We start from the raw sequence: 89,184 nt of genomic DNA on the forward strand, positions 1-89,184 counted from the left end.
GCGAGCAGGGGCGCGTTGGCCGCCGGGTTGAAGACGTCGTCGGTGCCGTGGACGATCAGCGTGGGCGCGGTGATGCCGGGCAGCGCGTCCCAGGCGTCGTGCCCCGCGCTGGCGGCCAGGTGCCGCCGCCGGGCGAAGGCGGGCATGCCGGGATCGCCGATGGTGGTGTACGGGCCGGGGTGGGTGGCCAGCCAGGCCGGGGTGTACATCAGCTCCAGCAGCGCCCGCCGCGCCGCCTGCCGGTCGGGTTGGGCCAGCGACCTCTTCACGGTGTTGTCCCGTTCGAGGCCGTGCGTGCCGCCCGGCGAGGTGCAGCCGAGGATCAGCGACCCCACCCGGTGCGGGTGGTCGGCGGCCAGCCACTGGGCCACGCGCCCGCCCATCGACGTGCCGTACACGTGGGCCCGGTCGGCGCCCAGGTGGTCGAGGACGGCGACCACGTCGGCCGCGAAGCCGCGGGTGGTGTAGGGGACGTCGGGCTTGTCGCTGTCCCCGGTGCCGCGGTAGTCGAGGGTGACGGTGGTGTGGCGGTCCTCGAAGTCGTCCCTGACGCCGTCCCACCAGTGGTGATCGTTGGCCTGCCCGGCCAGCAGGACGAGGGGCTCGCCCCGGCCGCGGATCTGGTAGGAGACGGCGACGCCGTCCCCGGTGACGGCTACCGGCATGATCGGGTGTCGAAGCGGCGGGCCAGGTCCAGCAGGAATCCGGCGCCGACGAGCAGACCGACGGAGACGGTGATCACGCTCGTCCAGCCGCCGGTCTCCCACCGGTAGGCGGCCAGCGAGCCGAAGACCGAGCTGCCGGCGTAGTAGGCCAGCAGGTACAGCCCCGCGGCCTGGCCCACGCCGACGCCGACCCGGTGGGCGCGGTCGGAGACCCAGCCGCTGACCAGGGAGTGCGTACCGAGGAAGGCGAAGGTCACCAGGGCCAGTCCGATCACGATGGCGGGGAGTTGGGGTGCGGCGGTGAGCAGCGTACCGGTCACCAGGAGCGCGACACCGAGCAGGGCGGCCAGGCCGAGCCCGCGCCGCAGTGCCAGCCGCCCGGCGGCCAGTGGCCCCGGCACGCCCACCGGATAGGCCAGGAACACCAGCGCGCCCGCGCCGCCCAGCAGATAGGGCGCCGCCTCCAGGCGGAAGGTCAGCGCGTTGCACAGCCCGACGAACGCCCCCATCGTGGCCGCGCCGACCAGGCACAGCGCCACCAGGGACGGGTCCCGCAGCGTGAGCGCGGTGTTGCGCAGCAGGTCGCCCAGCCGCGGGCTGGAGCGTTCGAAGTGCCGCGACGGCGGCAGCAGGACCCACAGGCCGATGGCGCAGAGCAGCGTGACGACCCCCACGACGGCGCTGGCACCGCTCCAGCCCCACACCGCCTGAACAGGGCCGGGCAGCAACCGCCCCGCCGCCCCGCCGAGGGCCGTGCCGGTGATGTAGGTGGCGTTGGCCCGTACGTGGGATCCTTCTGGCATCTCCTCACGCAGGTAGGCGAGCGCCACGGCGGGCAGCCCGGCCAGCGCGACGCCCTGCAGCCCGCGCAGGATGAGCAGTGAGTGCCAGGTGGGCGCGAACGCGGTGGCGATGCCCAGGACGGCGCAGCCGGTCAGCGACCACCGCATGATCACCACCCGGCCCACCACGTCGGAGATCGGGCCGACGAACAGCAGCGCGACCGCCATCGTGATCGTGGCCAGCGACAGCACCGCCGTCGACTCCGAGGCGGAGACCCCGAAGTGGTCGGCGACGCCGGGCAGCAACGGCTGGACGTAGTAGAGCGCGAGGAAGTTGGCCAGGCCGCCGAACATCAGCCCGTATCTGATCCGGAGGGAGGCGCGATCCCCTGACACGCGAGTCGAGAGCACCCGTCGAGCGTGCCCGCTCAGGGCTGATGCGCAAAATGCATAATTTGCCGGAGCTGATGTAAAAGGGGCATCATCGCAGGATGGAGCTGCAGACCCTGCGCTGGTTTCTGACGCTGTGTGACACGGAGAACATGCGCGACACCGCGGCGATGGAGGGGATCAACCAGTCCACGCTGTCGCGGGCGCTCGCCCGGCTGGAGGCCGACCTGGGGGTCGAGCTGTTCCACCGGCATGGGCGCCGGCTCGCGCTCAACCGGTTCGGCCTGCTGTTCCGCGAGCACGCCGCCCGCGCCGTGGACGAGCTTCAGGGCGCGCGCCGCCGCATCGACGCCCTGACCAACCCGGACACCGGCCTGATCCGGCTGGGCTTCCTGCACTCGGTGGGCCGCTGGCTGGTGCCGGAGATCCTGCGCGACCTGCGGGCGGGCGCGCCCGGCATCCGCTTCGAGCTGCACCAGGGCTTCGCCAGGGAGCTGTTCACCTGGCTGGCCCAGGGCGACATCGACGCCGCCCTGGTCACCCCGCCGCCGGAGGGCAACCCCGCGCGCTGGCACCCGCTACGTGAGCAGCGGCTCTGCCTCGCCCTGCCCGTCGAGCACCCGCTCGCCGCCGTTCCGGGGCTGACGCTCGCCGACGTATGCGACGAGCCGTTCGTCGCCTTCGCCCCGACGACGGACCTGCGCCGGGTGATCGACCGGCTGTGCGAGGAGGCCGGGTTCGAGCCGGTCATCGCGTTCGAGAGCGAGGAGATCGCCACCGTACGCGGCCTCATCGGCGCCGGGCTCGGCGTGGGCGTCCTGCCGCTGCCCGCCTCGCTGGAACACGACGACCCGACCTACCGTCCGCTCGTCCCGGCCCAGCACCGCCCCATCGGTCTGGCCTGGAACCCGCTACCTGCCCCGACCGCGGCCGCGGCCCTGTTCGTGGACCACGTGACAACTACTGCGAGGCGCTCTTGACGGCGAGCGGCTCGGCGGGGGCCTCGGCCTTGGCGGCTTCCATGCGCTCGCCGAGCTCCCGCAGCTCCTTGCGCCCCATCGCGGCACGGACCTGCGGGAACCAGTCCTTCTCCTCCTCCTCGACGTGGTGCCGGACGTTTTCGATGAGCACCGTGACCTTCGCTTTGAAGTGCTCGTCCTTCGGGTCGAGGTCCTTCAGCTCCGACAGCAGCCACACCACGACGTGGTGCTCCTCGACGCTCTCCAGCACGTGGTCGCTGGTCTCCGGCACCTTGGCGCGGGCGGCCGGGTAGAAGTACTCCTCCTCGATGTAGGCGTGCGTGACCAGCTCCTTGGTGATCTGGTCCACGAGGCGGCGCTTCTCGGCGTAGGCCCGCTCTCCGGCCTGCTCGAACTTCTTGAACAGCCCTTCGACCGTCTTGTGGTCGTCCTTCAGCAGCACGATGGCGTCCATCGGATCTCCTTCGTTCCCTCGTCCGGCTGCTGGCGTCTGCCCGGGGCCGGTCGGCTAAAACCGCACGTCGTGGACAGTAAGCAGGAATGGCAAGAACCGCGCTGGTCATCATCGACATGCTGAATCCGTACGAGCACGACGACGCCGAACCTCTGTGCCGCAACGTAGCGAAGATCATCGAACCGATGGCGAAGCTGGTGGCGCGGGCGCGTTCCCGCGACGAGGTCGAGCTGGTGTACGTCAACGACAACTACGGCGACTTCACTCGGGATCGGCGGGAGATCGAGGCCCAGGCCCTCAACGGCCGCCGCCCGGACCTGGTGGAGCCGATCCTGCCGCCGCCGGACTGCGCGTTCCTGCCCAAGGTCCGCCACAGCGCCTTCTACGGCACCTCGCTGGAGTACCTGCTGGGCCGCAGCGAGGTCGACACCGTCGTTTTGGCCGGGCAGGTGACCGAGCAGTGCGTGCTCTACAGCGCGCTGGACGCCTACGTACGTCACTACGCCCTGAGGGTGCCGCCCGACTGCGTGGCCGCCATCCACCACGACCTCGGCGAGGCGGCCCTGCGCATGATGGAGCGCAACATGTCCGCCCGCCTCGCCCTCTCGGCCGAGTGCCTGGACCGGTGAGCCTCACTCCTCCGGCGGCGGAGGGTGGCGGAAGGCGGCCTGGACGCCCGCCTGGAAGCGGGTGTGGGCGCCGAGCCTGCTCATCAGGTTCGCGATGCGCCGCTCCGCCGTACGGTAGCCGACGCCGAGCTGCCGGGCGATGGCCTCGTCGGTCAGCCCGGCCACCAGGAGCGCGATCAGCCGCTCGTCGTCGTCCGCCGAGGCGCGCGCTCGCGCGGGCGGCGCCGCGCCGGGCGCCGGAGGCCGCAGGCGCAGCGGCAGCGCCCGCTGCCACAGCCCTTCGAACAGCCGGCTCAGCGCCTCCAGCAGCCCGGACGGGTGGACCACCAGGGCGGCGTCGGCGTCGGGGTCCTCCGGGTGGTGCCGTAACAGCAGCAGGGCGAAGCGGTCGTCCATGAGGTAGAGCTTCATGGGCAGGCTGGGCAGCACCCGCGCCTGCTGGCCCGCCCCGACCATCGTCTCGATCTGGCGCAGCGCCCCGATCCGGTCGACGAACCCCCGCTCGTAGATCATGCGGCTCGTGACGCCCCGGTCCAGCAGCTCGCGCTGGGCCGCCACGCTGCCCGGCGGGTCGAAGTAGGGCGGCTTGGACAAGCAGCGCAGCTGGTGCCAGGCGGCCCGCTGGATCTGGGCGTGCCGCTGCTGGACCGCCCGCTGCCCGGTCACGACCTCGACGACCGCCGGCGGCGTCTCCCCGGCCGCCCGGCGGCGCTGGAAGGCCTGGTCGAGTTCGCCCGCGCGCTCGCGGGCGCGCAGCAGCTCCCGCTCCGCGGTGACCAGGAGCACGTCGAGCGCGGCCTCAGGAGCCACGGCGGCGTAGTGGGCGCCGGACCGGGTGACCAGCCCCTTGGCCTCCAGCGCGGCGAGCACGGCGGGCAACTGGTCTGGGCGGAGCCCGGCCGGCGCGCCGAGCGAGGCGATCCGGGCGGTGGTGGCCGGCGAGCCGTCGATCAGCAGCTCGTACACCGCCTCCTCGTCCGGGGTTAGCCCGGCCGCGCCGAGCGCGCCGACGCCGTCCCGGTCATTCCGGCTCATCTTGTACGCCCTTCTCATCGGCCAGCCAGCCGCGCAGGACGGCCTGGTAACCGGCCTGGAAGCGAGTCTGGGCGTCCAGCTGGATCATCATGGCGTGCACGTGACGGCGTACCGTGCGGTCGCTCCAGCCGAGGTGGGCCGCGATGGCCTTGTCCGTCTGCCCGGCCACCAGCCGGGCCAGCAGGTCGCGCTGAGCGTCGGTCGGGCTCCTGGTCTCCGGCAGCCGGGCGCGCCCATGGCTGACGTGCAGGGGCACGGCGCGTTCCCAGTACATCTCGAACAGCGCCGCCAGGGCGTCGAGCAGCGTCGAGTCGTACACGACCAGGGCCGACTCGACCATCTGCAGATCATGCCGGAGCGGCACCAGGGCCATGGGGTAGTCGCTGAGCACCAGCTTCATCGGCACGTCGCCGACGCGCACCTGCTCGCCCGCGGCGATGTAGTCCACGATGGTCTTCAGCGTGCCGCGCATCTCGATGGCCCGCCGGTCGTAGACCACCCGGTAGTCCACGCCGCGGCTGAGCAGGTCGAACTCCTGGGTGTTGCCGCCCACCTCGCCCGCGTACGGCGGCGCGTCGAACATCCGGATCTCCCGCCGGGTGCCGCGCTGCAGCTGCTCGAACCGGCGCAACACCGCCTCCCGCCCGATCACCACCTCCACCAGCCCGCCCGACTCCTGGGCGGGCGTGGTGAGGTGATAGCGCGTGGACAGCTGGGCCACCCGCAGCCGGGCGTCGGCCAGGGCGCGGGCCCGCTCGCGGATGAGCGCGTCCAGCCCCATCTCCGGCGGTACGACGACGAACCGGGGCGGGTCCTCGGGCAGGCGGGCGATCAGCCCCAGCTCCTCCAGCCCGACGGCCAGGCCGGGAGTGCCGGCGAGCTCGTCCAGCTCTTCGAGGGTGACGGGGGAGTGCTCGACCAGAGCCTCGTAGAGGGCCTGCTCCGCCGCTGACAGGCCGAGGATGCGCAGCATCCCAACATGATCACTCAAAACCCCGCTTCCTGGCCGTCCTTTTCCCGTCATTGGCGGGAAAAGGACGACGAGTCACCTTTTCAGGATATTTCTTGACATGTCATGGTTCGGGAGAGTCGATCATGCCTGCTATCCCGCGAGGAGAACCATGACTCGTCCACGATGGCGCAAGCCGTCCATCGGGCTTTTAGCGCTGGGGCTGGTGCTGACGACCGGCATGGCCGTAGAGCCGCCGGCTTCGGCCACCCCCGCACCCGCCCTTTCCGGCCAGACCGTCGCCGCCGTCGAGTCGTCCGGAACACCGGCCAAGGACGCGCCGAAGATCACGCTGATCACCGGTGACGTGGTCGCCTACGACACCGGCCCCGGCGGTACCCCGCGCCACCAGGTCACCCCCGCCAAGCGGCCCGACGGCGCCCCGGTGAACTTCATCTCCGTCCGCGACCGGGACTCCTACTACGTCTTCCCCTCCGACGTGATGGACCTGGTGTCGTCGGGCCGCATGGACAAGGGCCTGTTCGACGTCGCCTACCTGGCCAAGAACGGCTACACCGACAAGGACAGCGCCGGCCTGCCGCTGATCGTCCAGTACGGTCCGGCCAAGCAGCCGGCCAACACCCTGTCGGCGCAGGCCGACGCCCTGCCCGCCACCTCCGCGCCGCGCGGGCTGCCCAGCGTGGGCGGCGCGGCGATCCGGGTGGACAAGCAGGCGGTCCAGCAGTTCTGGACCGCGCTCGATCCCCCCGCGGCGGACAAGAACGCCACGGCCAAGCTCGGCAAGGGCGTCTCGGCCATCTGGCTCGACCGCAAGGTGCAGGCCGTACTCGACAAGAGCGTGCCGCAGATCGGCGCGCCGGAGGCGTGGGCCGCCGGGCTGAAGGGCGAGGGCGTCAAGGTCGCGGTCCTCGACACCGGCATCGACCTCGGCCACCCCGACCTCGCCGGCCGCGTCGCGGCCAGCGCGAACTTCACCGACGAGGCGGACGTCCAGGACGGCCACGGGCACGGCACCCACGTCGCCTCCACGATCGCGGGCGACGGCGCCGCCTCCGACGGCAAGTACACCGGCGTCGCGCCCAAGGCGTCGCTGCTCATCGGCAAGGTCATCGACAAGAGCGGCAACGGCGCCGAGTCGGACATCATCGCCGGCATGGAGTGGGCGGTCGGCCAGCAGGCCAGAGTGATCAGCATGAGCCTCGGCGGCTGCTGCTACACCGGGCCCGACCCGATGAGCCAGGCGGTCGAGAACCTCAGCGCCCAGTCGAGGTCGCTGTTCGTCATCGCGGCGGGCAACGACTACCTCAACCGGAAGATCGCCTCGCCGGGCTCGGCGCCGTCGGCGCTGACCGTCGCCGCGGTGGACGGGTCGGAGAAGCTCGCCGAGTTCTCCAGCAGAGGCCCGGTGCTGGCCGACTACAGCCTCAAGCCGGACATCGCCGCCCCCGGCGTCGGCATCGTGGCCGCGCGGGCCGCGGGCACCACGATGGGCACCCCCGTGAACGACCGCTACACCGGCGCGTCGGGCACCTCGATGGCCACCCCGCACGTCGCGGGCGCGGCCGCGCTCCTGGCCCAGAAGCACCCCGACTGGACCGGCGCCCAGCTCAAGAACGCGCTCACCAGCACCGCCCGCGACGACGGCTACGGCTCCTACGAGCAGGGCGCGGGCCGGGTGGACGTGGCGCGCGCCGTGAAGCAGGCGGTCACCGCCTCGGGCGGCATCGACTTCGGCCTCATGGCCTACCCCCACACCGCTCCCGTCACCAAGACGCTCACCTACACCAACGACGGCGACCAGCCGGTGACGCTGACGCTCAAGACCGGGCTCAAGGCCCACAAGGGCACCGCGCCCGCGCGTACGCTCACCCTGGACCACGACACGGTCACCGTCCCCGCGCACGGCACCGCGCCCGTCGCCGTCACCTTCGACCCGTCGGGACCGGATACCTGGTACGAGGGCTTCGTGCACGCCACCGACGCGAGCGGCGTGAGCGTCAACACGGCCGTCGGCGCGTTCGTCGAGCCCAAGAAGGTCACCATCAAGACCCGGATGGTGCTGCCCGACGGCGCGACCGACGTGCAGGGCATCCCCTGGGCGATCCTGCGTACCGACGACCGCGACGACCTCGACGTCGAGTGGTACCCCGGCAGCGGCACCGAGACCGAGACGAAGGTGTACGCGGGCACCTACAGCGCGAACTCCGGCATCAGCTGGCGTGGCAGCGACGGGCAGTGGAACATCGGCCTGCCGTCGCAGCCGGAGTTCGAGGCCACCAAGGACACCACGATCACCCTCGACATGCGCAAGGCCCGCCAGGTCACCCAGAAGACCCCGGACCCCACAGAGGTCTACAACTCCCAGTACGCCTCCGAGCGTGAGGCGGCCAACGGTGTCGGGTCCGTCCGCTTCGAGTCCGCCTACCCCACCTACGGGCTGCACAACTACTGGCTGCTGCCCACCCGCTCGATCACCCAGGGCACCTTCGACGTCGCGGGACAGATCCTGCGCGGCGCCCCCGTGATCAGCATGAAGGCCGACAAGCTCACCCTGAGTCCCCGCTACCAGAGCCTGGCGGAGGACGTTCCCAAGCTGAACGGCCGCAGCACGCTCACCCTGGTGTCCGGGGGCCGCGGCCAGGCGGCCGACCTCGCCGGCGCCGGTGTACGCGGCAAGCTCGTCCTGCTCGACCTGTCCGACCTGTGCCCGGCCACCGGCTGCACGGGCGACGCGCTCGACCGGGTCAAGGCCGCGGCCGACGCCGGCGCCGCCGGGGTGCTCGGCTACGGGGCGGTCAACCGGCCCTTCCTCGATCTGGCGAAGTACTGGCCGATCTACCCCATCCCGACGATGAGCCTGCCCGCCGGCGAAGGCCGCGCGCTGGCCGCGCTGCTGGCCAGGCGGCCGGTGAGCATCCAGGCCGAGGGCGTCACCGCCACGCCGTACATCTACTCGCTGCTCCTCCACGAGCGCCTGCGCGTCCCGGCCAAGCTCGACTACGAGCTCGGCAGGCGCAACCTGTACGAGATCAAGAACCGCCTGCACGCCGACCGGCCCGCCCTCGCCTCCATCTCCTGGTCGGCGACCGTGGTGACCCACCCCGGCTGGCTGCTCGGTCCGCGGTTCGGCTCCTCCTGGCCCGCGCAGAGCACCGTGACCGAGTATGTCGGGCCGGTCTCGCGGGACGTGTCGTGGACCCGCGAGACCCAGCTGACCTACCCCGAAGGCGACGCCTCCGGCCAGAGCTCCGGAATGTGGGCGACCGCCGTGGACGTCTACCCGACGGCCGGTGGGAAGACCGAGGAGTGGGGCGCCCAGCCGCGCGTGCCCGGCAACCCGGTGTTCTCCGACCTGACCCGCTCCGCCGGGAACACCACGTGCTTCCCCTGCCGCAACGGCGACACCTTCGTGGCGGCCCTGCCGATCCTGGGCCCGGAGCCGAACCACCAGGAGGCGTTCACCTGGAACGCGCGCTTCTACGAGGAGCGCGGCGGCAAGGACGAGCTGCATCTCTACCGTGACGGCCAGGAGATCCCCATGGTCGAATCGGGCACCAGCGGCCCGGTCCTGATCCAGATGCCGAGGTTCGAGCTGCCGGAGGGCGAGGCCCGCTATCGCCTCACCGACAAGTTCCACACCCCGCAGCCGCTGCAGAAGTACGCCACCGACGTGGCGACGGAGTGGACGTTCAAGTCCAAGCGCCCGACCGACGGGATGCGGACGCCCAGCGACGGCCTGTGCGTCGGCTGGTTCTTCGCCAGCACCCTCGCCCCGTGCGAGCCGGTCCGCCGGCTCAACCTCCGCTACGACCTGGACCTCGACCTGGACAACACGACCGCGGCGGCCAGGCCGCACAAGATCACGGTCACCGGCTACCAGGGCTCCTACGACGTGCCCGACGCACGCCTCGGCAGCCTGAAGCTCTGGGTCACCTACGACGACGGTGCCCACTGGAAGCCCGTCACCACCGCCAAGAAGAACGCCACCTCCTACACCGCCATCATCGCCCACCCCGCCCTGTCGGCCACCAACGGCACCGTGGGCATCCGCGCCCAGGGCGTGGACGCCGAGGGCAACACCGTCGACCAGACGATCACCCGGGCCTACGGCCTGAAGTAACGCGAAAACGGATCGGCACGCCGGGCGTGCCGATCCGTTTTCGCGTGTTTTGCTACTCGCTTTGCTGGTTGTACAGGCCGTCCATGGTCTGAAGGAGCGGCGCGGGGTACGAACCCGACCCCGCGTCACTCCGCTGCCCGCCCCACGACGCCTGCCACGCGCCGGTCGAGGTCGTCCGCATGGCGGTGTGGCTCAGCGTCCCGCCGTCCGCGTTCTTGTCATAGACCGCCCAATGATGGGCAGTGCGCTTGTTGGTCGCCGAATCGACGCTGACCGTGTCGTCGTGGCTCGAAGCGAGGAAGGTGTAGTCCGTGCCCATCTGGGAGAGTGGCTGCTTCGACAGCCAGCTCAGGAAGCCGCTGCCCGGACGCATGTCGCTGCACTGCTCGTGGGTGATGGCGCACGCGGTCACCAGCGCGCTGCCGATGCCCTGGTGCGGCGTGGAGAGCGTGACCATGTCCTCGATGTACAGGTACGGAGGCCAGCCGCTGGGCCACCCGGCCGCGCCGATGTTGTTCAGATCGACATTCAGCCCGCTCAGATCGGGCGGCGTCTTGCCCACGCCGTACCTGTTGACGCCCTCGATCGCGGCCTTGGCGACCAGACCGCCCATGGAGTGCGCCACGACGTCGATCGCCGTGTCATGGCTGGAATAGAAGTAGTAGACGGTCCACGCGAACTGGCGGCCGATCTCCTGGATGCGGGAGTCGGTGGTGCCCTGATATCTGATGTCGCAGTTGGTGGCCTTGTTGTAGTAGCCGAACGTACGGACCTCGCCCCAGCCATTGGCGTTCAGCAGGTTCTTGGCGTCCTTCCAGCTGCTGGCGCAGTTGGTGTCGGCCTCACGGTCGAAGCCGTGGACCAGGAGGGTGACCCGCTGCCCGTCCTGGCGCGCGGGCGCGGCGGAGGCGGCCGGTGCCGTGGCCATGAGGGCGGCCGCGACCAGGACCCCGACCAGGGGCAGGGATAAGCCGGATCTGACTAATCTGTGCATCCACGCGCTCCGTTTCCGTGAGGTCGGAAGCACGGTAAAGCGCGGGCGATCATCCGCGAATCGGTCGGCGCGCGGCGCCTGACCGGTCATACGGGCTCGCGACTAAGTAGCCGCGGTCACTCACCTAGGTCGAGGTCGCCGAGCTGGGCTCGGGAAGCCACACCGAGCTTGGGAAACGCTTTGTACAAATGATGTCCCACCGTACGCGGGCTGAGGAACAGCCGCGCGCCGATCTGCCGATTGGACAGCCCGGCCGCCGCCAGCCGTACCACCTGACGCTCTTGCGGCGTCAGCCGGTCGAGCAGGCCGCCGCTCCTGGACACGGCGGCCTCGCCGGCCGCCTCCAGCTCGCCGTGGGCGCGGCGGGCCCACGGCGCGGCGCCGAGCGCGTCGAACGCCTCGAAGGCGGCGCGCAGCCGCCGCCGCGCGTCCGAACGGCGATGCGCGCGCCTGAGCCACTCGCCGTACAGCAACTCGTTGCGCGCCTGCTGGAACGGCTGATCAGCGGGTACGGCCACAGCCCGCGCGAAGTGCCTGCCCGCCTCGTCGCCCTCGGCCAGCAGCCCCCTGAGCCGGGCGGCGACCGCGTTCGCCCAGGGGCGCTCCACGACGGCCGCCCAGCCCGCGAACCTGGCCGCCGCCCCCTCCGCCAGATCCGCCCGCCCGGCGCGGACCGCCGCCTCGACCAGATCGGGCGCCGCGCAGAGCGCGACCACGGGATGGCGGTCGCCCGCCGTCCGGAGGTGGTCGAGAGCGGCCCCGGCCCTGCCCTGGCCCAGCTGGGACAGACCGAGCGCCCAGGCGGCCAGCGCCCTGGTGGCCTCGACGTCGCCGTCCGCCTTCGCGGCCAGCTCCAGACAGCGCTCCTCCGCACCGCTGACCGCGGCCAGCCAGGCCAGCAGCCCGTACACGTGGCCGGCCCGATGGGCCTGGTGGATGTCGGAGGCGACGGTCAGCGCCTCGGACGCGGCGGCCGACGCCTCGCGGTGCCTGCCGCGCAGCATCTGGGCCTGCGCGAACAGCGCCAGCGCCTGGGGGAGCAGGCCGATCAGCCCGTGCTCGCGGCAGCGGGCGACCAGCGACTCGGCCAGCCCGTGGGCCGTGACCTCGTCACCCGAGACGATGCTCAGGGAGGCGGCGAGGGGCAGCAGGTCGGGGGAGTCGCGCGCCAGCCGGGCGGCCGCGCGGATGGGGGAGAGGTCCATCACGGCCTGGCCCTCCACGAGCCGCGCCATGACCGCCATTCCGGCGGCGAGCACCCCGGGCCTTTGGGGTAGCGGCCGCGGTTCGTCTGGCTGTGGCGGTTGCGGCCCTTTTGGGAGCGGTAGCGCGAGCGCGCTGAGTCGGTGGTCGGCGTCGTGGGCGAGCTCGGGGTCGGCGGCGAAGGAGGCGTAATGGATGGCCTCGGCCAGCATGCGGGCCGCGAGCGCGGGGTCGGCGGTCCGTACGTGCTCCGCGCCCTCGGCCAGGATCCGGCCCGCCGCGCTCGGCGAGCCCTGCTCCACCTCCACGCAGGCACGTACCTGGACGAGGCAGGCGAGCTCGGCCGGGGTCGTAGCGAGTGTCGTGGCGAGCGGCGCCGCCCGGTCGGCCAGCCCGGCGGCCCGCTTCAGCTGACCCGCCTGGACCGCCAGCTCCGCCGCCGCGATCAGCCTGCGCGCCGTGCGGGCGGTGTCGGCGGTGAGATCGGCGGCCCGCTCGAACGCCACGGACGCGGCGGCCGTGCCCTGCCGGTCGCGCGCCCGTAAGGCGGCGCGCTCCAGTTCCCCGGCGACCCTCTCGTCCGGGCCGGTCGCGGCGGCGGCCCGATGCCAGGCCCGCCGATCGGCCCGCGCCTGACTATCGAGAGACTCGGCCGCCCGATCGCCCAGGGATGCGGTCGTCCGGCCGGCCAGGGGTCTGCCCATGGGGTCGCCCAGACACCTGCCTGTCTGCTCGCTCAGCGACTCCGCCAGCGCCAGGTGGGCCGCGACCCGGCGGAAGTACGGCGCGCCACGGTAGGCCGCGCTCCTGATCAGCGGGTGCCGGAACGACAGCCCGGCCGCCGAGAGCTCGATCAGTTCCTCGCGTTCGGCCACCGCCAAGTCCGCGACCGTCGCGCCGAGACGGGCGGCGGCCCGCAGGATCAGGTCCAGATCCCCGGTGTCGTCGGCCGCCGCGACGAGCAGCGCCGCCCTGGCCGGCTCGGGGAAACGATCGATGTAAGCCTCGAACGTGGTCCGCACCCGGTGCGACAGCGGCCCCGACTCGCCCGCGAACGGAAGTGGGCTCAACCGCCCCGCCCGCTGCTCAGGGGTCAGTACGGCGGCGAACTCGATCAGCGCCAGCGGATTGCCCGCCGCCTCGTCGAGGACCCGGCGCCGCACCTGCGGCGCCAGATCGCGAGCCCGATCGGCCAGGAACTCCTCGGCCACCGCCGCCTCCAGCCTGCCCAGCCGCAGCTCGGCCACCCCGGGAGTGGCCATCGCCCCAGGGCGCGGGGTGGCCGCGCCGTCCCGGAGGGCGAACAGCATGACCACGCCTTCAGCGTCGAGCCGCCTGGCCGCGAACAGCAGCGCGTCGGCGGAGGCGTCGTCGAGCCACTGCGCGTCGTCGACCAGGCACAGGATCGGCCCGTCGCCCGCGAGGTCGGACAGCAGCGTGAGCGCGGCCAGTCCGACGAGAAACCGGTCGGCCACCTCGGCGGGTGCCGCCCCGATCGCACCGCGCAACGCCGCCGCCTGGCCGGGCGGCAGCCGTTCGGCATGCCCGAGCACCGGCCGCAGGAGCAGATGGAGAGCGGCGAACGGCAGCTCGGTCTCCGACTCCACCCCCAGCGTGCGCAGCACCGGCCAGCCGGCGGCCCGCCCGGCGGCGTAGCCGAGGAGCGCCGACTTGCCGATGCCGGTCTCGCCCTTGACGACGACCGCGCCGCTGCGTCCGGCCCTTGCGGCTTCGAGCAGCGCGTCGATCTCACCCTGCTCGGCCCCACGTCCGTACAACATCTGACCTCCCGACGATCAAGTCAGGGAGTCAGTATGGAACCTCGACAAGCCAGGAGTAAGACGGAGGCGCCATCGCGGACGTTATCCGCAGTTGCCCCACTTCGCACGGCCCCCACTGGCGACCGCCGGGTCGTGGCCGAGCGGCTTGATCGAGCCCCAGAACTTCACGCACCTGCCCTGCGCCCAGTACTTCACCGGACCCGCGTAGGACTTGAAGTTGCCGCGGTCGGAGCGCACGATCGGGCTCTGCTTCGTGTCCTTGATCGGCTTGGCCATGATCGTGAGCTCGGCGCTGACCGGGGTCTTGGTGCCGACGAAGCTCGACTTGATCGTGACCACGCAGTTGTAGCCGTTGCCGCGGTTGTAGAGCAGGTAGACCGTGCCGTACCGGCGGCCGCTCGAGGTCTTGACCGGCTGCGTACCGCCGGTGATGCGCGCGTAGCCGGAGCCGCAGATGCTCTCCGGGCTCGCCGCCGCGGCGGCGTTCGCCGGGCTCGCTATGACACCGCTGAGGCAGAGTGCCGCCGTAAAGATTGCCGCCTTTGTCGGCATTCTCACCTGATTGTCCCTTCATAGGCCACTTTACTGATGATCTCGACAAGCATGCCCGAAACTTGGTTATCGGTCTAGGATCTAGGGATTAACGGTGGGTATCGGGCCATGCACGGGCGTGATGTCAGAGCCGGCTCAGCCGCCTTGCCCCTCGTGGGCTGCCTGGGCGGCGAGGATGGCGTTCGCGTGATCCCGGATCCAGTCGGACAGCACCTGAAGGGGCTCGGTGATCCCCTGGCCGAGGTCGGTCAGCGTGTAGCTGACCTGCGGCGGAGTGGAGGGCGTGACGGTGCGCACCCGCACCCGCACGCGACCGCCAAGGCCGCGCTCGACACCTTCGCGCGGCACGTCGCCGCCGAAGCCGGCGGGTGGGGCATCGTCGTCAACACCGTGGACGCCGGCTACCGCGTCCTGCCCGGCCGAGGACAGGACGCGGTAAGGGCGTCACCTCTCGAACGCGACCAACCGGCCCGTCGCAGTCGGCCCTGTGACTACCTGGCCCGTCGCAGTCGGCCTTGCGACCGGCCGGCCCGTCACAGCCGGCCGCTCTCGATGGCCTCCTTCAGCGCCACCTGGGTCTGCTGGTGGGAGGAGACGCCGTTGGTCACGGTGAAGTCGATGAGCAGGACGTTCGCCTCGAACGTGAGGTGCTCGGTCACCCGGGTCCGGCCGCCGCCCAGGTCGGTGAAGTCGATCCGCTGATGGGTGACGACGTTGGGCATGGTCCAGGTGTCTGTCTCGTAGAAGTACTCCGCCGCGTGGACGCGCTGCTGGGCGTGCGTGTTGACGGTGACGGGCACCCCGTCGGTGACCGGGACGTCCTCGACGGCCGTGAAGTTGACGTAGCGCAGCCCGTCCTGGACGTAGTCGGCGTGGGTGGCGACGCGCTTCAGGAAGGGGTGCAGGCCGATGTGGTGGTTGATGTCGGAGTACGCCGCGAAGACGTGGTCAAGGGGGGCGTCGATGTCGATCGGGAGGTCACGGGTGACCGCGGTCCGGCCGTCCAGGGGGAGGGGGCCGGTCAGGTGCTCGTAGAAGCGGTAGGTGTCCCAGGCGAGCTGCCACTGGGTGGCGAGCAGCGGGTCGCTGTCGGCGCGGGCGGGGGCGCCGGTCAGGACGAGGGTCACGATGAGCAGCGGGGCGGTTAACAGGCGCAGAAGTCTCGACACGGGTACCTCATGGAGCTGAGTTCGATGTTACGAGTACCTTCTACCCAAAGATCGCTGGTTGGCGATCACTTGAGGGTGAGCGCGCCCGCGCCCCCGGCCAGCACGGCGATCACCGAGAGGGTGGCCAGCGACAGGACGCTCGAGACCAGGATGGTGTCGCGGGGCAGCTCGGTGGGCCGCCCGTACTCGGCGGCGTAGACGTAGGTGTTCTGCGCGGTGGGCAGCCCGGCGAACAGGACGGCCGCGAACAGCGCGTGGCCGTCGAGATGAAGCAGGAACCGCCCGACCAGGAACGCCACCAGCGGCTGGATCAGCAGCTTGAGCGTCACCACGGGAGCGACCCGGCGCCAGGCGACGGCCGAGCCGTTCAGCGACATGCCCAGCGCGAACAGCGCCAGCGGCACCGCCGCGCCGCCGAGCAGGTTCAGTGGCCGCATCACGGGTTCGGGCAGCTGCCAGCCGAGGGCGGACATGCCCAGGCCGAGCACCGAGGCCACCACGATCGGCATCCGCAGCGGGGCCAGCAGGGAGGAGCGTTCGACGCCCAGGCCCAGGAAGATCAGCGGAGACATCACCAGCACCTGGAAGATCAGCACCGACACCACGAAGGTCGCGTCGTGCAGGACGTACAGGCCGATGGGGATGCCGAGGTTGCCGGCGTTGACGTAGGCCGACGACATCGCCCCGATCACCCGGTCGGGCAGCTTGCCGCGCAGCGTCACGAGCGCGAGCACGCCGACGAAGACGGTGCTGATCGCGAAGGCGAGCAGCGGCCGCGGCTGGATCTGGCTGAGCGGCGTACGGCTGAGCGTGGTGAACAGTACGGCGGGCATGGCGATGGTGAAGGTGAACCCCGTGAGCGCCTGCTGGAACTGCCCGCTCGCCACCCGGAAACGCCCGGTCAGCCACCCGAGGGCGCCGATGATCCAGATGGGGGTGAACGCCGTCACTACCGTAAGCATTGGACACACCGTACTCATCGCCGAAACGCGCGCCGAGGGCGGGTCGTCCCGCGGAGTCCTGGTCAGCGGACCGGCGTGGACGGCCCGGTCACGGACGATCCGTCGGCGGCGGCCGCAGTCACGGGCCTCAGGGTTTGCGGCCGATTCCGCAGAAGCCGGGCACCTCGGCGGGCTCACCCCAGGGAGTGGCCTCGACCCGCCAGCGTGACATCGAGACCAGGCCGGGTTCCACCATCTGCAGGCCGTCGAAGAACCGGCTGATGTCGGCGTGGGTGCGGGGGGTGATCGGGTCGGCCTTCTTGTTCCATTCCTGCTGGGCCTCGGCCTGCTCAGTCGCTTCACCGTCGAGATCGAGGGTGGCATGGGTGATCGCCAGGCAGCTGCCTGGGCCTACGGCGTCCAGCAGGCGCATCACGATCTGGTGCGCTTGGTCGAAGTCCGGGATGAGATGCAGAATCCCCAACAGCATGATCGCGACTGGCTCGTCGAAGTTCAGCGTCCGCGCGGCCAGCTCCACAATCTTGTCCGGGTCGCGCAGGTCGGCGTCGATGTAGTCGCAGACCCCCTCCTCAGAGCTGCTCAGCAACGCCGCGGCGTGCAATAACACGAGGGGATCGTTGTCGACGTAGACGATGCGGCACTCCGGGGCGACCCGCTGGGCGACCTCGTGGGTGTTGTCCATCGTCGGCAGGCCGGTCCCGATGTCCAGGAACTGGCGGACGCCCTCGCCGGTCAGGTAGCGCACAGCCCGGCCAAGGAAGGCGCGGTCGGTCCGGGCGATGTCGACGATCCCGGGAAACATCTCCTTGTACTGCTCAGCTGCTTCGCGGTCGACGGGGTAGAAGTCCTTGCCTCCGAGGAGGTAGTTCCACACCCGCGCTGAATGCGGCCTCGTGGTGTCGATCTTGCCGAAGAATGCCTGGCCCGGGATGTCGGTCATGGGGGATCTCCTGCGCCGCTTTGTCCTGGTTGTCAACCCTTAACGTAGCCGCACGAGGCGCTCCTGAGCGGCTGACCGGCAGCTGGGCGGAGGCGGATGCGAAGGCGGCGCGGGTTTCGTCAGAAGGTGAGGGGGCCGGCCCTGATCGGCCGGCCCGCGCGGTATCGGAGGTCTTACCAACCGCCGCCGTGGAGCTGGCCGCGCACCGCGCCGCCGGGGAACTCACCGGTGTGCAGGTTGACGTACCAGTTCTTCGGGTTGTGCTTGATCCCGCCGGCCACCTTGGCGGAGGTGCTCGCCGTACCCGCGATGCCGTTGATCCCGGCGGGCAGGCCGTTGGCGGCGCTGAAGAAGTTCACGACCACGGGGCCGTTCTTGCCCTTCTTGCCGCGGTGGATGTGCCCGTTCGTCGGCGCGGCGATCTTCTTCCAGGCGGTGGCGAAGTGCACCTGGGTGCCCTTGACCCAGACGAGCCAGGCGGCCCGCCCGTCCTTGTCGCCGACTTTCGTACCGGGCGCCGGGACCTCCTGGCGGCCGTCGGCCGAGGCGGTGAGAGTGGAGTGCGAGCCGTTCGCCAGCACCGACTCGAGCGCCACCGGGCGGATCTTGTACAGCTGGGCGCGGACGGCGCCGCCGGGGAACTCGCCGGTGTGCAGGTTGGCGTACCACTTCTTGGGGTTGCTCTTGATCCGGTTGAGCAGGCCGGAGTCGCTGATCTTGACGGTCCCCTTCACGGCGCTCAGGCTGCCGGGCAGCGCCTCGCCGAAGAACGGGATCTTGACGTCGCCGTTCTTGCCCGCCTTGCCCTGGTGGATGTGGAACGCGGTCGGGGTGGCGATGTTCTGCCAGCGGATGGCGTAATCGACCTGGTCGCCATGGATGCGGAACACGGCGATGGCGCTGCCGTTCTTGTCGCCGACCTTCGCGCCCGCCGCGGGCACCTCGTTCTTGCCCTGCAGCGAGGCGGCCAGGTAGACATCGGAGCTCGTACTCGCCTGCGCCGCGGCGGGCGCCAGGCCACCTGCGACCAGAGCGGTAGCGAGAACCAGGCCGGGGACGGTGAGGATGCGCTTCGTCATGATGACCCTTTCAAGCGCCTCGAGGGTGAGGCTCATAGCTGTGTTGACGCACGGTTGTACGGGGTGCGGCGGCAGCCGGGTTCAACGACGGAACGTGTAGAAATACGCATTGGAAAAGCGCCCGAGATATTGATTTACCTGTAAAGGCGCATACCGTTTATAGCGATCTTGTAGGCCAGAGATCCGATCTGACTAAGCCGCGTAGACGGGTGCGAGGTCGATGAAGATGCGGTAGTCCGAGATCAGTCCGTCGTCGCGGGTGCGCCAGAGGGACACGGCCGCGACGCTGACGTCCTTGCCGTCGAGCCGCCGGTAGGTGACCTCGGTCTCGGCGATGGTGTCGGCGTCCACCTGCCAGCTCCGGACGATCCGGTGCCGCAGGCCGCCGATGGTGGAGAAGAACGTCCGCAGCCCGGCGGCGATGGCCGCGCGCCCCACTGTCGGCTCGGCGTTGCCGAACACCAACGTGGCGTCCTCGGCCAGCAACTGGACGAACTTGTCGGGGTCGAATGTGTCGACCACTTGGAAAACGCGTCGCGCCACATCGTCGGACATGCCGATCATTCCTTACGTGGTCGTCGGGGCCGCTGGTGAGGACGATACGGAATCAAGCGCCATGCGCAACTATCACGAAGGTGGTTGTCTCGTCGCCGGGTGAATCGGCTGATCGCTCGCCGCGAATTCCTGCCTCCTGGTGAATAACGGATAGGCGATCTATCTTTGGTCTGATCGTGCGACCCTCAAGGAGCATGTTCGCGAAAGGAGATGTACACGGTGAAGAGACTTCTCGAAGGAACCCCATTACGTACCGGTGTCGTCGCGGCCGTCGCGCTGGCCGGCGGCCTGCTGACCGCCTCCCCGGCCGCCGCCACGGCGATCGGCGAGCGTACCGTCGCTTCGGTTTCGCAGGCGGCCGACTCGGCCGCCGCTTCGCGGCCGCGCAATGGCAGGATCCTGTACGACCGCGTCAGCGGCGGCCAGGGCACGCTCAAGATCAAGAACGGCACCTCCAGGGACGGCGTCGTCACATTGGTCAAGGGCAGGACCAAGGCGGTCAGCATCTACGTTCGCGCCAGGTCCAGCGCCAGCGTCAGGGATGTCAGGGACGGGACGTACCGGGTCTACTTCACCACCGGCTCCCGGTTCAGGGTGTCGAAGGGCAGGTTCAGCCAGAGCGCCGTGTACCAGCGGTTCAACGATCGGCTGAGGTTCACCACGACCGCCACCTCAAGGAGCGTCTGGACCCTGACCCTCAACCCGGTCAGGGGCGGCAACGCGCGGACCACCTCGATCAACCCCAAGGACTTCCCGGCGTGAGCGCGCGGCCGGCCGTCAAGGCGCAAGGCGGCCACCGGGGCGCCTGAACTGCCGTGAGATCCTTCTTTCGTGACGACGACCGAGCCCGCCGAGCCGACCCCGCGCCGTGGTCGTGGCCGTCCCGGCTACGACCAGGCCGCGATCCTGCGCACCGCCGTGGAGCTGTTCAACCGCAAGGGGTACGACGCCACGAGCATGGGAGACCTGGCCAAGGAGCTCGGACTGACGAAGCCGGCCATCTACCACCACGTCACGAGCAAGGAGCAACTGCTCAGCCAGGCATTGGACGACGCTCTCGACGAGCTCACCGCCGTCGTGACCGCGGCCGCTCGCGATCGGGCCGGGGCGACGGCGTACGAACGATTGCGTGAGGTGGTGCGGCGCAGCGTCGAGGTCCTCGTGGCGCACCAGCCCTCCGTCACGCTTCTGCTCCGGGTGCGCGGCAACAGCGGGATCGAGCTGGCCGCCCTGGAGCGGCGCCGCTGGCTCGACGACCGCTTGGCCGCGCTCGTCGCGGACGCCGTCGCGGAGGGCTCCCTGCGCGACGACGTGCCGCCGACGCTCGTGAGCCGGCTGCTGTTCGGCATGGTGAACTCGCTGGTCGAGTGGTATCGCCCGGACGGTGTGTACGACGCGGCGACGGTCGCCGACGCCATCACGGTCATCGCCTTCGACGGCTTGGCCCGCCACCAAGCCTGAACTCCCCGAGCGACCCGCCGACCCTGAAGCCTCAGCCCGCGCGACGGCGCCCACCTCAGCGCCTGCCCGCTCACCACACGTAAAAGCCCTGGCCCGTCTTGCGGCCAAGGTGCCCGGCGGCGACGAGGTCGCGCAGGATCCGCGGCGGCTCGAAACGGGGTCCCAGCTCGCGCGCCAGATGCTCGGCGATCGCGAGCCGCACGTCGAGCCCGACCACGTCGGTGGTCCGCAGCGGTCCCATCGGGTGGCGGTAGCCGAGGGTCATCGCCGTGTCGATGTCGGCCGCGCTCGCGACCCCCTCCTCCAGCATCCGCATCGCCTCGAGCGCCAGGCAGACGCCGAGGCGGCTGCTCGCGAAACCCGGCGAGTCCGCGACGGTGATCGGCGTCTTGCCGAGGGCCGTCACCCACTCCTGCGCCCGCGTCACGAGCGCCGGCTCGGTGCGGGGCCCGGTGACGATCTCGACGAGGTCGCTCACCGGGACGGGGTTGAAGAAATGCAGCCCGAGAAAGCGGCCCGGCGCGGCCAGACCGGCGGCGAGCCCGCCGATCGACAGGCTGCTGGTGTTCGAGGCGAGCACCGCGTCCGGTGCCCGCCGCTCGACCAGGGCGAGCACCTCGGCCTTGAGCGCCGCGTCCTCCGGAACCGCCTCGATGACGAGCTCGCACGGGGCCAGCTCGCCCGGGTCGGTGGTCGTCCGCAGCCGGGCCAAGGCGTCCGGGAGCGGGACTTCGAGCTTGCCTTTCACGCCGGCCTTGGCCAGGCTGTCGCCCACCCGGGCGTTGGCCTGGCCGGCCGCTTCGGGGCCGTCCTCCACGACGATCACGTGGCTGCCCGAGGCCAGGAACGCGTGCGCGATCCCGGACCCCATCCGCCCGCCGCCGAAGACACCCACCGTCCGTGGCAGGGCACCGCCGGTCGTGAGTCGCGTCTGCGCGAGGGGATCACCGGTCGCGTGCCGCGTCTGGGCGACGGGATCGCCAGTCGTGTGCCGCGTCTGCGCCTGGGCGTCGCCGGTCATGAGCTTCGCTCCTGTCGCCGGTTCAGGAATGCCGTCATGCGGGTGTGTTTCTCCTCCGTCTCGAACAGGACCGCCTGCGCGACGTCGTCGACGAACGGGTGCGCGGCCCGTGGGGCGTGGAAGACGGCCTTGGTCAGCCGCGTCGCCAACGGCGCCCGCGCGGTGATGCGGTCGGCGAGCCGATGTCCCGCGGCCAGCAGGTCTTCGGGCTCCACGACGTCGTTGAGCAGGTACACGGCCCGCGCCTCCTCAGCCGTGAGGACACGGCCCGCGAGGAGGATCTCCTTGGCCAGGGGTTCCCCGACGAGCTCGGCGAGGCGCCAGGCCGCGCCGGCCGCCGCGACGATGCCGAGGTCCGTCTCCGGGTTGCCGATCCGCGCGCGCGGCGTGCCGATGCGGAAGTCGCAGGCGTACGCGAGCTCGGCCCCGCCGCCCAGGGCGTACCCGTCGATGAGGGCCACGGTCGGCATCGGCAGCCGGTGGATCCGGTCGAAGATCTTCGAGTTGATGCCCCGCAGCGCGTCCTCCCGGTTCCGCTCGCGGAGCTGGGCGATGTCCGCTCCGGCCGCGAAGGCCGGCCCCTCGCCGGTCAGGAGTACGACACGCGGCTCCTCTTCGACGGCGGCGCACGCCTGGTGGAGCGCGGCGACCAGCTCGCGGTCGATCGCGTTGCGGACCTCGGGTCTGTTGAGCCGCCACACGACCCGGTCGGCCCCTTCCTCGACGATCAGCGTCATGGCCGCTCCACCAGGAGAGCGCTGCCCTGGCCGACACCGACGCACATGGTCGCCAGCCCGCGCCGGCCGCCGGAGCGTTCGAGCCGGCCGAGCAGGGTGATGAGGATCCGGGCCCCGGACGCGCCCAGCGGGTGTCCGAGAGCGATGGCTCCGCCGTCGGCGTTGACCGCGAGATCGTCGGGGCGGACGTGGGCGAGCGCGCCGCCGTAGCGGCCTATCGGCGTCCGTACGCCGGAGACGACGAAGGGTATGAACCGTTGCCAGCGCTCGCTAGGCCAACCTGTGGTTGCCGGAAGAACTGTGATCGAAGTTTCCGATCGATCGCTACTGAAGGTAATCAGATGGTAATGTTCAGTCACAGACGGGTGCCTGACTGGCGCTCGGTCCCCGCCCCGATTGGTGTTCGCACCAACCGGACAGCGTCCGGCGGGGCGGTGGCCCAAGAGCCGCACCCCATCTGGGAATGCGGAATCAGGCCCCGACAACGCGGCTCTCAACCACGGTCCGCCCGGCTCGCCGGACGGACGCGGCATCGGCTTCCACCGGATCGCCTCCCGACCTCGGCCGGAAAGCGACGAGGCTACGCTGATGTCCGTTTTACTCAGGTAAACACAGAGAGTTGAAGACGCTTCGGTCACGAAGAGCTCCTGTGGTCGGGAAACGAAGAGAACATCGACTGGCGAAAGGAATGTCAGGCAGTGAAAGCGATGGTCAGGCGTCGAAGTCGACCGTGACGTTCTCGCTCACGGGAAACGTCTGGCAGGTGAGGACGAACCCGGCCGCCACCTCGGACTCTTCGAGGGCGTAGTTACGGCGCATGTCCACCTCACCCTCGCGGACGACCGCGCGGCACGTCCCGCAGACCCCGCCCTTGCAGGCGAACGGCAGGTCGGCCCGCGTCGCCTGGGCGCCGTCGAGGAGCGTCGTCTCCCGGGAGACGGTAGACGTCGTACGCAGTCCGTCGAGCACCGTCGTCAGTACGCTGCTCGCGCCGGTCGTCATCTTGTCCTCCCGCCGCGGCGGTGGCGGTGGCGCGTCGGCGTAGAAGAGTTCGACGTGGACGTTCCGCGCGGGGACGGCGAGTTCGGTGAGTACGGTCCGCGCGTCCTCGACCATGCGCAGCGGCCCGCACAGCCAGACGTGATCGAAGGTCTCAACCGGAACCAGCTGGGTGAGCAGGCGACGCAGCCGGTCACCGTCGAGCCGCCCCGAGAACAACTCGACCTCGCGTGGCTCGCGCGACAGCACATGGACGACCTGGAGCCGGGGACCGTACCGGTTCTTCAGGTCGCCGAGTTCCTCCGCGAACATCACGGTACGGCTCGTCCGGTTGCCGTACAGAAGCGATACCTGGGCGCCGGGATGGGCCAGCACCGTGGAGGCGACCGACAGCATCGGGGTGATGCCCGACCCGGCGGCTATGCACAGGTGCCGCTCTCCCAGCGCCGGGTCGGCCCGCCACGAGCCGGTCGGAGCCTGCACCTCGATCCGCGTTCCCGGCACCACCTCGTGGACGAGCCAGGAGGAGAAGAGCCCGTCCGGTATCTCGCGGACCCCGATACGCGGCGGGGCGCCGGCCGGTGCGCAGATCGAGTAGGACCGCCGGTGCTCCTGGCCGTCCACGAACCGGCGGAGGGTGAGCGACTGCCCGGCCCGGAAGTCGTACACCTCGCGCAACTCCTCGGGCACCGCGAACGTGATCGCCACGGCGTCCTCGCACAGGTGGTCGACCGCCGCCACGGTCAGCTGGTGGAAAGCGGCGGACGCCCGGGTCGTCGCGCGGCCGGGCGCGAGCGTGCTCATCTCATATCTCCTTGACATGCTCGAACGGCTCAAGGCAGTCGGTGCAGCTGTAGAGGGCCTTGCAGGCGGTGGCGCCGAATTCGGAGACCAGGCGGGTGGCCGTCGAACCGCAGCGCGGACAGGCCGGGGCGAGCCGCCGGGGCCCGAGCGTGAGCGCCACCGGCCCCCTCTGCCGACGGGCGGGGCCGGGGGCCGACAGCCCGGCCTCCCGCAGGGCGGCCCGTCCCCGCTCGGAGATCCAGTCGCTCGACCAGGCCGGGTCGAGCACGACGCGGACCTCGACACGGGGGAATCCCGCGTCGTTCAACCGATGGACCAGATCGTCGCGCATGGTGCCCATGGCCGGGCAGCCGGTGTAGGTAGGGGTGATCGAGGCGACCACGACCTCGTCGCCGTCCGTCGTCCGCTCGACGTCGACACCGCGCAGCACACCGAGATCGGCGAGAGTCAGCATCGGCATCTCGGGATCACGCACCTGCCCGGCGACCTCGGCGGCCCGCTCCCGTCCACTCACCGGCACCCCCTCGACATCGGCGGATCGCTCTTGGGCGCTCGCCGCTACCCGCTCAGCCCCGGTGATCTCGACGGCGCGGTCTTGGGCGGTCACCAGCGCCCGCTCGGGTGTGCGCGTGCGACCACCTGCATCTCGGCGATCAAGTCGCTGAGGGCCTCGGTGTGCGCGCCGTGCCGCCCGCCGTCGCCCGCCAGGGGCGGACGGTCCGGGCGGGCGACGCCGCTCATGGCGAGCACCTGGTCGAGGATGTCGTCCACCTCGGCGCGGACGGTCGCGGGGTCGACACCGACCCCGGCCCGCGCGAGCGAGCGCTCGACAGGATGCGTGGCGACCAGTTCCGGCTGGTACGGCCACAGGTCGCCGAAGGCGGTGACGAGTCTGCGGCGCGACTCCTCGGTGCCCTGCGCCAGCGTGAGGAACCAGCGGGCCGCCCAGTCCCGGTGGTAGGTGAGCTCCTTGACGCCCTTGGCCGCCACATGGGCCAGCACCGTGTCGGTGCTCGCGCGCAGCCGTTCCAGCAGCGCGAGCCGGGCCACCGAGAACAGCAGCAGACGTACGACGACGTGCGCGAAATCGCCGTTCGCCACCTCGGCCAGGCGTACGTTGCCGAACTGCCCGGCGTCACGGAAGAACGCCAGCGCGTCCTCCGCGGGCACCGGCGAGCCCTCCGGGAGGGCGGGCACGACGCCGGGGTCGGCGGCGGCCGCCCGCGCCAGGAGCAGGCGTGCCTGCCCGAGGAGGTCGAGGGCGATGTTCGCCAGCGCGATGTCCTCTTCGAGGTCCGGCGCCCGGCTGCACCACTCGGACAGGCGCTGCGACATGATCAGCGCGTCGTCGCCGAGCATGAGGCAGTACGCGGCGAGTTCGGCGTGGTCGACGCCGTCAGGCACGGTCGTGTCGACGCCGGCCAGCGGGTCCTCGAAATCGGTGCCGAACGCCCACTGCGCGGAATCCCCGCCGATCAGGCCGTCGAAGACGCTGCCGTGGTCGTCGCTCATGGTGGTCCGCCTTCCGGACGTGTCGGTGGATTGAAGTGGACTGGATGGATCGGGCCGGATGGCCTGGATAAAGCGGAGCGGGCCGGATGGGCGGGGGAGTGGTCGGCCGGGTCACATGTGCGGCACGTTCTCGGGGATCTCGTAGAACGTCGGGTGCCGGTAGACCTTGTCGCCGTTCGGCGCGAACAAGGGATCCTTCTCGTCCGGGCTGGAGGCCGTGATGGCGTCGGCCCGTACGACCCAGATGCTCACGCCCTCGTTGCGCCGCGTGTAGACATCGCGCGCGTGCCGCAGGGCCATCGCGTCGTCCGGGGCGTGCAGCGACCCGACGTGGACGTGGTTGAGCCCGCGCTTGCTACGGACGAACACCTCGTAAAGCGGCCATTCCCGCCGATCGGGGCTCATCGCGCACCGCCTTCGTCGGACGGGCCCACCGACGTCGAGCCGTTCGCTTCGGCGGAGCGGCTCGCGAATGCCGACGCCGCCTCGCGTACCCAGGCGCCGTCCTCGTGGGCCGTGCGGCGGTGGCGCAGACGTTCGGCGTTGCACGGCCCGTCGCCGCGGATGACCGCGGCGAGCTCCGCCCAGTCCGGGTCGCCGAAGTCGTGGTGCCCGCGCTCCTCGTTCCAGCGCAGGTCGGGGTCGGGCAGCGTCACCCCGAGGGCGTCGGCCTGCGGGACCGTCATGTCGACGAAGCGCTGGCGCAGCTCGTCGTTGGAGTTGCGCTTGACGCCCCACGCCATCGAGCGCGCGCTGTTGGGGGACTCGCCATCCGGCGGGCCGAACATCATCAGCGACGGCCACCAGAACCGATCGACCGACTCCTGGACCATGGCGCGCTGGGCGTCGGTGCCGCGCATCATCGTCATGAGCAGCTCGTAGCCCTGCCGCTGATGGAAGGACTCCTCCTTGCAGATGCGGATCATGGCCCGCCCGTACGGTCCATAAGAGGTGCGGCAGAGCGGCACCTGGTTGCAGATCGCGGCTCCGTCGACCAGCCAGCCGATCGTGCCGACATCGGCGTAGGACAGCGTCGGGTAGTTGAAGATCGAGGAGTACTTCTGCCGGCCGGCCAGCAGCAGCTCGGTCAGCTGGATGCGGGAGACGCCGAGGGTCTCGCACGCCGAGTACAGGTAGAGGCCGTGCCCGGCCTCGTCCTGCACCTTGGCCAGGAGGATCGCCTTGCGGCGCAGGGATGGGGCGCGTCCGATCCAGGCGCCCTCGGGCTGCATGCCGATGATCTCGGAGTGCGCGTGCTGGGCGATCTGGCGTACGAGCGTCCTGCGGTAGTCGTCCGGCATCCAGTCGCGGGGCTCGATCCGGTCGTTGCGCGCGATGGTCGCGTCGAACCCGGCCTGCAGCCGCTCCTCCAGTTCCGGCTCCGCCGGAGTCGTGGTCATCTTTCCTCCGAGACATCGGTGACATCGATCGTATTTACTTATCGCTCGGTCAGTAATACCATCGCATGGGTCGGGGGTCCCGCGCAACAGGTCGCGGTGACGGGGAATGTTCTAGAGGACCGATGCCCCCCGCCAACCGCGAAACCGCAGAACCGCAGAGAGGAGACAGCGTGAGCGCGCTGCTGGAGAGCTACGCCGCCGGACGATGGTTCCGGGCGGCGGACGACGGGCAACCTCTGCTCGACGCCGCCACGGGTGAGGAGGTCGCGCGAATCTCGAGCCGGGGGCTGGACGTCGCCGCGATGGTCCGGCACGCCCGGGACATCGGCGGACCCGCGCTGCGATCCCTGACCTTCCACGAGCGGGCGGCCCTGCTCAAAGCGCTGGCCAAGCACCTGATCGCGCGGAAGGAGGAGCTCTACGCACTGTCCGTACGGACCGGAGCCACCTCACGGGACACGATGGTCGACGTGGACGGCGGCATCGGCACCCTGTTCAGCTACGCCAGCAAGGGGGTCCGCGAGCTGCCGAACGACACGGTGTTCCTCGACGGCGGCCTCGAACGTCTGGGCAAGGGCGGCACCTTCGTCGGCCAGCACATCTACACCTCGCGGCCGGGTGTCGCGGTGCAGATCAACGCCTTCAACTTCCCGGTCTGGGGCATGCTCGAGAAGCTGGCCCCGGCCTTTCTCGCCGGGCTGCCGTCGATCGTCAAGCCCGGGAGCCAGACCGCGTACCTCACCGAACTCGCCGTCCGGCTGATCATCGAGTCGGGGATCCTGCCCGAGGGGACGCTCCAGCTCGTCGCCGGCGGCGCGGGCGGCCTGCTCGACGAGCTGACGATCCAGGACTCCGTCGCCTTCACCGGCTCGGCGCACACGGCGGGCGTCCTGCGCCGCCACCCGAACGTGCTCGACGGCGGCGTCCTGCTCGGCGTCGAGGCCGACTCGCTCAACTGCTCGATCCTCGGGCCGGACGTGCTGCCGGATGATCCGGAGTTCGACCTGTTCGTCAAGGGCGTCGTCACCGAGATGACGGTCAAGGCGGGGCAGAAGTGCACGGCCATCCGCCGGGTGCTCGTACCCGAGGCGATGGCCGACCAGGTGGTCGACGCGCTCACCGCCCGCCTGGCGAAGGTGACCGTCGGAGACCCGCGCAACCCGGACGTGCGGATGGGCCCCCTCGCCGGGCTCGCCCAGCGCGACGAGGTGCGCAAGGCCGTCGAAGCGCTCACGGCGGGTGCCGAGGTGGTCTTCGGCGACCCCGAAGGCGCGGCCCTGCTCGACGGCGACTCCGAGCGCGGTGCCTTCATGACCCCGCTCGTGCTGCGCGCGCGCCCCGGCGCCGGCGAGCCGCACGACGTGGAGCCGTTCGGCCCGGTGAGCACCGTGCTCACCTACGACGGCGTAGACGCGGCCGTCGCCCTCGCCGTCCGGGGCAAGGGTAGCCTCGTCGCCTCCGTCGTCACCCACGACCCGCAGGTCGCGCGGTCCGTCGTACTCGGGCTGGCGCCCTGGCACGGTCGCGTCCTCGTCCTGGACAGGGACGACGCCGGGGAGTCCACCGGGCATGGCTCGCCGCTGCCCGTCCTGGTCCACGGCGGCCCCGGGCGGGCCGGGAGCGGTGAGGAGCTCGGCGGCATCCGAGGGGTCCTGCACCACATGCAGCGCACCGCCGTACAGGCATCCCCGGACCAGCTCACCGCGATCACCGGACGGTGGACGACGGGCGCCGCCCGCGTCGACTCCGGCGTCCACCCCTTCCGGAAGTCCCTGGCGGAGCTGCGCGTGGGCGACACGATCGCCTCCGCGCCGCGTACGGTGACGCTCGCGGACGTCGAGCACTTCGCCGAGTTCACCGGGGACACCTTCTACGCGCACACCGACGCCGCGGCCGCCGCGCGGAACCCGCTGTTCGGCGGCATCGTCGCCCACGGGTACCTCGTCGTGTCCCTGGCCGCCGGTCTCTTCGTCGACCCGGCGCCCGGACCGGTCCTGGCGAACTTCGGCGTCGACGGACTGCGCTTCCTCACCCCGGTCAAGCCCGGCGACGCGATCGACGTGGCGCTGACCGTCAAGCAGATCACCCCGCGCGGCGGCGCGGACTACGGCGAGGTCCGCTGGGACGCCGTCGTGTCCAACCAGGACGGCCAGGCGGTCGCCACGTACGACGTGCTGACCCTCGTGGCGAAGACCTGGCCGGCGACGTCCGCGCCGGAGTCCTGACGTGTCCGGACCGAGCCAGGACGCGACCCCGGTCACCGTCGAACGTGACGGCGCCCCGGTCATCTCCGAGCGTGACGCGGCCCCGGTCACCGTCGAACGTGACGGGGCCGTGGCCGTTCTCACCCTGAACCGCCCGGATCGCCGCAACGCGCTGGACGCCGGGATGAAGACGGCGTTGCGCCGGGCGCTCGAGGAGGCCGCGTCCGACGACGCCGTCCGCGCCGTACTGCTGACCGGCGCGGGCAGCGCCTTCTGTGTCGGTCAGGACCTCGCCGAGCACGCGGCCGCCCTCCGCGCCGACGCGGCGCACGCGTTCGACACGGTCGAGGAGGACTACGCGCCGATCATCCGGCTTCTGGCCACGATGGGCAAGCCGGTCGTCGCGGTCGTCAACGGTACGTGCGTCGGCGCGGGGCTGGCCCTCGCGCTGGCCTGCGACCTGCGCGTCCTCGCCGAGGAGGCCGTCTTCGCGACGGCGTTCACCGGGATCGGGCTGACGTGCGACTCCGGGCTGTCCACGACGCTCACGCGGTCGGTCGGTGAGGCCCGGTCCAAGGAACTCGTCCTGCTCGGCGAGTCCTTCACCGCCCAGCAGGCCGTCGCGTGGGGGATCTCGGGCCGCGTGGTCTCGCGAGCGGACGTCGGTACGGCGGGCCGTGAGCTCGCGGCCCGGCTCGCGGCCGGGCCGACCGCCGCCTACGCCGCGTCCAAGCTGCTGATCGCACAGTCCTGGGGCCGGGACCTAGGGACGGTGCTCACGGCCGAAGCACGCGCCCAGGCGCAACTGGGCCGGACCGCCGACCACGCAGGAGCGGTCGAGGCGTTCCTTGCCAAGCGCAAGCCCGTCTTCGAGGGGCACTAACCCACCGCCCCCAGGGTGCAGATCCACTGCCTCTGGGGGCTGCGCCCGCCCCTGGGGTGCTTAGCTCGCTCCTCTCCAGCACGACGTCCGCCCCGGTCATCAGTGAGGTGACCGGGGCGAACGCGGGCTCGCGGGCTGGGGCTCAGTCGTGGGAGGCCCGCTGAGCGGATGCGGCGTGGGCGAGGTCGATGGCGGTCCACGCCATGGCGGTGGCGCCGTCCAGGACCGCTCTGTCGGCGGCCGGAGTGGCGCAGGCCGCGGTGAACTCGGGCTGATGGTTGACCGCGGGCAGGCAGTCCAGCCCCAGCATGGGATGGATGGTGGGGACGACATGGGAGACGTTGCCCATGTCCGTGGCCGCGCCCGCCGGAGCGCCGCCGGGCAGATCCGGGAAGACACGCCCCAGCGCCTCGGCGTTGGCCCGGTACAGCCGCAGCATCCCCGCGTCGGGCCGCAGGTCGGCGTAGTCGGGGCCCAGGGGAGTGATCGTCAGCTCACACCCGGTGGCCACCGCTCCCGCGTCGAAGCAGCGCCGCACGCGTGGCTTGAGCTCGGCCAGGGCCTCCAGCGTGGAGGCGCGGACGATCCACCGCCCGTGGCTGGCGTCGGGGATCACGTTCGGCGCGGTGCCGGCCTGGGTGACGATGCCGTGGACGCGGTCACCGGCGCCCGTCTGCTGGCGCAGCAGCCCGATCGCCACCTGTGCGACGGTCATCGCGTCGGCCGCGTTGACGCCCAGCTCGGGGTACGCGCCGGCATGGGCGGGCTTCCCAAGGTAGGAGACCTCGAACTGGGCGACGGCCGAGCCGGGCATCGCCGCCATCTCGACCGCGGCGGGATGGACCATCATCGCCGCGTCGAGCCCCGCGAACGCGCCGCGCTCCAGCATGAGGACCTTGCCGCCGCCGCCTTCTTCGGCCGGAGTGCCGAGGACGGTCACCGTCAGCCCGAGATCGTCGGCCAGCCCGGCCAGTCCGGCTGCGGCGCCGACCGCGGCGGCGGCGATGATGTTGTGCCCGCAGGCGTGCCCGATCTGCGGCAGGGCATCGTATTCGGCGCAGATCCCGATGTGCAGCGGACCCGTTCCCACGCTCGCCCGTACGGCGGTGGGCAGGTCGTAGCAGCCGTGCTGGACGTCGAAACCGGCGGCGCTCAGCGCGTCCGATACCCACGCGCTGGCCCGCGTCTCCTCGAAGGCCGGCTCGGGGTGGGAGTGGATGCGATGGGACAGCTCGACCAGGCGGCTGCTCCAGGCGCCGACGGCGTTGGCGGCATGCCGCTTGGCGTCGGCCGTCACGCGGACGGGGCGGTGTGGACCGAGACGGGGCGGGTGGCCGCGTCGTAGACGGCGCGGGACCCGGTCGCCCCCATGCCGCTGTCACCCGCCGGCTCATACAGCCGCTCGGGCCCGCCGCCCTGCCACTGGTTGACCCACACGACCCCGGCCGGGATGTCGCGAGCGGCGGCCATGTGCGCCGGGTCGTTGGTGTACACGGTGGCGGCGAGGCCGAAACGCGTGCCGGCCGCCTTCTCCAGCCCCTCCTCGAAGGAGGAGACGACCTCGACCGGGGCGAGCGGGCCGAAGGTCTCCTCGGTCATGACCAGCATGGAGTCGTCCACGCCGGTGAGCACGGTGGCGGGGTAGAAGAAGCCCTTGCCCTCGGGTACGGTCCCGCCCGTGCGGACGGTCGCGCCGCGGTCCACCGCGTCGGTGACGTGCCGGTCCACGATGTCGCGCTGACGCCGGTCGACCAGCGGGCCCAGCACCGTGCTCTCCTCGCGCCCGTCTCCCAGGGCGTAACCGCCTGCGGCCTCGACGAGGGCGTCGACGAACGCCTCGGCGATGTCCTGGTGCACGTAGACGCGTTCCATGGACGTACAGATCTGGCCGGAGTTGGCGAACGCGCCGAACGCGACCGCCGCGGCGGTCGCGGCCGGGTCGACTCCCGCGTCCACGACCACGGGGTCCTTGCCGCCGAGTTCGAGGATCGCCCGGTGCAGCAGGCCGCCGCTCTCCGCGCCGACCCGGCGTCCGGCCTCGACCGAGCCGGTGAAGTGGACGAGCCCGATCCGTTCGTCCGCGACCAGCGGCGCACCGGCCCGGGAGTCGCCGAGGACCAGGTTCACCACGCCGGCCGGCAGGTCCATCAGCTCCAGCAGCCGTACCGCCGACATGGGGGAGCGCTCGGACGGCTTGAGCACGACGGTGTTGCCCGCCGCCAGCAGCGGGCCGAGCGCCCCCAGCGCCATGGGCACCGGGAAGTTCCACGGCACGATGACCGCCGTCGCGCCGAGCGGCTTACGCAGGATCGTGGTGGCGCTCCCGCCCGGACCGGCGACGGTCTCCTCGAACGGATAGTCCAGGGCCTCGGCCACCGCCGCCTTCAACCCTTGCGCCGCGCCCCCGATGAAGGTACGGCCGAGCGCGACGGGCTTGCCCATCTCCCGGCATTCGAGCTCCGCCAGCTCCTCGGCGTGCTCGGCGATCGTGTCCGCCCACCGGGACAGGCGCTCCACGCGTTCGGCGACCGGGAGTGCCGCCCAGGCCGGGTGCGCCTGGACGGCCGCGTCGACGGCCAGGCGGACGTCCTCCGGCGAGCCGCCGGGGGAGCGGCCGACGACCTCTTCGGTCGCCGGATCGATCACGTCGTGGAACGCGTCACCACGCGAGTCCTCCCACATGCCGCCGATCAGATTCTGCAGGGTCTTCACGAAATGGTGCTCCTTGCCAGGTAAGTAGGGGCCGGCTCAGCCGAGACGGTCGGCCATGAGCTCGCCGACCATGATCGCTGCCAGGTTGGTGTTGGCCCGCGGGACGGAGGGGAAGATCGAGGCGTCGACCACGCGCAGCCCGTCGACCCCGAGCACACGGCACGACGGATCGACCACCGTGGCGGCGTCGCCGGGCGCTCCCATCCGGCAGGTGCTGGTGCCGTGCTGGGCGTCCACTGCGGTGGCCAGGAGGTGGTCGTCGAGTTCGGCGTCGTTGTCCAGCACCGCGAACAGGCGGCTGTTGCGGCCCTTGACCGAGCCGTCGAGGATCGGGGCGACCTCGGGGCCGCGCGCCATCTCGACCAGGGCGCGGACCCCCTGACGCAGCCGTTCCAGATCGCGGGCGTCCGACAGCATCCGCTCCCGTACCTCGGGCTGAGCCTCGGGGTCGGCGGAGGTCAGCGTCAGTACGCCGCGTGAGTGGTTCTGGTTCAGCCACACGCCGAAGCCGCCCGCCGGGAACCGGGTGTCGGCGGCCTCCATGGACAGCACGTTCTGGTTCAGCGAGACGAACATCATGTCGTGCGGCAGACCCCCGGGACCACTGGTGTAGCGGACGCAGACATTGGTGTGGCGGTCGTCGGCCGTCTTGATGGCGGCCTGCGCGGTCAGCGGCAGCTCGACGACGATCATCGGATGGTCCTGCATGCCGAGGCCGACCGGCAGGTCCCGCCGTACCGTGATCCCCAGTCGGCGCAGGTCGGCGGCCGGGCCGACCCCCGACCGCAGCAGGATCGCCGGGGAGTGGATGACGCCCGCGCTGAGCACGATCTCGTCCGCGTACTCGGTCGTCGCCGTCCCGTCCACGATCACCCGGACGCCGGTGGCGCGGTCGCCGTCGAAGACGACCTGATCCACCAGGGCCCCGCCGCGTACGGTGAGGCCGGGCAGGGACCGGCCCGGCTCGAGGTAGCCGTCGTTGACCGTGACCCTGCGCCCGGCGCGCGAGTTGATCGGGTAAGGCGAGACCCCGCTCGCTCCGGGCGCGTTCACGTCCGGCGCCCACGGGTGTCCGGCGGCCAGCGCGGCGGCCGACAGGGCGGAGTCCACCGCCCCCCACCGCCCTTGCGGCATCCGGAAGATCGGCATCGGCCCGCCGCGCCCGTGGTACGGCTCGTCTCCGAACTCCGCGTCGTCCTCAAGCTTCGCGAAGTAGGGCAGTACGTCTTGCCATGACCAGCCGGCGCAGCCCGCCGCGGCCCAGTCGTCGAAGTCCTCCATCGGCGGGCGGATCGCGATCTGCCCGTTGATCGACGAGCTGCCGCCCACTCCACGCCCGCGCCAGTACGGCGCCTGCGCCTGCTTGTCGGTCCGGGAGGAGTTGACGCCCATCCAGACCAGGCCCTCGGTGGCGCTGGGATCCAGCAGCGCGCGGACGGGGTTCGGCGAGCGCCACGCCTCGTGCATCTGCGCCGACCGGTAGTCGGGCCCGGCCTCCAGCAGCAGGACGCGCTTGCCCCGCTCGGCGGAGCGTACGGCGAGTGCCGCGCCGGCGGAACCGGCTCCCACGACGATGATGTCCCAGCCCGTGCCTGTCACGGCGAACCTCCTGCATTCAGGCAGCGCGGCTCCAGACATGCCCGAACCGCTGTTAGCCGGTAGACTGCCCTCCAGCGGAAAGTTCAGTCAATAGTGAAAGTTCATTTTTTTCTGAGCGATGGGAGTCCGGTGGTGTCCAGCCCCGTCGGCGACGATGCGGTGAATCCCCTGATCGACGACTTCGGGCTGCACATCGGCCGGGCGATGGGCTGGCCGCCGATGGCCGGACGGGCCGCGGGCGTCCTCATGCTCAGGGAGGCGCCCATGACGATGACGGAGCTGCAGGACGCCCTGGACGCGAGCAAGGGCTCGGTGTCGGAGACAACGCGCCTGCTGATGGTCAGCGGAACCGTGCGGCGCTTCAAGCAGCCGGGTTCCCGGCAGTACGTCTACGAATGGCGCGACGACGCCTGGAGCGGCTGCCTGCAGCACCAGCTGGAGCAGACGACCGAGTTGCTGGCCCTGGCCGAGAGCGCGCAGCGCCGCGCCGCCGACCTGCCCGAGCGGCAGGGGGCGCGCCTGCGGGAGATGCACGAGTACTACATCTTCATGGTGCGCGGCCTCGACGCGCTCCTGGAGGAGTACAAGTCCTCCCGGGACGCGCGCTAGCTCTCCCGTGCCCCCCAGTCCGTGCCCCGGCCACGGGCCTCGTCGAACACCAGCCAGGTGTGGGTGGCCCGGACGCCGGGGACGTCCTGGATGCGTTCCAGCACCACCTGCCTGAGCGCCGCGTTGTCCGGCGTCCTGACCAGGACCAGGACGTCGTAGTCGCCGCCGACCATCGCGAAGTGCTCGACGTACGGGATGCTCCGGAGCCTGGCCGACACCGTACGCCAGGAGTTCTGCTCGATGGTGACCGAGACGTACGCGCTGGTGCCCAGACCGGCCTTGTGCGGGGCGAGTTCGGCCGTGAAGCCGGTGATCACCCCGTCGTCCATCAGTCGCGTGAGGCGGGCGTAGGCGTTGGCGCGGGAGATGTGGACGCGCTCGGCGAGCGTCCGCATCGACATCCGGCCGTCGCGCAGCAGCTCGGCGATGATCGCGCGGTCGACTCCGTCTAGTTTGCTGGCCGAATGTCCCGGCCAGCCCCCCTCAACGCCCTCGTCGGCTGACATTTGGCCCTCCCCGCGTCCCCATTGAACCCATTTGTCGCTCATCATGCCCGATGTCTTGAACAGATGGTTCTGGAGGTCGACGCTTTCCTTGTCAAACGTCCAGAGAAAGTGAGCGTCGCGATGTCCGTGCGGACGCGCCGTCAAGCGGTCGACGGCCTTCTCCCCTCACCCGAGCCGGTGCGCTTTATCGCCGAGGACGGTACGGCCGTGCGAGCGCCCGCCGGTTACCCGGCGCCCGCCGATGAGCAGTTGCTGGAGGCGTACCGCCGGATGGTCCTGGGCCGCCGCTTCGACCGTCAGGCCACCGCGCTGACCAAGCAGGGCCGCCTGGCCGTCTACCCGTCCAGCCGCGGACAGGAGGCCTGCCAGATCGCCGGGGTGCTGGCGCTGCGCGAGGAGGACTGGCTGTTCCCCACCTACCGGGACTGCGTGGCCCTGGTCTCCCGCGGCATGGACCCCGTCGAAGTGCTCACCCTGCTGCGGGGCGGCTGGCACTGCGGGTACGACCCCGCCGCCACGCGGGTCGCGCCGCAGTGCACGCCGCTGGCCACCCAGACCATCCACGCGGTCGGCATGGCCGAGGCCCTGCGCCGCAAGGGCGAGGACGGCGTCGTCATGGCCTTCATCGGCGACGGCGGCACCAGCGAGGGCGACTTCCACGAGGCGCTCAACTACGCCGCGGTCCTCCACGCCCCCGTCGTGTTCTTCGTGCAGAACAACAAGTACGCGATCTCCGTACCCCTGGCCAGGCAGACCGCCGCCCCCGCGCTCGCGTACAAGGGGATCGGCTACGGCATCCCGTCCGAGCAGGTGGACGGCAACGACCTCGTCGCGGTGCTGTCCGTCCTGACCGAGGCGGTGCGGCGGGCGCGGACCGGCGGCGGCCCCTTCCTGGTCGAGGCGCACACCTACCGCATGGACGCCCACACCAACGCCGACGACGCCACCCGGTACCGGGATACGGAAGAGGTCGAGCGGTGGGAGTCGGCCGATCCCCTCGCCCGCCTGGAGACCTATCTGCGTGGCCGGGGCCTCCTGGACGCCGAGGCCGTCGCCGCGGCGCACGCGGCCGCCGAGGAGTACGCCGCCCACCTGCGCGACGAGATGAACGCCGACCCGGAGACGAACCCGTTCGAGCTGTTCGACCACGTCTTCGCCGAGCCCACACCCCAGCTGCGCGAGCAGCGGGCGCTGCTGGCGTCCGAGCTGACCGCCCCGGAGGAATGACATGACCACGATGACGATGGCGCAGGCGCTGAACACCGCGCTGCGCGACGCGCTGCGCGAAGACGAGCGGGTTCTCGTCTTCGGCGAGGACGTGGGCCCGCTGGGCGGCGTCTTCCGCGTCACCGACGGGCTGACCAAGGAGTTCGGCGAGGATCGGTGCTTCGACACCCCGCTGGCCGAAGCGGGGATCGTGGGCCTGGCCGTGGGCATGGCCATGGGTGGCTTCCGCCCGGCGGTCGAGATGCAGTTCGACGCCTTCGCTTACCCGGCCTTCGAACAGATCGCCTCACACGTGGCCAAACTCCGCAACCGCACGCGCGGGCGGCTGTCGTTGCCGATGGTGATCCGGATTCCGTACGCGGGTGGCATCGGCGGTGTCGAGCACCACTGTGACTCCAGCGAGGCCTACTACGCCCACACTCCGGGCCTGAAGGTCGTGACCCCCGCGACCCCGGACGACGCGTACTGGCTGCTGCGCGACGCCATCGCCGACCCCGACCCGGTGATCTTCATGGAGCCCAAGCGCCTGTACTGGTCCAAGGGCGACATCACGCCCGCCGACCGGCGGGCCGGGGGGTTCGGGCAGGCGGTGGTACGGCGCGAGGGGCGCGACGCGACCCTGGTCGCCTATGGGCCGAGCGTCCCCGTGGCCCTCCAGGCCGCCGAAGCCGCTGCCCAGGACGGCATCTCCCTGGAGGTGGTGGACCTGCGGACGATCGTCCCGTTTGACGACGAGACCGTCGTGGCCTCGGTACGCAAGACCGGCCGCTGCGTGGTGGTCCAGGAGGCCCAGGGGTTCGCCGGGGTCGGCGCGGAGATCGCGGCCCGCGTACAGGAGCGCTGCTTCCACTCCCTGGCCGCCCCCGTGCTGCGTGTCTCGGGATTCGACATCCCCTACCCGCCGCCCATACTCGAGCACGCGCATCTGCCCGACGTCGACCGGATCCTCGACACGGTCGACCGGCTCCAGTTCGGCGACGAGCCCGATCTCCTGCACCTGGCCCGGGAGGCGTCATGACGACCACTGCCGCGCGGCAGGTGTTCCGCCTGCCCGACCTCGGCGAGGGGCTGACGGAAGCCGAGATCGTCGTATGGAAGGTCGCCGTGGGCGACAGGGTCGAGATCGACGAGATCGTGGTGGAGGTCGAGACCGCCAAGGCGGCCGTGGAGGTGCCGGTCCCCTTCGCCGGAACCGTCCTGCGGCTCCACGCGCAGGCGGGCACCGTCCTGACGGTCGGCGAACCACTCATCGAGGTCGGCCCCGCCGCCACCGACCAGGACGCGGCTTCTGCGCCCACCGTCGACCAGGACACGAACCCCGCGGCGGCCCGCTACCGCGAGGAGGAACAGGCCGGCTCCGGCAACGTCCTGATCGGGTACGGCACCGGCCGCACGTCCGGCACGCGGCGGCGCCGGGGCGGCTCCCGGCGCACCGACCACAAGACCCCCGAAGCCGCACCGGAAGCGTCCGCTTCCCCTCTCGCCGCCGGACCTGGGCTTGCGACCGAACCGGGGCTTGTGGCCGGACCCGGGCTTGCCGCCGAACCCGAGCTAGCCGCCCAACCGGAGCTTGCCGTCGGTCCGGAGCTTGCGGCCGAACCCGAGCTTGCGCCGGGGCACGCGCGCGAGCGCGCACTGGGACAGGCGCCGCGCGTGGTTTCTCCGCTCGTCCGCCGGATCGCCCGCGAGCACGGACTGGATCTCACCGTCATCACCCCCACCGGACCTCGCGGCGTGATCCTGCGTCGTGACGTCGAGCAGGCCATCGCCGACCTCGGCAAGGCACCCGAGACCCCCGCGCCGCCCGCGTCCGCGCTCGGCTCGGCCGGGACGGCGTTGACGGCGGAGCGCATTCCCCTGCGCGGGCTGCGGCGGGTGGTGGCCGACAAGCTGACCCGCAGCCGCACCGAGATCCCCGACGCCACCACCTGGGTGGACGTCGACGCCACCGGCCTGCTCGCGGTGAAGGACGCGCTGCGACAGGACCGCCCGGAACTCGGCATCGGGCTGCTCGCGCTCCTGGCCCGCATCTGTGTGGCCGGTCTGCGACGCTTCCCTGAGCTGAACTCCTCGGTCGACACCGCCCGCGCCGAGATCGTCCGGCACGGTCACATCAACCTCGGCTTCGCCGCGCAGACCGATCGCGGTCTGGTCGTGCCGGTGGTCCGGGACGCGCACCTGATGACGACCGCGGAACTCGCCGCGGAGCTGACCCGCCTCACGGGCCTCGCCCGCTCGGGCGGGCTGCCTCCCACGGCGCTGACCGGGGGTACGTTCACGCTCAACAACTACGGTGTCTTCGGCGTGGACGGATCCACCCCGATCATCAACCATCCCGAGGCGGCGCTCCTCGGCGTCGGCCGCATCATCGACCGCCCCTGGGTGACCGACGGCGCGGTCGTACCCCGCAAGGTCACCCAGCTGTCACTGACCTTCGACCACCGAGTCTGCGACGGCGGCGCCGCCGGCGGCTTCCTGCGCTACGTGGCCGACTGCGTGGAGAACCCCGCGATCCTGGTCGCCCACGTGTAGCGACCGGCACAGACTCGCCGACGCACAGCCACCCGCACAGCGACCGGCACCGAAAGCTCGCCACTTACTGCGACCGGCCCCGAAAGGAAGTGAGACCCACGTGGTCCATGTACGCCCGTCCCTGATCGGACTCCAGTCCTACGTGCCGGGACGCAAGGTGCCCGGAGCCGTCGTCCTGGCCAGCAACGAATGTCCGTACGGTCTGCTGCCCAGCGTCGCCGCCCGGCTCGCCCGGCTGACCGGCGGCCTGTCCCGTTACCCGGACATGGGCGCCGGCCGCCTGCTCGAAGCGCTCGCCGACCATCACGGCGTGACCACCGACCGCGTCGCCGTGGGAGCGGGCTCCTCCGAAGTCTGCGGACAACTGCTGCACACGGTGTCGGCGCCGGGCAGCGACGTCGTCTTCGGCTGGCGGTCGTTCGAGGCGTACCCCATCCTGACCGCGGTGGCGGGCGGAACGGCCGTACCGGTGCCGCTGCGCGACCACGTCCAGGACCTGCAGGCCATGGCGGCGGCCATCACCGAACGGACCCGCCTGGTCTTTGTCTGCAACCCCAACAACCCGACCTCGACGCCCGTCGGCGAGAGCGCCCTGCGCGCCTTCATCGACCGGGTGCCCGAGCACGTGCTGATCGTCGTCGACGAGGCTTACCACGAATATGCGGATCCGTCCGTCGTACCGGACGCGCTCGCGCTCTTCGGCGACCGGCCGAACGTCGTCGTCCTCAGAACCTTCTCCAAGGCGTACGCGCTGGCGGGGCTGCGGATCGGTTATTGCGTCGGGGCGCCCGAGATCATCGCGCAAGTACGCAAGACGCAGACCCCGTTCAGCGTCAGCGCCCTCGCCCAAGAGGCGGCGATCGCCGCGCTCCAGGAGCACGAGGAGGTGGCCAGGCGGGTCGCCCGCACGGTCGAGGAGCGCGAGCGCGTCACTCGTGAGCTCCGGGCCCTCGGCTATGACCTGCCCGCCTCCCAGGCGAACTTCGTGTGGCTGCCGCTCGGCCAGGACAGCATGGCCTTCGCCGACCATTGCCTCGCCAACGGGGTCATCGTCCGCGCCTTCTCCGGAGAAGGCGTCCGCGTCACCATGGGACTGCCGGAGGAGAACTCGGCCTTCCTCGCCCTGGCCGAGACCTGGAGACCGGCCTTCACCTAGCCCGTCCAGCTGATCGATGAGGAACAGCCGGTCGGCCAGCACCATCGGCTTTGGCGGCTGGTCCGTCGTGCGCTGAGGCCCACAGTTTGCTTCGAGGCTCGAAGCTGTTACCTTGTTTCTTGCTTTGAGGTTCGAAGTAAATAGCGAGGCCGAGCACGAGGAAGCGATACACCCATGTACAGGTACACCGGCATCACCGCGCTCGTCACCGGCGCCTCGAAGGGTCTCGGCGTGGCGTACGCCGGTGAACTCGCCCGACGAGGGGCCGATCTCGTGCTCGTGGCCCGCTCCGGCGACGCGCTGCGCCGGGTCGCCGACGAGATCCAGCAGGAGCACCGGGTCGAGGTCGCGACCGAAGTGGCCGATCTCGCCGACCCAGACGGGGTGGCGCGCCTGATCGCGGAACTCGACCGGCGGGGCCGCACCATCGATCTTCTGGTCAACAACGCGGGCGCGGGCGCCATCGGTCCGTTTCTGAGCTCCTCGCTGCGGCGCAACGTCGACTCCGTCGAACTGAACGCCATCGCCCTGATGAGCCTGACCCATGTGCTCGGCAACCGCATGGCGGAGCGGGGGCGCGGCGGAATCATCAACGTGGCCTCCACGGCCGCCTTCCAGCCGATGCCGTACCAGGCCAGTTACGCGGCGACGAAAGCGTTCGTGCTGTCGTTCACCGAGGCGCTGGCCGAGGAGTTGCGCGGCACCGGGGTGCGGGTCATGGCGGCCCACCCCGGAGCCACCGCCACGGGGTTCTTCGACGCCACCTCCGCCACCATGAACCCGGCCTTCACCGACGCGCCGGAGGATGTCGCGGCCAAGACCCTCGACGCCTTCGCCAAGGGCGCCGTCAACTCCTACCCCGGGCGGGCGATCAACAGACCGGCGACCTGGCTCTCCCGCGCGTTGCCCCGCACCACGGTCGCGCGGTTGACTGGGCGCGTGAACCGGGCCATGGGGTTGCACCGCGCCCAGGACCTCGACGTCTTGGCGTGATCGCGTGGCCTTGAAGGCAGCGACACGCTGAGCGCTGGGGTGGCAACGTTCCGGTAACAAGCCGTTGACGTGGGGGAGGAGTTACCGGAGACTCCTGACTACGTAGTCAACGGCTCCTGGAGTGTGACCCATGCGCGATACAGGTCGCGGCCCCCGCCGTCCGGCCGGCAGCATGGACGTCGCGCGGCTGGCCGGAGTGTCGCAGAAGACCGTCTCCCGGGTGATCAACGCCGAACCCAACGTCCGCGAGCACCTGCGCGAGCGCGTGCTGCAGGCCGCGCGAGAGCTCGGCTACCGCCCCAACACGGCCGCGCGGGCGCTCATCAAGGGTAGATTCCACCGCATCGGGGTCGTCTCGCTCGGCAGCACCCTGTACGGCCCCGCCGCGACGCTGGTCGCGCTGGAGCGGGCGGCCCGCAGGACCGGCTACTCACTCAGCATCGTGTGCACACTCGAAGGCGAGCCGGGCGGCATCAGCGCCGCAATCGACTCGCTGATCAGCCAGGGCGTGGACGGCATCGTGCTGTCGGAGCCCATAGACGAGGGACAGGACCTGGCCCTCGACTCGGACGTACCGGTCCTGAGCTTCAACCAGCTGAGCCCGCCGTACGCCGACAACGGCGTGTTCATCAGCGGTGGCGGCGTCGCCGCCGGGCGCGTGGCCACCGAGCACCTGCTGTCCCTGGGCCATGCCACCGTCTGGCATGTCGCGGGGCCGCAGCGCTGGTGGGCCGCGCGTGACCGGCTGGCCGGCTGGCGCGAGGCGCTGGCCGCGGTCGGCGTGCCCGAGCCGCCGGTCCTGGAGGGCGACTGGTATCCCGCGTCGGGGTACGCCGCAGGCGTCGAGTTGGTCGCGGCGGGCGATGTGACCGCCGTGTTCGTCGCCAACGACGACATGGCGATAGGCGTCATGCGGGCGTTCGCCGAGGCCGGGCTGCGCGTGCCGGAGGACGTCAGCCTCGTCGGCTTCGACGACTCGCCGCACGCCGCCTACCTGGTCCCGCCCCTGACCACCATCCACAGCGACTTCGAGGGCGCCGCGGTTCGCGGCCTTCAGCTGCTGGTGGAGCGGATCGAGGGGGCCACGGGCCCGGCGGTGCTGGAGGAACCACCGGCCGAACTCATCCCGCGCGGCTCGACCGCGCCCCCGGAATCGAGGTGACCGGCTAACGGTCAAGCAATGACCCGGATGGGAGAACGTGTTGCTACCCGAGCAAGTGCTCTTCGGCGCCGCCTACTACCACGAATACCAGCCGTACGAGCGGTTGAAGACCGACCTCGACCTGATGGCCGGGGCGGGCTTCTCGGTCATCCGCGTGGGCGAGTCCGTCTGGTCCACCTGGGAGCCGGACAACGGCCGGTTCGAGCTGGACTGGCTGCGGCCGGTGCTCGACGGCGCGCACGAGCGCGGCATCCACGTCGTGCTGGGCACCCCGACGTACGCCGTGCCGCCGTGGCTGGCCCGCCAGTACCCCGAGATCGCCGGGGAGCGGCGGACCGGTGAGCGCATCCCGTGGGGGGCCAGGCAGGAGGTCGACTTCACCCACCCCGCCTTCCGCTTCCACGCCGAGCGGGTGATCCGGGTGATCGTCGCCCGCTACGCCGATCACCCGGCGGTCATCGGCTTCCAGGTGGACAACGAACCCGGCTTGGAGCTGCTCCACAACCACGGCCTCTTCCAGCGCTTCGTGGACCACCTGCGCCGCCTCTACGGCGACGTCGAGACGCTGAACCGCGAGTGGGGCCTGGTCTACTGGTCGCACCGCCTTTCCACCTGGGCCGACCTGTGGACTCCCGACGGCAACATCCAGGCCCAGTACGACCTGGCCTGGCGCCGCTTCCAGGCCGACCAGACCGCCGAGTTCATCGACTGGCAGGCCGGCATCGTGCGGGAGTACTCGCGGCCCGGGCAGTTCGTCACCACCTGCATCTCCTACAACCGGCCCGCCCTGGCCGACGACCGGCTGACCCGCCACCTGGACGTCACCGCCGGCAACCCGTACTACGCGATGCAGGACGGCCTGGCTTTGCCCGGCGCCGACGCCGGCCCGCAGGGCTGGACGACCAGCGGGACCTGGGCGCTCTACCACAGCGCCGACCGGATGTACTCCTCCCGCCAGGAGCCCTTCCTCGTCACCGAGACCAACGCGCAGTCGATCGGCGCCCCCTGGATGAACCGCCCCGCCTACGATGGGCAGTGGCGCCAGGCGGCCTACGCCCTTGTGTCGCGCGGGGCCGGCATGATCGAGTACTGGCACTGGCACACGCTGCACTTCGGCGCCGAGACCTACTGGGGCGGCATCCTGCCGCACAGCGGCCGGCCGGGGCGCGTCTACCAGGAGATCGCGCGCATCGGAGCCGAGCTCAGGACCGCCGGGGACCTGATCGCGGGGCTCACACCGGACGCCGACGTCACGATGCTCTACTCCGCGCCGAGCAAGTGGGCGCTGGAGTTCTACCCGCCGCTCACCGACGGCGAGGGCGGGCCAGACCGGCGCTCGTACGAGGGCATCTTCGACCCGTTCTACCGAGGCGCCTTCGACGCGGGACTGCAGGTGCGGATCATGCACACCGGGCAGCTCACCGAGCAGGAGCCGGCGGACGCCGCCGGCCGGCATCCCGTCCTGGTCGTCCCCGCGCTCTATATCGCCGACGATGACACGCTCGACTGGCTCGCCGCCTACGCCGCCGCCGGCGGTCACCTGGTGCTCGGACCGCGTACCGGCTACGGCGACCTGGAGGCGCGGGCCCGTACGGACGTCATGCCGGGCCGCCTCGCGGAGCCCGCCGGCATCTCGTACGAGGAGTTCGCCAACCTGGACGCCGACCTCCCGGTCCACGCGCCCGAGGGCTCGCCGCTGGCACTCCCGCCCGGCGCGGCGGCCACGCGCTGGGCGGATGGGGTACGGGTGGAGGCGGACCGGGTGCGGGTGGAGAGCGCGCAGGTGCTCGCCCGCTACGAGCACCCGCACTACGGTCGGTGGCCCGCCGTCACCAGCCGCGCGCACGGAGAGGGGCGGATCACCTACGTGGGGACCGTGCCGGACACCGTCCTGGCCCGCGCCCTGTTCGACTGGGCCGTCCCGGCCGAGCCGTCGGGCTGGCGGTTCGGGGCCGCGAGCGTGACGTCCACGGGCGCCACCTCCCGGGACGGGCGCAAGGTCCGCTTCGTACACAACTGGTCGTGGGATCCGGTCGCGGTCCGGCTGCCCGTCGCGGTGCGGGACGTACTCGATGGGAGCGACCACTACGCCGGCGGGGAGCTGACCCTCGGGCCCTGGGACGTGCGGATTCTCGTGGAGCGCTGACGCCACGGGGGGCGCCCGCCGAGCGGACGCCCCCCGTGGTCGCTCAGATCAGCAGACGATGAAGATGCTCTGCCAGCCGACCGGCGTCCGCTGCTCCGCGTTGCGATTGGAGGGCAGCTCGAAATGCATCACGCCCTGCGCGTTGGGCTGGTTGTACATGCGCCCGGACTGACCGTCGCCGTACCACTTGTAGGACCCGTGGAAGGGGATGTTGGACACCCCGCACGCGTCGAGGACGACGGACCTGCCGGTGAAACCCCGGCCTTCGTAGGCGATGTACTGCGAGGCGTAGGCGGCGCTGGCGGTGAGGGCGATGATTCCGGCGGTCAGGGCGGGTACGAGGAGGATTCTCTTCACACTGCTCCTTGATGCAAGTTTCCGCTGGGCGGGCGCGTGGCCCGCCGTAGGACGCCCTCCATCATGTACGGAAAGTAGTCGAGGCGACACTTACTGTGACGACAGGCTGTGCTCGCCTCAGCGCCGATCCGCGTTTCAGCGCAGATAAGAGGCGCCGTTGAGGTCGAGCACCGTGCCGCTGACGAACTCCGCCTCGGCCGAGGCGAGATAGCGCACCGCCGCCGCGACCTCCTGCGGCTGGGCGATCCGGCCGAACGGGCTCTGCGCCTCGACGCCGGCCCGGTTCTCCTCGGTCAGGATGGAGGCCGCCATGTCGGTCTCCACGAAACCCGGCGCCACCGCGGAGACCGCGATGCGGTGCGGCGCGAGCGCGATGGCCAGCGACTGACCCATCGCGGTCAGGCCGGCCTTGGCGGCGGCGTATCCCGGCGCCTGCGGCTCGCCCCGGTAGGCGCCGCGGGAGGCGACGTTGACGATGCGTCCGCCACGGCCGCGCTCCACCATGTGCCGGGCCACGCACCAGGAGACGTTCGCGGCGCCCAGCAGGTCCACCTCGACGGTCCGGCGCCAGATCCGCTGCCAGGAGGCGTAGTCCACGGTCAGCGGATCGTGGAAGAGGTAGACGGCGGCATTGTTCACGAGCACGTCGATGCCGTCGAGGGCGTCGATCGCCGCCGAGACGAACGCGGCGACGGCCTCCGGATCCGCTATGTCTCCCTGGACGACGGCGTGGCCGTCGCCGTCGAGCGCCGATCTGACCTCCTCCGCCTCGCGGGGGGAGTCCCGGTGATGGATCGCGACCCGGTCGCCGTCGGCGGCGAAGATCTTGGCGATCTCACGGCCGATCCCACGCGACGATCCGGTTACGAGCACGCCTCGACTGTCCACGATCGACCTCTTTCCCAACAGACTTCCGGCGGTACGCCGTCGGGCCACGCTAATGCAGATCGCTGGACGACCAAGCTGCGGGGTGGAAGGCACCACGTCCGCTTCCTCGAAGGCGTGGTGCCGTTGGGTTGGGAGTCAGCAGGAGGCGAGCATGCTGCTCAGGGCCGTCTTCTCGGCGCTGTCGAGGGTCAGGCTGTAGTACCACTTGACCTGGATCCAGGATCGGGCGTACCGGCAGCGTTCGGCGGTACGTGGGGGCTGCCATTCGGCCGGGTCCTGGTCGCTCTTGGACTGGTTGACATTGTCCGTCACAGCCCACAACTCGGGGCCGCCCAGGTCGTTGGCGTACTGCTGGCGCTGGGCGGTCGTCCACGCCCACGCGCCCGAGGCCCATGCCTCGGCAAGGGGGACCATGTGGTCGATGTCGACGTCGGAGGCGGCGGTCCAGGTCGCGCCGTCGTAGGGGCTGTACCAGCTGCCGGAGACGGCCGCGCAGGCGGAGTCGGTCACCACGTTGGTGCCGTCGCGCTTGAGGACCTCTTCGCGGGTGTTGCAGGTCCCGCTCTGGGTGATCCAGTGCGGGAACAGGTCGCGGTCGTAGGTGCTGCCGTGGGATTCGGCGGCCACGGTGAGGGTGGCGAGCCGGGAGGTGGCGGTGGCCGCGGACGGGATGTTCGGCGGGGTCGCCACAGCCGGTTGCGTGGTGATGGCCAGGGTCAGGAGAGTGGCGCAGGTGATGTTGAAGGCAGCCGATAGCGCCTCAGGCGGCCAGGCGCCGTACGTACCAGTCGTGGTCGTCCTGGCCCCGTCTCAGGTAGGTGAAGCCGGCTCGGCCGGCCACCGCCGCCGAGGCGGTGTTCTCCGGATTCACCCTGATGGCCGCTTGGGTGGCCCCGGCGGCCGCCGCGTGCAGGCAGGCCAGCCGCACCGCGCGGGTGGCGATGCCACGGCCGCGCCAGGCCGGGTAGAGCCCGTAGGCGAGATTGACCTGCCCGGGGACCAGATACGGCTGGTCGAACTGCACGTCGATCGTCCCCGCGAGGACCCCCTCCGTACGCACCCCGAACGTATGCACGGGCCCACCGGCCGCCCACCGCTCCAGGCACCGGCGTATGTGCGCCTCGACCGTGGCCCGGGTTCCCGGGCCTCCGTTGAGCCAACGCACCAGCTGGTCGTCCTCCCCGGCCAGGTGGGCGTCGACGTCATCCAGGCACAGGGGCGAGAGGGTGACCGTGCTGTCGGACAATCTCGATATCTCGGGCATCTGGCGAGTCTCCGCCGGAGCGCAAGGGTGACGCCAGCGAATTACGCCGGTCCGCCGGCCGGAGCGGTCGAGCCCCGGACGATCAGTTCGGTGGCGAGTTCCACGTGGTGGGAGTCGATCTTCTCGCCGGCCGCCAGGCGCAGCGCCGTACGCAGGGCGACGCCGCCCATCTCGCGCAGCGGCTGGCGGACGGTGGTCAGCGGGGGTGAGGCCATCGGGGCGAGCTGGGTGTCGTCGAAGCCCACGACGCTGAGGTCCTCGGGGATGCGCAGGCCGCGCGCCCGGGCGGCCTCCATGACGCCCAGGGCCATCTCGTCGTTGGCCGCGAAGATCGCCGTCGGCGCCTGGGCCAGGTCGAGCACCGCCGCGCCGGTGACCATGCCGTCGTGGTAGTGGAAGCGCCCCGTCTGTACGTACGCGGGCGGCACGGGCACTCCCTCTGCCTCCATGGCGGCGCGGTAGCCGTGCAGGCGGGCCTGGTTGCAGGCCGCGGACGCCGGGCCGCCGAGGTAGGCGATGCGCCGGTGCCCGAGGGAGAGCAGGTGCTGGGTCGCGGCGAAGCCGCCCGTGAAGTTGGTCGAGCCGATGCTGGTCACGCGGACGCTGGGCAGGTTCAGCGGGTCGATCACGACCAGCGGCAGGTGAGCCCGGGACAGGGCGGTCAGTTGCGCCGAGGTCAGCTCGCTGGTCACGGCGATCAGCGCCCGCCGGCCGGCGGAGATCAGGGAGCGGACCCACCCGGGGGTACGCTCCCTGCCTCTGCGGATGCTGATCACGACCCCGATGCCGACCTCGGCCCCGGCCTCGACCGCGCCTTGGATGATCTCGGCGGAGTACGCGGTCAGATCCGTGTCGAACTGCACCTCGATCGTGGCGACCCCGGTCGCCTCGGTCCGGCGCGGCGACGGCGCGACGTAGTCATGCTGCTGCAGCAGGGACTGCACCAGGGAGCGGGTCGCCGGCGCGACGTCGCTGCGGCCGTTGAGCACCTTGGAGACGGTCGCGACGGACACGCCGGCCGAGGCCGCCACGGTGGCCAGCGTGGCCCGCCTAGGACTGACCGGCATCTCTGCCCTCCTGTTTCCCTGCCACGGGGTCCACGTCCACGGGTGTGACAAGCCGCCGGCCGCGACCGACGGTCCGCAGCGGGCCGGTCAGCCGGATGACGCCGCGGCACGGCAGGTCGGCGGCGGAGGTGCCGACGAGCACCTCGACGTCCCCGGGCTCGACGATCCGCCGCAGGTCACGGCCGGTGAAGGCGGTCCGGTCAGCGTGTACGCGAAAGCGCACGCACGCGCTCGCACCCGCCTCCAACCGGACCCGCGCGAACCCGGCCAGCTGCCGCACCGGCCGGGTCACCTGGGCGAGCACGTCGTGCAGATACAGCTGGACGACCTCCTCGCCCGCCCGGCCACCGGTGTTGCGGACACGGACCGACACCGTGAACTCCCCGTCCGTGGGCACCTCGGCGTCGCTGATCAGCAGGTCGCCGACCTCGAAGGAGGTGTAGGAGGTGCCGTAGCCGAAGGGGAACAGCGGAGTGGGATCGAGATTGCTGATGCCGTGGCTGTTGAGGCCCAGCGGCGGCTGCAGGTAGGTGCCCGGCTGCCCGCCCGGCCGGCGGGGGATCTGGACGGGCAGCCGGCCGCCGGGCTGCACCCGGCCGGACAGCACCCCGGCGATCGCCGCCGCGCCCTCCTCGCCGGGCATGAACGCCTGGACGAGCGCGGCGGCCCCGGCGTGCACCTCGCCCAGCGCGTACGGCCGGCCCGAGACGACGACCACGACGACCGGCGTCCCCGTGGCGGCGAGCTCGGCCAGCAGGTCCTCCTGCACCCCGGGCAGCCGCAGGTCCTCGGCGTCGCAGCCCTCGCCCGAGGTCCCCTGCCCGAACAGGCCCGCCAGGTCGCCCACGACGGCCACGCACAGGTCCGCCGCGCGGGCCGCGGCCGTCGCGGCGGCGAAGCCGGAGCGGTCCTCACCTCGCACGTCGCAGCCGCGTTCGTGGAGGATCTCGGTGTCCGGCAGCTCCGTCCGCAGGGCGTCGAGGACGCTGGGCGCCTCGAGGCCGAGCCCGAGGCCGGGGTGGCGGGGCAGGACGTGGTTGGGGAAGGCGTAGCAGCCCATGAAGGCGCGCGGCTCGGCCGCGGCCGGCCCGACGACCGCGACACGGCGCAGCTCCTGCGCGCGCAGCGGCAGCGCGGTGCCGCCGTCGAGCAGGACGATGGACCGCTCGGCCATCTCGCGGGCCAGCGCCCGGTTGTCCGGCGAGTCCAGGTCCACCGTGTCCGCCGCGGACACCGAGCCCTCGGGCGTCCAGTCCTGGTCGAGCAGCCCCAGCTGGACCTTCTGGGTGAGCAGGCGGCGCGCCGCCCGCTCCACCAGGGCTTCGGGCAGCTCGCCCCGGCGTACCCGCTCCACCAGGTGCGGGCCGAAGCCGAGGGTGTCGGGCAGCTCGACGTCGATGCCCGCGCTGAGCGCCAGGACGCCGGCCTCGTCGGTGTCGGCGGCGACCTCGTGCATGGTCGCCAGGAACGGCACGGCCCAGTAGTCCGAGACGACGGTCCCGGTGAATCCCCACTCCTCGCGCAGCAGGTCGCTCAGCAGCCAGGAGTCGGCCGCGGCCGGGACGCCGTCCACGTCGGAGTAGGAGTTCATCACCGAGCGCGCGCCGCCCTCGGCGATGGCCGTCTCGAAGGGCGGCAGGATCATGTCCATCAGTTCGCGGCGGCCCATCGGGACGGGACCGTGGTTGCGGGCCGCCCGCGCGGCGGAGTAGCCGGCGAAGTGCTTGAGCGTGGCGATGATCCCGGCGCTCTCCAGGCCGCGGACGTATGCGGCGCCGAGCATCGAGACGAGATAGGGATCCTCGCCCATCGTCTCCTCGACCCTGCCCCAGCGGTAGTCGCGCACGACGTCCAGCACAGGGGACAGGCCCTGGTGCACGCCCACGGCGCGCATGTCCCGCCCGATGGCGGCGGCCATCCGCTCCACGAGGCCGGGGTCGAACGTCGCGCCCCACGCGATGGCGGCGGGGTAGACGGTCGCGCCGTACGTCGTGAACCCGGTCAGGCACTCCTCATGGACCAGCGCCGGAATGCCGAGGCGGGACCGTTCGACGACCAAGCTTTGCAGGCGGACCACCTCCGCCGCGCCCTCGGCGGCGGTGACCGGTCCGCTGCCGAAGACGCGGGTCAGGTGACCGAGCCCGTGGCGGCTCGCCTCCTCCAACGGGATGGTCCCGGACGCGGCGAACACGTCCTGCATCGGCGCCACATTGAGGGTCACGTCCGGGTCCGGATCGGGCTGGTCGGCTGGCCGCATGTCGTTGCCCACCCACCGGCTGCCGAGCTGGCCGACCTTCTCCTCCAGGGTCATCTCGGCAACGAGGGCGTCGACCCGTTCGGCCACGGGGAGCGTCTGGTCCTGCCACGGGCGGAGAACCCGCTCCGCCGCGAGGGGCCGATCTACAGCCGTCATCTGCTGCTCTCCTTAGTGCCGCAATATTTCGCAATGTTTCGGCGCCGTCAAGTGATCTTTGCGGGTAGCGCTTGCCGGTCGTTCCTGGGTCTTGACACGTCAACAGCCGAAATCTAGATTGACGGCCGCGCGGTCATTTCGCAAATGTTTCGAGAACCTACTTAAAAGGCGGATTGGGGGAGAGGCATCGGGGGGTGCTGCTCCACGACCGCCGGCCACCGCATCCCATGATCAACGAGCCGCGGCCCGCCCCCGGCATTCGAGTACGGAGATCAGCGTGGAGTCCAGGACAACGTCTCGCCGCACCTTCCTCAGCCTCTCGATGGGCCTGCCCCTGGGCGCCGCGCTCGCCGCCTGCGGCAGCTCCGGCCCCACCAAACCCGGTGCCAGCAGTGGTGGCGGTGGCGCCAAGGCCACCTACTGGTACCTGTCCACCCAGCCGCAGGAAGGCATCCGCACCGCCGCCATGGAGCGGTTCAACAAGGCCAACCCCAACGGCCAGATCACCGGGACGACCTTCCAGAACGACGCCTTCAAGACGAAGATCAAGACGGCGATCGGGGCCGGCCAGGCGCCCACCATCATCTGGGGCTGGGGCGGCGGCGGCCTGCGCAGCTACGTACAGGCCGGCCAGGTCGAGGACCTCACCTCGTGGTTCGGGCAGAACGCCGCGGTCAAGGACCGGCTGTTCCCGTCCTCGTTCGGGGCCGCGACGGTGGACGGCAAGATCTACGCGATGCCGTGCGAGACCGTGCAGCCGATCGTCCTGTACTACAACAAGAAGCTCTTCGAGCAGATCGGCGCCCAGCCGCCCCAGTCCTGGGGCGACATCATGGACCTGGTGCCCAAGTTCAACGCCAAGGGCATCGCGCCGTTCTCCCTCGGCGGGCAGTCCCGCTGGACGAACATGATGTGGCTGGAGTTCCTCTTCGACCGCATCGGCGGCTCCGAGGTGTTCCAGGCCGTGTTCGACGGTCAGAAGGACGCCTGGTCCAACCCGGCCGCCATCGACGCCCTGACCAAGATGCAGGCCCTGATCAAGGCCAACGGGTTCATCAAGGGCTTCTCCTCGATCACCGCGGACTCCAACGCCGACCAGGCGCTGCTGTACACCGGAAAGGCCGCGATGATGCTCCACGGCGGCTGGACGTACGGCAGCATGTCCGCCGACGGCGGCGACTTCGTCTCCGGCGGTAGCCTCGGCTACATGAACTTCCCGCCGGTCGACGGCGGTAAGGGCGACCCCAGCGACACGGTCGGCAACCCCGGCCAGTACATGTCGATCTCCGCCAAGGCGACCCCGGAGCAGAAGGAGATCGCCAAGAAGTTCTTCGCCTCGTTGCTCTCGGACGAGGAGGTCAAGGCATGGGTCGGGGCCGGCTCGGTGCCGATCGTCAAGGGCGCCGACAGCGCGTTCGGCTCCTCCAAGGACGCGGAGTGGCTGAAGTTCGTCTACGGCATCGCCAGCAATGCCAAGACCTTCGCCCAGTCCTGGGACCAGGCGCTCAGCCCCACGGCGGCGGAGGTGCTGCTCGACAACATCGCCAAGCTGTTCCAGCTGTCGATCTCACCGCAGCAGTTCACCACCAACATGAACGCGGTCATCGGCAAGTGACCACCATTCCGACCTCCGCCGGACCAGGTCAGCCATCGGCCCGGGCGCGAGGGGGACGCAACCTCCCCCTCGCGTGGCTGACCGTTCCGGCGCTGGTGTTCTTCGTGGGCTTCGGGGTGATCCCGCTGATCGGGGTCCTCGCGCTCAGCTTCACCACTTGGGACGGCATCGGCGACATCCACTTCTCGGGCTTCACCAGCTGGCACGCCGTCCTCACCGACCCGGGCCTGCCGCACGCGCTGTGGGTGACGTTCCTGATCATGGCGCTGTCCTGGCTGGTGCAGACGCCGGCGAGCATCCTGCTCGGGGTGTTCCTGGCCGGGGCCCAGCGCTACCGCGCGGTGCTGTCGGTGCTGTACTTCATCCCGCTCCTGCTCAGCTCGGCGGCCATCGCCATCACCTACAAGGCGCTGCTCGACCCGAACTTCGGCCTCGGCGCCGGACTGAAGATCGAGCTGCTCAGCCAGGACTGGCTCGGCCGGCCCGGCCTCGCCCTCGGCGTCGTGGTCTTCGTGGTGTCCTGGCAGTTCATCCCGTTCCACTCGCTGATCTACCAGGGCGGCGTACGGCAGATCCCGAAGTCGATGTACGAGGCCGCGGAGCTGGACGGCGCCGGGCGTGTCCGCAAGTTCTTCAGCATCACCCTGCCGCAGCTGAAGTACACGATGATCACGTCCACGACCCTCGTACTCGTCGGCTCGCTGACCTTCTTCGACCTGATCTTCGTGCTGACCGCCGGGGGTCCGGGCGACGCCACCCGGGTGCTCGCCCTGGACATGTACAAGCGGGGCTTCCAGGCCAACCTCATGGGCCCGGCCAGCGCGATCGCCCTCATCCTCGTCCTCGTGGGCCTCGCCCTGTCGCTGTTGCTGCGCCGGCTCGGCGGCGGCAAGGCCGACCACAGCCAGATGGAAGGGGCCTGACATGGGGACGACCCTGACAACACGCCCTGAGCGGACCAGCGCCCAGCGGCCCCGGCACGAACGCGACGCGCCCGCCCGTCACTGGAACTGGCTGGGCGGCGCGACCGGGTGGCTCTGGCTGGTCGTCGTGGTGGTGCCCATCTACTGGATCGTCATCACCAGCTTCAAGACGCAGAGCAACTACTACGCGATGAACCCGCTGGCGCCGCCGACCGAGCCGACCCTGGCCAACTACCGCATGGTCATCGAGTCCGACTTCATCCAGTACTTCGTCAACAGCCTCATCGTCACCGTCGGCGCGGTGATCCCCGCGGTCGGCGTCTCCTTCATGGCGGCCTACGCGATCGTGCGGGGCTCCTCCTCCCGCCGGTTCATCCGGTCGGTCAACTCCCTGTTCCTGATGGGCCTGGCCATCCCGCTGCAGGCGACGGTAATCCCGATCTATCTGATCATCATCCGGCTGCACCTCTACGACACCCTGCTGGCGATGATCCTGCCGTCGATCGCCTTCGCGATCCCGCTGTCGGTGCTGGTGCTGTCCAACTTCATCCGCGACGTCCCGAAGGAGTTGTTCGAGTCGATGCGGATGGACGGCGCCACCGAATGGGGGACGCTCTGGCGCCTGGCTTTCCCTCTGTCCCGGCCGGCCGTGGTGACGGTGACGATCTACAACGCGCTGACGATCTGGAACAATTTCCTGCTGCCACTGATCCTCACGCAGAGCCCGGACAAGCGGACCCTGCCGCTGGCTCTGTGGACCTTCCAGGGCCAGTACAGCATCAACGTGCCGGCCGTGCTCGCCTCGGTCGTCCTGACCACGCTGCCGATCCTGACCTTGTACGTGGTGGGCCGGCGTCAACTCCTCAGCGGCCTCATGGCGGGCTTCAGTAAATAATCGCGCGAAATATCCCTTTTTGGTTAATGAATCCTCCAATACACCATTCCGAATGCTGACCGCGAAATGCGATAAACTCATCCCACCGAGGACATTTCGTGCGTTGGCACTCAGGTCAGCGTCGCCCACGGGTCTCTCCAGAGGCATGGACGGGGCACGCTGAGCTCGGACCTCGATGGGGGATCATCATGACCATCACGCACGCCGTACCGCTTCCCAGGGCCGTCGGAGCGTCCGCTCCGACCACGATCCAGCTGAGCGGTGAGATCGACATCTTCACCAGCAAGGAGCTTCGGCAGAGCCTGGTGGCGGCCCTGACGACGTCCACCAGCACGCTCATCATCGACCTGTCGGGGGTGTCGTTCTGCGACGCCACCGGCCTGGGCATCCTGGTCGGCATCCAGCACCGCGCCCGGGCGCAGGGCATCACGCTCGCCCTGGCCGGGCCCCGCCCGTTCATGCTCAACCTCCTGCGCGTGTCCGGGCTGGACCGCAGCCTGCCGATCGTGGTGTGACCCCTATCTCCCCGGGTTCTCGGAAATCGGAAACGGTCAGTCGGCGATGTAGCCGATCGACTGGACGTCGTACCCGCGTGTGACCGAGCCCTTGAGGTGCATCAGCAGGGCGCCGCCGTCGTAGGAGTAGGCGCAACCGTAGCCCTTCGGCTCCTTGGTGCAGCCCTGGAAGTAGTAGGTGACGCCCTTGGGGTCGTACTTGACGCGGAAGAGCTTGGCGACCGCCCGCTGCGAGGCCACCTCGAGGCCGAGGTTGCGATCACTCTGGTGCCAGGCCGTGAGCAGCTGCTTGGCGGCCACCGCCGGCTTGGTCACGTGGCGCGACTGGTAGACCCGGGTCACCTTCGAGCCTGAGACGATCATGAGCAGGCCGTTGAGCCCGCCCGGCACCCGCACGCTGGTGTGGACGAACCGGCACGCGTTGCCGGCGCAGCCCGCGAACTCGTCGGGCGCGCGGTAGACGTAGGAGAAGATCGAATTCACCGCCGCCGGGGTGGCCACCTTCGCGGCCGCCGCGCGGTCGCGCCGCAGCCACGCGTGGAACAGCTTGTTGGACACCTTCGCCGGCGTGGCCGCCGGTGCCGCTGTGTTCGGGGCGGCGGTGACGGCCGCCGCCGGAGAGGATGTGGCCAGCAGCGCGGCGACCGCGGTCGCCGCGCCGGCACCGAATAACCATCGTCGTGACATACCGGCGACGCTAACGACACCCGCTTGCACGGAGATTGACACCGGCTTGGCAGCGGAGCCAGGCGCCGGTCGGCCGGGACCGTGGCTAAAGGGTGGAAGACTCCTCCGTCACCAGGGCCCCGCTGGAGGTGTCGACCCGCATGTGCACCGGGCCGCTGATCAGCGACGGGTCCACGTGCAGCGTCCGCAGCGCGGCGTAGTCCAGCCCGCGATCCCTGGCCAGCGCGAGCGCCCGCTCGGCGACCACGCTCTCCGGTGTCTCCTCGACGCCCTCCATGTCCACGACGTGATGGACATGCTGGATCACGCCGTCGGCGTCATAGAGGACGCAGCTCTTGACGTAGGCGACCCGACCGCCGCCCGTTGACCTGAATTCCATCTCTCACCCCCAGAAGTCGAGCCGCGCGAGCAGCCAGCCGGTCTGATCCGTGCCCGTGGCGATCGCCAGGGTGACGCTGCTGACGCGGTCGAAGACCAGCGGCGGCCACGAGGGCCACTCGCCGAAGTCCACGTCCTGGTCGGCGCCGGAGTCGAGCCTGCGCCGGAAGTGCTTGATCCCCGCGTACTGCGTCCCGCCCCCGGTCGCGCCGTACAGCGAGACCGACGTGCCGACCAGCGCCGGGGGAAGGTTGACATCGACCGTGTGGTAGCCGTTTCCCCAGGCGGAGAACCAATGCCAGTCGATTCGAGTGACGGCCATCGCGCCCCCTCTCTCTTGGTTGTGCCGTTAAGCCAAGAGTGAGGAGGAATGGAGCGCCGCACCTGAGTAGTCCCCTACCCATTCGGGCCTCAGGAGTGGACGGCGCGGATCTCCGTGACGATGAACTCGTCGACGATGTGCTGGTTCTGCAGCAGGAACCCGACCATGCCCGCCACCGCCTCCGCGCCCAGCTCGGCGCGTATCTGCCCGCTCAGCAGGTAGACCAGGGGGGTCGACGGCTGGTCCAGCGCGAAGCGGCGGCCGTGGCGGTGTACGTCGTGCAGGGTCTTGATCGGGATCGGCCGCGCCGAGGTGAACCAGACCGCGACCTCCCACAACGGCAACGCCGGATCGGCGTCGGCCGAGACCTCGTAGCAGGTGACGCAGCCGTGCCCGGCGTGCTGCCCGTGCGGGCAGGTCCACTGGGCGATGTCGGCCCGGCTCTGGTCATGGCTGCTGAGGATCGCCGCCTCAGTCACGCGCCGGCGCGCCGATCGCCGCGGGCCCTCGGACGAGGGAAAGTGGTCGTTGACGATGATCGGGTCCCTTCTCTCCCACATTTCCGATCTATTGAGCCTAGCTCCCACGCGACGCTCCGCGACGGCCCCGCGCCCGACGGTCGCCCGTCGCCGGTCAGCCGCACCACCCGCCGACCGCGAAGCCCGTTATGCACCAAAGGCGGCCTGGAAAGGCATCCGAGGGCCATTTCAAGGAGGTTGCCTTAATAAAGCAGGCGACTTAAGGTGAGTTCGATCAGGTTCCCGAACTGGAGGGCACGATGACTGCTGAGGCGATTCCTGACTATCCCTTCACCCGGGCCACGGCTCTGGAGCCCCCCGCGGAGCTGGCGGAACTGCGCGAGCAGTGTCCTGTCGCGCACGTCCGGCTGCCCAGCGGCGACGTGGCCGGGCTGGTGACCCGGTACGACGACGCCCGGGCGGTGATCTCGGACCCGCGGTTCAGCCGCAACCTCGCCCGTGAGGGCGCCGCCCGCATGTCCACCACGAAGGACGGCGGCCTGTTCAGCCGGCGCCGGATGGGCAGCGAGAACATCAGCGAGGGGGAGGGGCACCTGCGGTGGCGGCGGCTGCTCAGCCGCTGGTTCACGGTCCGGCGGATGGAGGTGTGGCGCCCCAGGATCCAGGCGATGACCGACGACCTGGTGGACGGCCTCGTGGCCAAGGGCTCCCCGGCGAACCTGTCGGCCGGGCTGGGACTGCCGCTTCCGGTGCGCGTCATCTGCGCGCTGGTCGGCGCGCCCAGTGAGGACCAGGACAAGTTCGCCCACTGGTCGAGCACCATGCTGACCCTGACGCGTAACACCCAGGAGGAGGTCGACCAGGCGTACGAGGACTTCAACGCCTACGTCTCCGACCTGATCGCCCGCAACCGGGCCAACCCGGGCGACGACCTGCTCAGCGAGCTGACGCAGATCACCGACAGCGAGGACGGCCGCCTCAGTCACGCCGAGCTCATCGCCACCGTACGCGGGCTGCTGCTGGCCGGGCACGAGACCACGTCGAACATGATCGCCATCATGGCGGCGATGGTGCTCTCCGAGCGGGAGCGCTTCGAGGCGGTGATCGACGATCCCGAGCTGATCCAGGGCACGGTCGAAGAGGTCCTCCGCATGGACAGCACGCTCTCGGCGATCGGCGTGCCCAGGTTCATCACCGAGGACGTCGAGCTGAGCGGCGTGACGGTGCCCGCGGGGACGACGCTGATCCCCAGCGCGCCCTCGGCCAACCGGGACCCGCGCAAGTTCCCCGAGCCCGAGCGGTTCGATCCGCGGCGGCAGGCCAACCAGCACCTCACCTTCGGCGCGGGGCCGCACTTCTGCATCGGCCAGCCCCTGGCCAGGATGGAGCTTCAGGTCGTGCTGGGCACGCTGGCCCAGCGGCTGCCGAGCCTGCGGCTGCGGGACGCCCCCGACGACCTCAAGCTCCGTACCGGAGGGATCTCCGGCGGGCTGCAGGACGTCTGGGTCACGTGGTAACTGGAGGACTTGTCATGAAGGTCATCGCCGACCAGGACTTGTGTTGCGGCAGCGGGATGTGCGTGATGACCGCCGACCAGGTCTTCGACCAGCGCGAGGAGAACGGCATCGTCGTCGTGGTGAACGAGGCGCCCCCGCCGGAGCAGCATGAGGCGGTGCGCGTCGCGGCCGCGGGGTGTCCCGCCTCGGCCATCCGGCTCGTGGAGTGACCTCCGCCTGATCAGGGAGTGGCGCTGACCGGGGCCAGCCACAGGCCGGTGATCGCGTCGATCATCCCCGTCGCGGCGGCGTCCCACGTCGCGTGCGGGGTGGCCGTGCCCTCGTGCAGCGCGCGCTCCCGCTCGGCGCACATGTGCACCAGCAGGTGCCGGATCATGTCCTTGCGCTCCTGTCGTACCTGCTCGGGCAGGTCGGGTACGAGCCGGGAGATCCCGTCGAGGGTCTGCCGCAGCGACGAGGACGTGATCGTGTCGTCGGTGACGAGCTTGCGGAAGGCGGGGTCGGTGGTGACCTGGGCGGCGAAGCGGGCGTACCAGGTCGGGGTGCCCAGGTCGGCTATGTGTTCGGTGACGGGGCGTACGAGGCAGGCGATCCACTCGTGCAGGCCGGCCGAATCCGTGATCGTCGTGAGCATCTCGGCGCGCCGCCGCTCCATCGGCTCGGCGTGCCGGCGGACGATCGCGAGCACGAGATCGGTCTTCGTGCCGATGTGGTAGCCGACCGCGGAGTTGTTGGCCTGCCCCGCCGCCTCGCTGACCTGGCGGTTGGACACCGCCGCCACCCCGTGCTCGGCGAACAGCCGCTCGGCCGTCGTCATGAGCAGCTCGCGGGTCTCGCCGCCACGCTCGGGCTTGGTCGTGGTCACCATTACCTCCGCACGGTCGTGGGAGCACCGTAGAGGGAGCGCCTTGATTAAGTCAACTGCTTGACTCTATTGAGGCGATCGCCTTACGGTTAGGATGGCCGCCGCGTGATCTTCGCGTACCCAAAAAGGGGGCAGGCGTGAGCGCGGCGCACAAGGGGGACTGGTCATAGAGCCCCATATCGCAACGATCGAGACAGGACGTCGATGACGACGCTGGTCCCTGGGACCGAGGTGCGGGCGCCACGCGGCGGCCTGACGGTGGCGGTGCTGGCGTTCGCCGGCATCGTGGTCGCGCTCATGCAGACCTTGGTCATCCCGTTGGTCCCGCAGCTGCCGACCCTGCTGCACGCCACCCCGTCGAACACCTCCTGGGCCATCACCGCCACCCTGCTGGCCGGTGCCGTGGCCACCCCGGTGTTCGGGGGCCTGGGGGACATGTACGGCAAGCGGCTGATCCTCGTGCTCTGCCTCGGGCTGCTGGTGACCGGGTCGGTCGTCTGCGCGCTCAGTAACTCGCTGACCCCGATGATCGTGGGCCGGGCCCTTCAGGGCGCGGCCGCCGGCGTCATCCCGCTGGGCATCAGCATCATGCGTGACGAACTTCCCCCCGAGAAGCTCGGCTCAGCGATCGGGCTGATGAGCTCCTCGCTGGGCGTGGGCGGCGCGCTGGGTCTGCCGAGCGCCGCGCTGCTCGCCGAGCACATCGGCTGGCACGTGCTGTTCTGGGTCTCGGCGGTGCTCGGCGCCGTGGTGGCCGGACTGGTGCTGGCCATCGTGCCGGAGTCGCCGCTGCGCACCGGTGGCCGCTTCGACCTGCTGGGCGCGGTCGGGTTGACGGCCGGACTGGTGTGCCTGCTGCTGGCCATCTCCAAGGGCGGCGACTGGGGCTGGACGAGTGGAACGGTTCTCGGGTTGTTCGCCGCCGCCGCGGTCATCCTGCTGCTGTGGGGTGTGTGGGAGCTCCGCGCGCGGCGGCCCCTGGTGGACCTGCGGATCACCGCCCGCCGCCGGGTGCTGGTGACGAACCTCGCCTCCATCACGGTCGGCTTCTCGATGTTCGCGATGTCGCTGGTGCTGCCCCAGGTGCTGGCGATGCCGGCGGCCACGGGATACGGCCTCGGCCAGTCGTTGCTGGTGATCGGCCTGTGCATGGCGCCGGGCGGCCTGGTGATGATGGCCACCTCGCCGCTCGCGGCGCGGCTGTCGGCCGCGCGGGGCCCGAAGGTGTCGCTCATGACGGGCTCGCTCGTGATCGCCGTCGGCTACTTCCTGGGCATCGCGCTCATGGGCGGGGTCTGGCAGATCGTCGTGTTCACCTGCGTCATCAGCGCCGGGGTCGGCATCGCGTACGCCGCCATGCCCGCGCTGATCATGTCGGCCGTCCCGGCGTCGGAGACCGGCGCGGCCAACGGCCTGAACGCCCTCATGCGCTCGATCGGCACCTCCACCTCCAGCGCGGTGATCTCGGTCGTCCTGGCCAACATGGTCATCCGCTTCGGCCCCGCCGAACTGCCGTCCCTCACCGGCTTCCGGGTCGCCATGATCATCGGCGGCGGCGCGGCGCTGGCCGCGTTCCTGATCGCCGTGTTCATCCCGAGCGGCCGCGATAGGGGTAATCTGGCCCCGGTGGAGGCAGGGACCGCGACCAGCGCGCGGTGAACCAGAGCGAGGTCGGACAACGGTCATGAAGGTCAGTGCAACGTGACGCTCTCCGAGACGGCCACCTCGATCTCGCCCCGCTCCGCGCTCGCCAGGGACAAACTGATGCACACCGCGGAGCGGCTCTACGCGGAGCACGGGTTCGCGAACGTGTCGATCAGGAAGATCGGCGAGGCGGCGGGCCAGCGCAACAAGTCGGTGGTGCAATACCACTTCAGCACCCGTGACGAGCTCATCCACGCGATCCTGGCCCGGCACATGGCCGCGATCGAGAAGCACCGCGTCGCGATGGTGGCCGCGCTGGGCGAGTCGGGCGAGATGTCCCTGCGGGACTGGGCCACCTGCCTCGTCCTGCCGAGCATCGAGCATCACATCGACGTGGGCACGCCGTCCTGGTACGGCCGGTTCCTCGCCCAGGCCGTCGTGGAGCCCAGCCTGCGCGAATACACGATCCAGGCGCATCTGAACATGCCGTCGTTCCGCCGCCTGGAAGAGCTCGGCCAGCCGCCCGGGCGGACCGCCGACCCTGAGCTCTCCGCGCAGCGGGGCGCGATGATCCGGCAGCTGATCGTCCACATGAGCGCCGAACTGGAAGCCGACCTGGCCGACCGCCGGGCGGACCCCGGAACCGCCGAGCGGGCTTGGCGGCGGCTGGGGGACAACCTGATCACCGCCATCACCGGGCTCAGCTCCGCCCTGCGGGAGTAGCGCCAGCTGTGGTGGCCGCGGCGGTGGCGAACCGCCAGCCGTGGTGGCCGAGTGTGCGCCGTGCGCCTTAGCCGTGGTGGCCGAGCACGCGCCGTACTCCTGCCGCCACCCAGATCGTGGCCAGCCCGGCGTACACGCTCAGCAGCGCCACGCCCGTCGAGGCCAGGATCGTCGCCGTGACGATGGCGAGGACGAGCAGGCCCGTCCAGCCGTACAGGATCGCCCGTCCGCGCGCCGAGCCGGTGTGCACGGCCTCCTGGACCGCGGTGACCAAGGCCATGACGGCCACGCCCGCGGTGCCGACCGTGTCCTGACCGAGCGCCACGCCCAGCACGAGCACCGCCGCGCCCACGGCCACCAGACCGCAGCACAGCACGGCCACGCGGGCCTCGGCGCCCTCGAAGAGCAGCCGGGTGTCCTTGGCACGGGCCAGCCGCAGCGTGGTCCACGCCTCGGCGACCCACGCCACCCAGTGCAGGAGCGCGATGATGATGAAGACCACGACGAGCGGCGGGACCGCGGGCAGCAGGAACACCAGCCGGCCGCCACGGAACCCGCCCCGCAGCCGCGCGAGCCGCCGGTAGAGCGGATTGCGCTGCTTCAGCGCCGTCACCAGGAGATCCCTGGCCTGGTCGAAGCCGGGGTCGAGGCGGAGCACCTCGCGGAAGGCGTCCGCCGCCTGTCGGGGATCGCCGAAGGCCAGCGCCGCCCGGCCGTACGCCAGGTGCGCGATGGCGCTCTCCGGGTCCAGCCCCACGGCGTCCGCGGCCGCGGACGTGGCCTGCTCCGCCTCCCCGAGCTCGGTGAGCGCCACCGCCAGCAGGCTCACCAGGTCCGACTCCTGCGGATCGATGGCCAGCCCGCGCCGCGCCGCCTCGGCCGCCTGGTGCCACTGACTCTTGGACACGTGGACGCGGGCCAGCAGCTCCCAGGTCGGGGCGTACTCGGGCTCGAGCTCAAGGGCCACGTGGAGCGCTGCCATCGCCTCGTCGGGCCGGCGGGCGAGCTGATGCACCTGTCCGGCCACATAGTGGGTGAGCCATTGGTCGGGCGCCAGCCGGATCGCCTCATGCGCCTCCTCGACCGCCTCGGCCACGACGCCCTGCTGGGCGAGGGCGAGCGCCAGGAAGGAGTGCGCGGTGACGTGCTGCGGATCCTGGGCGAGCGCGCCGCGCAGCTCCCGCTCGGCCTCGGCCGGACGGCGCATCCCCAGCAGGGTCCGCGCCCGCCGTACCGGATCGGCGGTGGTCACCACTTGGCTTTGACCCAGGGCAGCAGCTCGTCCCAGGCGCCGGAGTCGTTGGAGTGCATCACGTAGTTGCGCGCGGTGGCCATCCATTCGCGAACCGCGGTCGGCCGTACGCTCTGCGCCGCCGTCAGCAGGTCGGGCGTCGACAGCGGGATGGGACGGCCCGCGCTGATCGACTGCTGGAGCTTGACCTCCACCGCCCGGTCCACCACGCCCTTCAGATCCGCGCCGACGAAATGGTCGGTGACCCGCGCGACCGCGTCGAAGTCCATCTCGGCCAGGGGCTTGTCACGACACAGCAGGCGCAGGATGGCCGCGCGGGCCGCCGGGTCGGGCGGCGGGACGAACACCGGCTGGTCCAACCGGCCGGGACGGCGGAACGCCACGTCCACGTACCAGGGGGCGTTCGTGGCCGCCAGCACCAGGACACCTTCGTTGGCGTTCTGGTCCACGCCGTCGAGCTCGGCCAGGAACTGGTTGACCAGCTGCCGCGTGTGCGCCTGGCGCATGTCCGAGCGGCGGGCGGCCAGCGCGTCGACCTCGTCGAAGAACAGCACACACGGCCGGTTGCGCCGGGCCAGCTCGAACGTGGCCCGCAGGTTGCGCTCGCTGGAGCCGATGTACATGTCCAGGATGTCGGCCAGGCCGACGTTGACGAACGACGCGCCGAGCTCTCCGGCGGCGGCCCTGGCCAGGTGCGTCTTACCCGCTCCCGGCGGGCCGTACAGCAGCACTCCGCCACCGGCGCGCTTGCCGTAGGCGGCGAACAGATCCGGCTGCTGGATCGGCAGCAGGAGCTTGACCCGCAGCGACTCCTTGACCGCCTCCATACCGGCCACGTCGGCGAAGTTGAGCTTGGAGCGCTCGACCTCGGCAGTGGCGCCGTCCACCTGTGCGGGCGCCGACGTCGCGTAAGCCTGTCCAGTGGGAGGGGGCGGTGCGGCGTAGGACTGCCCGGGAGGCGCCGGTGGAGCGGCAGGCGCCGGTGCCCCGTACGGTGGGGCGGGCGGGGCCGACAGCCGGGCGGCCAGGTCGGCGTCTCCCACGGACGGATCGCGGGAGACCGCCTCGTGGTAGCGGTAGCCCGCCCGCGCGGTGTCCCCCTCGCCGAGCAGTGCCCGAGCCGCCAGCACGCCCACCTTGGGCGGGTAGCCGGGCGAGGCCAGCAACGGCTCGAGCGCGGCCAGCGCGGCACCGTAGGCGCTCTGCCGGACGAACGCCTCCGCCAGCCCGGCCATGATGCCCGCGTCCTTGGGCGCGAGCACGAGCGCGGCGCGGTATTCGGCCTCGGCCTCGCCGAGATACCCCTTGGCCAGGAGCTGCCCGGCCAGGTGCTGCCGCAGGGGAAGGTTGTCCGGGGATAGGCGGGCCGCCTCGCGGAGCGCCTGGAGACCGGCATCGTCGAGCACGTGCCGTCCCTTCTGTAGCGGGTGGTTTCGGTCGGTCCTGAACTACGCAAGATACCGAAATCAGCTCAGACAGGGGCGCATAGGGCGTGAGCCCGGCAGCTACAGACGCCAGGCCTGGCGGGCTCCGACGTCAAGCCCTTCGACGAAGCGTCAGGAGGGCCTCAGGCGAGGGGTGGGGTGCCGTGCGTGTGGAAGGAGTCGATGGTCTTCAGCCCCCAGGCCTGTCCCTTGGCCCGTTCCTCCTCCGTCCAGGTGATCAGCGGCCAGTCCGGGGCCAGCACCAGGCGGGTGAGCGGGTTGCACAGCTCGATCCGGTTGCCGCCGGGCTCGTAGACGTACAGGAAGAACGTCTGCTGGATCGCGTGCTTGTGCGGTCCCGTCTCGATGTGGACGCCGTTGTCGAGGCACAGGTCGGCGGCGCGCAGGATGTCCTCGCGGCTGTCAGTGGCGAACGCGACGTGGTGCAGGCGCCCATGCGAGCCCGACCGGTCCTCGGTGTAGACCAGGTCGTACGACTTGTTGGTGAAGGTCAGCCACTGCGCGCTGAGCCTGCCGCTGTTGAGCACGATCTGCTCGGTGGGCCTGGCCCCGAGCAGCCGGTGGGTGAAGTCGGCGTTGGGGGCGACGTCGGCGGCGAGGAAGTTGACGTGGTCGAGCCGCCGTACGCCGACACCCTGGCCGGGCTTGGCCTGCGGCTGGTTCTTGAGCCCTGGGCGTAGCTCGGGGGGCGCCTGATACCACTCGCTCTCCCAGTAGAGGGCGATCTCGTGCCCGTCGGGGTCGTGGGTGACGTACAGGGGGCCGATCCCGGGCTCGTCCTCCATCCACGCGCCGGTCAGGCCGGCGTTCTCCAGAGCCTTGACCCGCGCGTTCAGCGCCTCCTCGCTTGAGGTCCGCAGCGCTGTACGGCTGATGCCGGAGGTGGAGTGGGCGGTGAGCGTCAGGCTGTGGTGCTCGTAGTCGTCCCAGGTACGCAGGTGGACGGAGTCGCCGGAACGGCCGCTCTCGGTCATGCCGAGCATCTGGGTGAAGAACCACAGGCTGCGGTCGGGGTCGGGGGTGAGGAGCCGGACATGGCCGAGATGGGCGATGTCCCCCAGCGGCGGGGCCATAGCAGAGCCTCTCTAGGAGTCGGACGGGCGTGGGTGGACCGTGCCGTCGAAGATTTTGCGGGCGGTGCGGACGACGGCCGTGCGTACCGCGTAGGGGGAGCCGGACGGCCCCTGCTCGACGACGGTCTCGACGTCGAGGAACCCCGTCGGATGCTCGATGCGCACCCGGTCCCCGGCACCGGCGAGCGGATGCTTGGCGCTCAACCGATCTCCGGTACCGGCGAGCGGATGCTCGGCGCTCAGCCGATCTCCGGTACCGGCGAGTACGGCCAGGTCGTGGCCGATGCCGTCGGCGAGCAGCAGCCCGGCGGCGACGCTCGCGGCGCCGAGCACGCCGATGGCGGTGTGGCAGCGGACCGGGATGAACGTCCGGGTGCAGACGGCGCCGCCGTCGCGGGGCGGCGCGAGCAGGGTCAGTTTGGGCACGGTCGTGTCGCGTACGTCGCCGAGGCCCATCAGCTTCCCCGCCGCGAGGCGTATCTCGCGTAGCCGGGCGGCGAGCGCGGCGTCGCCCTCCAGTGCGGCCGGGCTCTCGTATCCCGTGATGCCGAGGTCGGCCGCCCGCGCGAGGACCACCGGCATGCCGTTGTCCACGCATGTCACCTCGACGCCGGCCACCTCGTCGCGGGCGCGGCCGGTCGGCAGCAGCGGCCGGTCGCCGGTTCTGCCGGTGAACTCGATCACGATGGCGGCGGCGGTGCCCGGCACACCGGAGATCTCCGTCGAACCCTCGTAGCTCACCACCCGGCCCGGAGTCGGGAAGGTCGCCGCGGCCAGCTCCCCGGTGTTGAGCATCCGGATCCGCACGGTGGTCTCGCCGTCGCCGGCCGGGACCAGCCCGCGCTCGACGGCGAACGGGCCCACCCCGGCGAGGAGGTTGCCGCAGTTCTGCCGGTCGGATACCTCGGCGGTCTCGACACCCGTCTGCAGGAAGAGGTAGTCGACGTCGGCGGCGTCGTCGCCGGAGCGGGAGACGACGGCCACCTTGCTGGTCAGCGGGTGCGCGCCGCCCAGGCCGTCGATCTGGCGCGGGTCGGGGCTGCCCATGACGCGCAGCAGCAGGTCGTCGCGGGCCGCCCGGTCCGCGGGCAGGTCCTCGGCGAGGAAATAGGCGCCCTTGGAGGTGCCGCCGCGCATCAGCGCGCACCGCAGGCCGCCAGAGGTCATGTGGCCGTCTCCTCGCGTCCGTACTCCTCGGCCGTCACGTAGCGCACGCCCAGCCGGGACAGCGTCTCGCGCAGGCCGTACCGGTCGAGGCCGAGCTCGCCCTCGGCGAAGGCCGCCCGCGTGGCCTCCTCCTTCGCCGTCCGCGCCGCCGCCGCCTTCACAGCCGTGGCGACGAGGTCACGGGGGACGCGCAGCACCCCGTCGTCGTCGGCGAGTATCGCGTCGCCGGGCCTGATCACCTGGCCGCCGACCACCACGGGCACGTTAACCGACCCCGCGCTGGCCTTGACCGTGCCCTGCGCGCAGACGGCCGCCGACCAGACCGGGAACCCCATCGCGCGCAGCTCCGCGGTGTCCCGTACACCAGCGTCGATCACCAGCCCGCGCACGCCGCGCCGCCGCAGCGCCGTGGCGAACAGCTCCCCGAACAGCCCGTCGGTGGACGGCGAGGTCGTCGTGACCACCAGCAGGTCGCCCTCGCGGCACTGCTCGACCGCCGCGTGGATCATGAGGTTGTCGCCGGGCCAGCACAGGACGGTGACCGCCGTGCCGCCGACGCGTACGCCCTGCTGGATGGGCCGCAGCCCGGGACCGAGGCTCCCCGTACGGCCCAGGGCCTCGTGCACGGTGGCCACGCCGAAGCGCGCCAGCGCGGCCACGTCGGCGGCGTCGGCCCTGGGCGGGTCGGTGACGATCACACCGGTCATGCCAGGACCCCCGTCACCTGGGGGAAGGGGCGCATGTACGCCTCGCCGTACGTGGTGTGGGGCAGTCCCAGATTCGGACCGGCGTTGCGCTTGAGCTGCACACCCCGGCGCGTGGCCAGGTCGGTGTAGTAGTCCCACAGATGCCGCTGGGCGGGAAGGCACTCCATCGCCTTGCGCTTGGTCTCGAAGACCTCGGTGATGTCGAGCAGCACCTGCGGGGTGAAACCGCACATCTCCGGCTGGTGGGGCTCGAAGAAGAACACCGGCGGCGCGCCGAGCGGCTCACCCGGCCCCGGATAGCCGATCGCCTGCGCCAGGATCCGGGCCTGCAGCGCCATCCGGGCCGCCGTGGGGTGGTCGCCGTTGTACGGATCCTCCAGCGGGTGCGTGAGCACCACGGTCGGCGTCACCTCCCGGTAGAGGCGTACGAGCTCGTCCGTGAGCTCGGGCGCCTCCCGCAGCGGGTAGTCACCGGCGTCCAGGAACCGGATGTCCGCCCCCAGGGTCGCGGCGGCCTGCTCGGCCTCGGCTCGCCGCAGCCGCTTGATCTCTTCGAGGGATCTGCCCTCGCGCCAGGCTTTCGCGGACTCACCGCGTTCGCCGAAGGACAGGCACACGATGGTCACCTTCTCGCCCCGCGCGGCGGCCAGGGCGATCGCCCCGCCCGCCCGCCAGACGAAGTCGCCGGCATGCGCGCTGACCACCAGCATGGACTGCGCCGTCAGCGTGGACTGCGCTGCCGGCGTGGACTGCGCCGCGGCCGCCGGGCTCGCGTCGTCGGTCATGATCGCTCTCCTCGGGGTAGGGGTCGGCCGCGGGCCCTGCCGGCCCGGCCGGCTTCGCGCTGCCGGACGGCGCTATTCGCGCAGGGCCGCGATGACGCTGGCCAGGTGGGCGTGCGCGGCATCCTGGGCCGCCGCCGGGTCGTGGGCGCGGATCGCCTCGATCAGCGCCAGGTGCTCGTTGAGGGACTTCTGCGGCCGGCCGGGACGCAGGGCCAGCTGGAAGCGATGCCGGACCAGCTGGGCGTTGAGCCGTTCCAGCAACTCGACCGCCACCTGCTGCCCGGAGATGTCGCGGATGTAGGTGTGCAGCTCGTGGTTGAGCGCCGAGTACGTCAGCGGCTCGCCGTCGGCGACCGCCTTGGCCATCGCCTCGCCCATGGCCGCGAGCTCGGCCAGCTGCTCGTCGGTGGCCTGCGCCGCCGCCTTGGCCGCGCACAGCCCCTCCAGGACCATCCGGCACTCGGTGATGGCGACCGCCTCATCGAGGGTGACCACCCGGACCCGGGCACCCCGGTTGGGGATGCGCTCGACCAGCCCCTCGGCGGTCAGGTCGATCAGCGCGGCCCGGATGCCGCCTCGGGTCACGCCGAACCGCTCCGCGAGCTCGTGCTCGACCAGGCGCTGGGCGGGCGCCATGTCCCCCCGCGTGATGGCCTCGCGCAACGCCGCCAGAGCGCGCAGTTTCGCCTGTTCGCCGCTGATCGGGCCGTCTTCGTACGGCATCGCTCGCCCTTCTCTGTGAGTGCTTGATGAGGCTAAATCTAGGGCGACAAAATTGTCAACAATCTTGTTAGCCATATTGCCAACAGGATTGTCGCGAGTTACGGTCGGCGGCACTCCTACCCCCCCCGGGAACCTCCGAGAGGAACCAGATGTCCTCAACACCACCGGCCGTCGCCTCGGGGCGGCCCACCAGGCTCGTCGCCCTGGTGATCGGTTTGTGCTGGATGGTCGTGCTCTTCGACGGGCTCGACATGTTCATGTACGGCGCCGTACTGCCCAAGATGCTCGACGACCCCACCCTGGGACTGACCCCCGCGAAGGGCGGCGAGATCGGCAGCTACGCCACCTTCGGGATGCTCGTCGGCGCGCTCGCGGCGGGCACCGTCACCGACTGGGCGGGCCGCAAGAAGGTCATCGCCGGATGCTGCGCGCTGTTCTCGATCGCGTCGGGCGTCTGCGCCGTCGCGCCGTCGCTCGGGGTGTTCGGCTTCGGCCGTCTCCTGGCCGGACTCGGCCTCGGCGGCCTGCTGCCGATCGCGATCGCGATGGTCGTCGAGTACGCCCCGCGTGGCCGCGGCAACCTCATGATCGGCCTGCTCATGACCGCCCACCACGCGGGCGGCATCCTGGCCTCCGCGCTGAGCCTGTGGCTGGTGGCCCCCTTCGGCTGGCGCTCGTTGTACTGGGTGGGAGTCGTACCGCTGGTCCTCGCGGTGCCGCTCGTGGCGCGCTTCCTCCCCGAGTCGCTGGGCTTCCTGGTGGCCCGCGGGCGCCGCGACGAAGCTGAGGCGCTGGCCCGCCGGCACGGCGTCGACCTGGCCGAGTTCCCCGCGAGCGGCGACGCCTCGGCCACCCCCGCCGACCGGTGGGCCGCCCTGCGCGGCCTGTTCCAGAACTCCCTGTGGCTGCCGACCCTGCTGTTCTGGCTCGCCTCCTTCGGCGGCCTGCTGCTGGTCTACGGCGTGAACACCTGGCTGCCGACCATGATGCGGGCCAACGGCTACGAACTGGGCTCCGCGCTCGGCTTCCTGCTCGTCATCAACCTCGGCGGCATCGTGGGCATGCTCGTCGCGGGCCGGATCGCCGACCGCTTCGGTGCCACCCGCGTCTCCGCTCTCTGGTTCGCGCTCACCGCCGTCGGCACCTTCCTGCTGGGCGTCCGCATGCCGCTGCCGCTCACGTACGTCGTCGTCTTCCTCACCGGCGTATGGCTGTTCAGCGCCCAGACGATGGTGTACGCGGCGGTCGCCGGACGCTTCCCCACGGAGAGCCGGGCCACGGCCCTGGGCTGGACCGCCGGGATGGGCCGCTTCGGCGCGGTCTTCGGACCCTGGCTCGGCGGTGTCCTGCTGGCCAACCACGCGCAGAGCTGGGGGTTCACCGTGTTCGCCGTCACCGCGGTCTTCGGCGCGATCATGATCACGCTGAGCGGCCGGTAATAGTTAACCGTTAACGGGTAACATTTACCGTCTACGGCAAGCAACGATAGTCTCCGTCCGGGTGGACAACATGGGAGGAGAGCCGGTGACGATCATCAATCCGTTGCGCAATCCCCCGCTCGGAGATCAGCTGCTCGTCCAGCTCCGCTCGCTCATCGTGCGCGGCGAGCTGGGTGTGGGCACGCATCTGGTCGAAGGCAGGATCGCGGAGCGCTTCGGGGTGAGCCGCGGGCCGGTCCGCGACGCGCTGCGCCAGTTGGAGATCGAAGGGCTGGTCGAGACGCGCAAGCGGGGCGTCTTCGTCCGTGGGCTGTCCGACAAGGACCTCCTGGAGCTTTACTCGCTGCGCGGTGCCCTGGAGAGCCTGGCCATCCAGGAGACGATCGTCCGCCTGGAGACCGCCGACTGGGGGCAGATCGACGAGGCTCTCGACCAGATGCGGATCGCGGCCGATCCCGCCGATCCCGCCAAGTTCGCCGCCGCCGACCTCGACTTCCACAGCGGGTTCTACACGCTCGGCGGCAACCGCTGGCTTGCCGCCACCTGGGCGCTGCACCGGCCGCTGTTCGCGGCGGTGATGGAGATCACCAACACCGACCGGGACCTGGCCGGCGTCGCCGACGATCACGTCGTCCTGAGGGACGTCGTCCGCTCGGGCGACGTCGACGCCGCGCTGGCCGCGCTCACCGCCCATCTCGACGGCTCCTGCAGCCGGATTCGCACGACGCTGAGCGAGCGCCCGCGCCCACAACCCGCCTTCTGACCCGCACGCCGACCTGGCTGCCCCTCGCCAGCCGGGACCCGAAGACGTCCTGACCGGCGCTCGCTCAGCCGGCCGACCAGCCGCCGTCCACCGGGACGATCGCGCCGTTGATGAACGAGGCCGCGTCGGAGGCGAGGAAGAGGGCGGTGTCGGCCATCTGCTCCGGCTGGGCCATGTTCTCGCCGAGGGCGAGCACGGGGGCGAGGCGGGCGGCGCCGGCCGGGTCGAAGGTGGTGTTCGTGGCGATGCCGGTCATGGTGGGACCGGGCAGGATGGCGTTGCAGCGGATGCCGCTCTTGGCGTACGCCCAGGCCACGCTCTTGGTCAGGCCGACCACGCCATGCTTGGAGGCGGTGTAGGCGGCCCCGGCCGTGCCGCCGCGGATGCCGGCCTCGGAAGCGGTGTTGACGATCGCGCCGCTGTTCTGGCTCAGCATGTACGGCAGCACCGCGTGCGTGACCAGGAACGTGCCGGTCAGGTTGACGCGCAGCACCCGCTCCCACAGTGAGAGCGGGATGTCGGCGGGCAACGCCATGGTGTCCATGATCCCGGCGTTGTTGCACAGCACGTCGATGTGCCCGTACGCGCTGATCGCGGTCTCGACCAGCGCGGTCACCGAGGCCTCGTCGGAGATGTCGGCCGCCACGCCGATCGCCGCGTCACCGAGGTCGGCGGCGGTCCGCTCGGCGCTGCCGGAGTCGATGTCGCAGGCCACGACGCGGGCGCCGGCCTTGGCGAAGGCGACCGCCATGGCCCGGCCGATCCCGGAGCCCGCTCCGGTGACCAGGGCGACCTTGTTGTCAAAGGTGCTCAAAGAGAAGGTCCTTTCGATAAGGCAAGCGGTGGCAGGCCATAACCGGACAATCGTGTCCGGTGACAACGTAACCGTTGGGCCTGACGTGTGTCGAGAGGGTCGGATGCACGGGAGTCGAGCAATCGGACCCTGATGTCCGGTTGCTATCGTTGCTGCCATGCCTGACGTACGCCGGATGAACAGAGGACCCGGCGCCGCGGCCGGGAACCGCGCGGCGCTGATCGCGGCGGCCCGCGACGTGTTCGCCACCGCGGGCTACGACGCGCCGCTCAGCATGGTCGCCCGCACGGCCGGCGTCGGCCAAGGCAGCCTCTACCGGCACTTCCCCGATCGCGTCAGCCTCGCGCTCGCCGTGTTCGAGGAGGGGGTGACCGCGCTGGAGGCGCTGGCCGCCGAACCGGGCGCCACGCTCGACGACGTACTGGCCCTGATCACCGAGCAGGCCATCGCCTCGACCGCGTTCATCGACATGGTGCGCGTGCCCCCCGCGGACCCCCGCCTCATCGCGGTGCGCGACCGCGTGGCGGACCTGCTGACGGACAAGCTCGCCGAAGCTCAGCGCGCTGGGCGGATCCGTCCGGACCTCACCCCTGAGGACCTGGTCATGGCCGTCGGCATGCTCGCGGCGGCCCTCGTCCAGCGGCCGGCACCTGCCCGGCGAGTCGCCGCCGCACGGGCGTGGGCGTTGTTACGCAAGGGGCTGGACGCCTGACCGCCCGCTCTTTAGGTCCGCCGGAAATCCACGACCTCAACTGATGACTATAAGAGGCCCGCCCCTGAAACCTCCACCCGCTGTCGTCCCCGGGATGAGGCATGGGACATCCTCACATAGTGCCGATCGTGAGGGGGACCATGGAAAACGCGGATGATGTCACGGCCTCGCCCGAGACGATGCTCGACGTGCTGGAGCGTCGCGCGGCCGTCGCGCCGGAGGCGGAGCTCGTGCGGTTCGAGGATGGCACGTCGCTCCGCGTCGAGGAGTGCCGGGCGCGGGCCACCGCAGTCGCGCGCGGGCTCGCGGGTCTGGTGTCCCCTGGCGATCGGGTCGTCACCTGCCTGCGTCCTGGTCCGCGGTTGGTCGAGGTGATGTTCGCCCTGGCCAGGCTCGGTGCCGTCGAGGTGCCGCTGGCGCTGGACGTCCGGCTTCCCGCGGCTCGGCACCTCACCGGGGCCACGGGGGCGCGCGTGCTCATCGCCGGGACGGACGCCGTACGTGACAATCCCGATCTCGTCGCCCTGGCCGCGGAGATGGAGCGCGTGGTGCTCGTGACCGAGCGGGCGCGGGCCGAGCTGGCGGGGTCGGTGGACATGGGCGACCTGCTCGCCGATCCGCGCCGCCTGCCGGAGTGGCGTCCGGGACCGGCGGATCCGGCCGCCGTCATGGCGACCTCGGGCACCACCGGCCGGGCCAAGGGTGCGCTGCTGCCGCATTTCGCCGGCGTCCGGCAGGCCCGGCGGGTGGCCTGGGCCATGGGGTACGAGGAGGGGGACGTGCTGTTCAACGTGTTCCCCTGGAACCACATCAACGTCAGGCACGCGGGGTTGCTGCCCGCGTTGATCTCCGGTGCCACGCTGGTGGCCCACTCGCGCTTCTCCGCCTCCCGGTTCTGGGACATCTGCCGACGGGAGGGGGTCACGGCGTTCAACTTCATGGGCGCCGTTGCGGCCATCCTCGAACGGGCTCCGGCCACCGAGTCCGACCGTCTGCACCAAGTGCGCCGCGCCTATGGGGGGCCGGCGCCGGAAGCCCTGACGAGGCGTTTCCAGGACCGGTTCGGCGTGCCGCTGCTGGAGGCGTACGCGTGCACCGAACTCGCCGACGTGGCGGTGAGCACGGCCAGTGTCCGGCGGCCGGGCTCAGCCGGCCGGCCCGTCCCGGAGTACGAGGTGGTGATCAGGGACGAGGACGGCCGGCCGCTTCCGGCGGGACAGGTCGGGCAGATCACCGCGCGGCCCAGAACGGGGTCGATCATCTTCAGCGGTTACGCCGGCGACGACGCCGCCACCGGGAAGGTCCTGCGCGACGGCTGGTTCACGACCGGGGACCGTGGCCGGCTCGATGACGACGGCTTCCTCTATTTCGCCGGCCGCCGCGCCGACGTCATCAGGCGGCGCGGCGAGAACATCGCGACCTGGGACGTGGAGCAGGTGGTGGCCGCGATGCCGGGCGTCCTCGACGTGGCCGCGGTGGGTGTGCCCTCCGAGTTGACCGAGGAGGAGGTGCTGGTGGCGGTGAGCGCCGCGCCCGGAGCCGTCGTCCGCGCGCCGGAGGTGTACGCCTGGTGCCTCGACCGGCTCCCGCGCCACGCCGTCCCGCGATACGTGCGCGTACTCGACGACCTGCCGCGCAACGCCGCCACGAAGGTCGTCAAGGGTGAGCTGCGCGGCGACGGAGTGCCGCCGGACGCGTGGGACTCCGGCGCGGAGATCGCCTGACCGGGCGTACTGCCGGACGGGTGGAACGCCGACGCGGGGACCGCTGGACGTGTCGGATGTCGGCGCGGGGTCGCCTGATCGCGCGGACCGCTGGACAGACCGCATGGTCGGCCGGACCGCTGGACAGACCGGGATGGTCGCGTCCCGGCGATTCCGCGCTCTACGTTCGAGCCGTCAATACGTGCCGCTGAGAGGAGCGGGTGTGCCGGACAGGTTGCGGGTTCTGGACCTCACCGACGAGCTGGCCTTCAACGGGGCGAGGCTGCTGGTGGGGCTCGGGGCCGACGTCGTACGCGTCGAACGTCCGGCCGCCGCGGCGCTGTCGCGCGCGGAGACCCTGCACTGGCACGCGGGCAAGCGGGTCGTGGGCGTACCCGAGAGCGCCGAGGTGCTCGACGGGCTCGTGGAGCAGGCGGACGTGGTGATCGAGAGCGGCCCGCTCGAAGAGCTCGCGGGCGTGCGCGCGGGATCCGGCGCGGTGTCGTCGCGCTGGCCGCGGGCCGTCCATGTCGTGGTCACGCCGTTCGGTACGAGCGGCCCTCGAAGCGCCTGGCGAGCCGACGATCTCGTGGCCGCGGCCGCCGGTGGCATGGGCTGGCTGGGCGGGCAGCCCGGCGGGCAGCCCAAGCCGCCGCCCCGCGAGCAGGCCACCCAGCTCGCGGGCGCGCACGCGGCCATCGCGGCGCTGCTCGGTGTCATCGCCCGCGACCGTACCGGGCGGGGGCAGCTCATCGACGTCTCCGTGCAGGAGGCGGTGGCCGCCACGCTGGAGACGGCCGCCATCTCCTGGATCCACGCCGGCCGGTACCCCTCCCGCAACGGTGGGGTGTACGAGCACGTGGCGCACCGCGTCTTCCGTGCCGCGGATGGTCATGTCGCGGGCGGATACTCCGGCAGTGACCGCATGTGGACGGATCTGCTCGCCTGGATGGCGGAGTCGGGCGAGGCGGCGGACCTGACCGAGGAGAAGTGGTCCGATCCCGTCTTCCGCTGGCGGGGCCGTGAGCACGTGGACGAGATCGTGGCCAGGTTCGTGGCGAAACGCTCCGCCGCGTCGGTGGCCGAGGAAGGACGCGCGCGGGCGCTGCCGTGGGCGGAGGTCGCCACGGCCGCGCGCCTGCCCGCCAACCCCCAGCTGGTCGCGCGCGGCTTCTTCGCCCGCATCCTGGGCGAGGGCCTACCGGCGGACGGTGTCACGGACGTGGGGTTCCCCTTCCCCGCCGTGGAGCCACCGCGCCCGGTACGCCTCACCGAGCCGCTTCCCGCCCCCGTCGAGGCCCCCTGGCGGACCGCGCACCCCCGAGGCCGCCGGGCGGCGACAGGCACCGGGCGCCCGCTGGCGGGGGTCCGTGTTCTGGACCTGACCTGGGTGCTCGCCGGCCCGTACGCGACCAAGACGCTGGCGGAGCACGGCGCGGACATCATCAAGATCGAATCTCGGCACCGGCAGGATCCCACGCGTTTCGCCCCGTCGATGAGGCTGCGCCCCGACGCTGGGTTCGACGACAGCGGCTACTTCATCAACTTCAATCGGGGCAAGCGCGGCGTCGCGCTCAACCTGCGTACCGAGCCGGGCCGCGAGGTGCTGCGGCGGCTCGTCGCCGAGTGCGACGTGGTCATCGAGAACTTCAGCCCCGGCGTGCTCGCCAAGTGGGGGCTGTCCTACGACCAGATGGCGGAGCTGAACCCCGGCGTCATCCTGGTATCGATGGCCGGGGTCGGGCAGAGCGGGCCGTGGCGGGACGCGGTGACCTTCGCCGACACGCTCGCCGCCATGTCCGGGCTCACCAGCGAGACCGCCGATCCCGGGGAAGGCCCGCAGGGGCTGACGTTCGGGCTGGGGGACATGGTGGCCGCCAACTCGGCCGTCCTGGCCGTGCTCGACATGATCGCGGCCGGTCGGGCGGGTCATGTGGATCTCTCCCAGCTGGAGGCGATGGCCGCGTCGATGGGACCGGCCGTACTCGAAGCCGAGCTCGGGGACTCGCGCACCGAAGCCGAGTCCAGGGACCCGCGTGCCGTGGTGCGGCCCAATCGGCATCCGCGGATGGTGCCGCACGGTGTCTACCCGACCAGCGGAGACGATCGCTGGCTCGCGCTGGCCGTACGCGGGGACGAGGAATGGCGGCGCCTCGCCGAGCACACCGGAGCGCCGGAACTGGCCGCGCTGGCGTCTGCCGGGCTGGAGGAGCGGCGCGGGCGCGAGGACGAGATCGACGACGCCCTGGCGGTCTGGTGCTCGCGACACGACGGCGCGTCACTGGCGGCCGAGCTGCAGGGGCTGGGCATAGCCGCCGCCGTCGTCGCCACCGGGCGGGACCTGGTGGAGGCCGACGAGCACCTGGCCGCGCGCGGCTTCTACCCGGTGCTGGATCACCCGATCGCGGGTCCGGTCCGGCATGAGGGCATCGTGATCCGCATGTCCGACACTCCCGGAGCGCTCACGGCACCGGCGCCACTGCTGGGCGAGCACACCGACGCGGTGCTGAAGGAGCTGCTCGGCATGGACGAGGAAGAGCTCGCCCGGCTACGCGACGCCGGCGTCCTGGAATGACACCCGCCCCCTTGACCCACGACCTTCTCCCCGCGGCTGAAGCCCGGGGTCTCGACACTCAGGAGTCTCGATGAGCCAGCCGAACCGGCCGGTCCTGGACGTACGGCGCGACGGAGGGACGGCCACCATCGTCATCGACCGGCCGCCCGCCAACGCCGTCGACCCCGCGATGATCGAGGAGTTCTTGGAGATCATCCCCGAGCTGGCCAAGGACGTCACGGTCCGCTGCCTCGTCATCCGCGGCACCGGCCGCTTCTTCGTGGCGGGGGCGGACATCGCCGTGATGCGGGACCTCTCGACGGCCAACCACGTGAAGATGCGCCGCTGGATCGAGGTGCAGCGCCTGCTCGAACTGGCGCCCAAGCCGGTGATCGCGGCGATGAACGGTCACGCCCTGGGCGGCGGCGCCGAGCTGTCCCTCGCCTGTGATCTGCGCATCTTGGCGGCCTCGGCGACGATCGGCTTCCCCGAGATGAACCTGGCGCTGTTCCCGGGGGCGGGCGGCAGCCAGCGCCTGCCGCGCCTGCTCGGTCCGCACCGGGCCAAGCGGCTGATGATCGACGGTAAGCGCCTGTCTGCGGGCGAAGCGCTCGGCCTGGGGCTGGTCGACGTGGTGGCCGACGACCAGGACTTCGACCGGGTGGTGGCCGAGCACGCCGAGAGCCTGGCGGCCAAGCCGACCGGGACGATCGGCCTGCTCAAGCACGTCGTGGACGCCGGGTACGGCCTGCCGATCGAAGAGGCGCTCGAAGTGGAGCGCGAGGCGGTCATGGAGCTGATCCACACCGACGACGCCGCGGAAGGACTCCAGGCGTTCCTGGACAAGCGCCCGCCCCGGTTCACCGGACGCTGACGATCGCGGAGCATCCGAGCTGACGCCGGATGCTGACGACCGCGGATGTCCGGAGTGCTCACTCCGGACATCCGCGGTTTTCAGCCGTCGTAGCCGGTCACCAGCGCGGTGTCGGTGTTGAGGTCGCCGACCTTGCGGGCGCCTCCCGGGTTGCCGAGCGGCTCGTCGCGGCCGGCCAGCACCTCGGTGAAGAAGTCCTTGGCGTCCTGAAGGAAGAGCGTGCGCGTCTCGTCGCCGCGCGCCGTACGGTCGACGAAGATCGCCTCAACCGGGCACTCCGGCTCGCAGGCCCCGCAGTCGATGCACTCGGCGGCGTTGATGTAGCTCTTGCGGTCGCCGACGTAGATGCAGTCGACGGGGCATACGTCCACGCACGCGCGATCGTTGACGTCGATGCAGGCCGGGCCGATGACATAGCTCATGGATCTCTCCTGTCTTCTGGGTGAGGTACGGGGTCAGGCGGCGTCCGTGGAGTGGCCGGGGAAGAGGCCCAGTGCGGGGTCGAGCTCGACGGCGGCGTTGTTCACCGCGGTGGCCACCTCGCCGAAGCCCACCGACATCAGGCGGACCTTGCCCGCGTGCTCGGTGAGGTCGCCGGCCGCGTACACGCGGGGCAGGTTCGTTCGCATGCGCTGGTCCACCAGGACGGATCTGCCGCGCAGTTCCAGGTCCCAGTCCGCGAGCGGGCCGAGGTCGCTGATGAATCCGAGGGCCGCGATGACGGAGTCCGCGGGCAGTGCCCGGTCCCCCTCGCCCCGCGTACGCAGGTGCGCCTTCTCGACCCGCTCGCCGCCGGACAGGGAGACCACCTGGCTGTCGGTCACGATGCGTACCCCCGCGACCCGGGCGGCCTCGACGCCCGCGGCGTGCGCGCGGAACGCGGCCCGGCGATGCACCAGGGTGACCGACCTGGCCAGGGGCGCGAGGGCGAGCGACCAGTCGACCGCGCTGTCCCCGCCGCCCACGACGACGACATCGCGACCGGCGTGTTCCGACGGGTCCGGCACGAAGTACGTCAGCCCCCGGCCGAGCCATTCCTCGCCGGCCGGCAGCGGACGCGGGGTGAACGTCCCGATGCCCGAGGTGAGGATGACGGCCTGCGCGTGTACGGCCGTGCCGTCGGACAGGACCACCACGGGTCGCCCGCTCTCGTCGCGGCGCAGCTCGACGGCCTGCCTGCCCAGCAGGTAGACCGGGTCGTAGGCCGCCGCCTGGGCCGTCAGCGCGTCCACCAGCGAGCGCCCGAGTATGCCGGGGATGCCGGCCACGTCCCGTACTTCCTTCTCCGGGTACAGCGCCGAAATCTGCCCGCCGACCTGAGGCAACGCGTCCACGACCACGGACCGCAAGCCGCGGAAGCCCGCGCAGTAGGCCCCGTAGAGGCCGGTCGGCCCCGCTCCGATGATCACGATGTCGGTCTGGATCATGCTGATTCCACCTGGGTCCTCCGGTAGTCGCCTGTCAAGCCACGGAAGCTACACACCCCGGCGACGGGACCTCGCAGGTCGCGGACCGCTGACCGGAACGCGGCTCGCTCAGTGGGACACGGTCCGCTGGGCGGGATGATCCGCTGGGCCGCCCGGCCGCGCCGGTGGTGAACTGCCTGTCGTGGTCGAGCGGCGCGTCTGAGCGCCTCTACCGGCCACCCGACAAGCCATGGGAAGCGGAGGCGAGAATGAGTGCAGAGGCGGGTGCGCCGGCTGCGAGCGGGGGTGTCGCCAGACGCCGGCCGTCACGACGGGGCAAGCTGCCCGGACGCCAGGACTGGTCGAGCTGGCCCCACTACCAGGGTGCCGACAGCGGGTTTCGCGGCTACTGGTATCCGGTGGCGTTCTCCTCGCACATCACGGGAAAGCCCAAGGCGATCACTCTGCTCGGCGAGCGCATCGTCGTCATCCGTGACGGCGGCAAGGCGTACGCGCTCAAGGACCGGTGCCCGCACCGGGGCGTGCCGCTGAGCTACGGCAACCAGCAGTTCCCCGGCACGATCTCGTGCGCGTACCACGGCTGGACCTTCGACCTGGAGACCGGCGATCTGAAGGCGGCGATCACCGACGGACCGCAGTCGCCGATCTGCGGGAAGGTGACCCAGCCCACCTACGAGGTCGAGGAACGCCTCGGCATGGTGTGGATCTTCGTGGGGGACGGCGAGGACGCGCCGCCCATCGACGACCAGCTCCCCGAGGAGCTGCGTGACAACCCCGCCGTGATCGGCGCGCGCATCCAGGCGCGCGAGGGGAACTGGCGCTTCGCCTGCGAGAACGGCTATGACGAGGGGCACGCGAAGTACCTGCACCGCACCGCGTTGTGGCGGCTGTTCAAGGCCATGCCGGTGTGGAACGAGACGCGGATCGAACGCCGCGGCCGCTGGATCTACCGGGTGCAGGAGGCCCAGCACTGGGACGCCGACTTCCCGGGCCTCGGCCGGTGGAACAACCAGGCGTGGTTCAAGCTCAAGCCGCCGAAGCAGGTCGCCAACATCGGCAACACGGGCAGCCACCGCAAGGTGAACCCGGCCATCGCCGCGGAGGACTTCCCCGGCTTCGCCTCGGTGAGCATGCCGGGCGTGCTGCGCATCGTCTACCCGACCTTCATTCACTACGAGTTCTACGTGCCGGTCGACGCCGACAACCATCTCTATGTCGGCGCGATGGCCAACTTCGAGAAGGGCGTCAAGACGCTGCCCTTCTACGCCAAGTATCTCGGCGCCGTCCGCTGGCTCTTCCACGGCCAGTTCTCCGGCCAGGACAAATGGATGGTCGAGGTGACCGACGCGCCGCCGGAACGGCTCTATCGTCCCGACGACTCGCTCCTGCAGTGGCGCAAGCTCGCCGAGGACGTCACGGAGGAGCGCATCGAACGGCTGCGCGCCTCCGGGCTCGCCGTCGACGACCCCCAGCCTCCGAAGCAGGGCGCCCAGTCTTCGAAACAGGACGTCCGGCCGCCGAAGCAGGCCGGCTGATGGCCAGGATCGTCCTGGGCGTGGGCGCGTCCCACTCCACGCTCATGAACACGCACTGGGACCAGGTCGAGCACAAAGACGACGCCGAACGCTTCCGCGACGCGCTCGGCACGGCCCGCGACGCCCTCGCCGCAGCCCGCCCCGACGTGGCGATCATCATCGGCTCGAACCACTTCCGGGGCTTCTGGCTGGACCTGATCCCCGCCTTCACCCTCGGGGTGGACCAGGTCGTCTCCTCCGGAGAGGCAGGGACGCCGTCCGGACCCCAGCGCACCAACCCCGCCGTCGCCCAGGCCGTCGCCGAATCCCTGGTGGCGGCGGGTACCGAGGTGGCGATCTCGGCGAAGCTGCAGATCGACCACGGCCAGAGCCACGCGATCCAGTACCTCCTGCGTGACCTCGACGTGCCGGTGATCCCGCTGGTGGTCAACGTGTTCGCCACTCCGCTGCCGCTCATGCGGCGCTGCGTCGAGCTGGGGCGCAACATCGCCGCAGCGGTGGCGGCGCTGCCGGACGAGCTGCGGGTCGCCGTCATCGCCTCGGGCGGCCTGTCGCACCGGCTCCCGTGGCCGAGCCGCTGGCAGGACCCCGAAGGAGAGGACGAGGAGTTCCTGGTCGAGGCCTGGCGCGAGGGCAGGGGCGACTGGCAGCGGTACGACGCGCGCAGGCGGCAGATCATCACCGCCGCCCGGCCGACCATCTTCCCCGAGTTCGACGAGGAGTTCCTCGCCGCGCTGGAGAAGGGCGAGCTGGCGCGCTACGCGAATCTGTCAACGGCGGAGATCGAGGCGGTGGCCGGCAACGGTGGCCAGGAGCTGCGTACCTGGTTGACCATGGCGGCGGCGCTGGGCTTCGCACCCGGCCGGACGCTGACCTACGCGCCGATGCCGGAATGGCTGACCGGCATGGGGGTGGCCATCATCGAGCCCACCCGATCGATATGAACGAGGACGAGCGCGAGCGGATAGTGGCCCAGGCCCTCGCCACGATCACCGAGGCCAGGCTGCGCAAGACCGCGGTGGAGGTCACCTCCATCGCCAGCCCCACCGGAGGGGAGGAGCCGCTGGCCCGGCGGCTGGCCGAACGGCTCGCCGCCGCGGGCCTGGAGTCGCACCTGCAGCGCATCGACGACGGCCAGGCCAACGCGATCGGCCGGTTGAGGGGCGACGGTACGGGCGCCGACCTCATGCTGTACGCCCCGATCGACACCCTGACCACCGGCGACCCGGACGAGGACGTACCGTGGATCGGCCCCGGGCTGCGCCCCGACATGCGGGCCGAGGCACAGTGCGACGGCCCCTACGTCACCGGCCTCGGCGCGAGCAACCCCAAGGGCCACGCGGCGTGCGTCCTCATGGTGGGCGAGGCCCTGGCCTCGGTGGGCGTGCGGACCGCCGGAGACCTGCTGGTCGCCTTCGGGGCGGGCGGCATGCCGACCAACGCCATCGACGGCACCGGCCGCCTGAACACCGGGCAGGGCGCCGGCTGCTCCTTCCTGCTCGAACGCGGCTGGCAGCCCGACTACGCCGTGATCGCCAAACCGGGCGACTTCGTCGCGCACGAAGAGGTCGGTCTGTGCTGGTTCGAGATCGTCGTACCGGGGATCCACACCTACGCCGGCAGCCGGCACCGCCTGCCGTACCACAATCCGATCGTGACCGCCGCCAAGGTGGTGACGCGCCTGGAAGGGTGGCTGGCGGCCTATCCCGAGCGGCACCGCACCGCGACGGCCGCGCCTCAGGGGATCATCGGCTCGATCGCCGGCGGCTGGGAGCGCATGCCGGCGGTCACGCCCGCGGCCTGCCGCATCCGCCTCGACCTGCGGATCGCGCCCGGCACGACGCCGCCGGCGGCCAAGCGGGAGCTCGCGGAGTACGTCCGCGGGCTGTCGGCCGAGCTGGGCGTGGAGCTGACGGTCGAGATGGTGCTGGCCATCCCCGGGACGCGTACGCCGCCGGAGGACTGGGTCATTCGCAGTGCCGTTCGCGCTTGGGAGAGCGTGGCCGGGCGCCCGCACGAGCCCATCGACGGCAACAGCGGCGCGACCGACGCCAACATCCTGCGCGCGCGGGGTATCCCGACCGCCCGGGTGGGCATGCCGAAGGTCGCCTCCACCGACTTCGACGTCGATTTCGCCCGAGGGATGAACACCGTCGACGTCAGAGCCATGCGCCGCCTGTGCGAGCTGCTCCTACGGGTGGCCGTCGACACCACCACGCGGACCCGGGCCGAGATCGACGAGACCAAATGACTAAAGGAGGCGATATGGAACCCCCCGCCGGTTCGTACGCCGACGCCGACGGCGTCAAATACCACTACCTCGACCTGGGCTCGGGGGCGGACACGATCTTCCTGCACGGTGGCGGCCCCGGCTGCACCGGGTGGAGCGACTTCGGCCCGGTGGCGCCACTGTTCGCCGCCGACCGCCGCTGCCTGATCGTCGACATCCTGCAGTACGGCAAGTCGGAGAAGTGCCTCATCACCGGCCCGATGTGGGACTTCCACGCGGCCAAGACCGTCGCGCTCATGGACACGCTGGGCGTGGAGCAGGCCGACTTCGTCTGCAACTCCTGGGGCGGCACCATCGCGCTGTGCCTGGCCGCCCGCTACCCCGAAAGGGTGCGTTCCCTGGTCATCACCGGCAGCATGCCGGTGTTCTACGGCCCGCTCGCGCCGCTGCCCGAGAACGGCCGCCGGGGTCGCGCCGCCCGGGACGCCTATTACGGCGGCGAGGGGCCGACGCGGCAGAAGATGCGCGACCTCATCACCCGGCTGGAGTGGTACGACGGCGACAAGTTGCCCGAGACCACCCTGGACCTGCGCTACGAGCAGAGCCTGGACCCCGGTGAGCGGGAGCTGGCCGCCATGTCGGACTCGCCCCGTGGCGAATGGCAGGACCTCACCGCCGAACTGGGCCAGATCCAGGCGCCCGCGCTGTTCATCTGGGGCATGCAGGACGCCTTCCTCACGCCCGACTATCCGCTCATGCTCGCCCGCATGGTGCCACGCGGGAACCTGCACATCATGGACCACGCCTCGCACCACCTGCAGGAGGAACGACCGGGCGCCTACCACGCGGTGGTCACCGGGTTCCTGAACTCCCTCAAGGACCCATGGAGATGAGCATGTCCAGATCGAAGAAGCTGCTGATCGCCGTGCCGGTCGTCGCGCTGGCCGCGATCCTGGGCCGCCTGCTCGCGGCCCGCAGCAACACCCAGGTGCACCGCATCAACCAAGACAAGCCCGCTCTCGACCGCTGAAGGTGACGATGAGTATCTGGACCGAACTGAGCCCCCTGAGCCTGAGCGTCTCGTACGTGGACGCCGCAGGAGTGCGGACCCGCAGCCTCCGGGCCGGGTCGGGCGAGCCCGTGGTGTTCCTGCACGGGACCAGCGGCCACCTTGAGGCGTTCACCCGCAACCTGCCCGCGCACGCGGCGGACTACGAGTGTCACGCCATCGACATGCTGGGCCACGGCTACACGGGCAAGCCCGACTACGCCTATGAGATCCCGCGCTATGTCGACCACCTGCTGGCCTACTTCGACGCGGTCGGCATCGAGCGCGCCCACATCGTGGGGGAGTCGCTGGGCGGCTGGGTCGGCGGGCGTACCGCGATCGACCACCCCGACCGCGTGGCCAGCCTGCAGCTGCTCTGCGCGGGCGGGACCGTGGCCAACCCCGAGGTCATGAAGCGGATCCGGACGAGCACCCGCGAGGCCGTGGTCAGCGATGACGTGGAGCTGACCCGCAAGCGGCTGCGGCTGCTGATGGCCGACCCGGCCGACGCCACCGAAGAGCTGGTGGAGGTGCGCCACGCCATCTACCACGAGCCCGAGTTCGTCGACAACCTCGACAATCTGCTATGCCTGCAGGACATGGACACCCGCCTGCGCAACATCCTTCGCCGCGACGACCTGGCCAAGATCACCCAGCCCACGCTGATCGTCTGGGGCCGCAAGAACCCGTTCGGCGACGTGCCGGAGGCCACCGCCATGCACGAGGCCATCGCGGGCTCGGAGCTGGAGCTGTTCGAGGAGTGCGGCCACTGGCCGCAGCACGAGCAGGCCGCCCGCTACAACCCGCTCAGCCTGGCCTTCCTGGCCAAGAGCTCGGCGGCGGGCTTCTCCGGCAAGGGACGCGGCTGATGCGCGCGGCCCGCTTCCACGAGTGGGGCGCCGCGCCGGTCGTGGAGGAGCTGTCCGAGCCCGTACGCAAGCCCGGAGAGGTGCTGGTCGAGGTACGGGCGGCGGCGCTGGGGCATCTGGACCTGACCGTCGCCGGCGGGTCTTTCGGTATGAAGCCCCCGCTTCCGTACGTGGGCGGCGTCGAGGCCGCCGGCGTGGTCCTGGAGTCCGACACCCTGGCTCCGGGCACGCAGGTGCTCCTTCGCGGTGGCGCGCTCGGCCTGCTGCGCGACGGCTGCTGGCGCGAACGCCTCAGCGTCTCTCCCAAGGCCGTCACCCCGCTGGCGTCGCCGCTGCCCCCGGAGGTCGCGGCGTCGTTCTTCGTACCGACCACCACGGCGTACGTCGCCCTGAACGACGTCGCCCGCCTGGAGCCGGGCGAGGAGGTCATCGTGACCGGCGCGGCCGGCGCGGTCGGCGCCATGGTGGCCCAGCAGGCCCGGCTGGCCGGAGCCACGGTGACCGGGGTGGTCGGCCGGGCCGACCAGCTCGGCCAGGTGCCCGAGGGGATCCGCGGGGTGGTCACCGACGACGCCGAGGCGGTCGCGGAGCTGGCGGCGGCGCGCTCGGCGTCCCTGCTGGTCGACACGCTCGGTGGGAGCGCACTGGTCGAGCGCTCGCGCTGGGTCCGTCCCGGCGGCCGGGCCGTCGTGATCGGCTACGTACTGGGGGCCTCCGTCACCGTCGATCTGCCGTCCTGGCTGCTCGACGACGTGGCGCTGCTTCCGGTGAACATGGTCCGGCATGAGCGGCGCGCTCGCGAGGTGGCCCCGGCGCTGATCGAGCGCCTGGCAGCGGGGGAGCTCAGCGTGGAGGTCGAGCGGTTCGACCTGTCCGAGATCGCGAAGGCTCTGGAACTGCTGCGCGAGGGCAGGTTGCGCGGCCGTGCCGTGGTGGAGTTCGGCGCGGGGGCTTAGCGCACTCCGTACAGACAGGGAGGAGGTCGTCTCAGGGTCATCTACTACGGCCGGTAGCACTCCGTTAGTGGGACTTTCGACCCCTATCATCAGGACGTTCTGCTGTAGCACAGGCCAAGCCTCCGTCGCATGCTAGCGAGAGCATAGTAGAGAAGGACGGAGGGAAACCGACGTGCTCTGGTATTTCGTTGATCCCGCCCTCGTCGTTCTCGGCATCCTCGTGCCCCTCGTGTTCGTGATGACGGACACCGGGTCGATTCGCCAACGGCATGCATACGACAACCTGCGGAGGTCATCATGACGAAACAGCACCTGATCCTGGCGGCTGTCGCCGCCGTGGCCGTGATCGTGGCCGTCTGGGCCGGCGCCCCGGCGAGTACGGTCCTGTTCGTGGTCGCCCTGCTGGGCTGCCCGCTCATGATGCTGATGATGATGCGATCCATGAGCGGCCACGACGGCGACACGCAGCATGACCGTCAGGGCGAGGACCACAAGAAGGCAGGGCGGTCGTGACCGCCACCGACTGGGTCGTGATCGGCGTCTCCCTGGCCTTGCTGGGTTTCCTCGGCTGGTACTTCTTCGGGCCGAGGAAGAGCAGCCTGGCCGAGCTGCGTGACGGAGTGCAGGAGATCGAGATCGTCGTGCGGGGCGGCTTCTCGCCGGACATCATCCGGGTACGGCAGGGCACCCCCGTGCGGCTGACCTTCAACCGGAGAGAGAGCGGGGACTGCACCTCCAGGGTTGTGTTCGCCGATTTCGGCGTCAGCCGGGCGCTGCCTGCCTTCGCCAAGACCACAGTGGAGTTGCGGCCCGGCGATGCGGGGGAGTACGGCTTCGCCTGCGGGATGAACATGGTGCACGGCCGCCTGATCGTCGAACCGGGCTCCGGCGGCGGTCACGATGTCGCCGCGAGTACCGCACCTTTGTCGACTGAACTGCCGTCACAGGATGTCGAGGCGACGGAGCGGCGTGCCGAGATCGCCGACCTGTCGCGTCGGGTCCTGGTCGGGGCTGTGCTGACCCTGCCTGTGGCGTTCGTCGTCATGGCGCATGAGCTCTTCGGCGCGGGATGGATCCCGGAGTTCCTGCTCAACCGCTGGGTGCAGCTCGCGCTGATCGCGCCAGTGATGTTCTATACAGGCTGGCCGATCCACCGCGTGGGCTGGCTCGCTCTACGGCACCGCTCGGCGGACATGAACAGCCTGATCACGCTGGGTACGAGTGCCGCCTTCTGCTACAGCCTGTTGGTCACGGTCGCGCCCGGCTCGCTACCGGAGGGGGTCCGTGACGTCTATTACGAGGCCGTCGGGGTCATCCTGACGCTGATCCTGCTCGGCCGTTTGCTGGAGGTGCGGGCCAAGGCGGGCACCGGCGAGGCGATCCGCAAGCTGATCGGTCTGCAGGCCAGGACTGCCCGGGTTCAGCGCGACGGCGCGGAGATCGAGATTCCCATCGCGGACGTCGTGCCGGGCGATGTGGTGGTCGTACGGCCGGGCGAGAAGGTTCCGGTCGACGGGGTCGTCGTGAAGGGGCGCTCGACGCTGGATGAGTCGATGGTGACCGGCGAGTCGATCCCGGTGGACAAGGGCCCGGGCGATGACGTGGTGGGCGCGACGGTGAACCAGACGGGATCGTTCACGTTCAGGGCCGAGAAGGTCGGCGCGGAGACGGCGCTGGCTCAGATCATCCGTCTCGTCCAGGCTGCCCAAGCCTCCCGTGCGCCGATCCAGCGGCTGGCCGACCTGGTGTCCGGCTATTTCGTCCCGGTGGTCATCGCTATCGCGATCGTGACTTTCGCCGTGTGGTTCGTCGCCGGACCGGCTCCGGCGTTGTCGCTGGCATTGGTGGCGGCGGTAGCCGTACTGATCATCGCCTGTCCGTGCGCGCTTGGGCTGGCCACCCCACTTTCGATCATGGTGGGCACCGGCAAGGGGGCTCAGTCCGGCATCCTGATCCGCGACGCCGAAGCCCTGGAGACCGCGTGCAAGCTCGACACGATCGTCCTGGACAAGACCGGCACCATCACACGTGGCAAGCCGGCGCTCACGGACGTCGTTCCGTACGGTGACTGGGCAGCCGATGAGGTGCTACGCCTGGCCGCCTGTGCCGAACGTTCCTCCGAGCACCCCCTGGGCCAGGCTGTGGTCGAGGGCGCGACCGGGCGCGGCCTGATCCTCACCGAGCCGTCGGAGTTCGAATCGGTCACCGGGCAGGGCATCGCGGCGACCGTCGAGGGGCGTCGTGTGCTGGTCGGCGGGAAGCGCCTGCTCGGCGACACCTCGGCGCTTGAGGAAGAGGCCGATCGCCTGGCCCGGGCGGGCCGTACCCCGATCATGGTCGCCGTGGACGACGAGCCCGCTGGGGTGATCGCGGTGGCCGACACCGTCAAGGACGACTCCCGCCAGGCCGTCGCGGCTCTGCAGCGGCTGGGACTTCAGGTGGTGATGATCACTGGGGACAACCGGCGGACGGCCGAGGCCATCGCCCGCCAGGTCGGCATCACCCGAGTGCTGGCCGAGGTGTTGCCCGCGCACAAATCTGCCGAGATCGCCCGCCTGCAGGGAGAAGGGGCGAGGGTCGGCATGGTCGGCGACGGCATCAACGACGCGCCCGCGCTGGCCCAGGCCGATGTCGGCTTCGCCATCGGCACCGGCACCGACGTGGCGATCGAGGCCTCCGACATCACGTTGATCTCCGGCGCGCTCGGCGGAGTGGTCACCGCGGTACGGCTGTCGCGGACCACGATGCGCAACATCCGACAGAACCTGTTCCTGGCGTTCGTCTACAACGTGGTCGGCATCCCGGTCGCGGCGGGGGTGCTCTACCCCTTCCTCGGTATTCGGCTCAGCCCGGTCTTCGCTGCCGCCGCCATGGCACTGTCGTCGCTGTCAGTGGTGGGCAATGCCAACCGGCTGCGCCGCTTGACTCCGCCGGCGTTGCCCCCGGCGCCGCCGCTCCCGCCCGATCAGCACGTCACCGTCGAAACGGGAGCCGAGTTCACCGCTGTCACCGAGCCGGTTTCGCGGGATGATGGTCGCTTCCAGGTCCAACCGAGATACCGGCAACACCGGGCATGAGAACCGGAAGCCCGATCGCGCGGGTGCGCCCCGCCGCCGCCCATCGCCTCGGTTCCGAACAGGTGCCGCGGTGCCGTAGGCGGGAGGCGAGCTGTGGCGAGTGCGCGGAAGTCGGTGTTGAGTTCGATTCCGAGGGAGGGGCGCTGCTGTTGGGCTTGTTGCCGCCCTCCCTGGCGTGGTGAGAGAGCCGGATGTCATGCCGGAGTAGGTGCGTCCTTGGCGCGCACCACCGTCACCGTGCAGTGGGCGTGGTGCAAGACGCCTCGGCTGACCGAGCCGAGGACGATCGACTCGATCGCGTTCCTGCCGTGCGAGCCAACGACCAGCAGGTCGGCCCGGTCGCCGGCGGTGGCGAGCGCGTTGACGGGGTGGGCGCACCGCACGTCCGCGATCACGTTGACCTGCGGGTGTCTCTCCCGCCACGACGCGAGTTGTTCGTCGGCGACGTGCTGGTGGGCCTCACGCAACGCTTCGAAGTCGCAGGAGAAGCCGGCGGCCAGGGCGAACGGCAGCGCCCAGGCGTATACCGCCCGCAAGGTGCTTGCGCGTAGTTCGG

Annotated in this window: 85 protein-coding genes and 1 pseudogene (1 of these 86 only partly in view); 38 read left to right on the top strand and 48 right to left on the bottom strand. The window is 71.0% G+C overall.

The annotated features are described in order from the left end of the window. Positions 1-665 carry the 5' portion of an alpha/beta fold hydrolase gene (locus tag AB0J16_RS19880; protein ID WP_358541168.1) on the bottom strand. It extends 118 nt beyond the left edge of the window, so the window shows 665 of its 783 coding nt (coding positions 1-665); the start codon lies at positions 663-665; the stop codon falls past the left edge of the window. Then, positions 656-1,858 (bottom strand): MFS transporter, encoded by a 1,203-nt coding sequence (locus AB0J16_RS19885; RefSeq protein WP_358541171.1) that lies wholly within the window; start codon positions 1,856-1,858, stop codon positions 656-658. Before AB0J16_RS19885 ends, AB0J16_RS19880 begins: the two co-directional genes overlap by 10 nt. An 80-nt stretch (positions 1,859-1,938) precedes the next feature. On the opposite strand from AB0J16_RS19885, the gene AB0J16_RS19890 reads away from it, so the two are divergent. Then, complete coding sequence (locus AB0J16_RS19890) at positions 1,939-2,817, top strand: LysR family transcriptional regulator (protein ID WP_358541174.1); 879 nt, start codon at positions 1,939-1,941, stop codon at positions 2,815-2,817. Here AB0J16_RS19890 and AB0J16_RS19895 read toward each other — a convergent pair. Beyond that, positions 2,798-3,271, bottom strand: coding sequence for a hemerythrin domain-containing protein (locus AB0J16_RS19895; protein WP_358541177.1), 474 nt, complete (start codon positions 3,269-3,271; stop codon positions 2,798-2,800). The two genes, AB0J16_RS19890 and AB0J16_RS19895, sit on opposite strands and share 20 nt — an antisense overlap. An 86-nt stretch (positions 3,272-3,357) precedes the next feature. On the opposite strand from AB0J16_RS19895, the gene AB0J16_RS19900 reads away from it, so the two are divergent. Further along, entirely contained in the window at positions 3,358-3,900 is a 543-nt protein-coding gene (locus AB0J16_RS19900; protein ID WP_358541180.1) for an isochorismatase family cysteine hydrolase, read from the top strand. A 3-nt stretch (positions 3,901-3,903) separates the two neighbouring features. Here the strand turns inward: AB0J16_RS19900 and AB0J16_RS19905 are convergent, their stop codons facing one another. Further along, on the bottom strand, positions 3,904-4,935 hold the full coding sequence (locus AB0J16_RS19905; RefSeq protein WP_358541183.1) for a LuxR C-terminal-related transcriptional regulator: 1,032 nt from the start codon (positions 4,933-4,935) through the stop codon (positions 3,904-3,906). Then, positions 4,922-5,908 carry a LuxR C-terminal-related transcriptional regulator gene (locus AB0J16_RS19910; protein WP_358541186.1) on the bottom strand — a complete coding sequence of 329 codons (987 nt, stop codon included), beginning with the start codon at positions 5,906-5,908 and terminating at the stop codon, positions 4,922-4,924. The genes AB0J16_RS19905 and AB0J16_RS19910 overlap by 14 nt, the downstream gene beginning before the upstream one ends. Positions 5,909-6,056: 148 nt before the next feature. Here AB0J16_RS19910 and AB0J16_RS19915 point away from each other — a divergent pair, with 148 nt between their 5' ends. Next, a complete protein-coding gene (locus AB0J16_RS19915; RefSeq protein ID WP_358541189.1) occupies positions 6,057-10,025 on the top strand; it encodes a S8 family serine peptidase in 3,969 nt (1,322 codons plus the stop codon). Positions 10,026-10,077: 52 nt separating this feature from the next. On the opposite strand, the gene AB0J16_RS19920 is transcribed toward AB0J16_RS19915, so the two are convergent. The 9 genes from AB0J16_RS19920 to AB0J16_RS19960 all read right to left on the bottom strand — a co-directional run bounded on the left by AB0J16_RS19920 (position 10,078) and on the right by AB0J16_RS19960 (position 19,260). Further along, entirely contained in the window at positions 10,078-11,019 is a 942-nt protein-coding gene (locus AB0J16_RS19920; protein ID WP_358541192.1) for a hypothetical protein, read from the bottom strand. A 116-nt stretch (positions 11,020-11,135) separates the two neighbouring features. Then, positions 11,136-14,003: an AAA family ATPase gene (locus AB0J16_RS19925; protein ID WP_358541195.1), complete on the bottom strand. Its 2,868-nt coding sequence runs from the start codon at positions 14,001-14,003 to the stop codon at positions 11,136-11,138. An 81-nt stretch (positions 14,004-14,084) separates the two neighbouring features. Beyond that, the gene (locus AB0J16_RS19930; RefSeq protein WP_358541198.1) at positions 14,085-14,561 is read right to left on the bottom strand and encodes a hypothetical protein; all 477 of its coding nucleotides are present in this window, start codon (positions 14,559-14,561) and stop codon (positions 14,085-14,087) included. Between the two features lie 129 nt (positions 14,562-14,690). Continuing rightward, the gene (locus tag AB0J16_RS19935) at positions 14,691-14,864 is read right to left on the bottom strand and encodes a winged helix-turn-helix transcriptional regulator (protein WP_358541201.1); all 174 of its coding nucleotides are present in this window, start codon (positions 14,862-14,864) and stop codon (positions 14,691-14,693) included. 224 nt (positions 14,865-15,088) lie between these two features. After that, positions 15,089-15,724 (bottom strand): SRPBCC family protein, encoded by a 636-nt coding sequence (locus tag AB0J16_RS19940; RefSeq protein ID WP_358541203.1) that lies wholly within the window; start codon positions 15,722-15,724, stop codon positions 15,089-15,091. 65 nt (positions 15,725-15,789) lie between these two features. Then, positions 15,790-16,686: an AEC family transporter gene (locus tag AB0J16_RS19945; protein ID WP_358541207.1), complete on the bottom strand. Its 897-nt coding sequence runs from the start codon at positions 16,684-16,686 to the stop codon at positions 15,790-15,792. Between the two features lie 127 nt (positions 16,687-16,813). After that, entirely contained in the window at positions 16,814-17,626 is an 813-nt protein-coding gene (locus AB0J16_RS19950) for an SAM-dependent methyltransferase (RefSeq protein WP_358541210.1), read from the bottom strand. Positions 17,627-17,799: 173 nt separating this feature from the next. Continuing rightward, complete coding sequence (locus AB0J16_RS19955) at positions 17,800-18,705, bottom strand: CHRD domain-containing protein (protein WP_358541213.1); 906 nt, start codon at positions 18,703-18,705, stop codon at positions 17,800-17,802. Positions 18,706-18,897: 192 nt separating this feature from the next. Continuing rightward, positions 18,898-19,260, bottom strand: coding sequence for a nuclear transport factor 2 family protein (locus AB0J16_RS19960; protein ID WP_358541216.1), 363 nt, complete (start codon positions 19,258-19,260; stop codon positions 18,898-18,900). Between the two features lie 219 nt (positions 19,261-19,479). On the opposite strand from AB0J16_RS19960, the gene AB0J16_RS19965 reads away from it, so the two are divergent. Further along, entirely contained in the window at positions 19,480-20,022 is a 543-nt protein-coding gene (locus tag AB0J16_RS19965) for a hypothetical protein (RefSeq protein WP_358541219.1), read from the top strand. Between the two features lie 69 nt (positions 20,023-20,091). After that, positions 20,092-20,721, top strand: a complete 630-nt coding sequence (locus AB0J16_RS19970) for a TetR/AcrR family transcriptional regulator (protein WP_358541222.1) — start codon at positions 20,092-20,094, stop codon at positions 20,719-20,721. A 70-nt stretch (positions 20,722-20,791) separates the two neighbouring features. Here AB0J16_RS19970 and AB0J16_RS19975 read toward each other — a convergent pair whose 3' ends face one another. From AB0J16_RS19975 to paaA, 8 genes and pseudogenes are all read right to left on the bottom strand, one after another. After that, on the bottom strand, positions 20,792-21,742 hold the full coding sequence (locus AB0J16_RS19975) for a 3-hydroxyacyl-CoA dehydrogenase family protein (RefSeq protein WP_358541225.1): 951 nt from the start codon (positions 21,740-21,742) through the stop codon (positions 20,792-20,794). Beyond that, positions 21,739-22,479 (bottom strand): enoyl-CoA hydratase/isomerase family protein, encoded by a 741-nt coding sequence (locus tag AB0J16_RS19980; RefSeq protein WP_358541228.1) that lies wholly within the window; start codon positions 22,477-22,479, stop codon positions 21,739-21,741. The genes AB0J16_RS19975 and AB0J16_RS19980 overlap by 4 nt, the downstream gene beginning before the upstream one ends. Next, a pseudogene (locus AB0J16_RS19985) lies at positions 22,476-22,646 on the bottom strand (3-oxoadipyl-CoA thiolase); the annotation flags it as partial. The pseudogene AB0J16_RS19985 and the gene AB0J16_RS19980, both read right to left, overlap by 4 nt. Before the next feature lie 544 nt (positions 22,647-23,190). After that, positions 23,191-24,282 carry a 1,2-phenylacetyl-CoA epoxidase subunit PaaE gene (gene paaE, locus AB0J16_RS19990; RefSeq protein WP_358541231.1) on the bottom strand — a complete coding sequence of 364 codons (1,092 nt, stop codon included), beginning with the start codon at positions 24,280-24,282 and terminating at the stop codon, positions 23,191-23,193. Between the two features lies 1 nt (position 24,283). Continuing rightward, a complete protein-coding gene (gene paaD, locus AB0J16_RS19995; protein WP_358541425.1) occupies positions 24,284-24,802 on the bottom strand; it encodes a 1,2-phenylacetyl-CoA epoxidase subunit PaaD in 519 nt (172 codons plus the stop codon). 83 nt (positions 24,803-24,885) lie between these two features. Continuing rightward, entirely contained in the window at positions 24,886-25,794 is a 909-nt protein-coding gene (paaC, locus tag AB0J16_RS20000; protein ID WP_358541233.1) for a 1,2-phenylacetyl-CoA epoxidase subunit PaaC, read from the bottom strand. Positions 25,795-25,905: 111 nt separating this feature from the next. Next, positions 25,906-26,199 carry a 1,2-phenylacetyl-CoA epoxidase subunit PaaB gene (gene paaB, locus AB0J16_RS20005; protein WP_357952079.1) on the bottom strand — a complete coding sequence of 98 codons (294 nt, stop codon included), beginning with the start codon at positions 26,197-26,199 and terminating at the stop codon, positions 25,906-25,908. Then, positions 26,196-27,194 carry a 1,2-phenylacetyl-CoA epoxidase subunit PaaA gene (paaA, locus tag AB0J16_RS20010; protein WP_358541236.1) on the bottom strand — a complete coding sequence of 333 codons (999 nt, stop codon included), beginning with the start codon at positions 27,192-27,194 and terminating at the stop codon, positions 26,196-26,198. The genes paaB and paaA overlap by 4 nt, the downstream gene beginning before the upstream one ends. Before the next feature lie 170 nt (positions 27,195-27,364). Between paaA and paaZ the strand changes: the two genes are divergently transcribed. After that, entirely contained in the window at positions 27,365-29,419 is a 2,055-nt protein-coding gene (gene paaZ / locus AB0J16_RS20015; RefSeq protein ID WP_358541239.1) for a phenylacetic acid degradation bifunctional protein PaaZ, read from the top strand. A 1-nt stretch (position 29,420) separates the two neighbouring features. Next, positions 29,421-30,281, top strand: a complete 861-nt coding sequence (locus AB0J16_RS20020; protein ID WP_358541241.1) for an enoyl-CoA hydratase-related protein — start codon at positions 29,421-29,423, stop codon at positions 30,279-30,281. Between the two features lie 142 nt (positions 30,282-30,423). Here the strand turns inward: AB0J16_RS20020 and AB0J16_RS20025 are convergent, their stop codons facing one another. The 3 genes from AB0J16_RS20025 to AB0J16_RS20035 are packed head-to-tail and all read right to left on the bottom strand — an operon-like array spanning position 30,424 to position 34,592. Further along, positions 30,424-31,578: a M20 family metallopeptidase gene (locus AB0J16_RS20025; RefSeq protein ID WP_358541244.1), complete on the bottom strand. Its 1,155-nt coding sequence runs from the start codon at positions 31,576-31,578 to the stop codon at positions 30,424-30,426. Beyond that, positions 31,575-32,993, bottom strand: coding sequence for an aldehyde dehydrogenase family protein (locus AB0J16_RS20030; RefSeq protein WP_358541246.1), 1,419 nt, complete (start codon positions 32,991-32,993; stop codon positions 31,575-31,577). The genes AB0J16_RS20025 and AB0J16_RS20030 overlap by 4 nt, the downstream gene beginning before the upstream one ends. 36 nt (positions 32,994-33,029) lie before the next feature. Next, positions 33,030-34,592: a GMC family oxidoreductase N-terminal domain-containing protein gene (locus tag AB0J16_RS20035; RefSeq protein ID WP_358541248.1), complete on the bottom strand. Its 1,563-nt coding sequence runs from the start codon at positions 34,590-34,592 to the stop codon at positions 33,030-33,032. Positions 34,593-34,724: 132 nt separating this feature from the next. Between AB0J16_RS20035 and AB0J16_RS20040 the strand changes: the two genes are divergently transcribed. Beyond that, positions 34,725-35,201: a hypothetical protein gene (locus AB0J16_RS20040; RefSeq protein WP_358541251.1), complete on the top strand. Its 477-nt coding sequence runs from the start codon at positions 34,725-34,727 to the stop codon at positions 35,199-35,201. On the opposite strand, the gene AB0J16_RS20045 is transcribed toward AB0J16_RS20040, so the two are convergent. After that, complete coding sequence (locus AB0J16_RS20045) at positions 35,198-35,707, bottom strand: Lrp/AsnC family transcriptional regulator (protein ID WP_358541254.1); 510 nt, start codon at positions 35,705-35,707, stop codon at positions 35,198-35,200. The two genes, AB0J16_RS20040 and AB0J16_RS20045, sit on opposite strands and share 4 nt — an antisense overlap. A gap of 120 nt (positions 35,708-35,827) precedes the next feature. On the opposite strand from AB0J16_RS20045, the gene pdhA reads away from it, so the two are divergent. The 7 genes from pdhA (at position 35,828) to AB0J16_RS20080 (ending at position 44,923) form a co-directional block, all read left to right on the top strand. Continuing rightward, positions 35,828-36,934, top strand: a complete 1,107-nt coding sequence (gene pdhA / locus AB0J16_RS20050) for a pyruvate dehydrogenase (acetyl-transferring) E1 component subunit alpha (RefSeq protein ID WP_358541256.1) — start codon at positions 35,828-35,830, stop codon at positions 36,932-36,934. Between the two features lies 1 nt (position 36,935). Next, the gene (locus AB0J16_RS20055; RefSeq protein WP_358199947.1) at positions 36,936-37,952 is read left to right on the top strand and encodes an alpha-ketoacid dehydrogenase subunit beta; all 1,017 of its coding nucleotides are present in this window, start codon (positions 36,936-36,938) and stop codon (positions 37,950-37,952) included. Beyond that, positions 37,949-39,466 carry a dihydrolipoamide acetyltransferase family protein gene (locus tag AB0J16_RS20060; protein WP_358541258.1) on the top strand — a complete coding sequence of 506 codons (1,518 nt, stop codon included), beginning with the start codon at positions 37,949-37,951 and terminating at the stop codon, positions 39,464-39,466. The genes AB0J16_RS20055 and AB0J16_RS20060 overlap by 4 nt, the downstream gene beginning before the upstream one ends. A gap of 100 nt (positions 39,467-39,566) precedes the next feature. Next, positions 39,567-40,622 (top strand): histidinol-phosphate transaminase, encoded by a 1,056-nt coding sequence (gene hisC / locus AB0J16_RS20065; protein ID WP_358541261.1) that lies wholly within the window; start codon positions 39,567-39,569, stop codon positions 40,620-40,622. Positions 40,623-40,796: 174 nt separating this feature from the next. Then, a complete protein-coding gene (locus tag AB0J16_RS20070; RefSeq protein ID WP_358541264.1) occupies positions 40,797-41,615 on the top strand; it encodes an SDR family oxidoreductase in 819 nt (272 codons plus the stop codon). 130 nt (positions 41,616-41,745) lie between these two features. Next, positions 41,746-42,777: a LacI family DNA-binding transcriptional regulator gene (locus tag AB0J16_RS20075; RefSeq protein WP_358541266.1), complete on the top strand. Its 1,032-nt coding sequence runs from the start codon at positions 41,746-41,748 to the stop codon at positions 42,775-42,777. 40 nt (positions 42,778-42,817) lie between these two features. After that, positions 42,818-44,923, top strand: a complete 2,106-nt coding sequence (locus tag AB0J16_RS20080; RefSeq protein WP_358541268.1) for a beta-galactosidase — start codon at positions 42,818-42,820, stop codon at positions 44,921-44,923. Positions 44,924-44,971: 48 nt separating this feature from the next. On the opposite strand, the gene AB0J16_RS20085 is transcribed toward AB0J16_RS20080, so the two are convergent. The 6 genes from AB0J16_RS20085 to AB0J16_RS20110 all read right to left on the bottom strand — a co-directional run bounded on the left by AB0J16_RS20085 (position 44,972) and on the right by AB0J16_RS20110 (position 50,912). Continuing rightward, positions 44,972-45,280, bottom strand: a complete 309-nt coding sequence (locus AB0J16_RS20085) for a MiAMP1 family antimicrobial peptide (protein ID WP_225291077.1) — start codon at positions 45,278-45,280, stop codon at positions 44,972-44,974. A gap of 135 nt (positions 45,281-45,415) precedes the next feature. Beyond that, the gene (locus AB0J16_RS20090; protein ID WP_358541271.1) at positions 45,416-46,153 is read right to left on the bottom strand and encodes an SDR family oxidoreductase; all 738 of its coding nucleotides are present in this window, start codon (positions 46,151-46,153) and stop codon (positions 45,416-45,418) included. 150 nt (positions 46,154-46,303) lie between these two features. Beyond that, positions 46,304-46,858: an HNH endonuclease family protein gene (locus AB0J16_RS20095; RefSeq protein ID WP_358541273.1), complete on the bottom strand. Its 555-nt coding sequence runs from the start codon at positions 46,856-46,858 to the stop codon at positions 46,304-46,306. 70 nt (positions 46,859-46,928) lie between these two features. Next, positions 46,929-47,432: a GNAT family N-acetyltransferase gene (locus AB0J16_RS20100; protein ID WP_358541276.1), complete on the bottom strand. Its 504-nt coding sequence runs from the start codon at positions 47,430-47,432 to the stop codon at positions 46,929-46,931. A 41-nt stretch (positions 47,433-47,473) separates the two neighbouring features. After that, on the bottom strand, positions 47,474-48,499 hold the full coding sequence (locus AB0J16_RS20105) for a substrate-binding domain-containing protein (RefSeq protein ID WP_358541279.1): 1,026 nt from the start codon (positions 48,497-48,499) through the stop codon (positions 47,474-47,476). Next, on the bottom strand, positions 48,483-50,912 hold the full coding sequence (locus AB0J16_RS20110) for a glycoside hydrolase family 3 N-terminal domain-containing protein (protein ID WP_358541281.1): 2,430 nt from the start codon (positions 50,910-50,912) through the stop codon (positions 48,483-48,485). Before AB0J16_RS20110 ends, AB0J16_RS20105 begins: the two co-directional genes overlap by 17 nt. A gap of 277 nt (positions 50,913-51,189) precedes the next feature. Between AB0J16_RS20110 and AB0J16_RS20115 the strand changes: the two genes are divergently transcribed. From AB0J16_RS20115 to AB0J16_RS20130, 4 genes are all read left to right on the top strand, one after another. Beyond that, on the top strand, positions 51,190-52,527 hold the full coding sequence (locus AB0J16_RS20115; RefSeq protein ID WP_358541284.1) for an extracellular solute-binding protein: 1,338 nt from the start codon (positions 51,190-51,192) through the stop codon (positions 52,525-52,527). After that, positions 52,524-53,450 (top strand): sugar ABC transporter permease, encoded by a 927-nt coding sequence (locus AB0J16_RS20120; protein WP_357952107.1) that lies wholly within the window; start codon positions 52,524-52,526, stop codon positions 53,448-53,450. The genes AB0J16_RS20115 and AB0J16_RS20120 overlap by 4 nt, the downstream gene beginning before the upstream one ends. Before the next feature lies 1 nt (position 53,451). Then, positions 53,452-54,345: a carbohydrate ABC transporter permease gene (locus AB0J16_RS20125; RefSeq protein ID WP_358541287.1), complete on the top strand. Its 894-nt coding sequence runs from the start codon at positions 53,452-53,454 to the stop codon at positions 54,343-54,345. A 188-nt stretch (positions 54,346-54,533) separates the two neighbouring features. Continuing rightward, complete coding sequence (locus AB0J16_RS20130; RefSeq protein ID WP_358541289.1) at positions 54,534-54,860, top strand: STAS domain-containing protein; 327 nt, start codon at positions 54,534-54,536, stop codon at positions 54,858-54,860. Between the two features lie 36 nt (positions 54,861-54,896). On the opposite strand, the gene AB0J16_RS20135 is transcribed toward AB0J16_RS20130, so the two are convergent. The 4 genes from AB0J16_RS20135 to AB0J16_RS20150 form a co-directional block, all read right to left on the bottom strand. Then, the gene (locus tag AB0J16_RS20135) at positions 54,897-55,547 is read right to left on the bottom strand and encodes a hypothetical protein (RefSeq protein WP_358541292.1); all 651 of its coding nucleotides are present in this window, start codon (positions 55,545-55,547) and stop codon (positions 54,897-54,899) included. Between the two features lie 85 nt (positions 55,548-55,632). Then, positions 55,633-55,926, bottom strand: coding sequence for a hypothetical protein (locus AB0J16_RS20140; RefSeq protein ID WP_358199743.1), 294 nt, complete (start codon positions 55,924-55,926; stop codon positions 55,633-55,635). A 3-nt stretch (positions 55,927-55,929) separates the two neighbouring features. Further along, positions 55,930-56,247: a hypothetical protein gene (locus AB0J16_RS20145; RefSeq protein WP_357952112.1), complete on the bottom strand. Its 318-nt coding sequence runs from the start codon at positions 56,245-56,247 to the stop codon at positions 55,930-55,932. Positions 56,248-56,336: 89 nt separating this feature from the next. Beyond that, positions 56,337-56,807, bottom strand: coding sequence for a hypothetical protein (locus AB0J16_RS20150; protein ID WP_358541295.1), 471 nt, complete (start codon positions 56,805-56,807; stop codon positions 56,337-56,339). Positions 56,808-57,025: 218 nt separating this feature from the next. Here AB0J16_RS20150 and AB0J16_RS20155 point away from each other — a divergent pair, with 218 nt between their 5' ends. Together AB0J16_RS20155 and AB0J16_RS20160 are read left to right on the top strand one after the other, a co-directional pair. Then, positions 57,026-58,243, top strand: a complete 1,218-nt coding sequence (locus AB0J16_RS20155) for a cytochrome P450 (protein WP_358541298.1) — start codon at positions 57,026-57,028, stop codon at positions 58,241-58,243. A 14-nt stretch (positions 58,244-58,257) separates the two neighbouring features. Then, positions 58,258-58,452 (top strand): ferredoxin, encoded by a 195-nt coding sequence (locus AB0J16_RS20160; protein WP_358541301.1) that lies wholly within the window; start codon positions 58,258-58,260, stop codon positions 58,450-58,452. Positions 58,453-58,463: 11 nt separating this feature from the next. Here AB0J16_RS20160 and AB0J16_RS20165 read toward each other — a convergent pair whose 3' ends face one another. Then, positions 58,464-59,111, bottom strand: coding sequence for a TetR/AcrR family transcriptional regulator (locus tag AB0J16_RS20165; protein ID WP_358541304.1), 648 nt, complete (start codon positions 59,109-59,111; stop codon positions 58,464-58,466). Positions 59,112-59,312: 201 nt separating this feature from the next. Here AB0J16_RS20165 and AB0J16_RS20170 point away from each other — a divergent pair, with 201 nt between their 5' ends. Further along, positions 59,313-60,767: an MFS transporter gene (locus AB0J16_RS20170; protein ID WP_358541307.1), complete on the top strand. Its 1,455-nt coding sequence runs from the start codon at positions 59,313-59,315 to the stop codon at positions 60,765-60,767. A 42-nt stretch (positions 60,768-60,809) separates the two neighbouring features. Then, positions 60,810-61,475, top strand: coding sequence for a helix-turn-helix domain-containing protein (locus tag AB0J16_RS20175; protein WP_358541310.1), 666 nt, complete (start codon positions 60,810-60,812; stop codon positions 61,473-61,475). 67 nt (positions 61,476-61,542) lie between these two features. Here the strand turns inward: AB0J16_RS20175 and AB0J16_RS20180 are convergent, their stop codons facing one another. From AB0J16_RS20180 to AB0J16_RS20210, 7 genes are all read right to left on the bottom strand, one after another. Next, the gene (locus tag AB0J16_RS20180; protein WP_358541313.1) at positions 61,543-62,727 is read right to left on the bottom strand and encodes a tetratricopeptide repeat protein; all 1,185 of its coding nucleotides are present in this window, start codon (positions 62,725-62,727) and stop codon (positions 61,543-61,545) included. Further along, positions 62,724-64,133: an ATP-binding protein gene (locus AB0J16_RS20185; RefSeq protein WP_358541316.1), complete on the bottom strand. Its 1,410-nt coding sequence runs from the start codon at positions 64,131-64,133 to the stop codon at positions 62,724-62,726. Before AB0J16_RS20185 ends, AB0J16_RS20180 begins: the two co-directional genes overlap by 4 nt. A gap of 161 nt (positions 64,134-64,294) precedes the next feature. Further along, complete coding sequence (locus AB0J16_RS20190; protein WP_358541319.1) at positions 64,295-65,245, bottom strand: catechol 2,3-dioxygenase; 951 nt, start codon at positions 65,243-65,245, stop codon at positions 64,295-64,297. 12 nt (positions 65,246-65,257) lie between these two features. Beyond that, on the bottom strand, positions 65,258-66,412 hold the full coding sequence (locus AB0J16_RS20195) for a 4-oxalomesaconate tautomerase (RefSeq protein WP_358541322.1): 1,155 nt from the start codon (positions 66,410-66,412) through the stop codon (positions 65,258-65,260). After that, positions 66,409-67,119 (bottom strand): 4-carboxy-4-hydroxy-2-oxoadipate aldolase/oxaloacetate decarboxylase, encoded by a 711-nt coding sequence (locus AB0J16_RS20200; protein ID WP_358541325.1) that lies wholly within the window; start codon positions 67,117-67,119, stop codon positions 66,409-66,411. The genes AB0J16_RS20195 and AB0J16_RS20200 overlap by 4 nt, the downstream gene beginning before the upstream one ends. After that, a complete protein-coding gene (locus AB0J16_RS20205; RefSeq protein ID WP_358541328.1) occupies positions 67,116-67,904 on the bottom strand; it encodes a PIG-L deacetylase family protein in 789 nt (262 codons plus the stop codon). Before AB0J16_RS20205 ends, AB0J16_RS20200 begins: the two co-directional genes overlap by 4 nt. Positions 67,905-67,976: 72 nt before the next feature. Next, positions 67,977-68,627 (bottom strand): GntR family transcriptional regulator, encoded by a 651-nt coding sequence (locus AB0J16_RS20210; RefSeq protein WP_358541331.1) that lies wholly within the window; start codon positions 68,625-68,627, stop codon positions 67,977-67,979. A 149-nt stretch (positions 68,628-68,776) separates the two neighbouring features. Between AB0J16_RS20210 and AB0J16_RS20215 the strand changes: the two genes are divergently transcribed. Both AB0J16_RS20215 and AB0J16_RS20220 read left to right on the top strand, forming a co-directional pair. Further along, positions 68,777-70,066 (top strand): aromatic acid/H+ symport family MFS transporter, encoded by a 1,290-nt coding sequence (locus tag AB0J16_RS20215; protein ID WP_358541334.1) that lies wholly within the window; start codon positions 68,777-68,779, stop codon positions 70,064-70,066. A gap of 85 nt (positions 70,067-70,151) precedes the next feature. Beyond that, positions 70,152-70,829 carry a GntR family transcriptional regulator gene (locus AB0J16_RS20220; protein WP_358541337.1) on the top strand — a complete coding sequence of 226 codons (678 nt, stop codon included), beginning with the start codon at positions 70,152-70,154 and terminating at the stop codon, positions 70,827-70,829. A gap of 64 nt (positions 70,830-70,893) precedes the next feature. Here the strand turns inward: AB0J16_RS20220 and AB0J16_RS20225 are convergent, their stop codons facing one another. Next, positions 70,894-71,643: a glucose 1-dehydrogenase gene (locus tag AB0J16_RS20225; protein ID WP_358541340.1), complete on the bottom strand. Its 750-nt coding sequence runs from the start codon at positions 71,641-71,643 to the stop codon at positions 70,894-70,896. 157 nt (positions 71,644-71,800) lie between these two features. On the opposite strand from AB0J16_RS20225, the gene AB0J16_RS20230 reads away from it, so the two are divergent. The 4 genes from AB0J16_RS20230 (at position 71,801) to AB0J16_RS20245 (ending at position 77,486) form a co-directional block, all read left to right on the top strand. After that, on the top strand, positions 71,801-72,355 hold the full coding sequence (locus AB0J16_RS20230) for a helix-turn-helix domain-containing protein (RefSeq protein ID WP_357952123.1): 555 nt from the start codon (positions 71,801-71,803) through the stop codon (positions 72,353-72,355). 140 nt (positions 72,356-72,495) lie between these two features. Further along, positions 72,496-74,079, top strand: coding sequence for an AMP-binding protein (locus AB0J16_RS20235; RefSeq protein ID WP_358541343.1), 1,584 nt, complete (start codon positions 72,496-72,498; stop codon positions 74,077-74,079). A 202-nt stretch (positions 74,080-74,281) separates the two neighbouring features. Next, on the top strand, positions 74,282-76,633 hold the full coding sequence (locus AB0J16_RS20240) for a CoA transferase (RefSeq protein WP_358541346.1): 2,352 nt from the start codon (positions 74,282-74,284) through the stop codon (positions 76,631-76,633). Positions 76,634-76,703: 70 nt separating this feature from the next. Then, positions 76,704-77,486: an enoyl-CoA hydratase-related protein gene (locus tag AB0J16_RS20245; protein ID WP_358541349.1), complete on the top strand. Its 783-nt coding sequence runs from the start codon at positions 76,704-76,706 to the stop codon at positions 77,484-77,486. Between the two features lie 80 nt (positions 77,487-77,566). On the opposite strand, the gene AB0J16_RS20250 is transcribed toward AB0J16_RS20245, so the two are convergent. Beyond that, positions 77,567-77,908 (bottom strand): ferredoxin family protein, encoded by a 342-nt coding sequence (locus AB0J16_RS20250; protein WP_357952134.1) that lies wholly within the window; start codon positions 77,906-77,908, stop codon positions 77,567-77,569. 33 nt (positions 77,909-77,941) lie between these two features. Then, positions 77,942-78,913 (bottom strand): NAD(P)/FAD-dependent oxidoreductase, encoded by a 972-nt coding sequence (locus AB0J16_RS20255; protein WP_358541352.1) that lies wholly within the window; start codon positions 78,911-78,913, stop codon positions 77,942-77,944. A gap of 248 nt (positions 78,914-79,161) precedes the next feature. Here AB0J16_RS20255 and AB0J16_RS20260 point away from each other — a divergent pair, with 248 nt between their 5' ends. The 9 genes from AB0J16_RS20260 (at position 79,162) to AB0J16_RS20300 (ending at position 88,628) form a co-directional block, all read left to right on the top strand. Further along, entirely contained in the window at positions 79,162-80,448 is a 1,287-nt protein-coding gene (locus AB0J16_RS20260; RefSeq protein WP_358541355.1) for an aromatic ring-hydroxylating dioxygenase subunit alpha, read from the top strand. Further along, entirely contained in the window at positions 80,448-81,392 is a 945-nt protein-coding gene (locus tag AB0J16_RS20265) for a hypothetical protein (RefSeq protein ID WP_358541358.1), read from the top strand. The genes AB0J16_RS20260 and AB0J16_RS20265 overlap by 1 nt, the downstream gene beginning before the upstream one ends. After that, a complete protein-coding gene (locus AB0J16_RS20270) occupies positions 81,389-82,699 on the top strand; it encodes a hypothetical protein (protein WP_358541361.1) in 1,311 nt (436 codons plus the stop codon). Before AB0J16_RS20265 ends, AB0J16_RS20270 begins: the two co-directional genes overlap by 4 nt. Positions 82,700-82,713: 14 nt before the next feature. Next, complete coding sequence (locus AB0J16_RS20275; protein WP_358541364.1) at positions 82,714-83,571, top strand: alpha/beta hydrolase; 858 nt, start codon at positions 82,714-82,716, stop codon at positions 83,569-83,571. A 2-nt stretch (positions 83,572-83,573) separates the two neighbouring features. Further along, on the top strand, positions 83,574-83,708 hold the full coding sequence (locus tag AB0J16_RS20280; RefSeq protein WP_358541367.1) for a hypothetical protein: 135 nt from the start codon (positions 83,574-83,576) through the stop codon (positions 83,706-83,708). A gap of 8 nt (positions 83,709-83,716) precedes the next feature. Continuing rightward, positions 83,717-84,595 (top strand): alpha/beta fold hydrolase, encoded by an 879-nt coding sequence (locus tag AB0J16_RS20285; RefSeq protein ID WP_358541369.1) that lies wholly within the window; start codon positions 83,717-83,719, stop codon positions 84,593-84,595. Then, on the top strand, positions 84,595-85,551 hold the full coding sequence (locus tag AB0J16_RS20290; RefSeq protein ID WP_358541372.1) for a zinc-binding dehydrogenase: 957 nt from the start codon (positions 84,595-84,597) through the stop codon (positions 85,549-85,551). The genes AB0J16_RS20285 and AB0J16_RS20290 overlap by 1 nt, the downstream gene beginning before the upstream one ends. A 297-nt stretch (positions 85,552-85,848) precedes the next feature. Next, the gene (locus tag AB0J16_RS20295) at positions 85,849-86,064 is read left to right on the top strand and encodes a DUF2933 domain-containing protein (RefSeq protein ID WP_358541375.1); all 216 of its coding nucleotides are present in this window, start codon (positions 85,849-85,851) and stop codon (positions 86,062-86,064) included. Beyond that, complete coding sequence (locus tag AB0J16_RS20300) at positions 86,061-88,628, top strand: heavy metal translocating P-type ATPase (protein ID WP_358541378.1); 2,568 nt, start codon at positions 86,061-86,063, stop codon at positions 88,626-88,628. The genes AB0J16_RS20295 and AB0J16_RS20300 overlap by 4 nt, the downstream gene beginning before the upstream one ends. Before the next feature lie 194 nt (positions 88,629-88,822). On the opposite strand, the gene AB0J16_RS20305 is transcribed toward AB0J16_RS20300, so the two are convergent. After that, positions 88,823-89,184: universal stress protein (locus tag AB0J16_RS20305; protein ID WP_358541381.1), on the bottom strand; the 362-nt coding region annotated here is incomplete at its 5' end.

This window comes from Nonomuraea sp. NPDC049750 (assembly GCF_040659625.1).
Taxonomy (GTDB): Bacteria; Actinomycetota; Actinomycetes; order Streptosporangiales; family Streptosporangiaceae; genus Nonomuraea.

Excerpts from the sequence above, each read along its gene's own strand:
- AB0J16_RS20140 (WP_358199743.1), bottom strand. The coding sequence starts at position 55,926 with ATGGAATTCAGGTCAACGGGCGGCGGTCGGGTCGCCTACGTCAAGAGC.
- AB0J16_RS19890 (WP_358541174.1), top strand. The coding sequence starts at position 1,939 with ATGGAGCTGCAGACCCTGCGCTGGTTTCTGACGCTGTGTGACACGGAG.
- AB0J16_RS20215 (WP_358541334.1), top strand. The coding sequence starts at position 68,777 with ATGTCCTCAACACCACCGGCCGTCGCCTCGGGGCGGCCCACCAGGCTC.
- AB0J16_RS20160 (WP_358541301.1), top strand. The coding sequence starts at position 58,258 with ATGAAGGTCATCGCCGACCAGGACTTGTGTTGCGGCAGCGGGATGTGC.
- AB0J16_RS20070 (WP_358541264.1), top strand. The coding sequence starts at position 40,797 with ATGTACAGGTACACCGGCATCACCGCGCTCGTCACCGGCGCCTCGAAG.
- AB0J16_RS19895 (WP_358541177.1), bottom strand. The coding sequence starts at position 3,271 with ATGGACGCCATCGTGCTGCTGAAGGACGACCACAAGACGGTCGAAGGG.
- AB0J16_RS20155 (WP_358541298.1), top strand. The coding sequence starts at position 57,026 with ATGACTGCTGAGGCGATTCCTGACTATCCCTTCACCCGGGCCACGGCT.
- AB0J16_RS20165 (WP_358541304.1), bottom strand. The coding sequence starts at position 59,111 with ATGGTGACCACGACCAAGCCCGAGCGTGGCGGCGAGACCCGCGAGCTG.
- AB0J16_RS19960 (WP_358541216.1), bottom strand. The coding sequence starts at position 19,260 with ATGTCCGACGATGTGGCGCGACGCGTTTTCCAAGTGGTCGACACATTC.
- AB0J16_RS20105 (WP_358541279.1), bottom strand. The coding sequence starts at position 48,499 with ATGCCGGTCAGTCCTAGGCGGGCCACGCTGGCCACCGTGGCGGCCTCG.
- AB0J16_RS19915 (WP_358541189.1), top strand. The coding sequence starts at position 6,057 with ATGACTCGTCCACGATGGCGCAAGCCGTCCATCGGGCTTTTAGCGCTG.
- pdhA (WP_358541256.1), top strand. The coding sequence starts at position 35,828 with ATGTCCGTGCGGACGCGCCGTCAAGCGGTCGACGGCCTTCTCCCCTCA.
- AB0J16_RS20060 (WP_358541258.1), top strand. The coding sequence starts at position 37,949 with ATGACGACCACTGCCGCGCGGCAGGTGTTCCGCCTGCCCGACCTCGGC.
- AB0J16_RS19975 (WP_358541225.1), bottom strand. The coding sequence starts at position 21,742 with ATGACCGGCGACGCCCAGGCGCAGACGCGGCACACGACTGGCGATCCC.
- AB0J16_RS20190 (WP_358541319.1), bottom strand. The coding sequence starts at position 65,245 with ATGGCCCCGCCGCTGGGGGACATCGCCCATCTCGGCCATGTCCGGCTC.
- paaB (WP_357952079.1), bottom strand. The coding sequence starts at position 26,199 with ATGAGCCCCGATCGGCGGGAATGGCCGCTTTACGAGGTGTTCGTCCGT.
- AB0J16_RS20110 (WP_358541281.1), bottom strand. The coding sequence starts at position 50,912 with ATGACGGCTGTAGATCGGCCCCTCGCGGCGGAGCGGGTTCTCCGCCCG.
- AB0J16_RS20275 (WP_358541364.1), top strand. The coding sequence starts at position 82,714 with ATGGAACCCCCCGCCGGTTCGTACGCCGACGCCGACGGCGTCAAATAC.
- AB0J16_RS19920 (WP_358541192.1), bottom strand. The coding sequence starts at position 11,019 with ATGCACAGATTAGTCAGATCCGGCTTATCCCTGCCCCTGGTCGGGGTC.
- AB0J16_RS19955 (WP_358541213.1), bottom strand. The coding sequence starts at position 18,705 with ATGACGAAGCGCATCCTCACCGTCCCCGGCCTGGTTCTCGCTACCGCT.
- paaC (WP_358541233.1), bottom strand. The coding sequence starts at position 25,794 with ATGAGCGACGACCACGGCAGCGTCTTCGACGGCCTGATCGGCGGGGAT.
- AB0J16_RS19910 (WP_358541186.1), bottom strand. The coding sequence starts at position 5,908 with ATGCTGCGCATCCTCGGCCTGTCAGCGGCGGAGCAGGCCCTCTACGAG.
- AB0J16_RS19980 (WP_358541228.1), bottom strand. The coding sequence starts at position 22,479 with ATGACGCTGATCGTCGAGGAAGGGGCCGACCGGGTCGTGTGGCGGCTC.
- AB0J16_RS20045 (WP_358541254.1), bottom strand. The coding sequence starts at position 35,707 with ATGTCAGCCGACGAGGGCGTTGAGGGGGGCTGGCCGGGACATTCGGCC.
- AB0J16_RS19945 (WP_358541207.1), bottom strand. The coding sequence starts at position 16,686 with ATGCTTACGGTAGTGACGGCGTTCACCCCCATCTGGATCATCGGCGCC.
- AB0J16_RS20170 (WP_358541307.1), top strand. The coding sequence starts at position 59,313 with ATGACGACGCTGGTCCCTGGGACCGAGGTGCGGGCGCCACGCGGCGGC.
- AB0J16_RS19950 (WP_358541210.1), bottom strand. The coding sequence starts at position 17,626 with ATGACCGACATCCCGGGCCAGGCATTCTTCGGCAAGATCGACACCACG.
- AB0J16_RS20125 (WP_358541287.1), top strand. The coding sequence starts at position 53,452 with ATGGGGACGACCCTGACAACACGCCCTGAGCGGACCAGCGCCCAGCGG.
- AB0J16_RS19925 (WP_358541195.1), bottom strand. The coding sequence starts at position 14,003 with ATGTTGTACGGACGTGGGGCCGAGCAGGGTGAGATCGACGCGCTGCTC.
- AB0J16_RS20195 (WP_358541322.1), bottom strand. The coding sequence starts at position 66,412 with ATGACCTCTGGCGGCCTGCGGTGCGCGCTGATGCGCGGCGGCACCTCC.
- AB0J16_RS20200 (WP_358541325.1), bottom strand. The coding sequence starts at position 67,119 with ATGACCGGTGTGATCGTCACCGACCCGCCCAGGGCCGACGCCGCCGAC.
- AB0J16_RS20285 (WP_358541369.1), top strand. The coding sequence starts at position 83,717 with ATGAGTATCTGGACCGAACTGAGCCCCCTGAGCCTGAGCGTCTCGTAC.
- paaE (WP_358541231.1), bottom strand. The coding sequence starts at position 24,282 with ATGAGCACGCTCGCGCCCGGCCGCGCGACGACCCGGGCGTCCGCCGCT.
- AB0J16_RS19905 (WP_358541183.1), bottom strand. The coding sequence starts at position 4,935 with ATGAGCCGGAATGACCGGGACGGCGTCGGCGCGCTCGGCGCGGCCGGG.
- AB0J16_RS20210 (WP_358541331.1), bottom strand. The coding sequence starts at position 68,627 with ATGCCGTACGAAGACGGCCCGATCAGCGGCGAACAGGCGAAACTGCGC.
- AB0J16_RS20130 (WP_358541289.1), top strand. The coding sequence starts at position 54,534 with ATGACCATCACGCACGCCGTACCGCTTCCCAGGGCCGTCGGAGCGTCC.
- AB0J16_RS20290 (WP_358541372.1), top strand. The coding sequence starts at position 84,595 with ATGCGCGCGGCCCGCTTCCACGAGTGGGGCGCCGCGCCGGTCGTGGAG.
- AB0J16_RS20270 (WP_358541361.1), top strand. The coding sequence starts at position 81,389 with ATGAACGAGGACGAGCGCGAGCGGATAGTGGCCCAGGCCCTCGCCACG.
- AB0J16_RS20250 (WP_357952134.1), bottom strand. The coding sequence starts at position 77,908 with ATGAGCTATGTCATCGGCCCGGCCTGCATCGACGTCAACGATCGCGCG.
- AB0J16_RS20150 (WP_358541295.1), bottom strand. The coding sequence starts at position 56,807 with ATGTGGGAGAGAAGGGACCCGATCATCGTCAACGACCACTTTCCCTCG.
- AB0J16_RS20055 (WP_358199947.1), top strand. The coding sequence starts at position 36,936 with ATGACCACGATGACGATGGCGCAGGCGCTGAACACCGCGCTGCGCGAC.
- AB0J16_RS20280 (WP_358541367.1), top strand. The coding sequence starts at position 83,574 with ATGTCCAGATCGAAGAAGCTGCTGATCGCCGTGCCGGTCGTCGCGCTG.
- paaA (WP_358541236.1), bottom strand. The coding sequence starts at position 27,194 with ATGACCACGACTCCGGCGGAGCCGGAACTGGAGGAGCGGCTGCAGGCC.
- AB0J16_RS19900 (WP_358541180.1), top strand. The coding sequence starts at position 3,358 with ATGGCAAGAACCGCGCTGGTCATCATCGACATGCTGAATCCGTACGAG.
- AB0J16_RS20295 (WP_358541375.1), top strand. The coding sequence starts at position 85,849 with ATGACGAAACAGCACCTGATCCTGGCGGCTGTCGCCGCCGTGGCCGTG.
- AB0J16_RS20235 (WP_358541343.1), top strand. The coding sequence starts at position 72,496 with ATGGAAAACGCGGATGATGTCACGGCCTCGCCCGAGACGATGCTCGAC.
- AB0J16_RS20075 (WP_358541266.1), top strand. The coding sequence starts at position 41,746 with ATGCGCGATACAGGTCGCGGCCCCCGCCGTCCGGCCGGCAGCATGGAC.
- AB0J16_RS20100 (WP_358541276.1), bottom strand. The coding sequence starts at position 47,432 with ATGCCCGAGATATCGAGATTGTCCGACAGCACGGTCACCCTCTCGCCC.
- AB0J16_RS20145 (WP_357952112.1), bottom strand. The coding sequence starts at position 56,247 with ATGGCCGTCACTCGAATCGACTGGCATTGGTTCTCCGCCTGGGGAAAC.
- AB0J16_RS20255 (WP_358541352.1), bottom strand. The coding sequence starts at position 78,913 with ATGATCCAGACCGACATCGTGATCATCGGAGCGGGGCCGACCGGCCTC.
- AB0J16_RS20260 (WP_358541355.1), top strand. The coding sequence starts at position 79,162 with ATGAGTGCAGAGGCGGGTGCGCCGGCTGCGAGCGGGGGTGTCGCCAGA.
- AB0J16_RS20265 (WP_358541358.1), top strand. The coding sequence starts at position 80,448 with ATGGCCAGGATCGTCCTGGGCGTGGGCGCGTCCCACTCCACGCTCATG.
- AB0J16_RS20230 (WP_357952123.1), top strand. The coding sequence starts at position 71,801 with ATGCCTGACGTACGCCGGATGAACAGAGGACCCGGCGCCGCGGCCGGG.
- AB0J16_RS20245 (WP_358541349.1), top strand. The coding sequence starts at position 76,704 with ATGAGCCAGCCGAACCGGCCGGTCCTGGACGTACGGCGCGACGGAGGG.
- AB0J16_RS20135 (WP_358541292.1), bottom strand. The coding sequence starts at position 55,547 with ATGTCACGACGATGGTTATTCGGTGCCGGCGCGGCGACCGCGGTCGCC.
- AB0J16_RS20205 (WP_358541328.1), bottom strand. The coding sequence starts at position 67,904 with ATGACCGACGACGCGAGCCCGGCGGCCGCGGCGCAGTCCACGCCGGCA.